89 protein-coding genes, 7 tRNA genes, 6 rRNA genes, 1 pseudogene and 2 riboswitches (2 of these 105 only partly in view) are annotated in these 115343 nt (G+C 53.1%); of the genes and pseudogenes, 69 read left to right on the top strand and 34 right to left on the bottom strand.

All coding sequences use genetic code 11. The annotated features are described in order from the left end of the window. Both HVZ39_RS23630 and HVZ39_RS23625 read left to right on the top strand, forming a co-directional pair. Positions 1–497, top strand: the 3' portion of a protein-coding gene (locus tag HVZ39_RS23630; RefSeq protein ID WP_181633030.1) for a [formate-C-acetyltransferase]-activating enzyme. 382 nt of this gene lie to the left of the window's left edge; the window shows 497 of its 879 coding nt (coding positions 383–879); the start codon falls outside the window, past its left edge; the stop codon is at positions 495–497. A gap of 1 nt (position 498) precedes the next feature. Then, positions 499–855, top strand: a complete 357-nt coding sequence (locus tag HVZ39_RS23625; protein WP_016155282.1) for a PTS fructose-like transporter subunit IIB — start codon at positions 499–501, stop codon at positions 853–855. Here HVZ39_RS23625 and HVZ39_RS23620 read toward each other — a convergent pair. From HVZ39_RS23620 to argE, 4 genes are all read right to left on the bottom strand, one after another. Continuing rightward, complete coding sequence (locus HVZ39_RS23620) at positions 842–1702, bottom strand: AraC family transcriptional regulator (protein WP_181633721.1); 861 nt, start codon at positions 1700–1702, stop codon at positions 842–844. The genes HVZ39_RS23625 and HVZ39_RS23620 overlap by 14 nt on opposite strands. Positions 1703–1788: 86 nt before the next feature. After that, on the bottom strand, positions 1789–3522 hold the full coding sequence (locus tag HVZ39_RS23615; RefSeq protein ID WP_181633029.1) for a phosphoethanolamine transferase CptA: 1734 nt from the start codon (positions 3520–3522) through the stop codon (positions 1789–1791). 209 nt (positions 3523–3731) lie between these two features. Beyond that, positions 3732–6383, bottom strand: coding sequence for a phosphoenolpyruvate carboxylase (ppc, locus tag HVZ39_RS23610; RefSeq protein WP_016157932.1), 2652 nt, complete (start codon positions 6381–6383; stop codon positions 3732–3734). Positions 6384–6725: 342 nt separating this feature from the next. Continuing rightward, a complete protein-coding gene (gene argE / locus HVZ39_RS23605; protein WP_151223053.1) occupies positions 6726–7877 on the bottom strand; it encodes an acetylornithine deacetylase in 1152 nt (383 codons plus the stop codon). Between the two features lie 155 nt (positions 7878–8032). Between argE and argC the strand changes: the two genes are divergently transcribed. The 3 genes from argC to argH all read left to right on the top strand — a co-directional run bounded on the left by argC (position 8033) and on the right by argH (position 11311). Then, the gene (gene argC / locus HVZ39_RS23600; RefSeq protein WP_016155287.1) at positions 8033–9037 is read left to right on the top strand and encodes an N-acetyl-gamma-glutamyl-phosphate reductase; all 1005 of its coding nucleotides are present in this window, start codon (positions 8033–8035) and stop codon (positions 9035–9037) included. Between the two features lie 10 nt (positions 9038–9047). Next, complete coding sequence (argB, locus tag HVZ39_RS23595; protein ID WP_016155288.1) at positions 9048–9821, top strand: acetylglutamate kinase; 774 nt, start codon at positions 9048–9050, stop codon at positions 9819–9821. Positions 9822–9937: 116 nt separating this feature from the next. Further along, complete coding sequence (gene argH, locus HVZ39_RS23590) at positions 9938–11311, top strand: argininosuccinate lyase (RefSeq protein ID WP_046276416.1); 1374 nt, start codon at positions 9938–9940, stop codon at positions 11309–11311. Between the two features lie 64 nt (positions 11312–11375). Here argH and HVZ39_RS23585 read toward each other — a convergent pair whose 3' ends face one another. Further along, on the bottom strand, positions 11376–13547 hold the full coding sequence (locus HVZ39_RS23585) for a ricin-type beta-trefoil lectin domain protein (RefSeq protein WP_181633028.1): 2172 nt from the start codon (positions 13545–13547) through the stop codon (positions 11376–11378). Between the two features lie 483 nt (positions 13548–14030). On the opposite strand from HVZ39_RS23585, the gene oxyR reads away from it, so the two are divergent. Next, positions 14031–14948, top strand: a complete 918-nt coding sequence (gene oxyR, locus HVZ39_RS23580) for a DNA-binding transcriptional regulator OxyR (RefSeq protein ID WP_003028858.1) — start codon at positions 14031–14033, stop codon at positions 14946–14948. On the opposite strand, the gene sthA is transcribed toward oxyR, so the two are convergent. Beyond that, a complete protein-coding gene (sthA, locus tag HVZ39_RS23575; RefSeq protein ID WP_016155291.1) occupies positions 14931–16331 on the bottom strand; it encodes a Si-specific NAD(P)(+) transhydrogenase in 1401 nt (466 codons plus the stop codon). The genes oxyR and sthA overlap by 18 nt on opposite strands. 191 nt (positions 16332–16522) lie before the next feature. On the opposite strand from sthA, the gene fabR reads away from it, so the two are divergent. After that, positions 16523–17158: an HTH-type transcriptional repressor FabR gene (fabR, locus tag HVZ39_RS23570; RefSeq protein WP_003028862.1), complete on the top strand. Its 636-nt coding sequence runs from the start codon at positions 16523–16525 to the stop codon at positions 17156–17158. A 15-nt stretch (positions 17159–17173) separates the two neighbouring features. Further along, positions 17174–17533 carry a YijD family membrane protein gene (locus HVZ39_RS23565; protein WP_016155292.1) on the top strand — a complete coding sequence of 120 codons (360 nt, stop codon included), beginning with the start codon at positions 17174–17176 and terminating at the stop codon, positions 17531–17533. Between the two features lie 45 nt (positions 17534–17578). Here HVZ39_RS23565 and trmA read toward each other — a convergent pair whose 3' ends face one another. Further along, positions 17579–18679, bottom strand: coding sequence for a tRNA (uridine(54)-C5)-methyltransferase TrmA (trmA, locus tag HVZ39_RS23560; RefSeq protein ID WP_181633027.1), 1101 nt, complete (start codon positions 18677–18679; stop codon positions 17579–17581). Positions 18680–18794: 115 nt separating this feature from the next. Next, positions 18795–18982: riboswitch (cobalamin riboswitch) on the top strand. Between the two features lie 64 nt (positions 18983–19046). Between trmA and btuB the strand changes: the two genes are divergently transcribed. From btuB to birA, 9 genes are all read left to right on the top strand, one after another. Beyond that, positions 19047–20885, top strand: coding sequence for a TonB-dependent vitamin B12 receptor BtuB (btuB, locus tag HVZ39_RS23555; protein WP_181633026.1), 1839 nt, complete (start codon positions 19047–19049; stop codon positions 20883–20885). Further along, positions 20830–21681 carry a glutamate racemase gene (gene murI, locus HVZ39_RS23550; protein WP_181633025.1) on the top strand — a complete coding sequence of 284 codons (852 nt, stop codon included), beginning with the start codon at positions 20830–20832 and terminating at the stop codon, positions 21679–21681. The genes btuB and murI overlap by 56 nt, the downstream gene beginning before the upstream one ends. Positions 21682–22056: 375 nt before the next feature. Continuing rightward, a 16S ribosomal RNA gene (locus tag HVZ39_RS23545) occupies positions 22057–23598 on the top strand. 71 nt (positions 23599–23669) lie between these two features. Continuing rightward, positions 23670–23746, top strand: a tRNA-Ile gene (locus HVZ39_RS23540). Between the two features lie 108 nt (positions 23747–23854). Continuing rightward, positions 23855–23930, top strand: a tRNA-Ala gene (locus HVZ39_RS23535). 208 nt (positions 23931–24138) lie between these two features. Beyond that, positions 24139–27045: ribosomal RNA gene (locus HVZ39_RS23530) — 23S ribosomal RNA — on the top strand. A 98-nt stretch (positions 27046–27143) separates the two neighbouring features. After that, positions 27144–27259: ribosomal RNA gene (rrf, locus tag HVZ39_RS23525) — 5S ribosomal RNA — on the top strand. The 16S, 23S and 5S rRNA genes sit together here with 2 tRNA genes alongside, the layout of an rRNA operon. A gap of 419 nt (positions 27260–27678) precedes the next feature. After that, entirely contained in the window at positions 27679–28707 is a 1029-nt protein-coding gene (gene murB / locus HVZ39_RS23520; RefSeq protein ID WP_049271936.1) for a UDP-N-acetylmuramate dehydrogenase, read from the top strand. After that, on the top strand, positions 28704–29666 hold the full coding sequence (gene birA / locus HVZ39_RS23515) for a bifunctional biotin--[acetyl-CoA-carboxylase] ligase/biotin operon repressor BirA (protein WP_181633024.1): 963 nt from the start codon (positions 28704–28706) through the stop codon (positions 29664–29666). The genes murB and birA overlap by 4 nt, the downstream gene beginning before the upstream one ends. A 33-nt stretch (positions 29667–29699) precedes the next feature. Here the strand turns inward: birA and coaA are convergent, their stop codons facing one another. Then, positions 29700–30650, bottom strand: coding sequence for a type I pantothenate kinase (gene coaA, locus HVZ39_RS23510; protein ID WP_003031107.1), 951 nt, complete (start codon positions 30648–30650; stop codon positions 29700–29702). A 301-nt stretch (positions 30651–30951) separates the two neighbouring features. Next, positions 30952–31020, bottom strand: a pseudogene (locus tag HVZ39_RS26730) (hypothetical protein); the annotation flags it as partial. A gap of 19 nt (positions 31021–31039) precedes the next feature. Between HVZ39_RS26730 and HVZ39_RS23505 the strand changes: the two are divergent. The 13 genes from HVZ39_RS23505 to rpoC all read left to right on the top strand — a co-directional run bounded on the left by HVZ39_RS23505 (position 31040) and on the right by rpoC (position 45174). Further along, positions 31040–31115 (top strand) — tRNA-Thr (locus HVZ39_RS23505). A gap of 8 nt (positions 31116–31123) precedes the next feature. Beyond that, positions 31124–31208, top strand: a tRNA-Tyr gene (locus HVZ39_RS23500). A 114-nt stretch (positions 31209–31322) separates the two neighbouring features. Further along, positions 31323–31397 (top strand) — tRNA-Gly (locus tag HVZ39_RS23495). Between the two features lie 5 nt (positions 31398–31402). Then, positions 31403–31478 (top strand) — tRNA-Thr (locus HVZ39_RS23490). Between the two features lie 118 nt (positions 31479–31596). Beyond that, entirely contained in the window at positions 31597–32781 is a 1185-nt protein-coding gene (gene tuf / locus HVZ39_RS23485) for an elongation factor Tu (protein ID WP_003031109.1), read from the top strand. Positions 32782–33011: 230 nt separating this feature from the next. Beyond that, positions 33012–33395 (top strand): preprotein translocase subunit SecE, encoded by a 384-nt coding sequence (gene secE / locus HVZ39_RS23480; RefSeq protein WP_003033128.1) that lies wholly within the window; start codon positions 33012–33014, stop codon positions 33393–33395. 1 nt (position 33396) lies between these two features. Further along, a complete protein-coding gene (nusG, locus tag HVZ39_RS23475) occupies positions 33397–33942 on the top strand; it encodes a transcription termination/antitermination protein NusG (protein WP_003033125.1) in 546 nt (181 codons plus the stop codon). A gap of 155 nt (positions 33943–34097) precedes the next feature. After that, positions 34098–34526: a 50S ribosomal protein L11 gene (gene rplK, locus HVZ39_RS23470; protein WP_003033122.1), complete on the top strand. Its 429-nt coding sequence runs from the start codon at positions 34098–34100 to the stop codon at positions 34524–34526. A gap of 3 nt (positions 34527–34529) precedes the next feature. After that, on the top strand, positions 34530–35237 hold the full coding sequence (gene rplA, locus HVZ39_RS23465) for a 50S ribosomal protein L1 (protein ID WP_016155300.1): 708 nt from the start codon (positions 34530–34532) through the stop codon (positions 35235–35237). Positions 35238–35595: 358 nt separating this feature from the next. Beyond that, entirely contained in the window at positions 35596–36093 is a 498-nt protein-coding gene (rplJ, locus tag HVZ39_RS23460) for a 50S ribosomal protein L10 (RefSeq protein ID WP_005132895.1), read from the top strand. Between the two features lie 66 nt (positions 36094–36159). Continuing rightward, positions 36160–36525: a 50S ribosomal protein L7/L12 gene (rplL, locus tag HVZ39_RS23455; protein ID WP_000028882.1), complete on the top strand. Its 366-nt coding sequence runs from the start codon at positions 36160–36162 to the stop codon at positions 36523–36525. 320 nt (positions 36526–36845) lie between these two features. Beyond that, a complete protein-coding gene (gene rpoB, locus HVZ39_RS23450) occupies positions 36846–40874 on the top strand; it encodes a DNA-directed RNA polymerase subunit beta (protein ID WP_003033111.1) in 4029 nt (1342 codons plus the stop codon). Positions 40875–40950: 76 nt separating this feature from the next. Beyond that, the gene (gene rpoC, locus HVZ39_RS23445; protein ID WP_016155301.1) at positions 40951–45174 is read left to right on the top strand and encodes a DNA-directed RNA polymerase subunit beta'; all 4224 of its coding nucleotides are present in this window, start codon (positions 40951–40953) and stop codon (positions 45172–45174) included. Positions 45175–45321: 147 nt separating this feature from the next. Here rpoC and HVZ39_RS23440 read toward each other — a convergent pair whose 3' ends face one another. Together HVZ39_RS23440 and HVZ39_RS23435 are read right to left on the bottom strand one after the other, a co-directional pair. Next, the gene (locus HVZ39_RS23440) at positions 45322–45639 is read right to left on the bottom strand and encodes a PTS lactose/cellobiose transporter subunit IIA (protein ID WP_016155302.1); all 318 of its coding nucleotides are present in this window, start codon (positions 45637–45639) and stop codon (positions 45322–45324) included. Positions 45640–45643: 4 nt separating this feature from the next. Next, a complete protein-coding gene (locus tag HVZ39_RS23435; RefSeq protein WP_181633023.1) occupies positions 45644–45949 on the bottom strand; it encodes a PTS sugar transporter subunit IIB in 306 nt (101 codons plus the stop codon). 1091 nt (positions 45950–47040) lie between these two features. On the opposite strand from HVZ39_RS23435, the gene HVZ39_RS23430 reads away from it, so the two are divergent. Continuing rightward, on the top strand, positions 47041–47253 hold the full coding sequence (locus HVZ39_RS23430; protein ID WP_016155304.1) for an RNA chaperone/antiterminator CspA: 213 nt from the start codon (positions 47041–47043) through the stop codon (positions 47251–47253). Between the two features lie 120 nt (positions 47254–47373). On the opposite strand, the gene thiH is transcribed toward HVZ39_RS23430, so the two are convergent. The 7 genes from thiH to HVZ39_RS23395 all read right to left on the bottom strand — a co-directional run bounded on the left by thiH (position 47374) and on the right by HVZ39_RS23395 (position 53485). Continuing rightward, positions 47374–48507 carry a 2-iminoacetate synthase ThiH gene (gene thiH / locus HVZ39_RS23425; protein WP_016157943.1) on the bottom strand — a complete coding sequence of 378 codons (1134 nt, stop codon included), beginning with the start codon at positions 48505–48507 and terminating at the stop codon, positions 47374–47376. Continuing rightward, a complete protein-coding gene (gene thiG / locus HVZ39_RS23420; RefSeq protein WP_047415991.1) occupies positions 48504–49274 on the bottom strand; it encodes a thiazole synthase in 771 nt (256 codons plus the stop codon). The genes thiH and thiG overlap by 4 nt, the downstream gene beginning before the upstream one ends. A 1-nt stretch (position 49275) precedes the next feature. Next, positions 49276–49476 carry a sulfur carrier protein ThiS gene (gene thiS / locus HVZ39_RS23415; RefSeq protein WP_016155307.1) on the bottom strand — a complete coding sequence of 67 codons (201 nt, stop codon included), beginning with the start codon at positions 49474–49476 and terminating at the stop codon, positions 49276–49278. Beyond that, positions 49457–50215 (bottom strand): HesA/MoeB/ThiF family protein, encoded by a 759-nt coding sequence (locus HVZ39_RS23410; protein WP_016155308.1) that lies wholly within the window; start codon positions 50213–50215, stop codon positions 49457–49459. The genes thiS and HVZ39_RS23410 overlap by 20 nt, the downstream gene beginning before the upstream one ends. Next, positions 50208–50843, bottom strand: coding sequence for a thiamine phosphate synthase (gene thiE, locus HVZ39_RS23405; protein ID WP_016157945.1), 636 nt, complete (start codon positions 50841–50843; stop codon positions 50208–50210). The genes HVZ39_RS23410 and thiE overlap by 8 nt, the downstream gene beginning before the upstream one ends. Next, positions 50843–52741, bottom strand: coding sequence for a phosphomethylpyrimidine synthase ThiC (gene thiC / locus HVZ39_RS23400; RefSeq protein WP_016155310.1), 1899 nt, complete (start codon positions 52739–52741; stop codon positions 50843–50845). The genes thiE and thiC overlap by 1 nt, the downstream gene beginning before the upstream one ends. An 83-nt stretch (positions 52742–52824) precedes the next feature. Next, positions 52825–52947: riboswitch (TPP riboswitch) on the bottom strand. 49 nt (positions 52948–52996) lie between these two features. After that, positions 52997–53485, bottom strand: a complete 489-nt coding sequence (locus HVZ39_RS23395; RefSeq protein WP_016155311.1) for an Rsd/AlgQ family anti-sigma factor — start codon at positions 53483–53485, stop codon at positions 52997–52999. Between the two features lie 96 nt (positions 53486–53581). On the opposite strand from HVZ39_RS23395, the gene nudC reads away from it, so the two are divergent. The 6 genes from nudC to HVZ39_RS23365 all read left to right on the top strand — a co-directional run bounded on the left by nudC (position 53582) and on the right by HVZ39_RS23365 (position 57940). Next, positions 53582–54355, top strand: coding sequence for an NAD(+) diphosphatase (gene nudC, locus HVZ39_RS23390; protein ID WP_181633022.1), 774 nt, complete (start codon positions 53582–53584; stop codon positions 54353–54355). A gap of 43 nt (positions 54356–54398) precedes the next feature. Then, positions 54399–55463, top strand: a complete 1065-nt coding sequence (hemE, locus tag HVZ39_RS23385; protein ID WP_181633021.1) for a uroporphyrinogen decarboxylase — start codon at positions 54399–54401, stop codon at positions 55461–55463. 9 nt (positions 55464–55472) lie between these two features. Beyond that, a complete protein-coding gene (gene nfi, locus HVZ39_RS23380) occupies positions 55473–56153 on the top strand; it encodes a deoxyribonuclease V (protein WP_103284365.1) in 681 nt (226 codons plus the stop codon). Between the two features lie 33 nt (positions 56154–56186). Next, the gene (locus tag HVZ39_RS23375) at positions 56187–56777 is read left to right on the top strand and encodes a YjaG family protein (protein ID WP_003842015.1); all 591 of its coding nucleotides are present in this window, start codon (positions 56187–56189) and stop codon (positions 56775–56777) included. Between the two features lie 186 nt (positions 56778–56963). After that, a complete protein-coding gene (gene hupA / locus HVZ39_RS23370; protein ID WP_001044509.1) occupies positions 56964–57236 on the top strand; it encodes a nucleoid-associated protein HU-alpha in 273 nt (90 codons plus the stop codon). A gap of 11 nt (positions 57237–57247) precedes the next feature. Beyond that, positions 57248–57940, top strand: a complete 693-nt coding sequence (locus tag HVZ39_RS23365; RefSeq protein ID WP_047359007.1) for a DUF1481 domain-containing protein — start codon at positions 57248–57250, stop codon at positions 57938–57940. 59 nt (positions 57941–57999) lie between these two features. Here HVZ39_RS23365 and zraP read toward each other — a convergent pair whose 3' ends face one another. Further along, the gene (zraP, locus tag HVZ39_RS23360; protein WP_016155316.1) at positions 58000–58440 is read right to left on the bottom strand and encodes a zinc resistance sensor/chaperone ZraP; all 441 of its coding nucleotides are present in this window, start codon (positions 58438–58440) and stop codon (positions 58000–58002) included. Between the two features lie 264 nt (positions 58441–58704). On the opposite strand from zraP, the gene zraS reads away from it, so the two are divergent. Further along, positions 58705–60090: a two-component system sensor histidine kinase ZraS gene (gene zraS / locus HVZ39_RS23355; RefSeq protein WP_047498846.1), complete on the top strand. Its 1386-nt coding sequence runs from the start codon at positions 58705–58707 to the stop codon at positions 60088–60090. A 5-nt stretch (positions 60091–60095) separates the two neighbouring features. Beyond that, entirely contained in the window at positions 60096–61421 is a 1326-nt protein-coding gene (gene zraR / locus HVZ39_RS23350; RefSeq protein ID WP_047498849.1) for a sigma-54-dependent response regulator transcription factor ZraR, read from the top strand. Here the strand turns inward: zraR and purD are convergent. Both purD and purH read right to left on the bottom strand, forming a co-directional pair. Continuing rightward, a complete protein-coding gene (gene purD / locus HVZ39_RS23345) occupies positions 61418–62707 on the bottom strand; it encodes a phosphoribosylamine--glycine ligase (protein WP_016157951.1) in 1290 nt (429 codons plus the stop codon). The genes zraR and purD overlap by 4 nt on opposite strands. 15 nt (positions 62708–62722) lie before the next feature. Next, complete coding sequence (gene purH, locus HVZ39_RS23340; RefSeq protein ID WP_016155320.1) at positions 62723–64312, bottom strand: bifunctional phosphoribosylaminoimidazolecarboxamide formyltransferase/IMP cyclohydrolase; 1590 nt, start codon at positions 64310–64312, stop codon at positions 62723–62725. 619 nt (positions 64313–64931) lie between these two features. Here purH and HVZ39_RS23335 point away from each other — a divergent pair. From HVZ39_RS23335 to aceK, 8 genes are all read left to right on the top strand, one after another. Continuing rightward, positions 64932–66473, top strand: a 16S ribosomal RNA gene (locus HVZ39_RS23335). 85 nt (positions 66474–66558) lie between these two features. Then, a tRNA-Glu gene (locus tag HVZ39_RS23330) sits at positions 66559–66634 on the top strand. A gap of 220 nt (positions 66635–66854) precedes the next feature. Next, positions 66855–69761, top strand: a 23S ribosomal RNA gene (locus HVZ39_RS23325). 98 nt (positions 69762–69859) lie between these two features. Next, positions 69860–69975 (top strand): 5S ribosomal RNA (gene rrf, locus HVZ39_RS23320). 340 nt (positions 69976–70315) lie between these two features. Continuing rightward, positions 70316–71245, top strand: coding sequence for a homoserine O-succinyltransferase (metA, locus tag HVZ39_RS23315; protein ID WP_016155321.1), 930 nt, complete (start codon positions 70316–70318; stop codon positions 71243–71245). Positions 71246–71513: 268 nt separating this feature from the next. Then, positions 71514–73115: a malate synthase A gene (gene aceB / locus HVZ39_RS23310; RefSeq protein ID WP_016155322.1), complete on the top strand. Its 1602-nt coding sequence runs from the start codon at positions 71514–71516 to the stop codon at positions 73113–73115. A gap of 35 nt (positions 73116–73150) precedes the next feature. After that, the gene (gene aceA / locus HVZ39_RS23305; RefSeq protein ID WP_016155323.1) at positions 73151–74455 is read left to right on the top strand and encodes an isocitrate lyase; all 1305 of its coding nucleotides are present in this window, start codon (positions 73151–73153) and stop codon (positions 74453–74455) included. A gap of 102 nt (positions 74456–74557) precedes the next feature. Continuing rightward, positions 74558–76285 carry a bifunctional isocitrate dehydrogenase kinase/phosphatase gene (aceK, locus tag HVZ39_RS23300; protein ID WP_016155427.1) on the top strand — a complete coding sequence of 576 codons (1728 nt, stop codon included), beginning with the start codon at positions 74558–74560 and terminating at the stop codon, positions 76283–76285. 17 nt (positions 76286–76302) lie between these two features. Here the strand turns inward: aceK and iclR are convergent, their stop codons facing one another. Then, positions 76303–77127, bottom strand: coding sequence for a glyoxylate bypass operon transcriptional repressor IclR (iclR, locus tag HVZ39_RS23295; RefSeq protein WP_047357748.1), 825 nt, complete (start codon positions 77125–77127; stop codon positions 76303–76305). 195 nt (positions 77128–77322) lie between these two features. On the opposite strand from iclR, the gene metH reads away from it, so the two are divergent. Next, a complete protein-coding gene (metH, locus tag HVZ39_RS23290) occupies positions 77323–81006 on the top strand; it encodes a methionine synthase (protein WP_181633020.1) in 3684 nt (1227 codons plus the stop codon). A 213-nt stretch (positions 81007–81219) separates the two neighbouring features. Next, a complete protein-coding gene (locus tag HVZ39_RS23285; protein WP_016155327.1) occupies positions 81220–82851 on the top strand; it encodes a Na/Pi cotransporter family protein in 1632 nt (543 codons plus the stop codon). Between the two features lie 56 nt (positions 82852–82907). Here HVZ39_RS23285 and pepE read toward each other — a convergent pair whose 3' ends face one another. Both pepE and HVZ39_RS23275 read right to left on the bottom strand, forming a co-directional pair. Then, entirely contained in the window at positions 82908–83597 is a 690-nt protein-coding gene (gene pepE / locus HVZ39_RS23280) for a dipeptidase PepE (protein WP_016155430.1), read from the bottom strand. Positions 83598–83753: 156 nt separating this feature from the next. Next, entirely contained in the window at positions 83754–84173 is a 420-nt protein-coding gene (locus HVZ39_RS23275) for a rhodanese-like domain-containing protein (RefSeq protein ID WP_181633019.1), read from the bottom strand. Between the two features lie 84 nt (positions 84174–84257). Between HVZ39_RS23275 and ftrA the strand changes: the two genes are divergently transcribed. Together ftrA and rluF are read left to right on the top strand one after the other, a co-directional pair. Beyond that, positions 84258–85238, top strand: coding sequence for a transcriptional regulator FtrA (gene ftrA / locus HVZ39_RS23270; protein WP_049282909.1), 981 nt, complete (start codon positions 84258–84260; stop codon positions 85236–85238). 68 nt (positions 85239–85306) lie between these two features. Further along, the gene (gene rluF / locus HVZ39_RS23265) at positions 85307–86182 is read left to right on the top strand and encodes a 23S rRNA pseudouridine(2604) synthase RluF (RefSeq protein ID WP_016155331.1); all 876 of its coding nucleotides are present in this window, start codon (positions 85307–85309) and stop codon (positions 86180–86182) included. Here the strand turns inward: rluF and HVZ39_RS23260 are convergent. From HVZ39_RS23260 to lysC, 3 genes are all read right to left on the bottom strand, one after another. Beyond that, positions 86179–86451: a DUF3811 domain-containing protein gene (locus HVZ39_RS23260; RefSeq protein ID WP_003826541.1), complete on the bottom strand. Its 273-nt coding sequence runs from the start codon at positions 86449–86451 to the stop codon at positions 86179–86181. The two genes, rluF and HVZ39_RS23260, sit on opposite strands and share 4 nt — an antisense overlap. Before the next feature lie 101 nt (positions 86452–86552). Further along, the gene (gene panS / locus HVZ39_RS23255; protein WP_047499534.1) at positions 86553–87479 is read right to left on the bottom strand and encodes a ketopantoate/pantoate/pantothenate transporter PanS; all 927 of its coding nucleotides are present in this window, start codon (positions 87477–87479) and stop codon (positions 86553–86555) included. A 92-nt stretch (positions 87480–87571) separates the two neighbouring features. Next, positions 87572–88921 carry a lysine-sensitive aspartokinase 3 gene (gene lysC / locus HVZ39_RS23250; protein WP_016155333.1) on the bottom strand — a complete coding sequence of 450 codons (1350 nt, stop codon included), beginning with the start codon at positions 88919–88921 and terminating at the stop codon, positions 87572–87574. Between the two features lie 302 nt (positions 88922–89223). Between lysC and pgi the strand changes: the two genes are divergently transcribed. The 5 genes from pgi (at position 89224) to HVZ39_RS23225 (ending at position 95115) form a co-directional block, all read left to right on the top strand. Continuing rightward, on the top strand, positions 89224–90870 hold the full coding sequence (gene pgi, locus HVZ39_RS23245; protein WP_016155434.1) for a glucose-6-phosphate isomerase: 1647 nt from the start codon (positions 89224–89226) through the stop codon (positions 90868–90870). Between the two features lie 470 nt (positions 90871–91340). Then, entirely contained in the window at positions 91341–91583 is a 243-nt protein-coding gene (gene yjbE / locus HVZ39_RS23240; protein ID WP_003826562.1) for an exopolysaccharide production protein YjbE, read from the top strand. 63 nt (positions 91584–91646) lie between these two features. Then, a complete protein-coding gene (locus tag HVZ39_RS23235) occupies positions 91647–92285 on the top strand; it encodes a YjbF family lipoprotein (RefSeq protein WP_016155335.1) in 639 nt (212 codons plus the stop codon). After that, positions 92282–93019: a capsule biosynthesis GfcC family protein gene (locus HVZ39_RS23230; RefSeq protein ID WP_181633018.1), complete on the top strand. Its 738-nt coding sequence runs from the start codon at positions 92282–92284 to the stop codon at positions 93017–93019. Before HVZ39_RS23235 ends, HVZ39_RS23230 begins: the two co-directional genes overlap by 4 nt. Then, positions 93019–95115, top strand: a complete 2097-nt coding sequence (locus HVZ39_RS23225; protein WP_046275308.1) for a YjbH domain-containing protein — start codon at positions 93019–93021, stop codon at positions 95113–95115. Before HVZ39_RS23230 ends, HVZ39_RS23225 begins: the two co-directional genes overlap by 1 nt. Positions 95116–95149: 34 nt before the next feature. Here the strand turns inward: HVZ39_RS23225 and HVZ39_RS23220 are convergent, their stop codons facing one another. Then, positions 95150–95605: an acyltransferase gene (locus HVZ39_RS23220; RefSeq protein ID WP_161784581.1), complete on the bottom strand. Its 456-nt coding sequence runs from the start codon at positions 95603–95605 to the stop codon at positions 95150–95152. A 135-nt stretch (positions 95606–95740) separates the two neighbouring features. Between HVZ39_RS23220 and psiE the strand changes: the two genes are divergently transcribed. After that, positions 95741–96151, top strand: coding sequence for a phosphate-starvation-inducible protein PsiE (psiE, locus tag HVZ39_RS23215; RefSeq protein WP_003031674.1), 411 nt, complete (start codon positions 95741–95743; stop codon positions 96149–96151). A gap of 382 nt (positions 96152–96533) precedes the next feature. Here psiE and malG read toward each other — a convergent pair whose 3' ends face one another. From malG to malE, 3 genes are all read right to left on the bottom strand, one after another. After that, a complete protein-coding gene (gene malG, locus HVZ39_RS23210) occupies positions 96534–97424 on the bottom strand; it encodes a maltose ABC transporter permease MalG (RefSeq protein WP_016155340.1) in 891 nt (296 codons plus the stop codon). Between the two features lie 14 nt (positions 97425–97438). Next, a complete protein-coding gene (gene malF, locus HVZ39_RS23205) occupies positions 97439–98983 on the bottom strand; it encodes a maltose ABC transporter permease MalF (protein ID WP_046275306.1) in 1545 nt (514 codons plus the stop codon). A gap of 187 nt (positions 98984–99170) precedes the next feature. After that, positions 99171–100361 carry a maltose/maltodextrin ABC transporter substrate-binding protein MalE gene (gene malE, locus HVZ39_RS23200; RefSeq protein ID WP_016155342.1) on the bottom strand — a complete coding sequence of 397 codons (1191 nt, stop codon included), beginning with the start codon at positions 100359–100361 and terminating at the stop codon, positions 99171–99173. A 359-nt stretch (positions 100362–100720) separates the two neighbouring features. On the opposite strand from malE, the gene malK reads away from it, so the two are divergent. The 5 genes from malK (at position 100721) to ubiA (ending at position 105990) form a co-directional block, all read left to right on the top strand. Further along, positions 100721–101830: a maltose/maltodextrin ABC transporter ATP-binding protein MalK gene (gene malK / locus HVZ39_RS23195; protein ID WP_016155343.1), complete on the top strand. Its 1110-nt coding sequence runs from the start codon at positions 100721–100723 to the stop codon at positions 101828–101830. 176 nt (positions 101831–102006) lie between these two features. After that, positions 102007–103365 (top strand): maltoporin, encoded by a 1359-nt coding sequence (locus HVZ39_RS23190; protein ID WP_047499541.1) that lies wholly within the window; start codon positions 102007–102009, stop codon positions 103363–103365. A gap of 113 nt (positions 103366–103478) precedes the next feature. Next, positions 103479–104426: a maltose operon protein MalM gene (gene malM / locus HVZ39_RS23185; RefSeq protein ID WP_016155345.1), complete on the top strand. Its 948-nt coding sequence runs from the start codon at positions 103479–103481 to the stop codon at positions 104424–104426. Positions 104427–104606: 180 nt separating this feature from the next. Further along, entirely contained in the window at positions 104607–105104 is a 498-nt protein-coding gene (ubiC, locus tag HVZ39_RS23180) for a chorismate lyase (RefSeq protein ID WP_016155346.1), read from the top strand. 13 nt (positions 105105–105117) lie between these two features. Next, positions 105118–105990: a 4-hydroxybenzoate octaprenyltransferase gene (ubiA, locus tag HVZ39_RS23175; RefSeq protein WP_003826589.1), complete on the top strand. Its 873-nt coding sequence runs from the start codon at positions 105118–105120 to the stop codon at positions 105988–105990. Between the two features lie 60 nt (positions 105991–106050). Here the strand turns inward: ubiA and plsB are convergent, their stop codons facing one another. Beyond that, on the bottom strand, positions 106051–108471 hold the full coding sequence (gene plsB / locus HVZ39_RS23170) for a glycerol-3-phosphate 1-O-acyltransferase PlsB (protein ID WP_181633017.1): 2421 nt from the start codon (positions 108469–108471) through the stop codon (positions 106051–106053). A 171-nt stretch (positions 108472–108642) separates the two neighbouring features. Between plsB and HVZ39_RS23165 the strand changes: the two genes are divergently transcribed. From HVZ39_RS23165 to HVZ39_RS23150, 4 genes are all read left to right on the top strand, one after another. Beyond that, a complete protein-coding gene (locus HVZ39_RS23165) occupies positions 108643–109011 on the top strand; it encodes a diacylglycerol kinase (protein ID WP_003826594.1) in 369 nt (122 codons plus the stop codon). A 109-nt stretch (positions 109012–109120) separates the two neighbouring features. Next, positions 109121–109729 carry a transcriptional repressor LexA gene (lexA, locus tag HVZ39_RS23160; RefSeq protein WP_003826596.1) on the top strand — a complete coding sequence of 203 codons (609 nt, stop codon included), beginning with the start codon at positions 109121–109123 and terminating at the stop codon, positions 109727–109729. A 134-nt stretch (positions 109730–109863) separates the two neighbouring features. Continuing rightward, on the top strand, positions 109864–111183 hold the full coding sequence (dinF, locus tag HVZ39_RS23155; protein ID WP_049041229.1) for an MATE family efflux transporter DinF: 1320 nt from the start codon (positions 109864–109866) through the stop codon (positions 111181–111183). Between the two features lie 135 nt (positions 111184–111318). After that, positions 111319–111528 (top strand): CsbD family protein, encoded by a 210-nt coding sequence (locus tag HVZ39_RS23150; RefSeq protein WP_019077869.1) that lies wholly within the window; start codon positions 111319–111321, stop codon positions 111526–111528. Between the two features lie 49 nt (positions 111529–111577). Here HVZ39_RS23150 and zur read toward each other — a convergent pair whose 3' ends face one another. Beyond that, a complete protein-coding gene (gene zur / locus HVZ39_RS23145) occupies positions 111578–112096 on the bottom strand; it encodes a zinc uptake transcriptional repressor Zur (protein ID WP_003031709.1) in 519 nt (172 codons plus the stop codon). 115 nt (positions 112097–112211) lie between these two features. Between zur and HVZ39_RS23140 the strand changes: the two genes are divergently transcribed. The 3 genes from HVZ39_RS23140 (at position 112212) to pspG (ending at position 114182) form a co-directional block, all read left to right on the top strand. Further along, entirely contained in the window at positions 112212–112700 is a 489-nt protein-coding gene (locus HVZ39_RS23140; RefSeq protein ID WP_016155350.1) for a cupin domain-containing protein, read from the top strand. 107 nt (positions 112701–112807) lie between these two features. Next, positions 112808–113806 (top strand): tRNA dihydrouridine(20/20a) synthase DusA, encoded by a 999-nt coding sequence (dusA, locus tag HVZ39_RS23135; protein WP_181633016.1) that lies wholly within the window; start codon positions 112808–112810, stop codon positions 113804–113806. 133 nt (positions 113807–113939) lie between these two features. After that, a complete protein-coding gene (pspG, locus tag HVZ39_RS23130; RefSeq protein ID WP_016155352.1) occupies positions 113940–114182 on the top strand; it encodes an envelope stress response protein PspG in 243 nt (80 codons plus the stop codon). A gap of 232 nt (positions 114183–114414) precedes the next feature. Here the strand turns inward: pspG and HVZ39_RS23125 are convergent, their stop codons facing one another. Next, positions 114415–115343, bottom strand: partial view of a quinone oxidoreductase gene (locus HVZ39_RS23125; protein ID WP_016155445.1) — the 3' portion only. 55 nt of this gene lie beyond the right edge of the window; the window shows 929 of its 984 coding nt (coding positions 56–984); the start codon falls outside the window, past its right edge — the gene reads right to left on this strand; its stop codon occupies positions 114415–114417.

Here is a 115343-nt window from a genome sequence, read left to right as displayed (position 1 = left end):
TGCTGATGCAAGCGCCCTTTGCCGTACGATTCCTGCAACGTCTGCGGCGCTGGGATGTTCGCTGCGCGATTGAAACGGCTGGCGATGCGCCAGCCAGTCGTTTGTTATCGCTGGCAAGAGAGTGCGATGAGGTGCTGTTTGACCTCAAAATTATGGATGTCCATTTGGCGCGTGAGACCATTAATATGAACCTGCCGCGCGTGCTGGCGAATTTACGACTAATGGTCGCTGAAGGGGTTAATGTCATTCCTCGCCTGCCGCTGATTCCGGGCTTTACGATGAATGTAGAGAACACGCAGCAGGCGTTGACGCTGTTGTCATCATTGGGCATAAAGCAGGTGCACCTGCTACCGTTTCATCAATATGGCGAACCGAAATACAACCTGCTCGGATTACCCTGGTCGATGAAAGAAGTGCCCGTCCCGTCGGCGCAAGAGATAGGTTTTATACGTAAGATGGCAGAATGCGCCGGATTTCAGGTAACAGTAGGAGGATAGTATGGCCATCGCACCTGTACGATATCTGGTTGCTGTCACCGCGTGCGTAAGCGGCGTGGCTCATACTTATATGGCCGCTGAACGGCTGGAGAAACTCTGCCAGCAGGAGAAATGGAGCATCAAGATTGAAACTCAGGGCGCGTTGGGTACCGAAAATCGCCTGACGGAAGAGGATATTAACCGTGCTGATGCGGTGTTGCTCATTACCGATATTGAACTGGCAGGAGCAGAGCGATTTACGCAGAGCCGATACGTCCAGTCGGGCATTAGCGCATTTCTGCGTGAGCCGCAGCGGGTGATGAGCGCCGTGCGAAAGCTGCTTTCTGCACCACAGCACACACATCTTACTTTGGATTAGCTTTTATCTCCGTCAGCTGGCTGTGGTATTGCCGACGATATTCTGACGGCGAACGTTCGGTATTTTTGCGAAACAGGCGGCAGAAATAGTTGCTGTCAACAAACCCACAGGTGTGCGCCACTTCTTTGATCTTCAGCTCATAACCCTTCAGCAGCGTTTTCGCGTGTTCCAGTCGCGTGTGATTCAGGTATTCGTTAAACCCGATAGCGCCCGTTTTTTGAAACAGGTGGGAGAGGTAATTGGGTGAGATGTAAAACGCCTGCGCGACGGATTCTCGGGTGAGCGGCGAAGCGTAGCGTTCATCAATATAGTCGCGAATGGCTTCGAAAAGCGCCTGACTGCGTGATGCGGTCTGGATCTGGCTGCCCAGCAGATCGCGGCAGTGGCTCAGTAAGCTCGCAACGATTAGCCTGGCGGTTTGTTGCTCCTGCGGTTGCATCTGCATTTCATTGAGCGTTTGCAGCAGGAAAGAGCCAATTCGTGGCCCACGCCGCGCGACGTGCTGGCGGGTAAGATTATGATATTGCTTGCCGTCCCACTGGACGATGCTGAAACCCAGTTGCTGTTTGCCGAACAGAATGCTGAGCGTGGTGACCGGTGTGAGCCACTGCGGAAAGTTCCAGCCGCCAGCCGGAACGAATAGCACATCGCAAGGCAGTAACGTCGCGGATGCGCCAGCAACTCCGTTATCGGTGAACTCACCTTCCAGCACAATTTCCAGCCGGGGAAAATCGACCTGATACGCCAGCTCCGGCGTTGAGCTACTGGTGCTGGCAAAATAAACCTGGCGCAGCGGCGTGGGGCCGTTAATCAGGCGGGAGAGAAGATGGCTGACGTCGTGATACATGTTAATCCCTTGCAGGCAGCAGACAGGGGAAACAGTAACCGCCATCATAAAAAAAGGCCACTCTTTAAGAGTGGCCGATACGAGTATTACTGATTACCGATTTGATCGCCGTACGGCAGGCTATCGTAATCAATCAGGGCATTCTTTTTGTACGGATTGCCAATCCAGCGGGTCGTCTCTTTGAACTGCGGGCTGGTAATGGATCGGGTCGGATCGAAACCGTCGTAGGTGAATCCCGCTAAATCAGACCAGGTGTGGATAAGCTCTGAGCTGCTGTATTTACGATTCACATCCTGTGAGAAGTCACGCGGGTGTGCAGCCTGCCATTTTTCAGAGGTCCACAGCAGGAACGGTACCGTATACATATGGCGCGTCGGGTTGTCTTCATTACGACCCTGCGTTTTATGCGGTGGCGTATCGTATACCTCCTCCCCGTGATCGGAGAAGTAGAGCAGGAAGCCGTTCGGATCGGTCGCTTTATAGTCTTTGATCAGACTGGCAATGATATGGTCATTGTAGACATTCGCGCTGTCGTAATCGTTGTATGCTTCCAGCTCATCATCATCCAGGCCGGGGGGAACATGGTCGACATTGTTATCGAATTTACCCTGACCATCCGGATAGCGGAATTTGTACTTAATATGCGTACCCAGCAGGTGCACGATGATGAACTTTTTTGGTGCCGGGTCGGCCAGTACTTCTTTAAATGGCGCCAGCACATTGCTGTCATATTCGCGCGCACTTTGCGTACGCTGCTGATTCATATAGAACTGCTTATCCGTCTGCTTAGAGAACACGGTCAGCATGGTGTTGCGAGCCGTCATCGTCTGCTGATTGGTGATCCAGAAGGTTTTATAACCTGCCTGTTTCATCATATTCATCAGAGACGGTTGAGTCAGGTACAGGTCCGGATTCTTCTCGTTGGCGAAGGTCAGCGCCTGCTGCAGGATTTCAATGGTGTACGGACGTGACGTCACGACATTATTGAATACGGTGAAGTTAGGATCGGATTTATGCAATGCATCCAGTTCTGGCGTCGTTTCGCGCGGGTAACCATACAGGCTCATGCGACCACGCTGCGTTGACTCGCCAATGACCAGCACCAGCGTACGTGGGGCATCGCCGGAGTTATCTTTGAAGTTAGCCAGCGGCGGCAGGGCATTGTTCTCATTCAGCAGGCTATTGAGTGAGGTCAACTGCTGACGGTACTGATAATACCCGGAGATGAATTGCCACGGTGCGGCGGGCTCCATACGTGAGGCGAGGCCATTCAACGTTTTTTCAAACGGCTTGTGTTTGATGAAAGTGTTAACGGCTATCGGATGCAGAATCAAACCGTATAACAACGCAAACGACACCAGATAGCGCCAGGGCGATGGAATATGAACAGGGCGCAGACGCGTCCACAGCAGAATAGCGATAGCCGTATAGGCCAGGGCGATAAGAACAATTTTTAGGCTGAAATACTGGCTGAGATATTCGCTGGCTTCGTTCGCATTGGTTTCAAACATCACATACAGAACGCTTTGCGAGAACTCTTGTCCGTAGATGACGTAATAGCTCAGAGCAGCCAGCGAGGCCGCCCATAGCACCATGCTAATGACGGCAGCAATAATACGGATACGGTTTGGAAATAAAAATACCGGGATCAACCACAGCGAACTGAATAGCAAGGAGTCGCGTAATCCATTAGTTCCGCTATATCCGGTTAAACAAATAACGACCTGGAGTAAAGTGGAAAAAAACCAAAAATAGAGGAGCGCCCAACCCAGGGCTTTCCAGCTAAATTTAGGTTTAGACTGGAGTTGTAAGGATTGCATAATGTGAGCCTGTCTTTAATCGTAGCGCCAAGAGTAGCGACTTAATATTAAGAGGAACTTAAGCATCACGATCTTAGGATCGTGTTTTGCTGTTGATATATTCACAATGTGAATATATTCAGGCGGGAATATATTGAAAAAGAAGCGGTTATGACAGCAGTTTTTGTTGTCGCCTTCGTACAATAGCACGAAGGCGACGAGGGGGGACGTTAGCCTGTATTACGCATGCCGGCTGCGACACCAGCGATTGTCACCATCAGCGCTTGTTCAACGCGCGGATCCGGTGCATTGCCTTGCTCTTCCGCCAGGCGTGAGCGGTGTAACAGCTCAGCCTGTAAGACATTCAGCGGGTCAGTATAAATATTTCTTAACTGAATGGACTCGGCAATCCACGGCAGGTCGGCCATCAAATGTGAGTCGTTGGCAATCGCCAGCACGACATCGATATCGGCTTCCAGGCGCTGACGCAGCTCTTCACCCAGCGGCCACAGCTCTTTTTTGACCAGGCGCTGATCGTAGTATTCTGCCAGCCACAGATCTGCTTTGGCGAAAACCATTTCCAGCATGCCAAGACGTGTGGAGAAGAATGGCCAGTCGCGGCACATTGCTTCGAGTTCGCTTTGCTTACCGTCTTCAACCACTTTTTGCAGTGCGGTGCCTGCACCCAGCCACGCCGGGAGCATCAGGCGGTTCTGCGTCCAGGCAAAAATCCACGGAATGGCGCGCAGAGACTCTACCCCGCCGGTTGGGCGGCGTTTTGCCGGACGTGAACCGAGCGGTAATTTACCCAGTTCCTGCTCTGGCGTTGCGGAGCGGAAGTAAGGGACGAAGTCTTTGTTTTCACGTACATATCCACGATATAGCTCACAAGAAATATCAGAAAGCTCATCCATGATATGACGCCAGTTATCTTTCGGCTCTGGCGGCGGTAACAGGTTGGCTTCCAGAATTGCTGCGGTATACAGCGACAGGCTGCTGATGGTCACTTCCGGCAGGCCGTACTTAAAGCGGATCATCTCCCCTTGTTCTGTCACGCGCAGACCGCCTTTCAGGCTGCCGGGTGGTTGAGAAAGCAGCGCCGCATGCGCAGGCGCGCCACCGCGACCAATGGAGCCACCGCGACCATGGAACAGCGTCAGTTCGATACCGGCTTTTTCGCAGGTTTTGATCAACGCGTCCTGCGCCTGATATTGCGCCCAGGAGGCCGCCATCACGCCCGCATCTTTTGCGGAGTCAGAGTAGCCAATCATGACCATCTGTTTGCCCTGAATAAAGCCACGGTACCAGTCAATGTTCAGGAGCTGAGACATGACGTCATCGGCGTTGTTGAGGTCGTCCAGCGTTTCAAACAGCGGGGCAACCGGCATAGCAAAACCGATACCGGCTTCTTTCAGTAGCAGATGTACGGCCAGTACATCCGATGGTGTTTTCGCCATTGAGATAACATAGGCGGCAATGGAGCCATACGGGGCTTCGGCAATGACCCGGCAGGTGTCGAGCACTTCGCGGGTGTCGTTGCTCGGCTCCCAGTTACGTGGGAGCAGCGGACGCTTGGAGTTCAGCTCGCGGATCAGGAAAGCCTGTTTATCCGCTTCCGACCAGTTTTCGTAGTCGCCAATGCCCAGATAACGGGTCAGTTCGCCAAGGGCTTCAGTGTGACGGGTGCTTTCCTGACGAATATCAATACGTACCAGCGGTACGCCGAAACATTTCACGCGGCGTAGGGTGTCGAGCAATTCGCCATTGGCGATAATGCCCATGCCACAGGCCTGCAGAGACTGATAGCACGCATATAGCGGGTCCCAGAGCTGTTCGTTTTGGGTGAGAAGTCCCGCAGGTTTCGGTAATTTCTCGCCTTTCAGACGGGCTTCCAGCCAGGCCTGGGTTGCCATCAGACGTGAACGCAGGGTTTTCATCAGATAACGGTAAGGTTCTGCTGCGCCTTCTTCGCCCACCAGCGCCAACAGTTCCGGTGTAGCATCCACCATCGACAGCTCAGAAATCAGAAACTGAATGTCTTTCAGGAACAGATCGGTCGCTTTCCAGCGGCTGAGTAGCAGCACGTGACGGGTGATATCCGCCGTTACGTTCGGGTTGCCATCGCGGTCGCCGCCCATCCAGGAGGTAAAGCGAACCGGGACAAAATCAACGGGCAGCTTATAGCCCAGATGCTCTTCCAGTTGTTCGTTCAGCTCGCGCAGATAATTCGGTACGCCTTCCCACAAGCTATTTTCAACCACCGCGAAGCCCCATTTGGCTTCATCAACCGGGCTTGGGCGCAGCTTGCGGATTTCATCCGTATGCCAGGACTGGGCAATCAACTGGCGCAGACGGCGCATCAGCTGATGGCGCTCGTAATCGACGAGGTCTTTGTTATCAAGTTGCTTGAGACAGGCGTTCACTTCACCCATTTTATGGATCAGAGTACGGCGGGTGATCTCGGTTGGGTGGGCGGTGAGAACCAGCTCCAGGGAGAGAGATTCGACGGCTTTTTTGATGGTGGCTTCATCGAGGTTGGGCTGCTCTTTCAGTTTACGCAGAGTGCGAGCAATCACTTCCGGGTTGCTGGCTGCTTCGCCTTTTGGCGAAATGCTGTGGTACTGCTCGGCGGTGTTGGCCAGGTTCAGAAACTGGCTAAACGCGCGGGCAACCGGCAGCAGCTCGTCGTTAGACAGGTTTTGCAGCGTAGTGAGCAGCTCCTGGCGATTGACTTCATTGCCGGCGCGGGATGATTTGGACAACTTACGGATTGTTTCTACGCGGTCAAGAATGTTCTCTCCCAGCGCATCCTTGATGGTCTCCCCCAGCACTTTGCCGAGCATACTGACATTACTACGCAACGCGGAATATTGTTCGTTCATATTAACCCAGACACCCCATCTTTAATTTATGCGTCCTGTATCTTTCGCGCGACATCGGCGTTGGCTGCGCTTGCCCATCTGGTCACTTACTTATGTAAGCTCCTTGTATGAGCTCGCTTGTCGCCTTGCTATGACACGAAATCTCTCGGACTTTGTATGTTAGCCGTCTTTTATAAAGCCACGTAAAAGTCGTGACGTCAATTGCTGCGAAATCGGTTCAGCAAACGAAAAAATGACGGGAATTTACGTTATTTAATTCACATCGAATCAAATAAGCTTTGCTTATGAAATGTTAATAAATTACCTCGCTTACCACTAAAGGGTTAGCGAGGCGATAAGCGGTTAATGCCAGCAGAAATGATGCACAACCTGGGTGATCAATTCGCGGGTTGGCTTAATAAAACGAGTTTCCAGATACTCATCCGGCTGATGCGCCTGATTGATGGAGCCAGGCCCTAACACCAGCGTCGGGCAAAGCGTCTGGATAAACGGCGCTTCGGTGCAGTAGTTCACCACCTCAGTCTGTGCGCCCAGCAGTTTCTCAACCACTTGTACCAGTTGGTGATCCGGTGGGCACTCATAGCCTGGAATTGGCGGGTGCAGCTCCGACACCGTCAGGCGACCCGGCCAGCGCTCGCTGACCGGGGCCAGCGCGTCGTTAAGTAAGCCATTGAGATCGTTAAGCGTCATGCCGGGCAGTGGGCGAATATCCATATGCAGCTCGCAGCAGGCGCAGATTCGGTTAGCGGCGTCGCCGCCGTGGATGTGACCCAAATTTAACGTCGGATACGGGACGGTAAAAGCATCATGGTGATAGCGCTCTTTCAGGTCATCGCGCAGATTCATGATATGGCCGATGGCATCATGCATCAGTTCAATGGCATTCACGCCGCGAGCCGGATCGCTCGAGTGACCCGATTGTCCCAAAATGCGAATCGCATTAGAGATATGACCTTTGTGCGCGCGGACCGGTTGTAGAGAAGTGGGTTCGCCAATGATCGCGCAGTCCGGGCGTAAAGCGGTGGTTTCAGAGAAATAACGCGCTCCCGCCATGCTGGTCTCTTCATCGGCAGTGGCCAGAATGTACAGGGGCTTTTTCAGTTGCGTGACGTCGACGTCACGCAGCGCGTCGAGGATAAAGGCGAAGAAGCCTTTCATATCCGCCGTACCCAGACCGTAGAGCTTATTGTCATGCTCGGTCAGGGTGAACGGATCGCGCGTCCAGCGTCCGTCGTCAAAGGGGACGGTATCGGTATGGCCCGCCAACAACAAACCACCGGCTCCCTGTCCAATGCTTGCCAGCATATTGAATTTATTGCGCGTGTCGGGAACCGGCTGGACCTCCACATTAAAGCCTAAATCTTTGAACCAGTCCGCCAGCAGAGTGATTAAACCTGCATTACTTTGGTCGAGCGCTTCTTCGGTGGCGCTAATCGACGGCATGGCAATCAGAGCGCGGTATATCTCGATAAATGGCGGTAAATTGTTTTTCATTGTTGACACACCTCGGGTCATGATAGTATCAATATTCATGCAGTATTTGTGAATAAAAATACATTAACGTTGAGCGTAATAAAACCCACCAAGTGTAAGGTGAGGTGATAAAGGCTTATATCTGGCAACAGAATCTAAGAAGGTGAGCAGCCCCGATGTTGAATACGCTGATTGTGGGCGCCAGTGGCTATGCCGGCGCAGAGCTTGTGACCTATGTAAATCGCCATCCTGATATGACCATAACCGCTTTGACCGTCTCAGCGCAAAGCAATGATGCAGGAAAATTAATCTCTGATTTGCATCCGCAGTTGAAAGGCATTGTCGATTTACCGTTACAGCCAATGTCAGATATCAGCGAGTTTAGCGCAGGGGTGGACGTTGTGTTCCTCGCAACGGCGCATGAGGTGAGCCATGACCTGGCCCCGCAGTTTTTGCAGGCAGGATGCGTGGTGTTTGACCTCTCGGGCGCGTTTCGCGTAAACGACGGCGCGTTCTATGAAAAATATTACGGCTTTACCCATCAGCATCCAGACCTGCTGGAGCAGGCGGTTTATGGACTGGCGGAGTGGAGCGCAGACCAACTGAAAGACGCGAATTTGATTGCCGTGCCGGGTTGCTACCCGACGGCGGCGCAGCTGTCGCTGAAACCACTGATTGATGCCGGGCTGCTGGATCTCAGCCAGTGGCCGGTAATTAACGCCACCAGCGGCGTGAGCGGCGCGGGACGTAAGGCGGCTATTTCCAACAGCTTTTGTGAGGTGAGCCTGCAGCCGTATGGCGTGTTTACCCATCGCCATCAGCCGGAAATCGCTACTCACCTCGGTGCGGAGGTGATCTTCACCCCGCATCTGGGCAACTTCCCGCGCGGAATTCTGGAAACCATCACCTGCCGTTTGCAAGCGGGCGTAACCCATGCGCAGGTGGCTCAAACGTTGCAACAGGCGTATGGCGATAAGCCACTGGTGCGTCTGTATGACAAAGGCGTTCCGGCGCTGAAGAACGTGGTTGGCTTACCGTTCTGTGATATCGGGTTTGCCGTACAGGGTGAGCACCTGATCGTGGTGGCAACTGAAGACAACTTATTGAAAGGCGCGGCGGCACAGGCGATGCAGTGCGCAAATATTCGTTTTGGCTTTGCTGAAACGCAGTCTCTTATTTAAGGGTGCAACGATGAATCCATTAATTATCAAGCTGGGCGGCGTTTTACTGGATAGCGAAGAGGCGCTGGAGCGTCTGTTTACCGCACTGGTGAATTATCGTGAGTCGCATCAGCGACCGCTGGTCATTGTGCACGGTGGCGGCTGCGTGGTTGACGATCTGATGAAGCAGCTGAACCTGCCGGTGAAAAAGAAAAATGGTCTGCGCGTCACGCCAGCCGATCAAATTGACATTATTACCGGCGCCCTGGCGGGAACAGCGAATAAAACCTTACTGGCCTGGGCGAAAAAGCACCACATCGCATCCGTGGGTCTGTATCTTGGTGATGGCGATAGCGTAAAAGTGACGCCGCTCGATAAAGCGCTGGGTCATGTTGGACTGGCGCAGCCGGGTTCGCCTAAGCTGATTAACACACTGCTGGAAGGCGGTTTTCTGCCGGTAGTTAGCTCTATTGGTGTTACTGAAGACGGACTGCTGATGAACGTTAATGCCGATCAGGCGGCAACGGCGCTGGCGGCAACGCTGGGTGCGGATCTGATCCTGCTCTCTGACGTAAGCGGTATTCTGGATGGAAAAGGCCAGCGTATTGCCGAAATGACCGCCGCGAAAGCGGAACAACTGATTGAACAAGGTATTATTACTGACGGCATGATCGTGAAGGTCAATGCGGCGCTGGATGCCGCGCGCACGCTGGGTCGCCCTGTGGATATTGCCTCCTGGCGTCATGCCGAGCAACTGCCGGCGCTGTTTAACGGCATGCCAATTGGCACGCGGATTTTAGCGTAAACTATTTTGTACCCGATGGCGGTTATGCCTTATCGGGCCTACGTGAACCGAACCTGTACGCCGGATAAGCTAAGCGCCATCCGGCGTTGAAATTCAAGATATTAAGGAAGCAAGTTATGGCACTTTGGGGTGGGCGTTTTACACAGGCAGCAGATCAGCGGTTCAAACAGTTCAACGACTCGTTGCGTTTTGACTACCGCCTGGCAGAACAGGATATTGTCGGCTCTGTGGCCTGGTCTAAAGCGCTGGTAACGGTCGGCGTACTGACTGCCGATGAACAACTGCAATTGGAAGAGGCGCTGAACACTCTGCTGGAAGAGGTTCGCGTTAATCCGCAGCAGATCCTGCAAAGCGATGCCGAAGATATTCATAGCTGGGTGGAAGGTAAGCTGATTGATAAAGTCGGCCAGCTTGGTAAAAAACTGCATACCGGACGTAGCCGTAATGACCAGGTCGCGACCGATCTTAAACTGTGGTGCAAAGACACGGTTATTGAATTACTGTCGGCCAACCGTCAACTGCAAAGTGCGCTGGTGGTGACGGCAGAGAATAACCAGGACGCCGTTATGCCGGGTTACACCCACCTGCAACGTGCGCAGCCGGTGACGTTTGCTCATTGGTGTCTGGCCTATGTCGAAATGTTGGCGCGTGACGAGAGCCGTCTGCAGGATTCGCTCAAGCGTCTGGACGTCAGTCCACTGGGCTGCGGCGCGCTGGCGGGTACGGCGTATGAAATCGATCGCGAGCAACTGGCCGGTTGGCTGGGCTTTGCCTCGGCGACGCGTAACAGTCTGGACAGTGTTTCTGACCGTGACCACGTGTTGGAGTTACTCTCCAACGCCTCTATCGGCATGGTGCACCTGTCGCGTTTTGCTGAAGACCTGATTTTCTTTAATACCGGCGAAGCGGGCTTTGTCGAGCTGTCCGATCGTGTAACTTCGGGTTCATCTCTGATGCCGCAGAAGAAAAACCCGGATGCGCTGGAGCTGATCCGTGGCAAATGCGGTCGCGTGCAGGGTGCGCTGACCGGCATGATGATGACCTTAAAAGGTCTCCCGTTGGCATACAATAAAGATATGCAGGAAGACAAAGAAGGGCTGTTCGATGCGCTCGACACCTGGCTGGACTGTCTGCATATGGCTGCGCTGGTGCTGGATGGCATTCAGGTGAAACGTCCGCGTTGTCAGGAAGCGGCGCAGCAGGGTTATGCTAACGCCACCGAGTTGGCGGATTATCTGGTAGCAAAAGGCGTCCCGTTCCGCGAAGCACACCATATTGTGGGTGAGACGGTGGTCGAGGCGATTCGTCAGGGCAAACCGCTGGAAGCGCTGTCGCTTGCTGACTTACAAAAGTTCAGTCAGGTGATTGGCGATGACGTTTATCCGATCCTCTCGTTGCAATCGTGCCTGGATAAACGTGCGGCGAAAGGCGGCGTGTCGCCACAGCAGGTGGCGCAGGCGATCGACTACGCGAAGGCGCGTCTGATTTAACGTCGGTAATAAAAGAGGCCATCCCGAAGGATGGCCTTGTTATGTTTCTATCCTGGATAGCAGTTTACGGACGATAAATCTCAAATTCCTGGGCGACGTTATTGTCGGTGCAGGTACTTAAGGTGACATAACCGTCGTTACCCACCGTCATACAACGTTGCGTGCCTTCCTTCTGTGAGACGAACTTGTTGTTTTGCCAGGTCCATGTCTGATTTTTGTTGGTATCAGTCGGGGTGTGGCAGGTGTAAGAAATAATATTTCTGCCTTCAACATTATAACCGTTTTGAATATCCAGGCAGCTCTGGCTATTGCCAATTACCAGACGTTCACGGACATCAAATTTAAAGGTCTGGTTGTTGGAGCCGGAGCAAGCATAGGTGAACAAACGATCGCCATTCCGGATTTGACCGTTTTTGACATCCAGGCAGAGGTTGTTTTTCCGTGATTTATAAACACCGGTGACGACCTCTTTTTCATCTGCGTGCGTAAACGGCGCAAATACCTGGCTGTATGCGTACATCGGTGCCTGCTGTGCGGTCATACCGCTGTGCTCCGGGCTGACCTGCTTCGCCACGCCCGGCTGATCGCGTGCCATTGACCACGCGCCAATCATGCCGAGGTTGCGTTTTTTCGCGTCGTCCATCACCAGTTTCGCATCGGACAGATAGAACACTTCGCCCTGTACATCGTTGTAACCGATCATCGGGGTGGTGCCCATCATGGCGTTGATCTCTTTGTCAGATTTCTCTGGCCAGATTTTCTTCAACTGGGTGAACATGTTGTCGATGGCGGATGTGGCGCATTTACCGTGGATATTCTGCCCTTCGGTACCGTCTGACTGGCAGACGGCGTTACCGTAGTCCATGGTCATTACGTTAATACCAGCCAGTTCAACGCCGACATGGCGCGCATTTTCCAGCACATACAGACCTTCAGCCGTCAGACCGGTCGGCAGAATCGGCAGGGTGTACCAGATACCGACTTTGCGACCTTCCTCTTTCCACTGAGCCTGAACCTCTTTTACTGCCTGGTTGCGGCGATCGATGGAATCCTGATCGGCCACCCATGTGCCTTCGATATCAAAATCCAGCACGTTCAGGTTCAGGTTATCAACAATGTCGTAGTAGAGTTTTTGCAGATCTTTCACATTCTTACAGGCAGCCGCCAGCGGGGAGTTATTCGCTCCGCCAATGGAAACCATCACATCGCCACCAGCTTCACGCAGCGCTTTTATTTTGCTGTACTGTGAGTAATCCTGCAGATTATAGGCCGTACCCCAGGTTGGGATGCACTGCTCGCCACTTTTCGCGACGACAAACGCCATGGTGAAGTGGGTAATGTTTTGCTCTTTCGCCAGTTTCGCCAGATCCGGAATGCTGTTCAGGCTAAAGTCGACGTATGGTGCATAAACGTGGGCAGGCCATGGATTCTTCGGCGTCCCTACGCGCTCTTTGGTGCCAGTCCAGTTGGTATAAATCGCCCATGGGTTTTTATCATACGGCATAACGCCTTTGACTTTCGTCTGAGCGACATAAGGTATCCCTTTGTACACCGCCAGTTTGCCAGCTTCGTAAAGCGCAATGGAGTTGATCTGTGGGGCATTATTAAATTGTTCCTGGGTGAATTCGACCGTTGGGCCTAACGGTTTCCACGGACGGCCATTGGTGCTGGTCGGGTTCTGGTTACCTGCAATAGAAGGGTTTTCACCAACGGTATAGTACAGTGCTTCATAAGACTGGCCGTCAACTTTGACCTCATCCCCTTTGTTGTAAACCTGGCTGGAACGCCAGTCGGGTACTGGTGTATAGAGTTTCCACGGATTGTCGGCACCTGGGGTGAAGGAATAAGCCGGAACGGGGATTGCCGCTTCATATGTTACATCCTGATAAGTGACAATATCATCTTCGGCATAATCTTTTTCGGCGCTGAAGGCGTCGTGGGCAACAGGCGTGGCGCTGCCTGCGTCACAGGTCGTTGGGTTGCCGTATTGGTCTATTTCTGCTTTTGTGGCATCGCGCACATAACCCCACGGATTATCCCAGTTTTCAGCGGACGCGCCCTGTGGGCAATTATCGGCATTTACATACCAGCGGTTACTATAAACTTTACTGTCAAAAATAACTTCAATGGTGTTTCCACCTGCCTGACCGCTCCAGGCTTCCAGGGCGAATGCGTTTGCGGCGCACGACATCAGGCCTGCCGCGAGAAAATATCGCGAAATAGTATTGAGTTTCATAAAAGATTCCATTCGATAAATATTAGAAAAATATGGGTGAATGTACTCTAAATAATTAGAGTGGCGAAGAAACGAGTGTTCTTGCGATTTGCCATATATTGAATATCGCGCGGTTATTATTTATGAACCTGACAGGGCGTCAAATATATAAATGATACAAAATGTTTTTGATTATTTTAATTTAATATGGTTTTAATTTAAATAATCGGATGGGAATATGTAATTTATATTTTGTATATATTTTTTTGAATGTATTCGCGCCGGGCGCAAAAAAAAATGCGGACTCAAGGTCCGCAAAAGTTCACGTTGGCTTTAGTTATTTCGAGTATGAGAGAAACTCTCAAAACGGACAGTAGCTTCAAGGGTTAAAGGGGTACCGTTCCGTTTCTGTGGTGCATTATTAAACAGAAAGCTTGATAGGGATAATCGTTCGTTGCTATTCTACCTATCGCTACGAACTATCGTGGCGATGGAGGATGAATAATGAATATTCGTGATCTTGAATACCTGGTGGCGCTAGCCGAACATCGTCACTTCCGACGAGCGGCAGACTCCTGTCACGTTAGTCAGCCAACGCTGAGCGGACAGATCCGCAAGCTGGAAGATGAGCTTGGCGTCATGCTGCTGGAGCGTACGAGTCGCAAAGTGCTGTTCACTCAGGCAGGTTTACTGCTGGTGGATCAGGCGCGCACCGTGCTGCGCGAGGTCAAAGTGCTCAAGGAGATGGCAAGCCAACAAGGCGAGACAATGTCTGGACCGCTGCATATTGGTTTGATCCCAACGGTAGGGCCATACCTGCTGCCGCATATTATTCCTATGTTGCACCAGACCTTCCCAAAACTGGAAATGTATCTCCATGAGGCGCAGACGCATCAGCTGTTGGCGCAACTGGATAGCGGTAAGCTCGACTGCGTCATTCTGGCGCTGGTGAAAGAGAGTGAGGCGTTCATCGAAGTACCGTTATTTGATGAGCCTATGCTGCTGGCGATCTATGAAGATCACCCATGGGCAAACCGCGACTGTGTGCCGATGTCCGATCTGGCGGGTGAGAAACTGCTGATGCTAGAGGATGGCCACTGCCTGCGCGATCAGGCGATGGGCTTCTGCTTTGAAGCGGGTGCTGATGAGGATACTCATTTCCGGGCGACCAGTCTGGAAACGCTGCGTAACATGGTGGCGGCAGGCAGCGGTATTACCTTACTGCCTGCGCTGGCCGTGCCGCCGGAGCGTAAGCGTGATGGCGTTGTCTATCTGCCCTGCATCAAGCCTGAACCGCGCCGTACGATTGGCCTGGTGTATCGTCCAGGTTCGCCGCTGCGCAGCCGTTATGAACAGCTGGCAGAGGCCATCCGTGGGTCAATGGATGGCCATTTCGACAGTGCGTTAAAACAGGCGGTTTAAGCCATTTAGCGCTGCTACCCTATAGGCTTCCGCCATGGTTGGGTAGTTAAAGGTGGTGTTAACGAAGTATTCGATGGTGTTACCACCACCTTTTTGCTCCATTATCGCCTGACCGATGTGAATAATTTCGGCCGCGCGTTCCCCAAAGCAGTGGATCCCCAGAATCTCTTTCGTTTCGCGATGGAACAGGATCTTCAGCGTTCCGACACTCATACCCACTATTTGCGCACGTGCCAGATGTTTAAACTGGGCGCGGCCAACCTCGTATGGAACTTTCATGGCCGTGAGCTGCTGCTCGGTTTTCCCGACGGAGCTGATTTCCGGAATGGTATAAATCCCGGTCGGGATATCTTCGATCAGATGCGCGGTAGCTTCGCCTTTTACCAATGCCTGGGCGGCAATGCGTCCCTGATCGTAGGCCGCCGATGCCAGACTCGGATAGCCGATCACATCTCCTACGGCATACACGTGCGGCAGCGCCGTCTGGTACATGCTGTTGACCTTCAACTGCCCGCGGCTGTCGGTTTTCAACCCAATATTTTCCAGCGCCAGCGAATCGGTATTCCCGGTACGGCCATTGGCGTACAACAGGCAGTCGGCTTTCAGTTTCTTACCGGATTTCAGATGCATGATGACGCCGTCATCGCAACCTTCAATCTTCTCGTACTCTTCGTTGTGGCGAATGACCACTCCGCTGTTCCAGAAGTGGTAAGAGAGCGAGTCGGACATCTCTTGATCGAGGAACGCAAGCAGACGATCGCGGGTGTTGATTAAATCGACTTTTACGTCCATTCCACGGAAGATCGACGCATATTCGCAGCCAATTACTCCCGCACCATAAATCAAAACATGGCGGGGTTCATGGTGCAGGCTCAGGATAGAGTCGCTGTCATAAACCCGGGGATGGGAAAAGTCGACATCCACCGGATGATAGGGGCGTGAACCACAGGCGATGATGAACTTATCCGCGGTCAGCGTTTCCACCGTGCCGTCGTGGCATTCAAGGGCGAGTGTGTGTTCATCAACAAAACGGGCATTTCCCTGCAAAATTTCACAGTGGTTGCGCTCGTAAAATCCTTGCCGCATACGCGTTTGCTGATTAATAACGTTATCAGCGTGGTTGAGAATATCGGCGAAAGAAGAACGAAGGAGTCGGGAGTGGTCGCTGTAAAGTGGGTTCTGATTGAATTCAATAATACGGCTGACGGCGTGGCGGAGGGCTTTCGACGGGATGGTCCCCCAGTGGGTACAGCCTCCGCCGACGTTATGATAGCGCTCAATCACCGCGACGCGCGCTCCTTGCTTAACCAGACCCATTGCAGCGCCTTCGCCGCCGGGACCGGAACCTATTACTATTGCATCGTAATCGTAGGAATGTGACATGGTCAGGCTTACCTGTTCTTATACATAAAAGCAACAGAATGGTAACATCTTTGTCGGGATAACCCAATTATCGTTGTGCTTTTTTGCGAACTCGAAGCACAAACTGCGCGTAAACAATCATTCACAAAGCCATGCCAACCGCCTAATCTCTGGTATAGTGCCAGCAAGGTATGTGGAAGGATTCAGACATCGTGATGGGCGTTAGAGCGCAACAAAAAGAAAAAACCCGGCGTTCGCTGGTAGAAGCCGCATTTAGTCAACTCAGCGCTGAGCGTAGTTTTGCCAGCCTCAGTTTACGCGAAGTCGCTCGTGAAGCGGGCATTGCGCCAACCTCGTTTTATCGCCATTTCCGCGATGTGGATGAACTCGGCCTGACGATGGTGGATGAGAGTGGTTTGATGCTGCGTCAGTTGATGCGTCAGGCGCGTCAGCGTATCGCGAAGGGCGGGAGTGTGATCCGCACCTCGGTCTCAACATTTATGGAGTTCATCGGCAACAATCCCAACGCCTTCCGTTTATTATTGCGCGAGCGTTCGGGAACCTCCGCGGCGTTTCGCGCAGCGGTCGCTCGTGAAATTCAGCACTTCATTGCGGAACTTGCGGACTATCTCGAACTCGAAAACCATATGCCTCGTGCGTTTACTGAAGCGCAGGCCGAAGCCATGGTCACCATTGTGTTCAGCGCCGGGGCAGAAGCACTGGATGTTGGCGCCGAGCAGCGTCGACAGCTGGAAGAACGGCTGGTATTGCAACTGCGCATGATCGCGAAGGGCGCATTTTATTGGTACCGCCGTGAACAAGAGAAGATGACGCATCACTCCGAGTAACGAGAAGGACGAGCAATGAAACAGTCAGGTCAAGATAAAGGTACGCTGCTGCTGGCGCTGGTTGCTGGCTTATCGATCAATGGCACATTTGCGGCGCTGTTTAGCTCCATTGTGCCATTCTCAGTATTCCCAATTATTTCGCTGGTGCTGACGGTTTATTGTCTGCATCAACGCTATCAAAACCGCACCATGCCTGTGGGGTTACCGGGCCTGGCCGCCGCCTGTTTTATTCTCGGCGTTCTGTTGTACAGCACTGTGGTACGCGCTGAATATCCGGATATTGGCTCAAACTTCTTCCCGGCGGTTCTGTCGGTGATTCTGGTGTTCTGGATCGGCTTTAAAGTGCGTAACCGTAGACAGGAAATCGTGGAGTAATATTTGTAGGCCGGGCAAGCGAAGCGCCCCCGGCCAGGACATCATTTACTTGGCGGTCAGTAATACTCCGCACTCCATATGGTGCGTATACGGGAACTGATCGAACAGAGCCAGGCGTGAAACATTGTGCGTCTGGCTTAACGTTTCCAGATTCTTACATAATGTCTCCGGGTTACAGGAGATGTACAGAATTCGCGGGTACGCCTGCACCATTTTCTCTGTTTCGCTGTCCAGACCGCTGCGCGGTGGGTCAACGAAAATGGTTTCACACTGGTAACTCTTCAGATCGATTCCCTGCAAACGGTTGAACTCACGAACCCCGTTCATCGCCTGAGTAAACTCTTCGGCCGCCATGCGGATAATTTGTACGTTATCAATATGGTTAGCCGCAATGTTGTATTGCGCAGCAGCCACGGACGGTTTAGCGATTTCAGTGGCCAGTACGCGGTTGAAGTTTTGTGCGAGTGCTAACGAGAAATTGCCATTGCCGCAGTACAGCTCAAGCAGGTCGCCTTTTGATCCCCTGGTGACATCAATCGCCCATTCCAGCATCTGAATATTCATGGCGGCATTCGGCTGGGTGAAGCTGTTCTCAACCTGGCGGTAGATGATCTCTTTACCCGCAACCGGCAAGCGTTCGTCAATGTAATCCTGGTCCAGCTCGATTTTGGTTTTGGTTGCCCGGCCAATCAGATGCACGTTCAGGTTTTGCGCCCGTAACGCATCCCGCAGCGCTTCAGCTTCCTGACGCCATTCATCATCCAGCTTTTTATGGTACAGCATCGATACCACTGCCTGATCGCTCAGGGTAGTGAGGTAATCAATCTGGAACAGTTTGTGGCGCAGGACGTGGTTGTTGCGAACGCCGTCGATCATTGCCGTCATCAGCGTGTTGATAAGCTCGCTGGCCGCCGGGAAACTGTCGACGCGGATACGGCTTTTGGTCTGGCTGTCGAACATGATGTGGTACAGATCATCCCCGTCATGCCACAGACGAAATTCCGCGCGCATACGGTAGTGGCTGACCGGCGAGCGAAACACTTCCGGAGCCTGTGCATAAAATGGCGTCATTAAGCTCTGCAGACGCACTACTTTTTCAGCTAACTGGGCGTCGTACTGTTCTGTCGGAAGGTGTTTGGGGGTCATGATGCGTCCTGAAAAATAAAAGTACGCGGGGATTGTAGGGATTGCTCAACAGATGTCCAGTCATTGATGATTTCCGATATTGTGATGCGCGGTCTGGACACCAGGTTGTAACAAACTGTAGCATCCGTTTTCCGGTCCTGTGAGTTAAAAGGGAATCCAGTGTGAATCTGGAGCTGACGCGCAGCGGTAAGGAAGGTAGGAGATGAGCGCACCTGGTGCAGACACTGCGGCATGCCGTGGGAAGTCATCATCTCTTTAAGTTGCCTCCAAGCCCGAAGACCTGCCGGCTAACGTCGCATCTGGTTTTCATCATCGCGTACTATCGGTGGGACCTGCGGCATCCTTCTTATATTGTGGATGCTTTACAATGATTAAAAAATCGTTGCTGTGCACGGCACTGTCCGTCACAGCATTTTCGGGTTGGGCGCAGGACACTAGCCCAGATACTCTCGTCGTCACTGCCAACCGTTTTCAGCAGCCTCGTAGCGCTGTACTTGCCCCTATCACCGTTGTTACGCGTCAGGATATCGATCGCTGGCAATCCACTTCCGTCAATGATGTGCTTCGTCGCCTGCCGGGTGTGGATATCGCCCAATACGGTGGTATGGGACAAAATTCGTCTATTTCTATTCGCGGCACCAACGCCAGCCATGTGCTGGTGTTGATTGACGGCGTGCGTCTGAACCTGGCAGGGGTTAGCGGCGCAGCCGATCTTAGCCAGTTCCCAGTCTCGTTAGTGCAACGTATCGAATACATTCGTGGGCCGCGTTCGGCGGTTTATGGTTCTGATGCGATTGGCGGTGTGGTGAATATCATTACCACGCGTGAAAAGTCGGGGACGGAACTCACTGCCGGTGTGGGGAGCAATGGGTATCAGAATTATGATGTCTCAACCCAACAACAGCTTGGTGAAAATACTCGCGTCACATTAATGGGCGATTATGCCTATACCAAAGGTTTTGATGTTGTCGCATACGGTAGCACTGGCTCTCAGGCTCAGCCTGACAAAGACGGTTTCTTAAGTAAGACGCTGTATGGCGCGCTGGAACATAACTTTTCCGATACATGGAGCGGGTTTGTTCGCGGCTACGGCTATGATAACCGAACAGATTATGACGCGTATTATTATCCGGGGACGCCGTTAGTGGATACCCGTCAGCTCTATAGCCAAAGCTGGGATGCCGGGCTGCGCTTTAATGGCGAGCTTATCCAGTCACAACTGGTTTCCAGCTATAGCCATAGTAAAGATTACAACTATGATCCGGATTATGGCCGCTATGACTCCTCGGCCACACTGGATGATATGAAGCAATATAATGTTCAGTGGTCCAACAGTATGGTGCTTGGTCACGGTAACGTAGGCGCAGGCGTTGACTGGCAAAAGCAAACCACGACGCCTGGCACCGGGTATGTCACGGACGGTTACGATCAGCGTAATACGGGTCTCTACCTGACCGGGTTGCAGCAACTGGGCGACTTTACCTTTGAAGGTGCGGCGCGCAGTGATGATAACTCCGAATTTGGCCGTCATGGCACATGGCAGACCAGCGCCGGATGGGAGTTTATTGAAGGCTATCGCTTTATTGCGTCCTACGGTACATCTTTCAAAGCGCCTAATCTCGGGCAGTTGCATGGTTATTACGGCAATTCGAACCTGGATCCTGAACAAAGTAAGCAATGGGAAGGGGCGTTTGAAGGCTTAACGGCGGGTGTGAACTGGCGTGTATCCGGATATCGTAATGATATCGACGACATGATCGATTACGACCCGCATACCGAGAAATACTTTAACGAAGGTAAAGTTCGTATTAAAGGTGTGGAAGCGACCGCAAACTTTGATACCGGGCCGTTGGCACATACGCTGAGCTACGATTATGTCGATTCGCGCAATGCGATTACGGACAAGCCGCTCGCACGCCGTTCTAAAAACCAGGTGAAGTACCAGCTCGACTGGCAGGTTTATGATTTTGACTGGGGCCTGACGTATCATTACCTGGGAACGCGTTATGACACTGACTACGTAACCTACCAGCCGGTAAAAATGGGTGGGGTTAGCCTGTGGGATCTTGGCGTGTCATATCCAATCACCTCACAGCTGACAGTTCGTGGTAAAATCGCCAACCTGTTCGATAAAGATTACGAGACAGTTTATGGCTACGCAACTGCAGGACGGGAATACACCTTGTCTGGCAGCTACACTTTCTGATCCGCGTCCCACCGTGCTGGTGTTTGATTCCGGCGTCGGTGGGTTGTCGGTCTATGACGAGATCCGGCGTCTTCTGCCGGATCTCCACTATATATACGCTTTCGACAACGTCGCCTTTCCTTATGGAGAGAAGAGCGAGGAGTTTATCGTCGAACGTGTTGTTGAGATTGTGACTGCGGTCCAGCAGCGCTATCCCCTCTCTCTTGCGGTCATCGCGTGTAATACAGCAAGCACGGTATCGCTCCCTGCATTACGTGAGAAATTTGCCTTTCCGGTTGTGGGCGTGGTGCCTGCTATTAAACCGGCGGCGCGACTCACGGCGAATGGTGTGGTGGGACTGCTGGCTACGCGTGCAACGGTGAAGCGTTCATATACCCATGAGTTGATTGCACGGTTTGCTAACGAATGTCAGATAGCGATGCTGGGTTCCGCTGAGCTGGTGGAACTGGCGGAAGCGAAGCTGCACGGTGAAACCATTTCTCTGGAAGAACTGCGTCGTGTCCTGCGCCCTTGGCTGCGGATGTCGGAACCACCTGACACGGTGGTGCTCGGATGCACCCATTTCCCTCTATTACGGGAAGAACTTTTACAGGTCCTGCCCGAGGGGACGCGGATGGTGGATTCTGGTGCCGCGATTGCGCGTCGTACGGCCTGGTTATTAGAACATGAAGCGCCAGACGCGAAATCAACTGATGAGAATGTCGCATTCTGCATGGCAATGACGGCAGAAGCCGAACAATTATTGCCCGTGCTGCAGCGTTATGGCTTTAAGACGCTCGAAAAACTGGCTGTTTAGACTGTTTTGGTGGAAAAATAAGCACTCGGAAGATTATTTTAAATTTCCCCTTGTCAGCCTGAAATAACTCCCTATAATGCGCCTCCACTGACACGGAACAACGGATTACAAACCGCCGGGTCAGCGGGATTCCACTGAGAATCTCGCGGAGAAAAGCAAAAATAAATGCTTGACTCTGAATGAGGAAAACGTAATATACGGGACCTCGCGACAGAGCGCTAAAGCGCGTCGCAACTGCTCTTTAACAATTTATCAGACAATCTGTGTGGGCACTCGAAGATACGGATTCTTAACGTCGCAAGACGAAAAATGAATACCAAGTCTCTGAGTGAACACGTAATTCATTACGAAGTTTAATTCACGAGCATCAAACTTAAATTGAAGAGTTTGATCATGGCTCAGATTGAACGCTGGCGGCAGGCCTAACACATGCAAGTCGAACGGTAGCACAGAGGAGCTTGCTCCTTGGGTGACGAGTGGCGGACGGGTGAGTAATGTCTGGGAAACTGCCCGATGGAGGGGGATAACTACTGGAAACGGTAGCTAATACCGCATAACGTCGCAAGACCAAAGAGGGGGACCTTCGGGCCTCTTGCCATCGGATGTGCCCAGATGGGATTAGCTAGTAGGTGGGGTAACGGCTCACCTAGGCGACGATCCCTAGCTGGTCTGAGAGGATGACCAGCCACACTGGAACTGAGACACGGTCCAGACTCCTACGGGAGGCAGCAGTGGGGAATATTGCACAATGGGCGCAAGCCTGATGCAGCCATGCCGCGTGTATGAAGAAGGCCTTCGGGTTGTAAAGTACTTTCAGCGAGGAGGAAGGTGTTGTGGTTAATAACCGCAGCAATTGACGTTACTCGCAGAAGAAGCACCGGCTAACTCCGTGCCAGCAGCCGCGGTAATACGGAGGGTGCAAGCGTTAATCGGAATTACTGGGCGTAAAGCGCACGCAGGCGGTCTGTCAAGTCGGATGTGAAATCCCCGGGCTCAACCTGGGAACTGCATCCGAAACTGGCAGGCTAGAGTCTTGTAGAGGGGGGTAGAATTCCAGGTGTAGCGGTGAAATGCGTAGAGATCTGGAGGAATACCGGTGGCGAAGGCGGCCCCCTGGACAAAGACTGACGCTCAGGTGCGAAAGCGTGGGGAGCAAACAGGATTAGATACCCTGGTAGTCCACGCCGTAAACGATGTCGACTTGGAGGTTGTGCCCTTGAGGCGTGGCTTCCGGAGCTAACGCGTTAAGTCGACCGCCTGGGGAGTACGGCCGCAAGGTTAAAACTCAAATGAATTGACGGGGGCCCGCACAAGCGGTGGAGCATGTGGTTTAATTCGATGCAACGCGAAGAACCTTACCTACTCTTGACATCCAGAGAACTTAGCAGAGATGCTTTGGTGCCTTCGGGAACTCTGAGACAGGTGCTGCATGGCTGTCGTCAGCTCGTGTTGTGAAATGTTGGGTTAAGTCCCGCAACGAGCGCAACCCTTATCCTTTGTTGCCAGCGATTCGGTCGGGAACTCAAAGGAGACTGCCAGTGATAAACTGGAGGAAGGTGGGGATGACGTCAAGTCATCATGGCCCTTACGAGTAGGGCTACACACGTGCTACAATGGCATATACAAAGAGAAGCGACCTCGCGAGAGCAAGCGGACCTCATAAAGTATGTCGTAGTCCGGATTGGAGTCTGCAACTCGACTCCATGAAGTCGGAATCGCTAGTAATCGTGGATCAGAATGCCACGGTGAATACGTTCCCGGGCCTTGTACACACCGCCCGTCACACCATGGGAGTGGGTTGCAAAAGAAGTAGGTAGCTTAACCTTCGGGAGGGCGCTTACCACTTTGTGATTCATGACTGGGGTGAAGTCGTAACAAGGTAACCGTAGGGGAACCTGCGGTTGGATCACCTCCTTACCTTAAAGAAACGTTCTTTGTAGTGCTCACACAGATTGTCTGATGAAAATTAGCAGTAAGAAAATCTCTGCAGGCTTGTAGCTCAGGTGGTTAGAGCGCACCCCTGATAAGGGTGAGGTCGGTGGTTCAAGTCCACTCAGGCCTACCAAATTCGCCTCCGTGCTGTGTTACGGCGATGCTCGCATACTTCAGTATGCTTCGCACCACCGCGCCTTGCCCGGAAACGAATTAGGGTACAGAGATTAGCATTTACGATGGGGTTATAGCTCAGCTGGGAGAGCGCCTGCCTTGCACGCAGGAGGTCTGCGGTTCGATCCCGCATAGCTCCACCATCCTTTACTGCAAAAACACAAGAAAACTTCAGAGTGTACCTGAAAAGGTTCACTGCGAAGTTTTGCTCTTTAAAAATCTGGATCAAGCTGAAAATTGAAACGACACACTGTTTCATTTCTCCGTAAACAAGAAATGAAAAGCGGTGTGTTCGAGTCTCTCAAATTTTCGCAACACTGAAGTGTTTTACGAAACATCTTCGGGTTGTGAGGTTAAGCGACTAAGCGTACACGGTGGATGCCCTGGCAGTCAGAGGCGATGAAGGACGTGCTAATCTGCGATAAGCGTCGGTAAGGTGATATGAACCGTTATAACCGGCGATTTCCGAATGGGGAAACCCAGTGTGATTCGTCACACTATCATTGCGTGAATACATAGCGTAATGAAGCGAACCGGGGGAACTGAAACATCTAAGTACCCCGAGGAAAAGAAATCAACCGAGATTCCCCCAGTAGCGGCGAGCGAACGGGGAGCAGCCCAGAGTCTGAATCAGCATGTGTGGTAGTGGAACGGTCTGGAAAGTCCGACGGTACAGGGTGATAGTCCCGTACACAAAAGTGCATGTGTTGTGAACTCGAAGAGTAGGGCGGGACACGTGGTATCCTGTCTGAATATGGGGGGACCATCCTCCAAGGCTAAATACTCCTGACTGACCGATAGTGAACCAGTACCGTGAGGGAAAGGCGAAAAGAACCCCGGCGAGGGGAGTGAAAAAGAACCTGAAACCGTGTACGTACAAGCAGTGGGAGCCTCTTTATGGGGTGACTGCGTACCTTTTGTATAATGGGTCAGCGACTTATATTCTGTAGCAAGGTTAACCGAATAGGGGAGCCGAAGGGAAACCGAGTCTTAACTGGGCGTTAAGTTGCAGGGTATAGACCCGAAACCCGGTGATCTAGCCATGGGCAGGTTGAAGGTTGGGTAACACTAACTGGAGGACCGAACCGACTAATGTTGAAAAATTAGCGGATGACTTGTGGCTGGGGGTGAAAGGCCAATCAAACCGGGAGATAGCTGGTTCTCCCCGAAAGCTATTTAGGTAGCGCCTCGTGAACTCATCTTCGGGGGTAGAGCACTGTTTCGGCTAGGGGGTCATCCCGACTTACCAACCCGATGCAAACTGCGAATACCGAAGAATGTTATCACGGGAGACACACGGCGGGTGCTAACGTCCGTCGTGAAGAGGGAAACAACCCAGACCGCCAGCTAAGGTCCCAAAGTCATGGTTAAGTGGGAAACGATGTGGGAAGGCACAGACAGCCAGGATGTTGGCTTAGAAGCAGCCATCATTTAAAGAAAGCGTAATAGCTCACTGGTCGAGTCGGCCTGCGCGGAAGATGTAACGGGGCTAAACCATGCACCGAAGCTGCGGCAGCGACACTATGTGTTGTTGGGTAGGGGAGCGTTCTGTAAGCCGTTGAAGGTGTGCTGTGAGGCATGCTGGAGGTATCAGAAGTGCGAATGCTGACATAAGTAACGATAATGCGGGTGAAAAACCCGCACGCCGGAAGACCAAGGGTTCCTGTCCAACGTTAATCGGGGCAGGGTGAGTCGACCCCTAAGGCGAGGCCGAAAGGCGTAGTCGATGGGAAACAGGTTAATATTCCTGTACTTGGTGTTACTGCGAAGGGGGGACGGAGAAGGCTATGTTAGCCGGGCGACGGTTGTCCCGGTTTAAGCATGTAGGCGGAGATTCCAGGTAAATCCGGAGTCTTGTTAACGCTGAGGTGTGATGACGAGGCACTACGGTGCTGAAGTAACAAATGCCCTGCTTCCAGGAAAAGCCTCTAAGCATCAGGTAACACAAAATCGTACCCCAAACCGACACAGGTGGTCAGGTAGAGAATACCAAGGCGCTTGAGAGAACTCGGGTGAAGGAACTAGGCAAAATGGTGCCGTAACTTCGGGAGAAGGCACGCTGATATGTAGGTGAAGTGATTTACTCATGGAGCTGAAATCAGTCGAAGATACCAGCTGGCTGCAACTGTTTATTAAAAACACAGCACTGTGCAAACACGAAAGTGGACGTATACGGTGTGACGCCTGCCCGGTGCCGGAAGGTTAATTGATGGGGTTATCCGTAAGGAGAAGCTCTTGATCGAAGCCCCGGTAAACGGCGGCCGTAACTATAACGGTCCTAAGGTAGCGAAATTCCTTGTCGGGTAAGTTCCGACCTGCACGAATGGCGTAATGATGGCCAGGCTGTCTCCACCCGAGACTCAGTGAAATTGAACTCGCTGTGAAGATGCAGTGTACCCGCGGCAAGACGGAAAGACCCCGTGAACCTTTACTATAGCTTGACACTGAACACTGGTCCTTGATGTGTAGGATAGGTGGGAGGCTTTGAAGTGTGGACGCCAGTCTGCATGGAGCCAACCTTGAAATACCACCCTTTAATGGCTGGTGTTCTAACGTAGACCCGTGATCCGGGTTGCGGACAGTGTCTGGTGGGTAGTTTGACTGGGGCGGTCTCCTCCTAAAGAGTAACGGAGGAGCACGAAGGTTAGCTAATCCTGGTCGGACATCAGGAGGTTAGTGCAAAGGCATAAGCTAGCTTGACTGCGAGAGTGACGGCTCGAGCAGGTGCGAAAGCAGGTCTTAGTGATCCGGTGGTTCTGAATGGAAGGGCCATCGCTCAACGGATAAAAGGTACTCCGGGGATAACAGGCTGATACCGCCCAAGAGTTCATATCGACGGCGGTGTTTGGCACCTCGATGTCGGCTCATCACATCCTGGGGCTGAAGTAGGTCCCAAGGGTATGGCTGTTCGCCATTTAAAGTGGTACGCGAGCTGGGTTTAGAACGTCGTGAGACAGTTCGGTCCCTATCTGCCGTGGGCGCTGGAGAATTGAGGGGGGCTGCTCCTAGTACGAGAGGACCGGAGTGGACGCATCACTGGTGTTCGGGTTGTCATGCCAATGGCATTGCCCGGTAGCTAAATGCGGAAGAGATAAGTGCTGAAAGCATCTAAGCACGAAACTTGCCCCGAGATGAGTTCTCCCTGACCCTTTAAGGGTCCTGAAGGAACGTTGAAGACGACGACGTTGATAGGTCGGGTGTGTAAGCGTAGCGATACGTTGAGCTAACCGATACTAATGAACCGTGAGGCTTAACCTTACAACGCCGAAGATGTTTTGGCGAAAGAGAAGACATCATTTTCAGTTTGATTACAGATTACATCGACATGCGAAAAGCGTGTTGATAGACAGAATTTGCCTGGCGGCTGTAGCGCGGTGGTCCCACCTGACCCCATGCCGAACTCAGAAGTGAAACGCCGTAGCGCCGATGGTAGTGTGGGGTCTCCCCATGCGAGAGTAGGGAACTGCCAGGCATCAAATAAAAGCGAAAGGCCCGGTCGAAAGACCGGGCCTTTTGTTTTATCTGTGGTCTGTCGGTGAGTGCTCTCCTGAGGAGGACAAATCCGCCGGGAGCGGATTTGAACGTTGCGCAGCAACGGCCCGGAGGGTGGCGGGCAGGACGCCCGCCATAAACTGCCAGGCATCAAACAAGTGAAGAAGCCCATCCTGCCGGATGGGCTTTTTTGCGTCTGCAGGGATGAAAATCGCCGGATGCGGCGTGCCGCCTTATCCGGCCAGCGTCTGTTATTACCGGATACAGCGCCTGTAAACCTTATTCTTACTGTGATTGCAGCCTCATCGGTTGCAAAGCAACATCCTAAGCTTCCATAACACAAGCCATCCCGCTGCATATACGGTAAACTAAGTGCGATTTTGCATCAGGAAAGCGTCTATGAATCACTCCCTTAAAGCCTGGAACACCTTCGGTATCGATCAACAAGCTAATGTGCTTGTCTGTGCCGAAAATGAGCAACAACTACTAAATGCCTGGCAATCAGCCAATGCATCACATCATCCAGTGCTAATCCTGGGCGAAGGGAGTAACGTCCTGTTTCTTGATGCCTTCCATGGAACGGTGATCGTCAACCGTATCAAGGGAATAGCGATTACAGAACAACCTGATGCGTGGCATTTGCACGTAGGCGCTGGTGAAAACTGGCATCATCTGGTAGAGCATACGCTGCAGCAAAGCATGCCCGGACTGGAAAATCTGGCGCTGATCCCCGGCTGCGTGGGTTCATCGCCGATCCAGAATATTGGTGCCTATGGCGTAGAACTGCGGCGCGTCTGTGAATATGTGGACTGCGTAGAGCTTTCGACCGGCAAACATCTGCGCGTCAGCGCCGCAGAATGTCGATTTGGTTACCGTGACAGTATCTTCAAACATGAGTACCAGGATCGTTTCGCGATTGTAGCGGTTGGTCTGCGCTTACCTAAACAGTGGCAACCCGTTCTCACTTATGGTGACCTGACGCGTCTTGATCCTGCCACGGTAACGCCTCGGCAGGTTTTTGATTCTGTTTGCCATATGCGCACCACAAAACTGCCCGATCCAAAAGTAAACGGTAATGCGGGGAGTTTCTTTAAAAACCCGGTTGTTACCGCGGACATTGCGCAGGAACTCCTGGCGAAATTTCCGACTGCACCTCATTACCCGCAGGCTGATGGCTCTGTGAAACTGGCTGCTGGCTGGCTTATCGATCAATGTCAGCTAAAAGGCATGCGCATTGGCGGCGCAGCGGTACATCAGCAGCAGGCACTCGTGCTGATCAATGCAGGCCATGCTACGAGTCAGGATGTGGTGCAACTGGCGCATCACGTACGCCAAAAAGTCGGTGAGAAATTCAATGTCTGGCTTGAGCCGGAAGTCCGGTTTATTGGCCCACTAGGTGAAGTGAATGCCGTGGAGATCGTTGCATGAAGGATAATACCGTCCCCCTGACGCTTATTTCATTATTATCCGATGGTGAATTTCACTCTGGTGAGCAACTCGGTGAAAAGCTGGGAATGAGCCGTGCGGCAATCAATAAACATGTCCAGACGCTACGTGACTGGGGTGTTGATGTATTTACTGTCCCTGGTAAAGGATACAGCTTACCTGAACCTATCCAGCTATTAGATTCATCACTTATTTATTCTCAGCTGGATGGCGGGAATATAACGGTCCTGCCGGTTATCGACTCAACCAATCAGTACCTGATGGATCGAATTGGTCAACTCGAGTCAGGGGATGCCTGCGTCGCTGAGTATCAGCAGGCCGGTCGTGGTCGTCGTGGACGTAAATGGTTCTCTCCCTTTGGCGCCAATCTGTACCTTTCAATGTTCTGGCGACTGGAACAAGGACCGGCAGCCGCGATTGGCCTGAGCCTGGTGATTGGTATTGTCATGGCTGAGGTTTTACGCGATCTGGGCGCGGATAAAGTGCGTGTTAAATGGCCGAACGATCTCTATTTACTCGACCGTAAACTGGCAGGGATCCTGGTTGAACTCACCGGAAAAACGGGCGATGCCGCACAGATTGTTATTGGGGCGGGTATAAACATGTCCATGCGTCGGGTTGAGGAGAATGTGGTTAATCAAGGCTGGATTAATCTGCAGGAAGCGGGTATTACCATTGACCGCAATACTCTGGCTGCCCGACTGATCCGCGAGCTGCGCGCTGCTTTGGTTCTGTTTGAGCATGAGGGCCTGGCGCCGTATTTGTCCCGCTGGAGGGCGCTGGATAACTTTATCGACCGCCCTGTTAAACTCATTATTGGTGATAAAGAAATATTTGGCGTATCTCGTGGAATAGATGCGCAAGGTGCATTACTACTCGAACAAAATGGCGTGATAAAACCCTGGGTGGGTGGGGAAATATCGCTTAGAAGCGCTGAATAATAAGAAGGGGAGCTATGGCTCCCCTTTATTTTTTTATTTCCGTAATCTGACTTGCTCAACAGCATGATTGGCGCTTTTCGTCATGATTAAGCTGGCTCGCTCACGCGTTGGTAAAATATTCTGTTTTAAATTCAACCAGTTGATTTCTTTCCACAGCGATGTGGCCGTGTTGATTGCCTCGTCTTCCGACAATTTCGCATAGTTATGGAAATAAGAGTCTGGGTTGGTAAATGCCCCTTCGCGGAATTTCAGGAAGCGGTTGATATACCACGTCTGGAGTAATTCTTCTGGCGCATCCACATAAATAGAAAAGTCGACAAAGTCAGAAACAAATACATGATGTGGATCGTGAGGATAGTCCATCCCGCTTTGTAATACATTGAGCCCTTCGAGGATTAATATGTCAGGCTGGGCAACGGTTTTGTCGCCATCAGGGATCACATCATAAATCAGATGAGAATAGACCGGTGCCGTAACGTTGGGGACGCCAGACTTTAGATCGGAAACGAATTTAACCAGACGGTGCATATCATAGGACTGAGGAAAGCCTTTCTTCTTCATGAGCCCACGATCTTTCAACACCTGGTTAGGATGAAGAAAACCGTCAGTAGTGATCAGCTCAACCTTACGATGCTCGGGCCAGCGACTCAGCAACGCTTGCAACACACGTGCAGTCGTACTTTTGCCGACGGCGACGCTGCCAGCAATGCTAATAATATAAGGAATACGCTCGCCGTTGGTGCCTAAAAATTGCTCCAGCACAGCCTGACGCCGCAGGTTCGAACTGATGTAAAAATTTAGCAAACGCGATAATGGCAAATAAATCTCAGCAACTTCTTCCAGCGATAAGTCTTCGTTAATGCCTTTCAGACGAGCAATCTCTTCCTCGGTCAGAGTCATCGGCACGGAATCACGAAGCGCAGCCCACTGGTTGCGATCAAACTGTAGGTAAGGCGACGTTAACGCTTGCTCTTTTATACTCATACGCATGGTCTGGCTGTCATTGCTATATCAGGTCTGCGGTAAAAAACGAAATCATCCCCGGTACGCAATGGCACGCACATTTCAGTTAATTTGGACAATGGGCAGGAGGGTAACACCAGATGGGAGGGAATAATAAGAAAAAATCGTCCCCTGAAACGCAATGTGACGGCTATTCCAGATGTATAAAGATGCACTTTCTCTCTATTGATAACGGCATGCCGGAGCAAAATGCCTTCAGGGAGCGCGGCTGACGTTGGAAATTTGTTCAATTCGAAGAAGAAATAGATTATTTATCGGTCGTATAGCGCAAAATGTGAGCGATAGAACATTTTATGCAATTTTTTAGTTGCATGAGTGCGCATGTCTCCATAAAATGCGCGCTACTTGATGCCGACTTAGCTCAGTAGGTAGAGCAACTGACTTGTAATCAGTAGGTCACCAGTTCGATTCCGGTAGTCGGCACCATCAAGTCCGGTGGGGTTCCCGAGCGGCCAAAGGGAGCAGACTGTAAATCTGCCGTCACAGACTTCGAAGGTTCGAATCCTTCCCCCACCACCACTTTCTGGCAGCGTTATCGCCGCCTGAGTTGGTTAAAAAATTAATCAGCTCGAATAAAAAAGAGAGAAATCTCTTTTTTATTACAGAAAGAACTGGGTAGCCGAGTTTCAGGATGCGGGCATCGTATAATGGCTATTACCTCAGCCTTCCAAGCTGATGATGCGGGTTCGATTCCCGCTGCCCGCTCCAGACGTGCTGATATGGCTCAGTTGGTAGAGCGCACCCTTGGTAAGGGTGAGGTCCCCAGTTCGACTCTGGGTATCAGCACCACTTCACTTCTCCTTCCCGTTTCTCTCTGTTTACTTTTAAAAGCATTCAACAGCTCAGGCATATGGCCTGGTTGATGTGGTGATATCACCGATTTATCCGTGTCTTAGAGGGACAATCGATGTCTAAAGAAAAATTTGAACGTACAAAACCGCACGTTAACGTCGGTACTATCGGCCACGTTGACCATGGTAAAACAACGCTGACCGCTGCAATCACTACCGTACTGGCTAAAACCTACGGCGGTGCTGCTCGTGCATTCGACCAGATCGATAACGCGCCGGAAGAAAAAGCTCGTGGTATCACCATCAACACTTCTCACGTTGAATATGACACCCCGACTCGCCACTACGCACACGTAGACTGCCCGGGCCACGCCGACTATGTTAAAAACATGATCACCGGTGCTGCGCAGATGGACGGCGCGATCCTGGTTGTTGCTGCGACTGACGGCCCGATGCCGCAGACTCGTGAGCACATCCTGCTGGGTCGTCAGGTAGGCGTTCCGTACATCATCGTGTTCCTGAACAAATGCGACATGGTTGATGACGAAGAGCTGCTGGAACTGGTAGAAATGGAAGTTCGTGAACTTCTGTCTCAGTACGATTTCCCGGGCGACGACACTCCGATCGTTCGTGGTTCTGCTCTGAAAGCGCTGGAAGGCGAAGCAGAGTGGGAAGCGAAAATCATCGAACTGGCTGGCTTCCTGGATTCTTACATCCCAGAACCAGAGCGTGCGATTGACAAGCCGTTCCTGCTGCCTATCGAAGACGTATTCTCCATCTCCGGTCGTGGTACCGTTGTTACCGGTCGTGTAGAGCGCGGTATCATCAAAGTTGGTGAAGAAGTTGAAATCGTTGGTATCAAAGAGACTGCTAAGTCTACCTGTACTGGCGTTGAAATGTTCCGCAAACTGCTGGACGAAGGCCGTGCTGGTGAGAACGTTGGTGTTCTGCTGCGTGGTATCAAACGTGAAGAAATCGAACGTGGTCAGGTACTGGCTAAGCCGGGCTCTATCAAACCGCACACCAAGTTCGAATCTGAAGTGTACATTCTGTCCAAAGACGAAGGCGGCCGTCATACTCCGTTCTTCAAAGGCTACCGTCCGCAGTTCTACTTCCGTACTACTGACGTGACTGGTACCATCGAACTGCCGGAAGGCGTTGAGATGGTAATGCCGGGCGACAACATCAAAATGGTTGTTACCCTGATCCACCCAATCGCGATGGACGACGGTCTGCGTTTCGCAATCCGTGAAGGCGGCCGTACTGTTGGTGCGGGCGTTGTTGCCAAAGTAATGAGCTAATTGCCGAATAACATTTGACGCAATGCGCAATAAAAGGGCATCATTTGATGCCCTTTTTGCACGCTTTCACACCAGAACCTGGCTCATCAGTGATTTTATTTGTCATAATCATTGCTGAGACAGGCTCTGAAGAGGGCGTTTAGTCCGAAACGCACCAGAGCATTTCGGTTTGGATCGCCTCGCTTACGCGGGGTGAAAATGTTTGTAGAATACTTCTGACAGGTTGGTTTATGAGTGCGAATACCGAAGCTCAAGGAAGCGGGCGCGGCCTGGAAGCGATGAAGTGGGTTGTTGTCGCTGTATTGCTGCTTGTAGCTATCGTTGGCAACTACCTCTATCGTGACATGATGCTGCCGCTGCGTGCGCTGGCCGTAGTGATTCTGATTGCCGCAGCGGGTGGTGTCGCGCTGTTGACAACAAAAGGTAAAGCGACCGTTGCTTTTGCCCGTGAAGCGAGAACCGAAGTCCGTAAGGTCATTTGGCCAACTCGCCAGGAAACATTGCACACCACATTAATTGTGGCTGCGGTTACCGCAGTAATGTCACTGATCCTGTGGGGACTGGATGGTATTCTGGTTCGCCTGGTATCCTTTATCACTGGCCTGAGGTTCTAAGATGTCTGAAGCCCCTAAAAAGCGCTGGTACGTCGTTCAGGCGTTTTCCGGTTTTGAAGGCCGCGTAGCTACATCGCTGCGCGAATATATCAAGTTACAAAATATGGAAGAGCTGTTTGGCGAAGTCATGGTGCCGACCGAAGAAGTGGTCGAAATCCGTGGCGGCCAGCGTCGCAAGAGCGAACGTAAATTCTTCCCGGGCTATGTATTGGTCCAGATGGTGATGAATGACGCAAGCTGGCACCTGGTGCGCAGCGTGCCGCGTGTGATGGGCTTTATCGGCGGTACATCTGACCGTCCGGCGCCGATCAGCGACAAAGAAGTTGATGCGATCATGAACCGTCTGCAGCAGGTTGGCGACAAGCCGCGTCCGAAAACGATGTTTGAGCCTGGTGAAATGGTTCGCGTTAGCGACGGTCCGTTCGCTGACTTTAACGGCGTGGTTGAAGAAGTGGACTACGAGAAGTCTCGTCTGAAAGTTTCCGTATCTATCTTCGGTCGTGCGACTCCGGTTGAACTGGACTTCGCTCAGGTTGAAAAAGCCTAACACCCCGATCAAAAAAGCGACGATTTAATCGTTGCACAAGGCGCGAGATTGGAATACAATTTCGCGCCTTTTGTTTTTATGGATCCTATCCGTAAAACGAATTTAATCACGGGGAGCCTCCTTGAGGCGTTATAACCCAACTAGAGGAATTTAGAATGGCTAAGAAAGTCCAAGCCTATGTCAAGCTGCAGGTTGCAGCTGGTATGGCTAACCCGAGTCCGCCGGTAGGTCCTGCACTGGGTCAACAAGGCGTGAACATCATGGAATTCTGCAAAGCGTTCAACGCTAAAACTGATTCCATGGAAAAAGGTCTGCCAATCCCGGTTGTTATCACCGTTTACGCTGACCGTTCTTTCACTTTCGTTACCAAAACGCCTCCGGCAGCAGTTCTGCTGAAGAAAGCGGCTGGTATCAAGTCTGGTTCCGGCAAGCCGAACAAAGACAAAGTGGGTAAAATTTCCCGCGCTCAGCTGCAGGAAATCGCGCAGACCAAAGCTGCCGACATGACTGGTTCCGACATTGAAGCGATGACTCGCTCCATTGAAGGTACTGCACGTTCCATGGGCCTGGTAGTGGAGGACTAAGAAATGGCTAAACTGACCAAGCGCATGTCCGTGATCCGTGACAAAGTTGATGCTACTAAGCAGTATGACATCAACGAAGCTATCGCTCTGCTGAAAGAGCTGGCCACTGCTAAATTCGTAGAAAGCGTGGACGTTGCTGTTAACCTCGGCATCGATGCTCGTAAATCTGACCAGAACGTACGTGGTGCAACTGTACTGCCGCACGGTACTGGCCGTTCCGTTCGCGTAGCCGTATTTACCCAGGGTGCAAACGCTGAAGCTGCTAAAGCTGCAGGCGCTGAGCTGGTAGGTATGGAAGATCTGGCTGAACAGATCAAGAAAGGCGAAATGAACTTTGACGTTGTTATTGCTTCCCCGGATGCAATGCGCGTTGTTGGCCAGCTGGGTCAGGTTCTGGGTCCGCGCGGCCTGATGCCAAACCCGAAAGTTGGTACTGTAACTCCTAACGTTGCTGAAGCTGTTAAGAATGCTAAAGCTGGTCAGGTTCGTTACCGTAACGACAAAAACGGCATCATTCACACCACCATCGGTAAAGTGGATTTTGACGCTGACAAACTGAAAGAAAACCTGGAAGCTCTGCTGGTTGCGCTGAAAAAAGCAAAACCGACTCAGGCAAAAGGCGTGTACATCAAGAAAGTTAGCATCTCCACCACCATGGGTGCTGGCGTTGCCGTTGATCAGTCCGGTCTGACTGCGACTGTGGCGAACTAATATTCGCCTTTACGTGGGCGGTGATTTTGTCTACAATCTTACCCCCACGTATTCTGCTAATTGCAGACGTATATCTGAGATATTCAGGCTGTGGCAAGGCAGTCAACGCCACTACAGATTGAATAGCGACAGATAGAAAAGATTTGTTCGTTGGAGCCTGGCCTAATCCAGGCCTCCGTCGAAGACCGCAGGTGTTTCGTAAGAAACTTAATGCCCTGCGTAGACGGTGACAGAACGCTAAGATTATTTCTGATACTCTGGCTTGTTTCTGCTCACCGTATTTAGACGCTCTCTCCGTTGGGGGGAGTGAAGTGAGTTCCGGAACATGAGTTCCGGCAAACATCCAGGAGCAAAGCTAATGGCTTTAAATCTTCAAGACAAACAAGCGATTGTTGCTGAAGTCAGCGAAGTAGCCAAAGGCGCGCTGTCTGCAGTAGTTGCGGATTCCCGTGGCGTAACTGTAGATAAAATGACTGAACTGCGTAAAGCAGGTCGTGAAGCTGGCGTATACATGCGTGTTGTTCGTAACACCCTGCTGCGCCGCGTCGTTGAAGGTACTCAGTTCGAGTGCCTGAAAGACACGTTTGTTGGTCCGACCCTGATTGCATACTCTATGGAACACCCGGGCGCTGCTGCTCGTCTGTTCAAAGAGTTCGCGAAAGCGAATGCAAAATTTGAGGTCAAAGCCGCAGCCTTTGAAGGTGAGTTGATTACGGCATCGAATATCGATCGCCTGGCAACTCTGCCGACCTACGAAGAAGCAATTGCACGCCTGATGGCAACCATGAAAGAAGCTTCGGCTGGCAAACTGGTTCGTACTCTGGCTGCTGTACGCGATGCGAAAGAAGCTGCTTAATCGCAGTTATCTTTGTAAAGCATCTGCTTACGTATAAACTTATTCTGATTTTCAGGAACAATTTAAATGTCTATCACTAAAGATCAAATCATTGAAGCAGTATCCGCTATGTCCGTAATGGACGTTGTAGAACTGATTTCTGCAATGGAAGAAAAATTCGGTGTTTCTGCTGCTGCTGCTGTAGCTGTAGCTGCTGGCCCGGCTGAAGCTGCTGAAGAAAAAACTGAATTCGACGTAATTCTGAAAGCTGCTGGCGCTAACAAAGTTGCTGTTATCAAAGCAGTACGTGGCGCAACTGGCCTGGGTCTGAAAGAAGCTAAAGACCTGGTAGAATCTGCACCGGCTGCGCTGAAAGAAGGCGTGAGCAAAGACGACGCAGAAGCACTGAAAAAATCTCTGGAAGAAGCTGGCGCTGAAGTTGAAGTTAAATAAGCCAACTTTTCTGGTTGCAGCCTAAGAAATTAGGCTGATGGCTGGTGACTTTTTAGTCACCAGCCTTTTTGCGCTGTAAGGCGCCAGTAGCATTTCACACTGTTTGACTACTGCTGTGCCTTTCAATGCTTGTTTCTATCGACGTCTTAATATACTGCGACAGAACGTCAGTTCTGTGTAAATCGCAATGAAATGGTTTAAGCGTGATAGCAACAGGCATTGCGGAAAGTATTCGATTTTCCGGTCAACAAAATAGTGTTGCACAAACTGTCCCTTCGTCGGACAGATGGGTCGACTTGTCAGCGAGCTGAGGAACCCTAATGGTTTACTCCTATACCGAGAAAAAACGTATTCGTAAGGATTTTGGTAAACGTCCGCAAGTGTTGGACATACCTTATCTCCTTTCTATCCAGCTTGACTCGTTTCAGAAGTTCATCGAGCAAGATCCTGAAGGGCAGTATGGTCTGGAAGCAGCTTTCCGTTCCGTTTTCCCGATTCAGAGCTACAGCGGTAATTCCGAGCTGCAATACGTCAGCTACCGCCTTGGCGAACCGGTGTTTGACGTTCAGGAATGTCAGATCCGTGGCGTGACCTATTCCGCACCGCTGCGCGTAAAACTGCGCCTGGTGATCTACGAGCGCGAAGCGCCGGAAGGCACCGTAAAAGACATTAAAGAACAAGAAGTCTACATGGGCGAAATTCCGCTCATGACAGACAACGGTACCTTTGTTATAAACGGTACTGAGCGTGTTATCGTTTCTCAGCTGCACCGTAGTCCTGGCGTCTTCTTTGACTCCGACAAAGGTAAAACCCACTCTTCGGGTAAAGTGCTGTATAACGCGCGAATCATCCCTTACCGTGGTTCCTGGCTGGACTTCGAATTCGATCCGAAGGACAACCTGTTCGTACGTATTGACCGTCGCCGTAAACTGCCTGCGACCATTATTCTGCGTGCACTGAACTACACCACTGAGCAGATCCTTGACCTGTTCTTTGAGAAAGTTGTTTTCGAAATTCGTGACAACAAGCTGCAGATGGAACTGGTGCCGGAACGCCTGCGTGGTGAAACCGCCTCCTTTGACATCGAAGCTAACGGCAAAGTCTACGTCGAAAAAGGCCGTCGCATCACTGCGCGCCACATTCGCCAGCTGGAAAAAGACGATATCAAACATATCGAAGTTCCGGTTGAATACATTGCTGGTAAAGTTGCGGCTAAAGACTACGTTGACGAATCTACTGGCGAGCTGATCTGCGCAGCTAACATGGAGCTGAGTCTGGATCTGCTGGCTAAGCTGAGCCAGTCTGGCCACAAGCGTATCGAAACGCTGTTCACCAACGATCTGGACCACGGTCCGTACATTTCTGAAACTGTACGCGTCGACCCAACCAACGATCGTCTGAGCGCGCTGGTAGAAATCTACCGCATGATGCGCCCTGGTGAGCCGCCGACGCGTGAAGCTGCTGAAAGTCTGTTCGAGAACCTGTTCTTCTCCGAAGACCGCTATGACCTGTCTGCGGTTGGTCGTATGAAGTTCAACCGTTCTCTGCTGCGCGACGAAATCGAAGGTTCCGGTATCCTGAGCAAAGATGACATCATCGAAGTGATGAAGAAGCTCATCGATATCCGTAACGGTAAAGGCGAAGTCGATGATATCGACCACCTCGGTAACCGTCGTATCCGTTCCGTAGGCGAAATGGCGGAAAACCAGTTCCGCGTTGGCCTGGTACGTGTTGAGCGTGCGGTGAAAGAGCGTCTGTCTCTGGGCGATCTGGATACCCTGATGCCTCAGGATATGATCAACGCTAAGCCGATTTCTGCAGCAGTGAAAGAGTTCTTTGGTTCCAGCCAGCTGTCTCAGTTTATGGACCAGAACAACCCGCTGTCTGAGATTACGCACAAACGTCGTATCTCTGCACTCGGCCCAGGCGGTTTGACCCGTGAACGCGCAGGCTTCGAAGTTCGAGACGTACACCCGACTCACTACGGTCGCGTATGTCCAATCGAAACGCCTGAAGGTCCGAACATCGGTCTGATCAACTCCTTGTCTGTGTACGCACAGACTAACGAATACGGCTTCCTCGAGACTCCGTACCGTAAAGTGACCGACGGTGTTGTAACTGACGAAATTCATTACCTGTCTGCTATCGAAGAAGGCAACTACGTTATCGCTCAGGCGAACTCCAACCTGGATGACGAAGGCCACTTTGTAGAAGATCTGGTTACCTGCCGTAGCAAAGGCGAATCCAGCTTGTTCAGCCGTGACCAGGTTGACTACATGGACGTATCCACTCAGCAGGTGGTATCCGTCGGTGCGTCCCTGATCCCGTTCCTGGAACACGATGACGCCAACCGTGCATTGATGGGTGCGAACATGCAACGTCAGGCGGTTCCGACTCTGCGTGCTGATAAGCCGCTGGTTGGTACCGGTATGGAACGTGCTGTTGCCGTCGACTCCGGTGTTACCGCAGTTGCTAAACGTGGCGGTACCGTCCAGTACGTGGATGCTTCCCGTATCGTTATCAAAGTTAACGAAGACGAGATGTACCCGGGCGAAGCAGGTATCGACATTTATAACCTGACCAAATACACCCGTTCTAACCAGAACACCTGTATCAACCAGATGCCTTGCGTATCTCTGGGCGAGCCGGTTGAACGTGGTGATGTGCTGGCAGACGGTCCGTCCACCGACCTCGGTGAACTGGCTCTCGGTCAGAACATGCGCGTGGCATTCATGCCATGGAATGGTTACAACTTCGAAGACTCCATCCTCGTATCTGAGCGTGTTGTCCAGGAAGACCGTTTCACCACCATCCACATTCAGGAACTGGCATGTGTGTCCCGTGACACCAAGCTGGGGCCGGAAGAGATCACCGCTGACATCCCGAACGTGGGTGAAGCTGCGCTCTCCAAACTGGATGAATCCGGTATCGTTTATATCGGCGCGGAAGTAACCGGTGGCGATATTCTGGTTGGTAAGGTAACGCCGAAAGGTGAAACCCAGCTGACGCCAGAAGAGAAGCTGCTGCGTGCGATCTTCGGTGAGAAAGCGTCTGACGTTAAAGACTCTTCTCTGCGCGTGCCAAACGGTGTTTCCGGTACGATTATCGACGTTCAGGTCTTTACTCGCGATGGCGTAGAAAAAGACAAACGTGCGCTGGAAATCGAAGAGATGCAGCTGAAGCAGGCGAAAAAAGACCTGTCTGAAGAACTGCAAATCCTCGAAGCTGGCCTGTTCAGCCGTATCTACGCTGTGCTGGTTTCCGGTGGTGTTGAAGCTGAGAAGCTCGACAAACTGCCGCGCGATCGCTGGTTAGAACTCGGCCTGACCGACGAAGAGAAACAAAATCAGCTGGAACAACTGGCTGAGCAGTACGACGAACTGAAACACGAGTTCGAGAAAAAACTCGAAGCGAAACGCCGTAAAATCACTCAGGGCGACGATCTGGCACCGGGCGTGCTGAAGATTGTTAAGGTTTATCTGGCGGTTAAACGTCGGATCCAGCCTGGTGATAAGATGGCAGGTCGTCACGGTAACAAGGGTGTAATCTCTAAGATCAACCCGATCGAAGATATGCCACACGATGCTAACGGTACGCCGGTAGATATCGTGCTGAACCCGCTGGGCGTACCATCGCGTATGAACATCGGTCAGATCCTTGAAACCCACCTGGGTATGGCTGCGAAAGGTATCGGCGATAAGATCAACGCCATGCTGAAACAGCAGCAGGAAGTCGCGAAACTGCGCGAATTCATCCAGCGTGCTTACGATCTGGGTTCAGATGTTCGTCAGAAAGTTGACCTGAATACCTTCAGCGATGAAGAAGTTCTGCGTCTGGCTGAAAACCTGAAAAAAGGTATGCCGATCGCAACGCCGGTGTTCGACGGTGCGAAAGAGTCTGAAATCAAGGAACTGTTACAGCTGGGTGGCCTGCCGACTTCCGGTCAGATCACACTGTTCGACGGTCGTACCGGTGAGCAGTTCGAGCGCCAGGTTACCGTTGGCTACATGTACATGCTGAAACTGAACCACCTGGTTGATGACAAGATGCATGCGCGTTCTACCGGTTCTTACAGCCTGGTTACTCAGCAGCCGCTGGGTGGTAAGGCTCAGTTCGGTGGTCAGCGCTTCGGGGAGATGGAAGTGTGGGCGCTTGAAGCATACGGCGCGGCATACACCCTGCAGGAAATGCTCACCGTTAAGTCTGATGACGTGAACGGTCGTACTAAGATGTATAAAAACATCGTGGACGGCAACCATCAGATGGAACCAGGCATGCCGGAATCCTTCAACGTACTGTTGAAAGAGATTCGTTCGCTGGGTATCAACATCGAGCTGGAAGACGAGTAACTCTCGATCAAACAGGTCACTGGTGCTGGCGTAACAGCCAGCGCCAGATTGTGCTAACTCCGACGGGAGCAAATCCGTGAAAGATTTATTAAAGTTTCTGAAAGCGCAGACTAAAACCGAAGAGTTTGATGCGATCAAAATTGCTCTGGCCTCGCCAGACATGATCCGTTCATGGTCTTTCGGTGAAGTTAAGAAGCCGGAAACCATCAACTACCGTACGTTCAAACCTGAACGTGACGGCCTTTTCTGCGCCCGTATCTTTGGGCCGGTAAAAGACTATGAGTGCCTGTGCGGTAAGTACAAGCGCCTGAAACACCGTGGTGTGATCTGTGAGAAGTGCGGCGTTGAAGTGACCCAGACTAAAGTACGCCGTGAGCGTATGGGCCACATCGAGCTGGCGTCTCCGACCGCTCACATCTGGTTCCTGAAATCTCTGCCGTCCCGTATCGGTCTGCTGCTCGATATGCCGCTGCGCGATATCGAACGCGTACTGTACTTCGAATCTTATGTGGTTATCGAAGGCGGTATGACTAACCTGGAACGTCAACAGATCCTGACTGAAGAGCAGTATCTGGACGCGCTGGAAGAGTTCGGTGACGAATTCGACGCGAAGATGGGTGCGGAAGCAATCCAGGCCTTGCTGAAGAGCATGGATCTGGAGCAAGAGTGCGAAACTCTGCGCGAAGAGCTGAACGAAACCAACTCCGAAACCAAGCGTAAGAAGCTGACCAAACGTATCAAACTGCTGGAAGCATTCGTACAGTCTGGCAACAAGCCAGAGTGGATGATCCTGACCGTTCTGCCGGTTCTGCCGCCAGATCTGCGTCCGCTGGTTCCGCTGGATGGTGGTCGTTTCGCAACATCAGATCTGAACGATCTGTACCGTCGCGTGATCAACCGTAACAACCGTCTGAAACGTTTGCTGGATCTGGCTGCGCCGGACATCATCGTACGTAACGAAAAACGTATGCTGCAGGAAGCGGTTGACGCCCTGCTGGATAACGGTCGTCGTGGTCGTGCGATCACCGGTTCTAACAAACGTCCTCTGAAATCTTTGGCCGATATGATCAAAGGTAAACAGGGGCGTTTCCGTCAGAACCTGCTCGGTAAGCGTGTTGACTACTCCGGTCGTTCTGTAATCACCGTAGGTCCATACCTGCGTCTGCATCAGTGCGGTCTGCCGAAGAAAATGGCACTGGAACTGTTCAAACCGTTCATTTACGGCAAGCTGGAACTGCGTGGCCTGGCCACCACCATCAAAGCCGCTAAGAAAATGGTTGAGCGTGAAGAAGCTGTCGTTTGGGATATCCTGGACGAAGTTATCCGCGAACACCCGGTACTGCTGAACCGTGCACCAACCCTGCACCGTCTGGGTATCCAGGCATTTGAACCGGTACTGATCGAAGGTAAAGCTATCCAGCTGCACCCGCTGGTTTGTGCGGCATATAACGCCGACTTCGATGGTGACCAGATGGCTGTTCACGTACCGCTGACGCTGGAAGCCCAGCTCGAAGCGCGTGCGCTGATGATGTCTACCAACAACATCCTGTCTCCGGCGAACGGCGAACCTATCATCGTTCCGTCTCAGGACGTTGTATTGGGTCTGTACTACATGACCCGTGACTGTGTTAACGCCAAAGGCGAAGGCATGGTGCTGACTGGCCCGAAAGAAGCTGAGCGTATCTATCGCGCAGGTCTGGCCTCTCTGCATGCGCGCGTTAAAGTGCGTATCACTGAATACGAAAAAGATGAAAACGGCGAATTCGTTGCGCACACCAGCCTGAAAGACACGACCGTTGGTCGCGCCATTCTGTGGATGATCGTACCGAAAGGTCTGCCTTTCTCCATCGTCAACCAGGCGCTGGGCAAGAAAGCAATCTCCAAAATGCTGAACACCTGTTACCGCATTCTGGGCCTGAAGCCGACCGTTATCTTCGCTGACCAGACAATGTACACCGGCTTTGCTTACGCAGCGCGTTCAGGTGCATCTGTTGGTATTGATGACATGGTCATCCCAGAGAAGAAACACGAGATCATCTCTGAAGCGGAAGCTGAAGTTGCTGAGATCCAGGAGCAGTTCCAGTCTGGTCTGGTAACCGCGGGCGAACGCTATAACAAAGTTATCGATATCTGGGCTGCGGCGAACGATCGTGTATCCAAAGCGATGATGGATAACCTGCAAACCGAAACCGTGATTAACCGTGACGGCGTAGAAGAGCAGCAGGTTTCCTTCAACAGCATCTACATGATGGCCGACTCCGGTGCGCGTGGTTCTGCAGCACAGATTCGTCAGCTGGCTGGTATGCGTGGTCTGATGGCTAAGCCAGATGGCTCCATCATCGAAACGCCAATCACCGCGAACTTCCGTGAAGGTCTGAACGTACTCCAGTACTTCATCTCTACTCACGGTGCTCGTAAAGGTCTGGCGGATACCGCACTGAAAACAGCGAACTCCGGTTATCTGACTCGTCGTCTGGTTGACGTTGCGCAGGACTTGGTTGTTACTGAAGACGATTGCGGCACGCTGGAAGGCATCACCATGACCCCGGTTATCGAGGGTGGTGACGTTAAAGAACCGCTGCGCGATCGCGTTCTGGGTCGTGTGACTGCTGAAGACGTTCTGAAGCCGGGTACGGCGGATATTCTGGTTCCACGCAACACGCTGCTGCACGAACAGTGGTGTGACCTGCTGGAAGAGAACTCTGTTGACTCCGTCAAGGTCCGTTCCGTTGTATCCTGTGACACCGACTTTGGTGTATGTGCGCACTGCTACGGTCGTGACCTGGCGCGTGGCCACATCATCAATAAAGGTGAAGCAATCGGCGTTATCGCGGCACAGTCCATCGGTGAACCGGGTACACAGCTGACGATGCGTACGTTCCACATCGGTGGTGCGGCATCTCGTGCGGCTGCTGAATCCAGCATCCAGGTGAAAAACAAAGGTAGCATCCGTCTGAGCAATGCGAAGTCGGTTGTTAACTCCAGCGGTAAACTGGTTATCACCTCACGTAACACCGAACTGAAACTGATCGACGAATTCGGCCGTACCAAAGAAAGCTATAAAGTGCCTTACGGCTCCGTTATGGCGAAAGGTGATGGCGAACAGGTTGCTGGCGGCGAAACCGTAGCGAACTGGGATCCGCACACCATGCCGGTTATCACCGAAGTGAGTGGTTTCGTCCGCTTCACTGACATGATCGACGGCCAGACCATTACTCGTCAGACCGACGAGCTGACCGGTCTGTCTTCTCTGGTGGTTCTGGATTCTGCAGAACGTACTGCGGGTGGTAAAGACCTGCGTCCGGCACTGAAAATTGTTGATGCTCAGGGCAACGACGTTCTGATCCCAGGCACCGATATGCCTGCTCAGTACTTCCTGCCGGGTAAAGCGATTGTTCAGCTGGAAGATGGCGTACAGATCAGTTCTGGTGACACCCTGGCGCGTGTTCCGCAGGAATCCGGCGGTACCAAGGATATTACTGGTGGTCTGCCGCGCGTTGCGGACCTGTTCGAAGCACGTCGTCCGAAAGAGCCGGCAATCCTGGCTGAAATCAGCGGCATCATTTCCTTCGGTAAAGAAACCAAAGGTAAACGTCGTCTGGTTATCACCCCGGTAGACGGTAGCGAGCCGTACGAAGAGATGATTCCGAAATGGCGTCAGCTCAACGTGTTCGAAGGTGAACGTGTAGAACGTGGTGACGTTGTTTCCGACGGTCCGGAAGCGCCGCACGACATCCTGCGTCTGCGTGGTGTGCATGCTGTAACTCGTTATATCGTTAACGAAGTTCAGGACGTATACCGTCTGCAGGGCGTTAAGATTAACGATAAGCACATCGAAGTTATCGTTCGTCAGATGCTGCGTAAAGCCACCATCGAAAGCGCAGGTAGCTCCGACTTCCTGGAAGGCGAGCAGGTTGAATACTCCCGCGTCAAGATTGCTAACCGCGATCTGGAAGCGAACGGCAAAGTGGGTGCAACATTCTCCCGCGATCTGCTGGGTATCACCAAAGCGTCTCTGGCAACCGAGTCCTTCATCTCTGCAGCATCGTTCCAGGAAACCACGCGTGTCCTGACCGAAGCCGCTGTTGCAGGTAAACGTGATGAACTGCGCGGTCTGAAAGAGAACGTTATCGTGGGTCGTCTGATCCCGGCGGGTACCGGTTATGCGTACCACCAGGATCGTATGCGCCGCCGCGCAGCGGGCGAACTGCCAGCTGCTCCGCAGGTGACTGCTGAAGATGCGTCTGCCAGCCTGGCAGAACTGCTGAACGCAGGCCTGGGCGGTTCTGACAACGATTAATCGTTGCTGACGCTAATAAAAAACCCGCTTCGGCGGGTTTTTTTATGTCGATGGATTTAAGATGTATTATGTTGGCCGGATAAGGCATCAGCTGCCATCCGGCATGATGACGCCAGGCTTATGAGGCCTACGGCTTACGCCATCCGATCAGTTTACTGGCGGTAAGCGTCGATACAGTTCAATCATATCGCCTGCCAGATCCTGAATCACCATGGCATTCATCAGGTGGTCCTGCGAATGGACGGTGATGAGATTAACCGGTAGTTTGCCAGTGCCTTCGTCAATTCCGATCAGTTGGGTCTGGATTTTATGCGCTTGTTTAACATACTCGCGTGATTCCATCATCGCGTGTTCTGCCCCGGCGAAATCACCTTTACGCGCCAGTTGCAACGCCGTCAGGGCTTGACTGCGCGCAGCTCCGGCGTTTACCAATAATTCCATGATGATCGTTTCTAACTCTTCCATGCCATCACTCCAGTAGTTTCAGCGCTTTGTCCAGTACCGCATCGCCTTTCATCATGCCGTAATCCATCATATCGATAACGGCGACTTTTTTTCCTAGCGGGTCGGCGAGCGCCTGCAGCTTGGCCTGTTCATACTTAACCTGTGGGCCGAGCAATACGATATCCGCAGTGGCGATATTCTCTACAAACTCAGCCACCGGGACCGCTTTGATAGTGACGTCGACTCCTTTTTTCTGGGCGGCATCTTTCATCTTTTGCACCAGCATGCTGGTGGACATTCCGGCGGCACAGCATAAAACGATGTTTTTCATAAGCAGTCTCGATCAACATGTGTGGGTTGATAATTATCGCGAGCCAGCCGCAGCAACAACTGCTTTGCAACGATTGTGTGCAAAGCATCACAAAGAAAGTCACTTTTTCTGAAACCGGTTACAAAAAGAGGCTCAACCCTACGATCTGGCCCTGAGTTGGCGATTGTTGACCCTTTTATCATATGCAGGAATATATAATCACTGTTAATAAAGACATGTTATAAAAAACAGTATTGACAGCGTTTTTTAAACCCGTATGTTAATACTTAACAGCGGAGAAATTGTAGTTTGCTGTTAACGTAGTAAGTGTTAGTAGAGCTTGATTGGGGGTTGCGATAAAGGCCACGAAATATTTTTGTATGGGATAGTCGATGCTGAAAACGCTATTTATTCACCTCGACAATGCTTTCAGGCCACGTAGTTGATATATCTAATCGCAAATAGTTAGTAAAGCGCGACGATGTAACGCCATGATTTAATAGTAAATGTTTGCGGTTTCTGTTTTCTGGTTATCGCAAGGGAAATAAGGCAACGCATCAAAGAGTATATGTCGCGAGGGGAAGTGTACTTGTTTAGGTCACCAGCCTTGAGTTCTATTATCAAGCGGGTGGAATGTGTTTAACGGTAAATAGAGGACGGTTTTTAGTTAGTATCAATATCCAATATTATCTGTAGTAAACGTGTACATTTTAAAGTAGTACCATCAGCAGTATTAAATCGTTAAGTTTATTAATGTTAAATTTGAAGTGTGTAGTAACTTAAAGCCCTGACTGCAATGGTCAGGGCTTTTGTTCATTTTAGATCAAGTTGTTACCTGAAATGCTCAACCGCGATGGTGTAACATTTCGGCGCTAATCGATTATTAAATAAATTAATGCTTGCTTATTGATTAGAAGTAAGTCTACTATAGCGACATCGGTTTGATACACAGACCTTATGAAAGCAGTTTTAGTAAAGCAGTTCTCAGTTCAAGCGTTATCCTAAGATACTCTTCTTCATGAGCCTCCTCCCTAAGTGCCCCATAAGTTAATTTCTGCAAAACAGGCCATCTTCGCTGCTTAAGCGGCTCAAAAATATGAAAGGAAGTATCTATGTCTAACAAAATGACTGGTTTAGTAAAATGGTTTAACTCTGAGAAAGGCTTCGGCTTTATCACTCCTCAGGACGGTAGCAAGGACGTGTTTGTGCATTTCTCTGCTATCCAGAGTAACGATTTTAAAACATTAGACGAAGGTCAAAAAGTGGAGTTCTCTGTGGAGAATGGCGCTAAAGGCCCGTCTGCTGTTAACGTTGTCGCGCTGTAATCGCCGATAATTTCACTAATGCTTACGATAGCGATGAAGGCCAGAGCCTGAGCAGTTAAGTGACAGTGAAGAAAAAACCCGCGAAAGCGGGTTTTTTCGTTTTATGCGATTGCTCCGGACTTACGGCATCTGCGAAGCGCGTCCCAGATAGCTGTCCCAGTCCTTCCACACGGGCTGTAACCCCTGCGCCATTAGTGCTTCAGCAACGGCTTCTGGGCGACGGGCGTCGTGTGGGGAGAACTGTTCCAGTTCAGGATGGTTATCGGCATAACCGCCGGGCTGTGTTTTTGAGAAGGCGCTGACGTTGTTGATCGCCAGCGGGATCACATGATCACGGAACCATGGCGATTCGCGGGTGGAGAGCGACAGCTCAATTTCTGGCGCCAGTAAACGAAACGCGCAAATGGTTTGGACCAACTGTCGCTCGTCCATGATCGATGCGGGTTCAACGCCACCGGTGCATGGGCGCAGGCGAGGGAAGGAGATGGAGTAGCGGCTCTGCCAGTAATGCTGCTGCATCCACAGCAGATGTTCAGCCACCATATAGCAATCGACCCGCCAGCTGTCGGACAAACCAATCAACGCGCCAAGACCGATTTTGTCGATCCCTGCGCGGCCCAGCCTGTCCGGCGTTTCCAGTCGCCAGAAGAAATCCTGCTTTTTCCCCTTCAGATGGTGGCGAGCGTAAATCGCCTCATGATAGCTCTCCTGATACACCATCACGCCATCCAGTCCCAGCGTCTTCAGCTCCGCATATTCAGCTTCTGACAGCGGCTGAACTTCCATCTGTAACGATGCAAACTGGCGGCGAATGGTGGGTAAATGGCGACGAAAGTAATCCATTCCGACTTTTGCCTGATGTTCACCGGTGACCAACAACAGATGCTCAAAACCCAGCTCACGGATAGCGGTACACTCTCGTTTTATCTCATCTTCGTCCAGCGTTTTGCGTTTGATACGGTTGCTCATGGAAAAGCCGCAGTAGGTGCAGTCGTTGGCGCAAAGATTCGAGAGATACAGCGGAACATAAAAGCTGACCGTGTTGCCGAAGCGCTGCCGGGTCAGGCGCTGCGCTCGCTGTGCCAACGGCTCCAGAAAGTCGGCTGCGGCAGGGGAGAGCAACGCCATCAGATCGTCGCGACTAAGCTGTGAAGCGTTGAGGGCGTGCTCCACGTCAGCGGCGGTTTTACCGTTGATACGCAGGCGGATGTCATCCCAGTCAAGCTGGCGCCAGCGGTCGCTGAACGTTTTCATACGAAGGCCTCCAGGAATCCGGTTAACGGGCTGGTGGCGCTTGCCTGCGAACTTTTGCTTCCTGGTACCGCCTGGCGCGCCAGAAGGCCCGCTTCAACCGCCAGACGGAAGGCGGTAGCCATCGTGACCGGGCAGTCGGCCACGGCGATTGCCGTGTTGACCAGCACTGCGTCGGCACCCATTTCCAGCGCCTGTGTGGCGTGGCTGGGGACACCGATACCCGCATCAACCACCACCGGTACGGTTGCCTGTTGGATAATAATCTCCAGCATCGCTTTCGTTTCCAGTCCCTGATTAGAACCGATGGGCGCGCCGAGCGGCATTACCGCCGCGCAGCCGACCTCTTCCAGCCGCTTACACAGCACCGGATCCGCGCCGCAGTAGGGCAGCACCACAAAGCCCAGTTTCACCAATGCTTCCGCGGCTTTTAACGTTTCAATCGGATCCGGCAATAGCCAGCGGGCGTCCGGGTGGATTTCTAATTTTAGCCAGTTTGTGCCCAGCGCTTCACGCGCCAGCTGGGCGGCGAAAATAGCCTCTTCCGCGGTTTTCGCCCCAGAGGTGTTAGGCAGTAGCGTCACCCCCGCGTCGATAAGTGGGGCTAGAATGGCATCGTTGTGCTGGCGCAAATCCACGCGCTTCATTGCCAGCGTCACCAGTTGGCTGCCGGAGGCGCGAATCGCCTCGACCATCAGCTGCGACGAAGCAAATTTTCCGGTGCCGGTGAACAGATGTGAATCAAACGTTTTGTCGGCAATACGTAACATATCAACCCCCTGCAATAACCTGAAAAAGCAGGATCTGGTCGCCTTCCTGCACGATTTGCTGCTCCCACTGCTCGCGCGGCAGGATCTGCTGATTGAGCGCCAGCGCCGCTCCCGGTTTAAGTTGATTTAGCGCAGTGAGCAGCCCGCTGACGGTTTGTCCCTCGGCGCACTGCATCGGCTCATCATTGAACTGAATCTGCATGTTGTCCTCCGCAGACCGGGCAGCCGCTGGCACGACGCAGCGCGAGGCTGCGCCACTGGCTGGTTTTACCGTCGAACAGGCGTAGCTCTCCATTGGGAGTTTCAATGCCGCTGAGTAATTTAATCGCCTCCAGCGCCTGCAAGGTGCCCATCACGCCCACAACCGGGCCGACGATGCCGGCGGTGCGGCAGTTGCGTTCCGGCTCTACATCATCCGGCCACAGGCAACGGTAACAGCCTTGTTCCCACGGTGGCGTCAGTACCATTAGCTGGCCGCCAAAGCCCACAGCGCTGGCGGTGATGAGCGGAGTGTTGAGCATCACGCAGGCGGCGTTAATTTCCTGGCGCGTCGCCATGTTGTCGGTACAGTCGAGCACCACGTCGGCACGCGCTACCGCATGCCGGAGCGCCTCACCGGTCAGCCGCTGCTCAAGGACGACCAGCTCGCTGTCCGGATTAAGGCGTGCCAGATGTCGCTTTGCCGCCTGTGCTTTCGGGCGGGCGATATCATCGGTGGTGAACAATATTTGCCGCTGCAGGTTGCTCAGATGAACGTCATCATCGTCCGCCAACGTCAGCGTGCCGACGCCCGCTCCCGCCAGATACAGTGCCGCAGGCGAGCCGAGCCCACCTAAACCGACGATCAGCACATGGCTATCGAGCAGCTTTTGTTGGCCCTCAATGGCAATGTCGCCGAGCAGGATCTGGCGGCTGTAGCGCATAAAATCGCGGTCATTCATCGCCGGCTCCCGCAATGTCCAGTAGCTGCGCCGTGGCTGCCTGCCAGTCTGCGGCGTGGGTTATGGCGCTGACCACGGCAATGCTGCCAACGCCGGTCGCCAGCACCGCCGGGGCGCGCTCAAGGCTGATGCCGCCGATAGCGACAGTGGGGTAATCCGCCAGTCGTTTACTATGGCTTGCCAGCTGCGTGAGACCCTGCGGGGCCGACGGCATCTGCTTGGTTTGCGTCGGGAAGACATGACCCAGCGCGATATAAGAAGGCTTAGCAGCCAGCGCTACGTCTATCTCCATATCATCGTGAGTGGAAACACCCAGGCGTAGCCCCGCCGCCTGAATCGCCTTCAGGTCGGTGGTTTCGAGGTCTTCCTGGCCCAGATGCACGCCGTACGCGTTGTGCTTAATTGCCAGGCTCCAGTAGTCGTTGATAAACAGGCGAGCATCATAGCGACGCCCCAGCTCAATGGCGGCAATGACGTCGGCTTCGACCTCTTCATCACGTTTATCTTTAATGCGCAGTTGGATCGTGCGCACACCTGCCTGCAGCAAGCGTTCAATCCATTCAACGCTGTCTACCACCGGGTACAGCCCGAGGCGGAACGGCACGGTCGGGAAATCAGGCTGGTACATCACGCCTCCTCTTTTTTGAGGTAGATTTCGCCGCCTTTGGCGCGGAAGTTCTCCGACATATCCGCCATTCCGATTTCAATGGTTTGGGCGGCGGCGTAGTCGCGGACCTCCTGGCTGATTTTCATCGAGCAGAACTTCGGCCCGCACATGGAGCAGAAGTGGGCAACCTTGCCGGACTCCTGTGGCAGGGTTTCATCGTGATAGGCGCGGGCGGTGAATGGGTCGAGTGCGAGGTTAAACTGGTCTTCCCAGCGGAATTCGAAGCGCGCTTTCGACATGGCGTTATCGCGGATCTGCGCTCCCGGATGGCCTTTGGCTAAATCAGCGGCATGGGCGGCAATCTTGTAGGTAATCAGCCCTTGCTTCACGTCTTCTTTGTTCGGCAGGCCAAGGTGCTCTTTTGGCGTGACGTAGCACAGCATTGCACAGCCAAACCAGCCGATCATCGCCGCACCAATGCCGGAGGTGAAGTGGTCATAGCCCGGCGCGATATCTGTCGTCAACGGCCCTAAGGTGTAGAACGGCGCTTCATGGCAGTGCTCCAGCTCTTCGGTCATGTTGCGCTGGATCATATGCATCGGCACATGACCCGGGCCTTCAATCATCACCTGCACGTCGTATTCCCAGGCGATTTTGGTCAGTTCGCCCAGCGTATGCAGCTCGGAGAACTGCGCCTCGTCGTTGGCATCCTGAATCGAGCCTGGACGCAGGCCGTCGCCGAGAGAGAGCGAAACGTCATAGGCGGCACAGATTTCGCAAATCTCGCGGAAATGTTCAAACAGGAAGTTCTCTTTGTGATGAGAGAGACACCATTTCGCCATGATCGAACCGCCGCGCGAGACAATTCCTGTCAGGCGTTTGGCGGTCATCGGCACGTAGCGTAGCAGTACGCCCGCGTGAATGGTGAAGTAGTCGACGCCCTGTTCGGCTTGTTCGAGCAGCGTGTCGCGGAAGGCTTCCCAGGTGAGATCTTCGGCGATCCCGTTAACCTTCTCCAGCGCCTGGTAGATCGGTACGGTACCGATCGGCACCGGGCTGTTACGCAGGATCCACTCGCGGGTTTCGTGAATATAGCGGCCGGTAGAGAGGTCCATCACCGTATCTGCGCCCCAGCGGGTCGACCACACCAGCTTCTCCACCTCTTCTTCAATGGAGGAGGTCACCGCCGAGTTACCGATGTTGGCGTTCACCTTCACCAGGAAGTTGCGACCGATGATCATCGGCTCGGATTCCGGGTGGTTGATGTTGGCAGGAATAATCGCGCGGCCCGCAGCGACTTCATCACGGACGAATTCCGGGGTGATGTTTTCCGGCAGGCGAGCGCCAAAGTTCATCCCTGGATGCTGATGGCGCAGCACTTCACTACGAATGCGCTCGCGGCCCATGTTTTCACGGATGGCGATAAATTCCATCTCCGGGGTAACCATCCCCTGACGGGCATAGTGCAACTGGGTAACGCGCTTGCCGGCTTTGGCGCGTTTTGGCGTCAGCAGGCCGCTGAAACGCAGCTCGTCCAGGCCATCGTCGGCCAGACGTTCTTTGGTATAAGCGGAGCTACGGTCGTCTAATTCTTCGCTATCATTACGCGCCGCAATCCACGGCTGGCGCAGTTTCGCCAGACCCTGCTGAACGTTAATCGCCACATCAGGATCGCCGTACGGCCCGGAGGTGTCGTACACCGGCACGGCTTCGTTCTCTTCAAACTGCGGGTTGTCTTTCGTACCACCAATCAGCGTAGGACTTAGCTGGATTTCGCGCATCGGGATGCGAATATCCGCCTGCGAACCGGTGATGTAGATACGTTTTGAGTTAGGAAAGGCGGTACCTTCCAGCGTGTCGATAAAGTGTTGGGCTTGGGCGCGCTGTTCGCGGCGTGATGGTTTAGTAGTGGCAGACATAGCTCATTCCAAATAAAAGTAAGGATATGGCTTGTCAGACGACGGATGAAGCAAGAGAGACGAACGCCAAAGGGCGATACGGTTGTAGATTGACTCTTGTTCCCTTCGCAGGTTTTAACCTGATCAGGTTCCGCGGATCCCGAATTAACGGTCTCAGCCTTTTCCACTCATGCTGCTGTGGAAAATAAGCACTCCGACAAGAAGTAACCTCAAAAAGAGGTAATGAATGTAAATTACGCGTTAATGTCGCAAATCTCAAGCAGGACGTTTGATCATGCCACTCTCGTGCATCGCATCAAAAACCAGCATGATCAGCTTATCTTCCAGCACGAACCGGGCTTCCAGCGCCTCGCCGATATCCGATAAGGCCTGTTGAAATTCAAGGAAGTTATCGTGATCAATGGCGGTCTCCAGACTGGAATCATAGTAGTCCATGATCAGTTGCGTATTGGCTTCCAGGAGCGGCCAAATTTTTGTGGCTTTTAAAAGCTGCCCGTTCCCTTCCAATTTATGGAGAATACGTTCATAAATACTGAAGTGTCCGGTGGAAAGGTAATCGACCAGGCTCTGGCAAAAATCATCCAGCGCCTTTTCATTGAGCCGCATGTACGATTCTTTGCCTGGCTTAATGCCAACCAGATTGTAGTAAGCCACGAGCAGGTGCTTACGTACATGTAGCCAGCGATCAACCAGTTTGTTACTTCCTCCGACGTGCTCCGTCAGGCTTTCCAGCTGGTTTAGCATGATTGACTCCGCAAGATGGTGTTTAGGAACGGCTCACCCGTAAATGTAAAAATAATGTAAACAACATGCCTGTGAAGCAAAGGTTGCGCAAGAGATATGGATCGTATAATTGAAAAATTAGATAGCGGCTGGTGGATTGTCAGTCATGAGCAAAAGTTATGGTTGCCTCATGGCGAACTGCCTTACGGCGACGCAGCAAGTTTTGATCTGACCGGGCAGCGTGCACTTCCTATAGGCGAATGGGAAGGGGAGACGGTCTGGCTGGTGCAGCAGCAGCGTCGGCACGATATGGGGTCTGTGCGCCAGGTCATTGACCAGGATGTTGGCCTGTTTCAACTGGCCGGACGCGGCGTACAACTGGCCGAGTTCTACCGCTCACATAAATTCTGCGGTTACTGCGGTCATCCCATGCACCCGAGTAATACGGAATGGGCGATGCTGTGTAGCCACTGTCGAGAACGCTACTACCCGCAAATTGCCCCCTGCATTATCGTCGCTATTCGTCGTGACGACGCTATCCTGCTTGCCCAACATGTTCGCCATCGTAACGGCGTGCATACCGTGCTGGCGGGTTTTGTCGAAGTGGGCGAGACCCTCGAGCAGGCGGTGGCACGCGAAGTCATGGAAGAGAGCGGCATTAAGGTGAAAAACCTGCGCTACGTCACTTCTCAGCCGTGGCCGTTCCCACAGTCTTTGATGACCGCATTTATGGCGGAGTATGATAGCGGCGAAATTGTTATTGACCCGAAAGAACTGCTGGAAGCGAACTGGTATCGCTACGACGATTTACCGCTCCTGCCCCCGCCGGGCACCGTCGCGCGTCGATTGATTGAAGATACCGTCGCCCTCTGTCGGGCAGAGTATGAGTGACACACATGTTACACTGGCGTGAAATAGCTCAAGGAATGGAAAAATGACCGAACTGAAGAACGATCGTTATCTGCGTGCGCTGCTGCGCCAGCCCGTTGATGTCACTCCGGTATGGATGATGCGCCAGGCGGGCCGCTATCTACCGGAATATAAAGCCAAGCGCGCCGAAGCGGGCGATTTTATGGCGCTGTGCAAAAATGCCGAGCTGGCCTGCGAAGTCACGCTGCAGCCGCTGCGTCGCTATAAGCTTGATGCGGCGATCCTCTTTTCGGATATCTTGACGATTCCCGATGCGATGGGACTTGGGCTGTATTTTGAAGCCGGAGAGGGCCCACGCTTTACCTCGCCGATCGCCAGCAAGGCTGACGTCGACAAACTGCCGATCCCGGACCCGGAAGATGGACTGGGTTATGTGATGAATGCGGTGCGCACTATCCGCCGTGAACTGAAAGGCGAAGTGCCGCTGATCGGCTTCTCTGGTAGCCCGTGGACACTGGCTACCTATATGGTCGAAGGCGGCAGTAGTAAGGCCTTCACCGTGATTAAAAAGATGATGTACGCCGATCCAAAGGCGCTGCATCTGCTGCTTGATAAGCTGGCGAAGAGCGTCACTCTGTACCTGAACGCGCAGATCAAAGCGGGCGCGCAGTCGGTAATGATTTTCGACACCTGGGGCGGTGTGCTGACCGGTCGCGACTATCAGCAGTTCTCCCTGTATTACATGCACAAAATCGTCGACGGCCTGATGCGCGAGAACGAAGATCGTCGCGTACCGGTGACGCTGTTCACTAAAGGCGGTGGTCAGTGGCTGGAAGCGATGGCGGAAACCGGCTGTGATGCGTTAGGTCTGGACTGGACCACTGACATTGCCGATGCGCGTCGTCGTGTAGGTCATAAAGTGGCACTGCAGGGCAATATGGATCCGTCCATGCTGTATGCGCCGCCAGCCCGCATCGAAGAAGAGGTGGCGACGATTCTGGCCGGTTTTGGTCAGGGTGAAGGCCATGTCTTTAACCTGGGCCACGGCATTCATCAGGATGTCCCGCCAGAGCATGCGGGTGTCTTTGTGGAGGCGGTACATCGGTTGTCTGAACAGTACCACCGCTAAGGAGTCATTATGGATCTTGCGTCATTACGCGCACAGCAGCTTGAACTGGCCTCTTCAGTGATCCGCGAGGATCGCCTGAGGAGCGATCCGCCGGATCTGATCGGCGGGGCGGACGTTGGGTTCGAGCAGGGGGGCGAAGTGACGCGAGCCGCGATGGTCTTACTGAAGTACCCCTCGCTGGAACTGGTTGAATACACGGTGGCGCGAATCGCCACCACCATGCCCTACATTCCTGGCTTTCTCTCCTTTCGCGAAACACCCGCGCTGATGGCCGCCTGGCAGCAGCTTTCGCACAAGCCTGATCTGCTGTTCGTTGACGGTCATGGGATTTCTCATCCTCGCCGTCTGGGCGTGGCCAGCCATTTTGGCCTGCTGGTGGATGTCCCGACGATTGGCGTGGCGAAAAAACGGTTGTGCGGCAAGTTTGAGCCGCTCGCCGCCGAACCCGGAGCGTTAGCGCCGTTGTTGGATAAAGGCGAACAGCTGGCATGGGTTTGGCGCAGCAAAGCACGCTGTAACCCGCTGTTTATCTCTACGGGTCATCGCGTGAGCCAGGACAGCGCGTTAGCGTGGGTACAACGCTGTATGAACGGCTATCGTCTGCCGGAACCAACACGCTGGGCAGATGCGGTGGCATCCGAACGCCCTGCTTTTACGCGGCTTGCAGCAAAAACGCCCCATATCGGGTAAACTGCCGCTAATTTCCGTATTTGAGAACTCATCATGTTACAAAATCCGATTCACCTGCGTCTGGAGAAGCTGGAAAGCTGGCAGCACGTCACGTTTATGGCCTGTCTGTGCGAACGCATGTACCCCAACTACGCCATGTTCTGTAAGCAAACCGAATTTGGCGATGGACAAATTTACCGCCGGATTCTGGATTTGATTTGGGAAGCGCTGACGGTTAAAGACGCGAAAATCAATTTCGATAGCCAGTTGGAAAAATTTGAAGAGGCTATTCCTTCAGCAGACGATTACGATTTGTACGGCGTTTATCCGGCGATTGATGCCTGTGTGGCATTAAGCGAACTGATGCATTCGCGTCTTAGCGGTGAAACGCTGGAACATGCAATTGAGGTTAGTAAGGCTTCGATTACGACGGTGGCGATGCTGGAAATGACCCAGGCTGGTCGCGAAATGACCGATGAAGAGCTCAAAGAGAACCCGGCCGTTGAGCAAGAATGGGATATTCAGTGGGAAATTTTCCGACTTTTAGCCGACTGTGAAGAACGCGATATTGAGCTGATAAAAGGGCTTCGTGCAGACCTGCGCGAGGCTGGCGAGAGCAATATTGGTATAAATTTTCAGCAATGACACCATAAAACGTGATTTAACGCCTGATTTGTCGTGCCTGAAGGCTTCCCATCCGCCCCCGGTCTGGTCTACATTTGGGGGGCGAAAAAAAGTGGCTATCGGTGCGTGTATGCAGGAGAGTGCTTTTCTGGCATTTCCGTCGCACTCGATGCTTAGCAAGCGATAAACACATTGTAAGGATAACTTATGAACAAGACTCAACTGATTGATGTAATTGCAGACAAAGCAGAACTGTCTAAAACACAGGCTAAAGCTGCTCTGGAATCCACTCTGGCTGCTATTACTGAGTCTCTGAAAGAAGGCGATGCTGTACAACTGGTTGGTTTCGGTACCTTCAAAGTGAACCACCGTGCTGAGCGCACTGGCCGCAACCCGCAGACCGGTAAAGAAATCAAAATTGCCGCAGCTAACGTACCGGCATTTGTTTCTGGTAAAGCACTGAAAGACGCGGTTAAGTAATTCGCGTGGCAGTGAACAGTTTTATCGAAGGGGCGGTTTCGCCCCTTTTGTCCATCTGGCGTCATTCGCTTTGGCTTTCAGGTGTGCTGTTACTGTCTGCCTGTAGTCGCCACTCTGAGCTTCCTCCGTTCACGGCCAGCGGCTATGTTGGCGATCAGGGGGCGGTACGCATTTGGCGTAAAGATTCCAGCGACGATGTTCACTTGCTCTCGGTATTTAGTCCGTGGCGTAAAGGCGATACCACCACCAGTGAATACCGCTGGCAGGGTGATTCGCTCTCATTGATAGAACTCAACACTTACAGTAAACCACCGGAACATGTCCGTATACGCTTCGATGACCGGGGCGAACTGAGTTTCATGCAGCGTGAAGTCGATGGGCAAAAGCAGCAGCTTTCCAGCGATCAAATTGCGCTTTACCGCTATCGTGCCGATCAAATCCGCCAGACCAGCGATGCGTTGCGTCAGGGACGGGTGATATTGCGTCAGGGACGCTGGCATGCGAATAACACAGTCACGACCTGTGAAGGTGAAACACTGAAGCCCGATCTGGAATCGTGGGCGATAAACCACATTGAGCGCCGCCAGAGCCATTCATCTGTAGAAGTGAGTGTGGCATGGCTGGAAGCGCCCGAAGGGTCGCAGCTACTGCTGGTCGCTAATGAAGATTTTTGTCACTGGCAGCCTACTGCCAAAACCTTCTGAAAACCTGATGCCAGGACATCGGGCCAGATAAGGTGAGGCCGCCATCCGGCAAAAACCGTTTACCAGTGGCCCATTCCCATATGGCCGCCGCGATGGTTACCGCCACCGCCGCACCCGCCGTAGCCCATTCCCGCTCCGCGAGGTACGCCTGCCTGGGCCATTGCGACATCGCGTTTAACGCGCTGCTCATCCAGTGACTGATTCAACGCCTCCATCTCTTTTGCCACGGCATTAATTTTTGCAGTGTCCGGCGAGCTGGCTGTTAGCAACGCGTTGTACTCATAACGTTTAGAGGTCAGCTGTTGGCGCAAGGCGTTGGTCTGCGAGTAGTAATCATCATATATTTTCTGCGCGGTAGCCTGCTGCTCAGTGGTCATTGGCGTACCGCCTCGTTGCTGCATTCCATCACCATACCCCCAGTGATTCTGCGCCAGCGCCGGGGTAGAGCCCAACGCGATAAGAGAGAGTGCAATCAGCGCCAGTTTGTTGTTCCGTTTCATGGGTCGTTCTCCTGTTGGTTAGATTACATTTCCTATTGCATCTTCCGTGCCAAAGCGGCAATCCCGCTCCCGCGGGCGTTGTAGTCGTGGCCTTCACAGGGCGACGAGTAAAAATGACTCGCCAGAACGCGCCGGCGGGTCATTTTTACCCGCTACTTTCAGCGGTTTGTGTCTGAGGGCAGGGTTATCACGGAGAAAAAATGGCATGATTTCTGCTGTATATCTGCAACGATGAAAGGAACAGGTGGGATAAAGGGAGAGCGTATGCGTCTTTATAAGGACACGGCGGCCAAGTGGTTGAGCCGACTCTTGCTGGCGGCAATCCTGATTTTGGTCGGTTGGTTTTCGATTATGACCATTCGGGACTATGGGCGGGAAAGCGGCGCCGCGCGGCAAACGCTACTGGAAAAAGGCAGCGTGCTCATCCGCGCTCTGGAGTCTGGTACGCGCGTAGGTATGGGGATGCGCATGCATCATGCTCAACAGCAGACGCTGCTGGAGGAAATGGCCGTACAACCAGGCGTGCTATGGTTTGCCGTCGTTGACGATCATGGCGTCATTATTACTCACAGCAATTCCGCGATGGTCGGTAAAACGCTCTATTCACCGGATGTCCTGCGACAACTAAGCCCCGGGGAACAGGAAAGCTGGCGGAATATTGACATGCCTACGGGGGACGGTGAAAAAACACCTGTCCTGGAAATTTATCGTCAGTTTCAGCCGATGTATGGTCCAGGACGTCATGGCATGGCGCGCTGTGCCAGCAATGACGGACAGCTTATCACCCCCGCACAAACCATATTTATCGCTTTTGATGCCAGCGATCTGGCTGCGACTCAGGCAAGAGAGTGGCGTAACACCCTGATCGTCCTGTCTGCGCTGGCGGCCGTGCTGCTGGCCACTGTGCTGACGTTCTTCTGGTATCAGCGCTATCAGCGCTCGTACAAAGAACTGCAGGATGCGATGAAGCGTAAAGAAAAACTGATGGCGCTCGGACATCTGGCGGCCGGGGTCGCGCATGAGATTCGAAACCCGCTTTCATCGATCAAGGGTTTAGCGAAGTATTTTGCTGAACGAACTCCGGCTGGTGGCGAGTCGCATGAGCTGGCGCAGGTGATGGCGAAAGAGGCGGACCGTTTAAATCGGGTGGTGAGCGAGTTGCTGGAGCTGGTGAAACCTGCGCATCTGACGCTGCAACAGGTGGATCTCAATGAGGTCATCACCCACTCATTAAACCTGGTGAGTCAGGATGCGGCAAGTCGGGAAATCCAGCTACGCTTTTCGGCCAGTTCCACGCTGCCCGCTATTCAGGCCGATCCCGACCGACTGACTCAGGTTCTGTTGAATCTGTATCTGAACGCCATTCATGCGATTGGTCGTCAGGGCACGATTACGGTTGAAGCGAGTGAAAGCAGCGGCGATCGCGTTAAAATCGTGGTTATTGATAGCGGGAAAGGGATTGCAGCGGAACAGCTGGAGGCTATTTTTACGCCTTACTTCACGACTAAAGCGGATGGAACCGGCCTTGGGCTGGCGGTAGTGCAGAACATAATTGAACAGCACGGTGGTACCATTCATGTGGCAAGCGTTGAGGGCAAAGGCGCAACCTTTACCCTCTGGCTGCCGACCAACGCGAAACAACAGGATTAACAAGGATGACGCGCGGAAAAATCAATATTCTGGTGGTAGATGACGATATCAGCCACTGCACCATTTTACAGGCGCTGCTGCGCGGCTGGGGTTATGAGGTCGCGCTGGCCTATAGCGGGCAAGCGGCACTGGAACAGGTGCGTGAACGCGTATTTGATTTAGTGCTGTGCGATGTGCGTATGGCGGAGATGGACGGCATCGCAACGCTGAAAGAGATTAAAGCGCTGAATTCGGCGATTCCGGTATTGATCATGACGGCGTTCTCCAGCGTGGAGACCGCCGTTGAGGCGCTGAAAACCGGGGCGCTGGACTACTTAATCAAGCCGCTGGATTTTGATCGCCTGCAGGAGACGCTGGAAAAGGCGCTGGCGCATACGCGGGAAACGGGCGCTGAACTGCCGTCAGGGTCGGCTGCGCAGTTTGGCATGATTGGCAGCAGTCCGGCGATGCGGCAGTTGATCAATGAAATCGCGATGGTTGCGCCCTCGGATGCAACGGTGCTCATTCACGGAGACTCCGGTACGGGGAAAGAGCTGGTGGCCCGGGCGCTGCATGCCAGCAGTGCCCGCTGTGATAAACCGCTGGTGACGCTGAACTGTGCGTCGCTTAATGAGTCGCTGCTGGAGTCCGAACTTTTTGGTCATGAGAAAGGCGCGTTTACCGGCGCGGATAAGCGGCGGGAAGGGCGCTTTGTGGAAGCCGAAGGTGGCACGTTATTTCTTGATGAAATTGGCGATATCTCACCGCTAATGCAGGTGCGTCTGCTGCGGGCAATCCAGGAGCGAGAAGTGCAACGGGTTGGCAGCAACCAGACTATTGCGGTTGATGTCCGGCTGATCGCTGCCACACATCGCGATCTGGCGGAGGAAGTTAACGCCGGGCACTTTCGTCAGGATCTCTACTATCGCCTGAACGTCATCACTATTGAAATGCCAGCGCTGTGCCAGCGTCGGGAAGATATTCCGCTGCTGGCCGAACATTTTCTCCAGCGTTTTGCCACACGTAATCGAAAAGCGGTGAAAGGCTTTACTCCGCAGGCGATGGATCTGCTGATCCACTATGACTGGCCGGGCAATATCCGTGAGCTGGAAAATGCGATTGAGCGTTCGGTGGTGCTGCTAACGGGGGAATATATTTCCGAACGCGAGCTACCGATGGCGATTGCCGCGACACCGATAAAAACGGAATACAGTGGCGAGATTCAACCGCTGGTGGATGTCGAAAAAGAAGTGATTCTGGCGGCGCTGGAAAAAACGGGCGGCAATAAAACCGAAGCCGCCCGTCAGTTAGGTATTACGCGCAAAACGCTGCTGGCTAAGCTCAGCCGTTAGTTTTGCTCACGTTCGATGGCGCGCCAGCCGATGTCGTTACGGCTGAAGCTGCCGTCCCAACGGATGTCGGTCATCAGGGCGTAGGCACGCTGCTGCGCCTCGGCAACGGTGTTGCCCAGCGCGGTGGCGCACAGGACGCGACCACCGTTGGTCAGCACGCGATCGTCAGCAGACAGTTTGGTGCCCGCGTGGAACACTTTACCGTCAGCGACTTCTTCCAGCGGCAGGCCGTGGATCTCATCGCCAGTATTGTAGTTGCCCGGATAACCGCCCGCGGCAATCACTACGCCCAAAGAGGCGCGTTCGTCCCACTCAGAGGTTTTCTCATCCAGCTTGCCGTCACAGGCGGCAAGGCACAGCTCCACCAGATCCGATTTCATACGCAGCATAATCGGCTGGGTTTCCGGATCGCCGAAGCGGCAGTTGAACTCGATAACCTTCGGGTTGCCCTGTTTGTCGATCATCAGACCTGCGTACAGGAAACCGGTGTAAGTGTTCCCTTCCGCTGCCATGCCTTTTACGGTTGGCCAGATGATGCGTTCCATGGTGCGCTGATGAACGTCATCAGTCACCACCGGTGCCGGTGAGTAAGCGCCCATACCGCCGGTATTCGGACCGGTATCGCCGTTGCCCACGCGTTTGTGGTCCTGGCTGGTGGCCATTGGCAGCACGTGCTCGCCGTCAACCATCACGATAAAGCTCGCTTCTTCACCGTCGAGGAACTCTTCGATAACGATACGGTGGCCCGCATCGCCAAAAGCGTTACCTGCCAGCATGTCATGAACAGCGGCTTCGGCTTCCTCCAGCGTCATCGCGACGATAACGCCTTTACCGGCGGCCAGGCCGTCGGCCTTGATAACGATCGGCGCGCCTTTCTCACGCAGATAGGCCAGCGCAGGCTCAATCTCGGTGAAGTTCTGATACTCCGCCGTCGGAATGTTATGACGGGCAAGGAAATCTTTGGTGAAGGCTTTGGAGCCTTCCAACTGCGCTGCACCTTCGGTTGGGCCGAAGATTTTCAGACCGGCGGCGCGAAACGCATCGACCACGCCAATTACCAGAGGCGCTTCTGGGCCAACGATGGTCAGATCGATCTTCTCATTCTGGGCAAAGCTCAGCAGCGCCGGAATATCGGTCACGCCGATTGCCACGTTTTGCAGCGCAGGTTCCAGCGCGGTGCCCGCGTTGCCTGGTGCGACAAATACCGTTTCGACTTTTGGCGACTGCGCCGCTTTCCAGGCCAGCGCGTGTTCGCGCCCGCCGTTGCCAATCACTAATACTTTCATCGTCTGCTCCGTGGATTAATGGCGGAAGTGGCGCATGTCGGTGAACACCATCGCTATGCCGTGCTCGTCGGCGGCAGCAATGACTTCATCATCACGGATAGAACCGCCCGGCTGGATCACGCAGGTCACACCGGCGGCGGCGGCGGCATCAATCCCATCGCGGAACGGGAAGAAGGCGTCGGATGCCATAGAGGAACCTTGAACTTCCAGACCTTCGTCGGCGGCTTTAATCCCGGCGATTTTTGCGGAATATACGCGGCTCATCTGGCCTGCGCCTATACCGATAGTCATGTTCTCTTTGGCGTAAACAATGGCGTTGGATTTTACAAACTTAGCTACTTTCCAGCAGAACAGCGCATCGCGCAGTTCCTGTTCGGTCGGCTGACGTTTGGAAACTACGCGCAGTTCACCTTCGCTCACCATACCCAGGTCACGATCCTGAACCAGCAGACCGCCGTTAACGCGTTTGAAGTCCAGGCCCGGCACACGTTGTGCCCACTGACCGCAGGTCAGCACGCGGACGTTCTGTTTGGCGGCGGTGATTTTCAGTGCGTCTTCGGTTGCGGATGGCGCGATGATCACTTCCACGAACTGACGGGAAATGATGGCTTGAGCAGTTTCGGCATCCAGTTCGCGGTTGAAGGCGATGATGCCGCCGAACGCGGAGGTCGGGTCGGTTTTATAGGCGCGGTCGTAAGCATCGAGAATAGAGGTACTGACTGCCACGCCGCACGGGTTAGCGTGTTTGACGATCACACAGGCTGGCTCGTTGAATTCTTTTACGCACTCCAGCGCCGCATCGGTATCGGCGATGTTGTTGTAGGAAAGTGCTTTGCCCTGTACCTGCTGCGCGGTGGCAACGGACGCTTCTTTAACATTCTCTTCTATATAGAAGGCAGCCTGTTGGTGGCTGTTCTCGCCGTAGCGCATATCCTGCTTCTTAATGAAGTTCAGGTTCAGTGTACGTGGAAAGCGACCGGCGGCTTCTTTGCTTTCGCCGTGGTAGGCCGGAACCATGCTACCGAAGTAGTTGGCAATCATGCTGTCGTAAGCGGCGGTGTGTTCAAAGGCTTTAATCGCGAGATCGAAACGCGTGTCGAGGGTCAGAGAACCGTCGTTGGCATCCATCTCTTTAATAATGGCGGCGTAGTCGCTGCTCTTCACAACGATAGCCACATCTTTATGGTTCTTGGCAGCGGAACGCACCATCGTCGGGCCGCCGATATCAATGTTTTCTACCGCATCTTCCAGCGAGCAGCCTTCACGGGCAACGGTCTCGGCGAACGGGTACAGGTTAACAACCACCATGTCGATAGGTGCGATGCCGTGCTGTTCCATAATCCCGTCGTCCTGACCGCGACGACCAAGAATGCCGCCATGGACTTTCGGATGCAGGGTCTTTACGCGTCCATCCATCATTTCCGGGAAGCCGGTGTAATCGGAAACTTCGGTCACTGGCAGACCTTTCTCAGCTAACAGGCGCGCAGTGCCACCTGTAGACAGCAGCTCCACACCGCGTGCGGAAAGTGCCTGAGCGAATTCGATGATACCGGCCTTGTCAGAAACACTGAGCAGAGCGCGGCGGACTGGACGACGTTGTTGCATGGTAAATCCCCTGGATTTGACTATTACAGAGAGCGTTAGGTGAATTCTTGGCTAAAAACTCAGCTAACGCCCCTTACGGGGCATCCTTATTGTGCGGGGGCATTGTAACGAAAACGTTTGCGCAACGCTCGCGAATTTTTAATTTTCGATTTTGACCTCTTCTTTTTCCGTTGAAGGATGCTTATATAAACAGAGACGTGCACAAACGATCGCGTGGTTTGTGGATAACTCTGTGTGTAAATGGGTATAAGGCGGGGTTTTGCTGTGGAATGCAGCGGTCAGTCATTTTTCTGCAATTTAAGGGTTGCGGGCCGCGGGAAACTCCCTATAATGCGCCTCCATCGACACGGCGGATGTGAATCACTTCACACAAACAGCCGGTTCGGTTGAAGAGAAAAACCTGAAAATGAGGGTTGACTCTGAAAGAGGAAAGCGTAATATACGCCACCTCGCGACAGAGCGCTAAAGCGTGTCGCAACTGCTCTTTAACAATTTATCAGACAATCTGTGTGGGCACTCGAAGATACGGATTCTTAACGTCGCAAGACGAAAAATGAATACCAAGTCTCTGAGTGAACACGTAATTCATTACGAAGTTTAATTCACGAGCATCAAACTTAAATTGAAGAGTTTGATCATGGCTCAGATTGAACGCTGGCGGCAGGCCTAACACATGCAAGTCGAACGGTAGCACAGAGGAGCTTGCTCCTTGGGTGACGAGTGGCGGACGGGTGAGTAATGTCTGGGAAACTGCCCGATGGAGGGGGATAACTACTGGAAACGGTAGCTAATACCGCATAACGTCGCAAGACCAAAGAGGGGGACCTTCGGGCCTCTTGCCATCGGATGTGCCCAGATGGGATTAGCTAGTAGGTGGGGTAACGGCTCACCTAGGCGACGATCCCTAGCTGGTCTGAGAGGATGACCAGCCACACTGGAACTGAGACACGGTCCAGACTCCTACGGGAGGCAGCAGTGGGGAATATTGCACAATGGGCGCAAGCCTGATGCAGCCATGCCGCGTGTATGAAGAAGGCCTTCGGGTTGTAAAGTACTTTCAGCGAGGAGGAAGGTGTTGTGGTTAATAACCGCAGCAATTGACGTTACTCGCAGAAGAAGCACCGGCTAACTCCGTGCCAGCAGCCGCGGTAATACGGAGGGTGCAAGCGTTAATCGGAATTACTGGGCGTAAAGCGCACGCAGGCGGTCTGTCAAGTCGGATGTGAAATCCCCGGGCTCAACCTGGGAACTGCATCCGAAACTGGCAGGCTAGAGTCTTGTAGAGGGGGGTAGAATTCCAGGTGTAGCGGTGAAATGCGTAGAGATCTGGAGGAATACCGGTGGCGAAGGCGGCCCCCTGGACAAAGACTGACGCTCAGGTGCGAAAGCGTGGGGAGCAAACAGGATTAGATACCCTGGTAGTCCACGCCGTAAACGATGTCGACTTGGAGGTTGTGCCCTTGAGGCGTGGCTTCCGGAGCTAACGCGTTAAGTCGACCGCCTGGGGAGTACGGCCGCAAGGTTAAAACTCAAATGAATTGACGGGGGCCCGCACAAGCGGTGGAGCATGTGGTTTAATTCGATGCAACGCGAAGAACCTTACCTACTCTTGACATCCAGAGAAGTTTGCAGAGATGCGAACGTGCCTTCGGGAACTCTGAGACAGGTGCTGCATGGCTGTCGTCAGCTCGTGTTGTGAAATGTTGGGTTAAGTCCCGCAACGAGCGCAACCCTTATCCTTTGTTGCCAGCGGTTCGGCCGGGAACTCAAAGGAGACTGCCAGTGATAAACTGGAGGAAGGTGGGGATGACGTCAAGTCATCATGGCCCTTACGAGTAGGGCTACACACGTGCTACAATGGCATATACAAAGAGAAGCGACCTCGCGAGAGCAAGCGGACCTCATAAAGTATGTCGTAGTCCGGATTGGAGTCTGCAACTCGACTCCATGAAGTCGGAATCGCTAGTAATCGTGGATCAGAATGCCACGGTGAATACGTTCCCGGGCCTTGTACACACCGCCCGTCACACCATGGGAGTGGGTTGCAAAAGAAGTAGGTAGCTTAACCTTCGGGAGGGCGCTTACCACTTTGTGATTCATGACTGGGGTGAAGTCGTAACAAGGTAACCGTAGGGGAACCTGCGGTTGGATCACCTCCTTACCTTAAAGAAACGTTCTTTGTAGTGCTCACACAGATTGTCTGATGAAAAGTAAATAGCAAGGCGTCTTGCGATTGAGACTTCAGTGTCCCCTTCGTCTAGAGGCCCAGGACACCGCCCTTTCACGGCGGTAACAGGGGTTCGAATCCCCTAGGGGACGCCACTTGCTGGTATGTGTGAGTGAAAGTCGCCGACCGAAGTATCTCAAAACAGACTTTCGAGTCTCGTTTGAGATATTTGCTCTTTAAAAATCTGGATCAAGCTGAAAATTGAAACGACACACTGTTTCATTTCTCCGTAAACAAGAAATGAAAAGCGGTGTGTTCGAGTCTCTCAAATTTTCGCAACACTGAAGTGTTTTACGAAACATCTTCGGGTTGTGAGGTTAAGCGACTAAGCGTACACGGTGGATGCCCTGGCAGTCAGAGGCGATGAAGGACGTGCTAATCTGCGATAAGCGTCGGTAAGGTGATATGAACCGTTATAACCGGCGATTTCCGAATGGGGAAACCCAGTGTGATTCGTCACACTATCATTGCGTGAATACATAGCGTAATGAAGCGAACCGGGGGAACTGAAACATCTAAGTACCCCGAGGAAAAGAAATCAACCGAGATTCCCCCAGTAGCGGCGAGCGAACGGGGAGCAGCCCAGAGTCTGAATCAGCATGTGTGGTAGTGGAACGGTCTGGAAAGTCCGACGGTACAGGGTGATAGTCCCGTACACAAAAGTGCATGTGTTGTGAACTCGAAGAGTAGGGCGGGACACGTGGTATCCTGTCTGAATATGGGGGGACCATCCTCCAAGGCTAAATACTCCTGACTGACCGATAGTGAACCAGTACCGTGAGGGAAAGGCGAAAAGAACCCCGGCGAGGGGAGTGAAAAAGAACCTGAAACCGTGTACGTACAAGCAGTGGGAGCCTCTTTATGGGGTGACTGCGTACCTTTTGTATAATGGGTCAGCGACTTATATTCTGTAGCAAGGTTAACCGAATAGGGGAGCCGAAGGGAAACCGAGTCTTAACTGGGCGTTAAGTTGCAGGGTATAGACCCGAAACCCGGTGATCTAGCCATGGGCAGGTTGAAGGTTGGGTAACACTAACTGGAGGACCGAACCGACTAATGTTGAAAAATTAGCGGATGACTTGTGGCTGGGGGTGAAAGGCCAATCAAACCGGGAGATAGCTGGTTCTCCCCGAAAGCTATTTAGGTAGCGCCTCGTGAACTCATCTTCGGGGGTAGAGCACTGTTTCGGCTAGGGGGTCATCCCGACTTACCAACCCGATGCAAACTGCGAATACCGAAGAATGTTATCACGGGAGACACACGGCGGGTGCTAACGTCCGTCGTGAAGAGGGAAACAACCCAGACCGCCAGCTAAGGTCCCAAAGTCATGGTTAAGTGGGAAACGATGTGGGAAGGCACAGACAGCCAGGATGTTGGCTTAGAAGCAGCCATCATTTAAAGAAAGCGTAATAGCTCACTGGTCGAGTCGGCCTGCGCGGAAGATGTAACGGGGCTAAACCATGCACCGAAGCTGCGGCAGCGACACTATGTGTTGTTGGGTAGGGGAGCGTTCTGTAAGCCGTTGAAGGTGTGCTGTGAGGCATGCTGGAGGTATCAGAAGTGCGAATGCTGACATAAGTAACGATAATGCGGGTGAAAAACCCGCACGCCGGAAGACCAAGGGTTCCTGTCCAACGTTAATCGGGGCAGGGTGAGTCGACCCCTAAGGCGAGGCCGAAAGGCGTAGTCGATGGGAAACAGGTTAATATTCCTGTACTTGGTGTTACTGCGAAGGGGGGACGGAGAAGGCTATGTTAGCCGGGCGACGGTTGTCCCGGTTTAAGCATGTAGGCGGAGATTCCAGGTAAATCCGGAGTCTTGTTAACGCTGAGGTGTGATGACGAGGCACTACGGTGCTGAAGTAACAAATGCCCTGCTTCCAGGAAAAGCCTCTAAGCATCAGGTAACACAAAATCGTACCCCAAACCGACACAGGTGGTCAGGTAGAGAATACCAAGGCGCTTGAGAGAACTCGGGTGAAGGAACTAGGCAAAATGGTGCCGTAACTTCGGGAGAAGGCACGCTGATATGTAGGTGAAGTGATTTACTCATGGAGCTGAAATCAGTCGAAGATACCAGCTGGCTGCAACTGTTTATTAAAAACACAGCACTGTGCAAACACGAAAGTGGACGTATACGGTGTGACGCCTGCCCGGTGCCGGAAGGTTAATTGATGGGGTTATCCGTAAGGAGAAGCTCTTGATCGAAGCCCCGGTAAACGGCGGCCGTAACTATAACGGTCCTAAGGTAGCGAAATTCCTTGTCGGGTAAGTTCCGACCTGCACGAATGGCGTAATGATGGCCAGGCTGTCTCCACCCGAGACTCAGTGAAATTGAACTCGCTGTGAAGATGCAGTGTACCCGCGGCAAGACGGAAAGACCCCGTGAACCTTTACTATAGCTTGACACTGAACACTGGTCCTTGATGTGTAGGATAGGTGGGAGGCTTTGAAGTGTGGACGCCAGTCTGCATGGAGCCAACCTTGAAATACCACCCTTTAATGGCTGGTGTTCTAACGTAGACCCGTGATCCGGGTTGCGGACAGTGTCTGGTGGGTAGTTTGACTGGGGCGGTCTCCTCCTAAAGAGTAACGGAGGAGCACGAAGGTTAGCTAATCCTGGTCGGACATCAGGAGGTTAGTGCAAAGGCATAAGCTAGCTTGACTGCGAGAGTGACGGCTCGAGCAGGTGCGAAAGCAGGTCTTAGTGATCCGGTGGTTCTGAATGGAAGGGCCATCGCTCAACGGATAAAAGGTACTCCGGGGATAACAGGCTGATACCGCCCAAGAGTTCATATCGACGGCGGTGTTTGGCACCTCGATGTCGGCTCATCACATCCTGGGGCTGAAGTAGGTCCCAAGGGTATGGCTGTTCGCCATTTAAAGTGGTACGCGAGCTGGGTTTAGAACGTCGTGAGACAGTTCGGTCCCTATCTGCCGTGGGCGCTGGAGAATTGAGGGGGGCTGCTCCTAGTACGAGAGGACCGGAGTGGACGCATCACTGGTGTTCGGGTTGTCATGCCAATGGCATTGCCCGGTAGCTAAATGCGGAAGAGATAAGTGCTGAAAGCATCTAAGCACGAAACTTGCCCCGAGATGAGTTCTCCCTGACCCTTTAAGGGTCCTGAAGGAACGTTGAAGACGACGACGTTGATAGGTCGGGTGTGTAAGCGTAGCGATACGTTGAGCTAACCGATACTAATGAACCGTGAGGCTTAACCTTACAACGCCGAAGATGTTTTGGCGAAAGAGAAGACATCATTTTCAGTTTGATTACAGATTACATCGACATGCGAAAAGCGTGTTGATAGACAGAATTTGCCTGGCGGCTGTAGCGCGGTGGTCCCACCTGACCCCATGCCGAACTCAGAAGTGAAACGCCGTAGCGCCGATGGTAGTGTGGGGTCTCCCCATGCGAGAGTAGGGAACTGCCAGGCATCAAACAAGTGAAGAAGCCCATCCTGCCGGATGGGCTTTTTTGCGTCTGCAGGGAGTGAGAACTGCCGGATGCAGCGTACCATTTTATCCAGCCCATCATGTTGTAACCGGTGTTCAGGCCTGAGAAGCGCAGCACACCAGGCTCTCCCGGCAGCACATTGCCTGTTACGCGAATGACGAATAGCATTCTCCTTTTTTCTTTACTGCACTAATCTACAGCAAGGAGCCGTGAAACTTTCTCAACTTGAGGATGCAGGCTCGACATTCGCATGATTCTTGGGTATCTTCAGCTATCTGGATGTCTAAACGTTTAAACGTATGTAGTGAGGTTATCAGGTTATGCCAATTCGCGTGCAGGACGAGCTACCCGCCGTCAATTTCTTGCGTGAGGAAAACGTCTTTGTGATGACGTCATCTCGCGCTTCCGGTCAGGAAATTCGTCCACTGAAGGTGCTCATCCTCAACCTGATGCCCAAGAAGATTGAAACGGAAAACCAGTTCCTGCGTTTACTCTCTAACTCACCGCTGCAGGTAGATGTTCAGCTATTGCGCATTGATGCCCGCGAGTCACGCAACACTCCTACGGAGCATCTGAATAACTTTTACTGTAATTTCGAGGATATCTGCGATCAGAACTTTGACGGACTGATCGTGACCGGCGCGCCGTTGGGTCTGGTTGAATTTAATGACGTGGCTTACTGGCCGCAGATTAAACAAGTGCTTGAATGGGCGAAAGATCATGTTACATCGACGCTCTTTGTCTGTTGGGCGGTGCAAGCCGCATTGAATATCCTGTACGGAATTCCCAAGCAAACCCGTACGGATAAACTCTCAGGCGTCTATGAGCACCATATTCTTCATCCTCATGCGCTGCTGACGCGTGGATTTGATGATGCGTTCCTGGCCCCGCATTCGCGCTATGCCGATTTTCCTGCTGCCCTTATCAGGGACTACACCGATCTCGAGATTTTTGCCGAAACAGAAGAGGGAGATGCCTACCTGTTTGCCAGCAAAGATAAACGTATCGCCTTCGTAACGGGCCATCCTGAATATGACGCCCATACACTCGGCAGTGAATATTTTCGTGACGTCGAAGCGGGCTTAACGCCGGAAGTGCCCTATAACTACTTCCCAAAAGATGACCCGCAAAATAAACCGCGGGCAACCTGGCGTAGCCACGGCAATCTGTTGTTTACCAACTGGCTCAACTATTACGTTTACCAGATCACGCCATATGATCTGCGTCACATGAATCCAACGCTGGATTAATCTTCTGTAACAGACGATCCTTAAGCGTTTCAGCATGTTGAATCAGGCACCTTCGGGTGCCTTTTTTATTTTCGAAATGCACCTCACTGTGTAATTAAATTTTATTTATATTGTTATCAATAGGTTAATTGATAATTAAATTAAAAATGGAAATTGTTTTTGATTTTGAAATTTAAATGAGTAGTCTTAGTTGTGCTGAACGAAAACCGCACAACGATCCTTCGTTCGCATTGGGGATGTGTTTGGATCAATGACGAGGAACTACGCAATGAATCAACAGGCAACGACAACCGATGAACTGATCTTCACCAGGCCGCGTGGCGAACAGGAACAGCAGATTCTGACCGCTGAAGCGGTGGAGTTTCTGACCGAGCTGGTGACAAGATTTACGCCAAAGCGGAATAAACTTCTGGCTGCACGTATCCAGCAGCAGCAGGATATTGATGACGGTAAGTTGCCTGACTTTATTTCGGAAACAGCTTCCATTCGCGAAGGTAACTGGAAAATTCGCGGTATTCCTGATGATTTACTGGATCGCCGTGTAGAGATTACCGGACCGGTTGAGCGCAAGATGGTTATCAACGCGCTGAACGCGAACGTCAAAGTCTTTATGGCTGATTTTGAAGATTCGCTGGCTCCTGAGTGGAGCAAAGTTATCGACGGGCAGATCAACTTGCGCGATGCAGTCAATGGCACCATTAGCTACACCAACGAAGCCGGTAAAATTTATCAACTCAAACCCAATCCGGCCCTGTTAGTGTGCCGCGTTCGCGGTCTGCATCTGCCGGAAAAACACGTCACCTGGCGTGGCGAATCGATCCCGGGCAGCCTGTTCGACTTTGCCCTCTATTTCTTCCACAACTACAAAACGTTGCTGGCAAAAGGCAGTGGCCCTTATTTCTATCTACCCAAAACGCAGGCCTGGCAAGAAGCGGCATGGTGGAGTGAAGTGTTCAGCTATGCAGAGGATCGCTTTAATCTGCCGCGTGGCACAATTAAAGCGACCCTGCTGATTGAAACGCTGCCAGCCGTTTTCCAGATGGACGAAATTCTGCACGCGCTGCGTGACCACATTGTGGGCCTGAACTGCGGTCGCTGGGACTACATTTTCAGCTATATCAAAACCCTAAAGAACCACCCGGATCGCGTGTTGCCGGACCGTCAGGTGGTGACGATGGATAAGCCATTCCTCAGTGCGTATTCGCGTCTGCTGATTAAAACCTGTCATAAACGCGGCGCGTTCGCGATGGGCGGCATGGCCGCGTTCATTCCCAGCAAAGATGCGGAACGTAACAACCAGGTTCTGACCAAGGTAAAAGCGGACAAAGCGCTGGAAGCCAATAACGGTCATGACGGCACATGGATTGCCCATCCAGGACTGGCAGATACCGCAATGGCGGTGTTCAACGACGTACTCGGTGAAAACAAAAATCAGCTGTTCGTGACCCGTGAAGAAGATGCGCCGATTACCGCAGAACAATTGCTGGCACCCTGTGAAGGTGAGCGTACTGAAGAAGGCATGCGTGCCAACATTCGTGTCGCGGTGCAGTACATCGAAGCGTGGATCTCCGGTAATGGCTGCGTACCGATTTATGGTCTGATGGAAGATGCGGCCACCGCCGAAATATCTCGTACTTCCATCTGGCAGTGGATCCACCACCAGAAAACGCTCAGCAACGGCAAACCGGTTACCAAACCGTTGTTCCGCCAGATGCTGGCCGAAGAGATGTTGGTGATTCAGGACGAACTGGGGGAACACCGCTACAGCAGCGGGCGTTTTGACGATGCCGCGCGCCTGATGGAGCAAATCACCACTTCCGACGAGTTAATTGACTTCCTGACGTTACCGGGCTATCGCCTGTTGGCCTAATTTACCCACAATTTATCCTAATGGAGAATCTGCACATGAAAACCCGTACTCAACAAATCGAAGAATTACAGAAAGAATGGACTCAACCGCGCTGGGAAGGCATCACCCGCCCCTATAGCGCGGAGGAAGTGGTGAAATTACGTGGCTCGGTCAACCCGGAATGCACGCTGGCGCAGCTTGGCGCGGCGAAAATGTGGCGTCTGCTACACGGCGAATCGAAGAAAGGTTATATCAACAGCCTCGGCGCGCTGACTGGTGGTCAGGCGCTGCAGCAAGCGAAAGCTGGTATTGAAGCGGTCTACCTTTCAGGCTGGCAGGTGGCGGCAGATGCCAACCTGGCGTCCAGCATGTATCCGGATCAATCGTTGTATCCAGCGAACTCCGTTCCGGCGGTGGTGGACAGGATCAACAACACATTCCGTCGTGCCGATCAGATCCAATGGTCAACTGGTATTGAGCCGAACGATCCGCGCTATGTGGATTACTTCCTGCCGATCGTTGCCGATGCGGAAGCGGGTTTTGGCGGGGTACTGAACGCGTTTGAACTGATGAAATCGATGATTGAGGCTGGTGCAGCGGCCGTTCACTTCGAAGATCAGCTCGCATCGGTAAAAAAATGTGGTCACATGGGCGGCAAAGTCCTGGTGCCGACTCAGGAAGCTATCCAGAAACTGGTGGCAGCCCGTCTGGCTGCAGACGTTATGGGCGTTCCGACGCTGGTGATTGCGCGTACCGATGCTGACGCAGCCGATCTGATTACGTCTGATTGCGACCCATACGATAGCGAGTTCATCACTGGCGAGCGTACCAGCGAAGGGTTCTACCGTACGCATGCGGGCATTGAGCAGGCGATCAGCCGTGGTCTGGCTTACGCACCGTATGCGGATCTGGTGTGGTGTGAAACCTCCACGCCGGACCTCGAACTGGCGAAGCGCTTTGCCGATGCTATTCATGCGAAATTCCCAGGCAAACTGCTGGCCTACAACTGTTCGCCATCGTTTAACTGGCAGAAAAACCTGGATGACAAAACCATTGCCAGCTTCCAGCAACAGCTGTCCGATATGGGTTACAAATACCAGTTCATTACGCTGGCGGGTATTCACAGCATGTGGTTCAACATGTTCGACCTCGCGCATTCCTATGCGCAGGGTGAGGGCATGCGCCACTACGTTGAGAAGGTTCAGCAGCCGGAATTTGCGGCGGCTAAAGATGGTTACACCTTCGTGTCCCATCAGCAGGAAGTAGGGACAGGCTACTTCGACAAAGTAACCACCATCATTCAGGGCGGCACTTCTTCAGTGACCGCGCTGACCGGCTCGACTGAAGAATCGCAGTTTTGATCAATGCCCGGTGGCGCTGCGCTTACCGGGCCTACGAAGGGATGTAGGCCGGATAAGCGAATGCGCCATCCGGCATGACATTGTGCCGGATGGGAGAAATTGATGACGCGTGGCCTGGAATTACTGATTGCTCAGACGATTTTGCAAGGTTTCGACGCCCAGTACGGGCGTTTTCTGGAAGTGACCTCCGGCGCGCAGCAGCGTTTTGAACATGCCGACTGGCACGCGGTTCAGCAGGCGATGAAAAGCCGTATCCACCTTTACGATCATCATGTGGGTCTGGTGGTGGAGCAACTGCGCTGCATTACTGATGGCAAAAGTACCGACGCGGATTTTTTACTTCGCGTGAAAGAGCATTACACCCGGCTATTGCCAGATTACCCACGCTTCGAGATTGCGGAGAGTTTCTTTAACTCCGTCTATTGCCGGTTATTTGACCACCGCTCGCTGACTCCCGAGCGACTGTTTATTTTCAGCTCTCAGCCAGAGCGCCGTTTTCGCACGATCCCACGCCCGTTGGCGAAAGACTTTTTTCCCGATACCGGCTGGGAGTGGCTGCTTACGCGCGTCCTCAGCGATCTGCCCTTGCGTCTGCCGTGGCAGAACAGACATCGGGATATCCACTACATCATCGAACACCTGACCGAAACGCTGGGGGCGGATGTGTTGCAGCGCAGTCATTTGCAGGTGGCGAACGAACTGTTTTATCGCAACAAGGCCGCCTGGCTGGTCGGGAAGTTGATTACCCCTTCCGGGACGCTGCCGTTTTTACTGCCAATTCACCGTACTGACGAGGGTGAACTGTTTGTCGATACCTGCCTGACCACGACGGCGGAAGCCAGTATCGTGTTTGGCTTCGCCCGCTCGTATTTTATGGTTTACGCCCCGCTGCCCGCCGCGTTAGTGGAGTGGCTGCGCGAGATCCTGCCCGGTAAAACCACCGCTGAATTGTATATGGCGATCGGCTGTCAGAAACACGCGAAGACCGAAAGTTACCGCGAATATCTGCTCTATCTTGCCCATTGCGATGAGCAATTTATCGAAGCGCCGGGGATCCGCGGCATGGTGATGCTGGTGTTTACCCTGCCGGGCTTCGACCGCGTCTTTAAAGTCATCAAAGACAAATTTGCTCCGCAAAAAGAGATGTCGGCTGCCCACGTCCGCGCCTGTTATCAACTGGTCAAGGAGCACGATCGTGTCGGGCGGATGGCTGATACTCAGGAGTTCGAGAACTTTGTGCTGGATAAACGGCAAATCGATCCGTCGCTGATGGCGCTGTTGCTACAGGAAGCCCCGGAAAAAATTACCGATCTCGGCGAGCAGATTGTCATTCGCCATTTGTATATCGAACGACGGATGGTGCCGCTGAATATCTGGCTGGAGCAGGTCGAAGGCCAGCAACTGCGCGATGCAATTGAAGAGTACGGCAATGCCATTCGTCAGCTGGCCGCCGCCAATATTTTCCCCGGCGATATGCTGTTTAAGAACTTCGGCGTGACTCGCCACGGGCGCGTGGTGTTCTACGACTACGATGAAATTTGCTACATGACGGAGGTGAATTTCCGTCATATCCCGCCGCCGCGCTACCCAGAAGATGAGATGAGCGCTGAACCGTGGTATAGCGTATCGCCGGGGGATGTCTTCCCGGAAGAGTTTCGTCACTGGCTATGCGCTGACCCGCGTATCGGGCCGCTATTTGAAGAGATGCATGCTGACCTGTTCAGCGCCGACTACTGGCGAGGTCTGCAAACGCGGATCCGTGAAGGACACGTGGAAGATGTTTACGCCTACCGGCGCAAACAGCGGTTTTGCATCAGATTTGCGGCTTGATGCCCGGCAACCCTTTCTTAACGAAATCCGCCGTATGCCAGCGTGACTTCTTTCGCCGCTTTGATCGCCATGGCACCAAACTCGGTCACTCGATCGTCGGTAATGCGCGAAATGGGTCCGGAGATGGAAATAGCGGCAAACGGCTCGCGGTGCTCATCATAAATGCACGACGCCACGCAGCGCAGACCCAGCGCATGCTCCTCATCATCAAAGGAGTAGCCGCGCTTGCGCGTCTGGGCTAAATCCTCTTTCAAATGCACCGGCGACACCAGCGTGGCGTGGGTGTATGCGTGCAGCCCTTTACGGTGCAGCAGGCCAGTCACCTGTTCTTCACTCAGTTGGGATAAAAACGCCTTACCCGCACCGGAGGCGTGCATCGGCAGTTTGCCGCCGATAGGCGCGGACATGCGCATCAGCTGGGTACACTGCACCTGGTCGATAATAATGGCCTGATGGTCGCTTTGATCTAACACGGCAAGGTTTACCGTCTCGCCGGAGTCTTCCATCAGCTTGCGCAGGATCGGGTGGACAATCGCCAGCAAATTACGGCTTTGCAAAAAGCTGCTGCCGACGATAAACGCATGCGCACCCACGGCCCAGTGGCCTAATTCACCCACCTGACGGACAAATCCTTGCTGCTGCATGGTGGTCAACAAACGGTGAGTCGTGGAGTTTGGCAAACCGGCCTGCTGTGCCAGCTCGGTTAGCGCCACGCTGCCGTTGGATTCTGCAATCCACTCCAGTAACTTCAGGCCGCGGGTCAGAGACTGAACCTGCCCGGTTGCAGGCGTAGTAGCAGCGGCGGGTTTTCTACCGCGTTTCGCGGGGATTGTGGCAACCATGGCGGACTCCTTTTCTGTATCGTGGAAATCATTTTCGTTTTATTCAATTATAATGCAAGAATTCCTGTACTGATCGGATGAGTGAAGCTGAACATGTCTCATGTTGGCCGTTGTTCTCTTTTCCACCTCTCAGGTTTGTGCCAGTATGGTCTGTTGAGTTTTTTTCGGTCTGGTTGAGCGTTGTCGGGAGCGAGTGTGAGCAGCAAAGTTGAACAATTACGTCAGCAGTTAAATGAACGTATTCTGGTGCTGGACGGCGGTATGGGCACCATGATCCAGGGATATCGTCTGAGCGAAGAGGATTTCCGCGGCGAACGCTTTGCCGACTGGCCGTGCGATCTGAAAGGCAACAACGACCTGTTGGTGCTCAGCAAACCTGAGGTGATCGCCGCCATCCATAACGCCTATTTTGAGGCGGGCGCGGATATCATCGAAACCAACACCTTTAACTCCACGACGATCGCCATGGCGGATTACCAGATGGAATCCCTGTCGGCGGAAATCAACTTTGCGGCAGCTAAACTGGCGCGCGCGGCGGCAGACGAATGGACGGCACGCACACCGGAAAAACCGCGCTATGTCGCGGGCGTGCTTGGCCCAACCAACCGTACGGCGTCTATCTCGCCTGACGTCAACGACCCGGCTTACCGCAATATTACCTTTGATCAGCTGGTGGCCGCCTACCGTGAATCCACCAAAGCGCTGGTGGAAGGTGGCAGCGACCTGATCCTGATTGAAACCGTCTTCGATACCCTGAACGCCAAAGCCGCTATTTTCGCGGTTAAAACCGAGTTCGAAGCGCTGGGCGTTGAGTTGCCGATTATGCTCTCCGGCACCATCACCGATGCTTCCGGGCGTACGCTCTCCGGTCAGACAACCGAAGCGTTCTATAACTCACTGCGCCACGCCGATGCGCTGACCTTCGGTCTGAACTGCGCCTTAGGCCCGGACGAGTTGCGCCAGTACGTGCAGGAGCTGTCGCGCATTGCCGAATGCTACGTTACCGCGCACCCGAACGCCGGGTTGCCGAACGCCTTTGGCGAATACGATCTCGATGCCGACACCATGGCGGCGCAAATACGCGAGTGGGCGCAAGCGGGCTTCCTCAACGTGGTCGGCGGCTGCTGCGGCACCACGCCGGAACACATCGCCGCGATGAGCCGCGCAGTGGAAGGCTTGCCGCCGCGCCGCTTGCCGGAAATCCCGGTAGCCTGCCGTCTGTCTGGCCTTGAACCGTTGAATATTGGCGACGATAGCCTGTTTGTGAACGTCGGCGAGCGTACCAACGTCACCGGTTCGGCGAAATTTAAGCGACTGATCAAAGAAGAGAAATACAACGAAGCGCTGGATGTCGCCCGTCAGCAGGTGGAAAGCGGCGCACAGATTATCGATATCAACATGGATGAGGGGATGCTCGACGCCGAAGCGGCGATGGTGCGTTTTCTCAACCTTATCGCCGGTGAGCCGGATATCGCCCGCGTGCCGATTATGATCGACTCCTCGAAATGGGACGTCATCGAAAAAGGGCTGAAGTGCATTCAGGGTAAAGGCATCGTTAACTCCATCTCGATGAAAGAGGGGATTGAGACCTTTATCCACCACGCGAAGTTGCTGCGACGCTACGGTGCCGCAGTGGTGGTGATGGCCTTTGACGAGCAGGGGCAGGCCGACACCCGTGCGCGTAAAATTGAGATTTGCCGACGGGCGTACAACATTCTTACCGAAGAGGTAGGCTTCCCGCCGGAAGACATTATCTTCGACCCGAACATCTTTGCGGTCGCGACCGGGATTGATGAGCACAACAACTACGCCCAGGACTTTATCGGCGCCTGTGAGGACATCAAACGCGAACTACCGCACGCGCTGATCTCCGGCGGCGTCTCCAACGTGTCGTTCTCCTTCCGTGGTAACGACCCGGTTCGTGAAGCCATTCACGCGGTATTCCTTTACTACGCCATTCGCAACGGCATGGACATGGGGATCGTCAACGCCGGACAACTGGCGATCTACGACGACCTGCCCGCCGAGCTGCGCGATGCGGTTGAAGATGTGATCCTCAACCGTCGTGACGATGGCACCGAGCGTCTGCTGGAGCTGGCTGAGAAATATCGCGGTAGCAAAACTGATGACACTGCCAATGCCCAGATGGCGGAATGGCGCAGTTGGGACGTGAAAAAGCGCCTCGAATATTCGCTGGTGAAAGGCATTACCGAATTTATTGAGCAGGATACCGAAGAAGCTCGCCAGCAGGCCGCGCGTCCGATCGAGGTGATTGAAGGGCCGCTGATGGACGGGATGAACGTGGTTGGCGATCTGTTTGGCGAGGGCAAAATGTTCCTGCCGCAGGTGGTGAAATCCGCCCGCGTGATGAAGCAGGCGGTGGCCTACCTCGAACCGTACATTGAGGCCAGCAAAGAGAAAGGCTCCAGCAACGGCAAGATGGTCATTGCTACTGTGAAAGGCGATGTGCACGATATCGGCAAAAACATCGTTGGTGTGGTGCTGCAATGTAACAACTACGAAATCGTCGATCTTGGCGTGATGGTGCCAGCGGAGAAAATCCTCAGAACGGCACGTGAAGTGAATGCCGATCTGATTGGTCTTTCCGGGCTGATTACCCCGTCGCTGGACGAAATGGTCAACGTGGCGAAAGAGATGGAGCGTCAGGGGTTCACTATTCCGTTGCTGATTGGCGGCGCGACCACCTCAAAAGCGCACACGGCGGTGAAAATCGAGCAGAACTACAGTGGTCCAACGGTTTATGTGCAGAACGCCTCGCGTACCGTTGGCGTAGTCGCCGCACTCCTCTCTGACACTCAGCGCGATGACTTTGTCGCCCGTACGCGTAAAGAGTACGAAACCGTGCGTATCCAGCATGCGCGTAAGAAACCGCGGACCCCACCAGTAACGTTACAGGCTGCCCGCGACAACGATCTGGCCTTCGACTGGGAAAACTACACGCCGCCGGTGGCGCACCGCCTCGGCGTACAGAGCGTTGAAGCCAGCATCGAAACGCTGCGCAACTACATCGACTGGACGCCGTTCTTTATGACCTGGTCGCTGGCCGGGAAATACCCGCGCATCCTCGAAGATGAGGTGGTGGGAGAAGAGGCGAAACGTCTGTTCAAAGACGCCAATGACATGCTGGATAAACTCAGCGCTGAGAAGACACTGAATCCGCGCGGCGTGGTGGGCTTGTTCCCGGCTAACCGCGTGGGGGACGACATCGAGATTTACCGTGACGAGACGCGTACGCACGTCATCAACGTCAGTCATCACCTGCGCCAGCAGACGGAAAAAGTCGGTTTCGCCAACTACTGCCTGTCTGACTTTGTTGCGCCGAAACTGAGTGGCAAAGCGGATTACATCGGTGCTTTCGCAGTTACCGGCGGTCTGGAGGAAGATGCACTGGCGGACGCCTTCGAAGCCCAGCATGACGACTACAACAAGATCATGGTGAAAGTGATCGCCGACCGCCTGGCGGAAGCGTTCGCGGAATATCTGCACGAGCGCGTGCGTAAAGTCTACTGGGGCTATGCGGCGAATGAGAACCTCAGTAACGAGGAACTGATCCGCGAAAACTACCAGGGAATTCGCCCGGCACCGGGCTATCCGGCTTGCCCGGAACACACCGAAAAGGCCACCATCTGGGAACTGCTGGATGTAGAAGCGCACACCGGGATGAAGCTCACCGAATCCTTCGCGATGTGGCCAGGTGCGTCGGTTTCCGGCTGGTATTTCAGTCATCCAGACAGCAAGTACTACGCCGTGGCGCAAATCCAGCGCGATCAGGTTGAAGATTACGCCTTCCGTAAAGGCATGAGCGTGGCGGAAGTCGAACGTTGGTTAGCGCCTAATCTGGGCTATGACGCTGACTGATTCACAAAACTGTCATCTTTATTTACAACAAACAGGGCACTCAATGAGTGCCTTGTCTCTTTATTACGTTTAAACCCTTATACTGAAAGAACGTTCATCGGTACTGCTTGCCGGATGGCACATTTTTGTCGGCCTGATAAGCGTGGCGTCATCAGGTGTTATGTCATCGCTATGAGCCTCAGGAACATATAACGATAAGGAGAACCTGATTCCGTGCTAACTCTGTTACACCTGCTTTCTGCTGTCTCTATGCTGGTTTGGGGTACTCATATTGTGCGCACCGGCGTGATGCGCGTCTTCGGCGCCCGTTTGCGTACCGTACTCAGCCGTAGTGTTGAAAAGAAGCCGCTCGCCTTTTGTGCGGGTATCGGCGTGACGGCGCTGGTGCAAAGCAGCAACGCCACCACCATGCTGGTGACCTCGTTTGTCGCGCAGGACCTCGTCGCGCTCACCCCTGCGCTGGTGATTGTACTCGGCGCCGACGTCGGGACCGCGCTGATGGCGCGTATCCTGACCTTCGATCTCTCCTGGCTGTCGCCACTGCTGATTTTTATCGGCGTGATCTTCTTTCTCGGACGTAAACAGTCCCGTGTGGGGCAACTGGGGCGGGTTGGTATTGGACTGGGGTTGATTTTACTGGCGCTGGAACTGATTGTGCAGGCGGTAACACCGATCACCCAGGCTAACGGCGTACAGGTTATTTTCGCCTCGCTCACCGGCGATATCATGCTGGATGCGCTGATTGGCGCTATGTTCGCGATTATCAGTTACTCCAGCCTTGCGGCGGTGCTGCTGACGGCAACGCTGACCGCGGCAGGCATTATCTCGTTCCCGGTGGCGTTGTGTCTGGTGATTGGCGCCAACCTCGGCTCTGGCCTGCTGGCGATGCTTAATAACAGCGCCGCTAACGCCGCCGCCCGCCGTGTGGCGCTCGGTAGCCTGCTGTTTAAGCTGGTGGGTAGCCTGATTATCCTGCCGTTTGTTCATCCGTTGGCAAATCTGATGGATGAACTGCCGCTACCAAAATCTGAACTGGTTATTTACTTCCATGTCTTCTACAACCTGGTGCGCTGCGTGGCGATGGTGCCGTTTGCAGAACCGATGGCGCGTTTTTGTAAGCGCATCATCCGCGATGAGCCGGAGCTGGATGCGCATTTGAAGCCCAAGCATCTGGACGTCAGTGCGCTGGATACGCCGACGCTGGCCCTGGCCAATGCCGCTCGTGAAGCTCTGCGCATCGGCGACGCGATGGAGCAGATGATGGACGGGCTGAAGAAGGTGATGCACGGCGAGCCGCGTGAAGAGAAAGAGCTGCGCAGGATGGCGGACGACATTAACGTGCTATACACGGCAATCAAGCTCTATCTGGCGCGGATGCCAAAGGATGAACTGGCGGAAGAGGAATCACGCCGTTGGGCGGAGATTATCGAAATGTCGCTTAACCTCGAGCAGGCTTCCGATATTGTCGAACGTATGGGCAGTGAGATAGCGGATAAGTCGCTGGCTGCCCGTCGCGCATTCTCCGTGGAAGGATTGAAAGAGCTGGATGCGCTCTTCGATCAGCTGCTCAGCAATCTGCAGCTGGCGATGTCGGTGTTCTTCTCTGGTGACGTGACCAGCGCCCGACGTCTGCGCCGTAGCAAGCACCGTTTCCGTATTCTCAACCGTCGGTATTCGCATGCGCACGTTGACCGTCTGCATCAGCAGAACGTGCAGAGCATCGAGACCAGCTCCTTGCACCTGGCGCTGCTGGGCGATATGCAGCGTCTGAACTCGCTGTTTTGTTCCGTGGCCTATAGCGTGCTGGAACAGCCGGATGAGGACGATGAGCGCGACGATTATTGAGTGAGGTGGACCGGTTGGCCGGATAAGGCATTTATGCCGTTATCCGGCAACGTCGGTTAGAAGCAGTGACCTGCTTCGAGGGCAACCGCGTCTTCACCCGCTTTAAAGACGTAAGTGGTGTTCGGACCGCCAAGAACCGCCTGGCCGTTACTCACCTTAATCCAGTTTCCTTCCGGCAAACCAATCACCGTCAGCTCTGGTGCCACAACCAGCAGCTCGCGAATACGCTGTTCACGCGTTTCGCCTTTGTGGCCTTCCGGAAGCGCATTGGTGAAATGTGGGTTAATCTGCAGCGGGAACAGACCCAGGGCATCAAAACCTTTTGGATCGACAATCGGCATGTCGTTGGTGGTGCGGATGGTCTGGCAGGCGAGGTTAGAACCTGCGCTCCAGCCGATGTACAGCGCACCGCGTTTGACGACATCCACAATCGGCGCCAGCAGTCCGCGCTCGCGGCTCTCTTTCAGTAGCTGGAAGGTGTTACCCCCGCCGACAATCACCAGCTCTGCGTTTTCAATGGCAGCGATCGGATCGGCAACGGTATGAATGCCAGTAACGTTGACGCCCATTGGCGCAAAGATGGCTGCCGTTTTCGCCGTGTATTCATCCCAGGTTTGAGTCACGCCAGCGAACGGAATAAACACCGCCGTACGGCGACCATTCAGCTGCTCAGCAATCAGTGGTAGCGCATGTTCCATCCAGCCTTTGCCCGGCAGCGTCGAGTTACTCAATAAAAGCAGTTCCATCATTTCTCCATGTAATCAGAAAATTACAAACCGCGCTAATGCTACCACTATCAGCGTAACGCCTTACTGATATGGCTCACGATGTTGGAAGGGGGGAAAGCCGAACGGGTTAACCACAACCTCCTGTTGGAAAAGCCCGTTCAGACTTAACAACGATCAATCTATTGAAACAGCGTCCTTTTGCGTAGTGGCAAACGCCAGGCCTTCGTCCTCCCAGCCCTTAATACCACCAATCATTATTTTCACCGGTCGACCTAGCTGCGCAAACTTCAGCGCCGCGCGATCGGCCCCGTTACAGTGTGGGCCAGCGCAATAGACGACAAACAGTGTGTCCTGTGGCCATTTTTTCAAGGATTCCGTATTTATCTGTCGATGGGGAAGATGAATCGCGCCAGGGATATGACAACGGGAAAAACTCTCTGCACTCCCCACCACATGTAAAAGCACAAAATCTTTGTTGTCAGCAGCCATCGCGGAATGAACGTCAGAACAATCCGTCTCCATATTCAGACGTTGCTGGAAATGGGCGATAGCTTGTGCAGATGAAGCGGCTGGAATATCAGTTACGGTACTCATATTGTTGTTTTCTCTTGTGGTGAAATCAGCTGTTGTGTTACCTCTTATCTCATCAAAAAATTAACCTCGAAACACCCTCTGACCATGACAGATTCCGCCAGGATCATGACAACATCTTCTCGCCCGTTGGTCGTTGCACTCGCTTATGACGGGCTATGTACTTTCGAGTTTGGCGTCGCAGTGGAAGTTTTTGGGCTTCCGCGACCTGAACTGGGAGAGAGCTGGTATCGTTTTGCCGTGGCTTCGGTTGATCAAGGTGAATTAAGGGCAACTGGCGGGGTTCGTATCGTGGTGGACGGTGGATATGAATTGCTGCAGGAAGCAGACACTATTGTCATTCCTGGCTGGCGTGACGTGAGCTCACCGGTCCCGGAAGCATTATGCGATGCGCTTCGTGAAGCACATCAACGCGGTTGTCGAATCATCTCTATCTGTTCTGGTGTATTTGTTCTGGCTGCGGCAGGTTTGCTGGATGACCGTAAGGCGACGACGCACTGGCGTTACGTCAGTGAACTCCAGCGACGCTTTCCCGCCATCAACGTCGTGGAAGATGTCCTGTATGTCGGTGACCACGACGTGCTCACTTCGGCAGGTAGTGCGGCAGGGATTGATTTATGTTTGCATGTGGTGCGCACTGATTTTGGACTTGAGGTTGCCAATAACGTGGCCCGTCGCCTGGTGCTGCAGCCCCACAGGGATGGCAGCCAGACTCAGCAGCAACTGCGTCCTGTTGCCCGCAGTCGGGAAAGCCAGCGTTTTGGTCTTTTGCTTGACTGGTTACATAACAATATCGCGCAGAAGCATACCCTTGACGCTCTGGCCAGCCAGGTCGGTATGAGTCCCCGAACGTTGATGCGGCGATTTCAGGAGTCAACGGGGCTTACTCCCGCACGTTGGCTGATGAATGAACGGCTAAACCGTGCGCAGCAGGCGCTCAATACATCCCATATCAGTATTGAGCAGATCGCGCAGCAAACCGGGTTCGGCAGCGCAAACTCTTTGCGTTACCACTTTCAAAAACGATTTGGTATCAGCCCGCAGGCATTACGTAATCAGATGCGATAGCACATTTTCACGCTCTGCTTTTTTATCCCCCGCAAGGTAGGGTATATTTCGCTGTCAAAGGAGAAATTATGCTGCCCGACTCATCCATCCGATTAAATAAATACATCAGTGAAAGCGGAATCTGCTCGCGCCGCGAGGCGGATCGCTTTATCGAACAAGGGAATGTCTTCCTGAATGGTAAACGCGCCACCATTGGCGATCAGGTGATGCCTGGCGACGTCGTAAAAGTGAATGGTCGGTTGATTGAGCCGCGTGAAGCGGAAGATCTGGTTTTTATCGCGCTGAACAAGCCGGTAGGGATTGTCAGCACCACTGAAGACAGCGAACGCGACAACATTGTTGATTTTGTTAACCACAGCAAGCGCGTGTTCCCAATCGGTCGTCTGGACAAAGATTCCCAGGGACTTATCTTTCTGACCAACCACGGCGACCTGGTGAATAAAATCCTGCGTGCCGGTAACGATCACGAAAAAGAGTATCTGGTGACGGTAGATAAGCCGGTCACTGATGACTTTATCCGTGGGATGAGTGCCGGTGTGCCAATCCTTGGCACCGTTACCAAGAAATGTAAGGTCAAGAAAGAAGCGCCGTTTGTGTTTCGCATCACGCTGATTCAGGGGCTGAACCGCCAGATCCGTCGTATGTGCGAGCACTTTGGCTATGAAGTTACTAAGCTTGAGCGTACACGTATCATGAACGTTGGTCTGTCCGGCCTGCCGCTGGGTGAATGGCGCGACCTGACGGATGACGAACTGATCGACCTGTTCAAGCTGATTGAGAACTCGTCCTCAGAAGCCAAACCGAAGGCGAAAGCGAAGCCAAAAACCGCAGGCATTAAGCGCCCGGTGGTGAAAATCGAAAAATCGGCAGAGAAAGAGAAATCGCGCCCGGCGGCAAACGGGAAGCGTTTTACCTCGCCGGGGCGTAAGAAGAAAGGGCGTTAACGTCTGCCGCGCGTTGGCGTATTCGCTGACCAGGAAAATGATGCTTCCGCATCCGGTTTATAAGCCTGCTTTTTCTTCAACTGGCGGGCTTTTTTAGCTTCTGCTTCACGCAAGGCCATCAGTTTATCGATGTACTCTTTCTTGATGCTGTTGGTCTCAGCGTTGGTCAGCAGCCGACCATGCGCAATGCGCGCGCGGTCGAGCAGCGTTTTCAGTTCACGCTGTTCGCGCTCGGTCATCTCTTTTTGGGTAATGCGGGGGAGTGCCATAAGGGTGCCCTCTGTTAGCCGATATCCGCAGTGTACGGCAAAGTGCAGAGGCTGGGTAGGCCGGATAAGGTGTTAGCCGCTATCCGGCCTGCCGCAGCCAATTAGCGGCGTTCTTTTTCTTTAATCGGTTTACCGGACCAGTAACCTGCCAGCAGCGAACCGGAAAGGTTATGCCAGACCGAGAACAACGCGCCGGGCAGCGCCGCAAGCGGGCCAAAGTAGATTTTGCCCAGCGCAGCGGCAAGCCCTGAATTCTGCATGCCCACTTCAATAGCCAACGTACGACAGGTTGACTCGTCGAAACCAAACAGTTTTCCGCCCCAGTAGCCGCCGAGCAAGCCAATGGTGTTATGCAGGATCACGGCGATAATCACCACAAAGCCGACAGACGCAATGTGCGAGGCGGAACCCGCCACAACGGCGCTGATGATCGCCAGGATGCACACCATAGAAAACGCCGGTAGATACGGTTCCACGGCTTTTACGACGCGTGGGAACAGATGGTGAATGACCAGTCCCAAAGCAATCGGAATGACCACGATCTGCAGAATACTCAGCAGCATACCCATCACATCCACCTGGATATGCGCGTCGACATACAGCCGTGTCAGCAGCGGCGTGGCGACAACGCCGACCAGCGTTGAAACCGATGAAATAGTCACGGAGAGCGCCACATCACCTTTTGCCAGATAGATCATGACGTTCGATGCCGTTCCGCTGGCGACGCTACCGACCAGCACCATCCCTGCCGACAGTTCCGGCGGCATATTAAATGCCAGCGCCAAAATCCATGCGGCGAGCGGCATCACCAGATAGTGCAGGAAAATACCCGCCGCGACCGGTGCGGGGCGTGAAAGTACGCGTTTAAAGTCGTCCACCTTCAGGTGAACGCCCATGCCGAACATGATCAGCATCAGCAACGACGGCACGAATGGCCCGACAGGCGTAAAGGTGGAGGGGGTGTAATACGCAATAACAGAGAGCAGCAGCGCCCATAACGGGAACAGCCGCGTGAGAGTAGCGAGCATGTTATCTTCCTTGCGATTGAAATGTGTTGTGTTGTTATAAAAAAGCCGGGTTCGAGCCCGGCTATAGTTATTGTTTATCGCGTGATGAAATATTATTCAAACAAATTATGATGTAGCTTCTGTACCACCTGTTCGGCTTCGCTACCGGGCACCAGGAAGCACAGGTTATGGCTGGACGCGCCGTAGCAAATCATGCGGATGTTGAACGGCTCCAGTACACCAAATACCTCTTTACCCACGCCGCAGGCTTTGGACAGGTCGTTGCCAATCAACGCCACCAGCGCCAGGCCTTCTTCGACTTCAACCCGGCACAGGGCAGACAGTTCCATCAGCAGAGACTGCGTTAACAGCGTATCGCCGGTGGAGGTTGAACCGGTGGTATCCAGCGTCAGCGCTACGCTGACTTCTGATGTGGTAATTAAATCTACCGATATATTGTGGCGTGCAAGGATGCCGAACACTTCTGCTAAAAAGCCGCGGGAGTGCAGCATATTCAGGCTATGCAGCGTCAGCAGCGTCTGCTTACGGCGTAGCGCCAGCGCACGGAACAGCGGTGGATTCGCGGTTTTATTGCAGACCAGCGTACCACCTGCTTTTGGATCTTTGCTGGAGCCAACAAATACCGGGATATCGCTACGTACGGCCGGCAACAGGGTTGCCGGGTGCAGCACTTTCGCGCCAAAGGTCGCCATTTCCGCGGCCTCTTCAAAGGCGATTTCATCAATACGCTGCGCTGCAGGAACAACGCGCGGATCGGTAGTGTAAATGCCTGGAACATCGGTCCAGATATCGACGCGCGTTGCGTGCAGCGCTTCGGCCAGCAGGGCGGCTGTATAATCGCTACCGCCGCGCCCCAACGTGGTGGTGCGGCCTTTGCCTTCGCTGCCGATAAAACCCTGAGTGATTACCAGACCTTCGCTCAGACGCGGGGCCAACTGAAGCGTTGCCAGTTCAGCCAGCGCCGCGACGTCGGGTTCTGCGCGACCAAAACGATCGTTGGTGCGCATCACTTTACGCACGTCAAACCACTGCGCTTGTACGTTGCGTTCACGCAGGATTTCGACGAACAACAGGGTGGACATCAGTTCACCGTGGCTGACCAGTTCGTCGGTCAGGGCGGTTGAGGTCGCCAGTGACGCCGCTTCTGCCAGCGTGGTGATATTTTCCAGCAGACGTTCAATCTCTTCACGAATTACGTTTGGATAACGCAGGCGTTCCAGAATATTGAACTGAATTTGACGAATGGCGTCGAGTTTTTCGAAGCGCTCGGTTGGCTCCAGCCCTTCAGCCAGTGCGACCAGCAGGTTGGTAATTCCAGCGGAAGCGGAAAGTACCACTACACGGACGTTAGCATCAGAAAGCACCACATCAGCGCTGCGATTCATGGCATCAAAATCCGCCACGCTGGTACCGCCAAACTTGGAGACAACTACATCAGTCATAACTACCTCGTGTCAGGGAATGAATAGAGCGACCATGGCACATAAGGCAGAACGAAAACCGGTGCAGGCGCAAATGCAAATACCGTATTTATAAATAAAATGTGTAGCTTGCACTGTCAACGCTGGGATTATGCGGATTTTTCATGCTGCGTTTCCGTTCAGTAACAGCGCTTATAACATCTATACTTTTTACCCTGGTTCGATGGATACAAGGGCGATGGCATTAAAACAATCACACTTTTCTGTGACTGGCGTTACAATCGATCTCAGTCACAATTCTCAAAATCAGAAGAGTATTGCTAATGAAAAACATCAATCCAACGCAGACCTCAGCCTGGCAGGCACTACAAAAACACTTTGAAGAGATGAAAGACGTTACTATCGCGGATCTGTTCGCGAAAGATAGCGATCGTTTCGCTAAATTTTCCGCGACGTTTGACGATCTGATGCTGGTGGATTTCTCCAAAAACCGCATCACTGAAGAGACGCTGGCTAAACTGCAGGATCTGGCGAAAGAGACCGATTTGGCAGGCGCCATCAAGTCCATGTTCTCCGGTGAGAAAATTAACCGCACTGAAGATCGTGCCGTGCTGCACGTGGCGCTGCGTAATCGTAGCAACACTCCAATCATCGTTGACGGCAAAGATGTGATGCCGGAAGTGAATGCGGTGCTGGAGAAGATGAAATCCTTCTCTGAAGCGATTATCTCCGGAAGCTGGAAAGGCTATACCGGTAAAGCCATTACTGATGTCGTGAACATCGGTATCGGCGGTTCAGACCTCGGCCCGTTCATGGTGACCGAAGCGCTGCGCCCGTACAAAAATCACCTGAACATGCATTTTGTGTCTAACGTCGATGGTACGCACATTGCCGAAGTGCTGAAGAAAGTGAATCCGGAGACTACGCTGTTCCTGGTCGCTTCCAAAACCTTCACCACTCAGGAAACCATGACTAACGCCCACAGCGCGCGCGACTGGTTCCTGGCGACCGCTGGCGACAACAAGCACGTTGCCAAACACTTCGCAGCGCTCTCCACTAACGGTAAAGCGGTTGGCGAGTTCGGTATTGATACCGCCAATATGTTCGAGTTCTGGGACTGGGTTGGCGGTCGTTACTCCCTGTGGTCTGCAATCGGTCTGTCCATCATCCTTTCTGTGGGCTTCGACAACTTTGTTGAGCTGCTTTCTGGCGCGCACGCCATGGACAAACACTTCTCCACCACTCCGGCGGAGAAAAACCTGCCGGTGCTGCTGGCGCTGATCGGTATCTGGTACAACAATTTCTTCGGTGCTGAAACCGAAGCGATTCTGCCGTACGACCAGTATATGCACCGTTTCGCGGCCTACTTCCAGCAGGGCAATATGGAATCCAACGGTAAATACGTTGACCGTAACGGCAATGCGGTGGATTACCAGACAGGCCCAATCATCTGGGGTGAGCCGGGTACTAACGGTCAGCATGCGTTCTACCAGCTGATTCATCAGGGTACCAAAATGGTTCCGTGCGATTTCATCGCTCCGGCAATCACCCACAACCCGCTGTCGGATCACCATCCGAAACTGCTGTCTAACTTCTTCGCTCAGACCGAAGCGCTGGCTTTTGGTAAATCTCGTGAAGTGGTTGAGCAGGAATACCGCGACCAGGGTAAAGATCCGGCAACGCTTGACCACGTTGTGCCGTTCAAAGTGTTCGAAGGTAACCGTCCAACTAACTCCATCCTGCTGCGCGAAATCACACCGTTCAGCCTGGGTGCGCTGATTGCGCTGTACGAGCACAAAATCTTCACTCAGGGCGCGATCCTGAATATCTTCACCTTTGACCAGTGGGGCGTTGAGCTGGGCAAACAGCTGGCGAATCGCATTCTGCCAGAGCTGAATGATGATAAAGAAATCACCAGCCATGATTGCTCAACTAACGGTTTGATTAACCGTTATAAGTCCTGGCGTTAATCTGCTTCTTCCTTCGAGCCGCAGCGCTGTTGGCTGCGTTCGTTAACCCCGGTCACATAGCTATCTATGCTCCCGGGGATTAACGATCTTGCCGCCTTGTTGCAATTCGAATGAATTTGCAGATTACTTATAAAAAAAGCCGATATTAATATCGGCTTTTTTTATAATCTGGCGCCAGAATATCTACGTTTTTGCTTTACACCTTTATTGAGCTTAATCCTAAAATAATTCATTCAACGTTATCGTGTTTCTGGTTTTTTCAGAATTACCGGATGTTGTGTTTTTGTTTTTATATTTTAACTTTATGATTGTATTGATTTAATTATCTGCCGTTAATCATTTTATTTCTTGCTATCTAATTATCCTAAATTCCCCCCTGGCGTAATTTGCACACTTTGGCTTGTGTATAATCGATCTCGCCCGAAATTCTTTTGGGTAAATCTCCATTCATACAATGAAGGGAATTTGTGATGAAAAAAGTTCTGTATGGCCTTTGGGCTATATCTGCGCTTGCGGCGACTTCTGTCTATGCTGCCCCCGTTCAGGTGGGTGAGGCTGCAGGGTCGGCTGCCGCGTCGGTTTCGGCAGGAAGTTCCTCCGCAACCAGCGTGAGCACCGTAAGTTCTGCGGTGGGGGTTGCCCTTGCGGCAACCGGTGGCGGCGATGGTTCTAACACCGGAACCACAACCACCACAACTACCAGTACCCAGTAATACCGGTACGTTTAATTCTAACCACACTTCGGTGTGGTTATTTTGCCGCTGCGGAGAAATGTCGTGAAGCGACCAGTGCTGATAATGGTTTGCCTGTTATTACAGGCGTGCTCAGCCACCACCGAAGGGCTGGGCCATTCGCTATGGGATAGCGTGTTTGGTACTCCCGGCGTACAGATGACGGACGATGAAATCAAAAACATGCCCTACGCCAGCCAGTACATGCAGCTCAACGGCGGCCCACAACTGTTTGTGGTACTCGCGTTCGCGGAAAACGGACAGCAGAAATGGGTGACTCAGGATCGGGCCATTCTCGTCACGCAGTCTGGGCGCATGGTGAAAACGCATCTCGGCGGGGATAACCTGATCGAGGTGAATAATCTCGCGGCAGATCCGCTCATCAAACCAAACCAGATAGTCGATGGGGCAACGTGGACCCGCACGATGGGCTGGACCGAACATCAGCAGGTGCGCTATGCCACCGCCCGCTCGGTTTTCGAATGGGATGGCACTGACACCATTAAGGTGGGCAGCGAAGATACGCCAGTACGAATCCTTGACGAAGAAGTCACCACCGATCAAACGCGCTGGCATAACCGCTACTGGATCGACAGTGAAGGGCAGATTCGCCAATCGGAACAGTATCTTGGCGCACGTTACTTCCCGGTGAAAACCACGCTGATTAAGGCGGCAAAATCATGATGAAACGAGCCGTTGTGGCGCTGCTATTGAGCCTGAGCGCAGCGTCTGTTTTTGCTGCGGGTAGCATTAAGGTCTTTACCTCCGCCAGCGAAGAGCCAAAAACGTTGACCGGGGCCGAACATCTGCTCGACCTGGTTGGGCAGCCGCGATTGAGTAATAGCTGGTGGCCAGGAGCGGTTATCAGCGAAGAGCGGGCAACGACGGAAGCAGAGCGTCAGCAGCAGGCATTACTGGCTCGTCTGGCGATGCTCAGCGCTGAAGAAAGCGGTGACGATGCCGCGGCTATCAACGCATTGCGCCAGCAAATTCAGGCGCTGAAGGTGACCGGCAGACAGAAGATTAATCTCGACCCGGATGTTGTGCGCGTCAGTGAGCGAGGCAACCCGCCGTTGCAGGGCAATTACACGCTGTGGGTCGGACCGCAGCCAACGGATATAACGCTGTTTGGCCTGCTAAGTCATCCGGGTAAACAACCGTTTATGCCCGGGCGCGATATCGCCAGCTATCTCGATGGGCAACGTCGGCTCAGCGGCGCAGATCGTAGCTATGCCTGGGTCATCTATCCCGACGGACGCACGCAAAAAGTCCCGGTCGCCTACTGGAACGAACGTCACGTTGAGCCGATGCCCGGCAGCATCATTTTTGTCGGACTCTCTGATGCTGTCTGGTGCAGCACCCCGGATGAAATCAATGCCGACATTCTTCGCACCCTGACCCAGCGGATACCCGAATAATGAGAAAAACTTATCTGCTCAGCTTACTGGCGCTGGGCGTAAGCGTTGCCTGCCATGGTGAAACCTGGCCCGCGCCCATTGGACCTTCCCAGTCCGACTTTGGCGGCGTGGGACTGCTGCAAACCCCAACCGCACGCATGGCGCGTGAAGGCGAAATGAGCCTTAACTACCGCGATAACGATCAATACCGTTACTACTCTGCGTCGGTACAACTCTTCCCCTGGCTGGAAACCACCCTGCGCTATACCGATGTGCGTACCAAAAAATACAGCGGCGTGGAGTCGTTTTCTGGCGATCAGACTTATAAAGATAAGGCTTTTGATCTCAAACTTCGCCTGTGGGAAGAGAGCTACTGGATGCCGCAGGTGGCGGTTGGCGCGCGGGATATCGGCGGAACCGGCCTGTTTGATGCGGAGTATGTGGTGGCGAACAAAGCCTGGGGCCCGTTTGATTTCTCTCTCGGCCTTGGCTGGGGATATCTCGGGACCAGCGGCAACGTTAGCAATCCGTTTTGCTCATACAGTGATAAATTCTGCCATCGCGATAACAGCTACAAGCAGGCCGGTTCTATTGACGGTAGCCAGATGTTCCACGGCCCGGCGTCGCTGTTTGGCGGCGTAGAGTATCAGACTCCCTGGCAGCCGCTGCGCCTGAAACTGGAGTATGAGGGTAATAATTACCAGCAGGATTTTGCCGGCAAGTTGGATCAGAAGAGCAAGTTTAACGTCGGCGCTATTTATCGCGTCACCGATTGGGCCGACGTTAACCTCAGCTATGAGCGCGGGAATACCTTGATGTTTGGGGTCACGCTGCGGACTAACTTTAACGATCTGCGACCAAACTATAACGACAATACCCGCCCGAAATATCAACCACAGCCGCAGGATGCCATTCTGCAACATTCGGTGGTGGCGAATCAGTTAACGCTGCTGAAATATAACGCCGGGCTGGCGGATCCTAAAATTCAGGTGCAGGGCGATACGCTGTATGTAACGGGTGAACAGGTGAAATACCGTGATTCGCGCGAAGGGATCGAGCGTGCTAACCGGATCGTGATGAACGATCTTCCCGATGGGATCCGCACGATCCGCATTACGGAAAACCGCCTTAACTTGCCGCAGGTGACGACCGAAACGGAGGTTTCCAGCCTCAAGCGCCATCTGGAAGGCGAGCCGTTGGGCCATGAAACTCAACTGACACAAAAACGCGTCGAGCCCGTGGTACCGAAAACGACCGAGCAGGGCTGGTATATTGATAAGTCGCGCTTCAATTTCCACATCGATCCGGTGCTAAATCAGTCGGTGGGCGGCCCGGAAAACTTCTATATGTATCAGTTGGGCGTGATGGGAACGGCGGATTTGTGGGTTACCGATCATCTGCTGACCACCGGGAGTTTGTTCGCCAACCTCGCCAATAACTATGACAAGTTTAACTACACCAACCCGCCGCAGGATTCGCATTTACCACGCGTGCGTACCCATGTGCGTGAGTATGTGCAAAACGATGTCTACGTGAATAACCTGCAGGCCAACTACTTCCAGTCACTCGGAAATGGGTTCTACGGACAGGTTTACGGGGGCTATCTGGAAACTATGTACGGCGGAGCGGGGGCAGAAGTGCTGTATCGCCCGCTGGACAGCAACTGGGCGTTTGGTGTTGACGCCAACTACGTGAAACAGCGTGACTGGCGTAGCGCGCAGGACATGATGAAGTTTACCGACTACAGCGTGAAGACCGGGCATTTGACGGCTTACTGGAATCCTTCGTTCGCCCAGGATGTACTGGTGAAAGCCAGCGTGGGGCAGTATCTGGCGGGGGATAAGGGCGGAACGCTGGAAGTGGCGAAACGCTTTGACAGCGGCGTAGTGGTGGGCGGCTATGCGACCATCACCGACGCCTCGCCGGATGAGTACGGAGAGGGTGATTTTACCAAAGGGGTGTACGTTTCTGTGCCGCTGGATCTGTTCTCGTCAGGCCCAACCCGCAGCCGTGCGGCGATTGGCTGGACGCCGTTAACACGCGATGGCGGCCAGCAGCTTGGACGTAAGTTTGGTCTGTACGACATGACCAGCGACAGGAGTGAAAACTTCCGCTGATAGATGGCCGGATGGGACCTGCGCTTATCCGGCTCTATAAACGACGTAATAATTTTGCCGGATTTCCCGCATACACGCCTTTCTCGGTGATCGATTTGGTCACCACGCTCCCCGCGCCGACGACCACGCCATCACAGATAGTGACCGCCAGAATGGTCGCTCCGCTGCCGATCGAGACATCGTCGCCAATCGTAATACGTCCCCAACTGTTGCGGTCGGCATTGGGTTTTCCTTCGCGAAACATATCGTTGGCGAACATCACGCCGTGACCGATAAAACAGCGAGCGCCGAGGGTGACATATTCGCAGATGAAGGTGTGCGACTGAATTTTGCTGTCTGCGCCAATCTGCGTATTACCCTGGATTTCAACAAATGGTCCGACAAAAACGTTGTCCCCTAATGTGCAGTCGTAGAGATTTGCGGGTTCATAGATCACCACGTTCTCACCGCAGGTAACGTTGCGAACAGCGGATTGTCTTAGCTGCATAATTCATCCTGTGAAATGTGTCGTGACATACATCATTCCCTGCTGACCTTTCTTGCACAAAATATAAACAAAAAATGTAGATCTCTGTCACATTTTTGCGTTATACAGGAACCTTGCCACTGAGTAAGAGGTGCTGTTATGACGTCGCTATCTCGTCCGCGCGTGGAGTTTATCTCCACTATTTTACAGACCGTGTTGAATCTGGGGTTGCTGAGTCTGGGCCTGATCCTGGTCGTATTCCTCGGGAAAGAAACGTTGCATCTGGCGGATGTGCTGTTCGCGCCGGAACAAACCAGCAAGTATGAACTGGTGGAAGGGCTGGTGGTTTACTTTCTCTACTTTGAATTTATCGCGCTGATTGTGAAGTACTTTCAGTCCGGTTTTCACTTTCCGCTGCGCTACTTTGTCTATATCGGGATCACTGCGATTGTGCGGCTGATCATTGTCGATCATAAAGCGCCGATGGATGTGCTGATCTATTCTGCGGCGATCCTGCTGCTGGTGATCACCCTGTGGCTGTGTAATTCCAAACGGCTGAAGCGAGAGTAAAAGACAACACGCCGCAATTGGGCTGCGGCGTGTTGCATGTCAGGGTTACTGCGCAGAGGCTGGCTGGGTTTTCTCCGCCGCGGGTTCCCACAGTTCTTCAAATTTATCCACCGTCATGATCGCCAATATGGTAAAGCTTAGGTTGATCACGCCGATGGCGATAATGCCTGCGCCAAACTAATTCTGTTTAATTTGTCGAGTTTCAGGCGAAAAATTGATTTGCAGTGATGGGGAGCACGAAAGGAAATAATCGTAAGCGTAATGCAAAATAACATAAAAAAGGGCGCTCCGTAGAGCGCCGAATAACAGTCACAGGTTGGGATAACATAAGTTGAGGGTTGCAGTGGCATTGCCCGTTGCCGGGCAGTTACTTCGGTAAAACTTAACCTTTCACACCACCCGCCGTCAGTCCGTTGACCAGCCAGCGCTGTGCCAGCAGGAACACCAGAGTGATCGGAATGGCTGAAAGTACAGCTGCGGCGGCAAAGTCGCCCCACAAATAGTTCTGTGGATTGAGGTACTGCTGCATACCTACCGCAAGGGTATAGCTGTTCACATCACGCAGCAGCAGTGATGCGACCGGTACTTCGGTAATCGCGGCAATGAAAGACAGAATAAACACGACCGCCAGAATCGGAACAGAAAGCGGTAGCAACACCAGGCGGAATGCCTGCCATGGCGTTGCGCCATCCAGCGCGGCCGCCTCTTCCAGCGAACCGTCGATGGTCTCGAAATAGCCCTTAATCGTCCACACATGCAGCGCAATACCGCCGAGATAGGCGAAGATCACGCCGCCGTGAGTGTTCAGACCAATAAACGGAATGTACTGGCCCAGGCGGTCAAACAAAGCATACAACGCGACCAGAGACAGCACCGCCGGGAACATCTGGAATATCAGCATCCCTTTCAGTAGGGTTGCTTTGCCCGGGAAACGCATACGGGCAAAGGCGTAAGCGCAGGTGGTGGAAAGCGTCACGATACCGATCGCGGTAATGGTGGCTACTTTTACCGAGTTCCACAGCCATAACAGCACCGGGAACGGCGGCGGCGTCACGCGGCCATCCGCGTGTTCAACGCTAAAGCCCAGCGCCAGTTTCCAGTGTTCCCAGGAGATGTTTTCCGGGATCAGGCTGCCGGTGGCAAAGTTACCTTCACGCAACGAGATAGCGATAACCATCAGCAGCGGGAACATGATCGCTGCAATGAAAATCAGCAGCAGCAAGTGCGTTGTTAAGAGACGCAGTTTCTGAGATTTGGGTTGTACCATAGCCATATTCGTTGTCTCCCTTAATCAAACTTCATACGCGTGGCTTTCAGGTTCACGATGGCCAGCGCACCGACCAGCAGGAAGATCAGCGTGGCAATCGCCGCCGCCAGACCGAAGTCCTGACCACCGCCGCCTTCGAAGGCGATACGGTAGGTGTAGCTCACGAGCAGGTCGGTATAGCCTGCTGGCGTGGTGGTACCAAGACGGTCTGGACCACCGTTGGTCAACAGTTGAATCAGCACGAAGTTGTTAAAGTTAAAGGCGAAGCTGGCGATCATCAGCGGCGTCAGCGGCTTAATCAGCAGCGGCAACGTAATCTTAAAGAAGTTCTGGAACGGACCTGCACCATCCATCGCCGACGCTTCATACAGGTCGTCAGGGATCGCTTTAAGCAGACCCATGCACAGGATCATCATGTACGGGTAACCAAGCCAGGTGTTGACGATAATAATCATCGAACGCGCGGTGGTTGGGTCGCTGAACCAGGCCGGTTTGATGCCAAACAGTGCGCTCAGCATCATGTTGATTTCACCGAAGCTCTGGTTGAACAGTCCTTTGAAAATCAGAATCGAAATAAACGACGGTACGGCATACGGCAGAATCAGCAGGACACGGTAAATCGCTTTGCCTTTGAGAGACTCCCACTGTACGAGACAGGCCAGTACCATCCCCACGGCCACGGTGAGGATCACGGTCAGAACGGAGAAGACCACCGTCCAGACAAAGATGGCGAAGAACGGTTTCTGAATGCCTTCGTCGGTAAATACGCGGGCGAAGTTGTCCCAACCGATGGCAACGGTATAGCCTGGGCTGAGTTTTTCGTTACCCCAGCTACCGTCAGCGTTAATTGCCTGATAATAACCAATATCGTTGTTGGCGCGGTATTTTACGCCGCTTTGGCTGTTGGTAAGCGTGCCGTCATCAGCGAGCGTATAGAGTGGCTGCGTGCCGGAAAACTGGCGCAGTGAACTCATAATCACTTTGCTTTCATCCGGCAGGATGGCGGTGAGTTGGGTTAACGCCTGGCGATTTTGCGTGATGATACGCAGCGTCGCACGTTCGCCCGTTGGCAGCGCTTCGGCTTCTTTCAACTGCAGTTTCTGTTCGCCGCCAAATTTAAAGGCGTCGGAGAGATAATTCTTGCCGGTTTCACCGTCGGTGAGGGCCAGTTGCCACTCCGTACCCGCCGGATACAGGCCGAAGTTGTAGGTTTTCCCCGCCTGATAAGAACGGTCCATCAGGACTTCCTGAGCACGTTCAAAGGTCAGTTGGTTGGTGCTGCTGTAGTTGGTAAAGGCAATTGCGATAGTACAAATTAGCGGAAACAGGACAAACAGCCCCATCCCTGCAACGCCTGGGTAAACATAGCGCCAGGCGTAGGCTTTACGGTTAGCAAAAATATACAGGCCAGCAGAGCTTAAAATCAGCGTCATGATGGCAAACAGGTACTCCCCCTGAGCATACATCAAAACAACAAGGTAACCGACCAGCAGCCCAAGCAGACCCATCACTGACCATTTCAGCCGGTCGCTTTGCCACCAGTGTTTCTTTTTAATGACATCCATGGGGATCAATCCTCTTTACGCTTTATCCTTCGCACTACCTCTTTGTTGGCTGCGGAAGCTCACCCCAGTCACTTACTTATGTAAGCTCCTGGGGATTTGCCTCCTTGCCGCCTCGATGTAGCGCGAATGATTTCGCGTAACAACGTATTCAATAAACCTGATTCCCTAAGAAATAAGGGAAACCGTATTACTTGGTGATACGACCTTGTGCATCTTTCAGCGCGGCATCGACGGTCTGACGGCCGCTGGCAGCGTTGATCACTGCGGTACGAACGGCATACCAGAATGCGGACATCTGCGGGATGTTCGGCATGATCTCGCCTTTCTGGGCGTTATCCATGGTGGCCGCGATACGCGGGTCTTTCGCTAACTGATCCTGGAAGGATTTCAGCGCAACCGCGCCCAGCGGTTTGTCCTTATTCACTTCATCCAGACCCTGATCGGTCAGCAGGTAGTTTTCGAGGAACTCTTTTGCCAGTTCTTTGTTCGGGCTGGCAGCGTTGATACCTGCGCTCAGAACGCCCACGAACGGTTTGGACGGTTTACCCTTGAAGGTTGGCAGCAGGGCAACGCCGTAATTCACCTTGCTCTTATCGATGTTGGACCACGCCCACGGACCGTTGATGGTCATCGCGGTGTCACCTTTGTTAAAGGCCGCTTCGGCGATGGAGTAATCGGTATCCGCGTTCATGTGTTTGTTCTTGATCAGATCAACCAGGAAGGTCAGACCCGCTTTTGCGCCCGCGTTGTCCACGCCCACGTCTTTCACGTCGTACTTGCCGTTTTCAAACTTGAACGCGTAACCGCCGTCGGCGGCAATCAGCGGCCAGGTGAAGTACGGTTCTTGCAGGTTGAACATCAGCGCGGATTTTCCTTTCGCCTTCAGCTCTTTATCCAGCGCAGGAATTTCTTCCCAGGTTTTTGGCGGGTTTGGAACGAGGTCTTTGTTATAAATCAACGACAGCGCTTCAACCGCAATCGGGTAGGCAATCAGTTTGCCGTTATAGCGTACGGCATCCCAAGTGAACGGATAGAGTTTGTCCTGGAACGCTTTATCTGGGGTGATTTCAGCCAGCAGGCCAGACTGAGCGTAGCCGCCAAAACGGTCATGTGCCCAGAAGATGATGTCCGGGCCGTCGCCAGTCGCGGCAACCTGTGGGAACTTCTCTTCCAGTTTGTCCGGGTGCTCAATGGTGACTTTGATACCGGTGTCTTTCTCGAATTTTTTGCCCACTTCAGCGAGGCCGTTATAGCCTTTGTCGCCGTTAATCCAGATAACCAGCTTACCTTCTTCAATCTTGGCGAGAGCCGAGGCGGAAAACATCATCGTCGTTAATGCAGACAATGCGAGGATGCGTGCGCCAGTTTTGATTTTCATAGTTCCCATCCTGTTTGGTGATTTTGCAGAGGTGGCTTAACGGTTACTAGTTTCTTTATACGACAACCTCTTTCCATCCTCCTTACCCCTACGCCCCACCCGCTCTTTATGTGACCTGTGTTACATAAATGTGATTATTGCGTACTGGCGCACATAAAAACCCACTGATTTTTGCAGGCTGCATCACGAAATTCCTCCGCGGCGTACGGCCCGGGTCTCAGACGCTGTTCTCTCATCCTCCCGCCTCCTCCCCCATAAAAAAGCCGGGGGTGGAGGATTCACGCAGTCAAGGGATCACGCATAGTCAGCCCATCATGAATGTTGCTGTCGATGACAGGTTGTAACGAAGGGAGAAGGGCATGGCGAGCGTACAGCTGCGAAATGTAACGAAAGCCTGGGGTGACGTGGTGGTATCGAAAGATATCAATCTCGACATTCACGAAGGGGAATTCGTGGTGTTTGTCGGACCGTCAGGCTGCGGTAAGTCGACCTTGCTGCGTATGATCGCCGGACTTGAAACCATCACCAGTGGCGACCTGTTTATCGGGGAGACCCGGATGAACGACATTCCCCCCGCCGAACGCGGCGTGGGCATGGTCTTTCAGTCCTACGCGTTGTATCCCCATTTATCCGTCGCAGAAAACATGTCGTTTGGTCTCAAACTGGCTGGCGCAAAAAAAGAGGTGATGAATCAGCGCGTGAATCAGGTCGCGGAAGTTCTGCAACTGGCGCACTTGCTGGAGCGTAAACCGAAAGCGCTTTCCGGCGGACAACGTCAGCGTGTGGCGATTGGCCGAACGCTGGTCGCCGAGCCGCGCGTATTCCTGCTGGATGAACCGCTGTCGAACCTCGACGCCGCTCTGCGTGTGCAAATGCGTATTGAAATCTCCCGCCTGCATAAACGTCTGGGCCGCACGATGATTTACGTCACCCACGATCAGGTCGAAGCGATGACGCTGGCCGACAAAATAGTGGTGCTGGATGCTGGTCGCGTGGCGCAGGTCGGCAAACCGCTGGAGCTATACCACTATCCGGCTGACCGCTTTGTGGCGGGCTTTATTGGTTCGCCGAAGATGAACTTCCTGCCGGTGAAAGTCACCGGGACGGCCATCGATCAGGTGCAGGTTGAACTGCCCAACCGCCAGCAAATATGGCTACCAGTGGACAGCCATGCGGTACAGGTTGGTGCCAACATGTCTTTAGGTATCCGCCCGGAACATCTGCTGCCCAGCGATATCGCCGATGTCACCCTCGAAGGTGAAGTGCAGGTGGTCGAGCAGCTTGGTCACGAAACTCAAATTCATATCCAGATCCCCGCCATCCGTCAAAACCTGGTTTACCGCCAGAACGACGTGGTGTTGGTAGAAGAGGGTGCCACATTCGCTATCGGCCTGCCGCCAGAGCGTTGCCATCTGTTCCGTGAGGATGGCACTGCATGTCGTCGGTTGCATCAAGAGCCGGGCGTTTAAGGTCCCCATAAAAAACGAAACGCAAAGCCATTCGAAGCTACATCGAGGCGGCAAGTAAATGAATCCCCGGGAGTGTACAAAGAGTACGCGACTGGGGTGAAAGAACGCAGCCAACAAAGAGGCAGCCCGAAGGGGGACGCGTTTAAAGAAAAGCAATGATCTCAGGAGATAGAACGATGATTACTCTGCGCAAACTCCCTCTGGCGGTTGCTGTAGCAGCAGGCATTATGTCTGTTCAGGCAATGGCTGTAGATTTCCACGGTTACGCTCGTTCCGGTATTGGCTGGACAGGGAGTGGCGGTGAACAACAGTGTTTCCAGGCAACCGGTGCACAAAGTAAATACCGTCTCGGTAACGAATGTGAAACCTATGCGGAAATCAAATTAGGTCAGGAAGTGTGGAAAGAAGGCGATAAGAGCTTCTACTTCGACACCAACGTTGCTTACTCCGTCGCACAGCAGAATGACTGGGAAGGCACAGACCCGGCATTCCGTGAAGCAAACGTGCAGGGTAAAAACCTGATCGAATGGCTGCCAGGCTCCACTATCTGGGCCGGTAAGCGCTTCTACCAGCGTCATGACGTACACATGATCGACTTCTACTACTGGGATATTTCAGGTCCTGGCGCCGGTATTGAAAACATCGATCTGGGCTTCGGTAAACTGTCTTTGGCGGCGAGCCGTTCACAGGAAGCGGGTGGTTCATACGCTTTCAGCAGCCAGAATATCTATGATCGTACCAAAGACACCGCGAACGATGTATTTGACGTTCGTTTAGCGCAGTTGGCAACTAACCCGGATGGGATGTTGGAACTGGGCGTTGACTATGGTCGCGCGAATACCACCGATGATTACAGGCTGGCGGACGGCGCATCTAAAGATGGTTGGATGTTCACCGCTGAACATACCCAGAGCATGCTGAAGGGCTACAACAAGTTTGTCGTTCAGTACGCCACAGATTCCATGACCACCCAGGGCAAAGGCCTGAACCAGGGTTCTTATGGTTCTTCCACTACGACCATTGAAGATCCCGTTACTGGCGTTAAAACCAACTATGCCAACAATGTTGTGAATAACAACGGTAGCCTGTTCCGCGTGCTGGACCACGGTGCAATCTCCCTGGGCGACAAGTGGGACCTGATGTACGTCGGTATGTACCAGAACCTCGACATGGATAACGACCTGGGGACCGAATGGTACACCGTCGGTATTCGCCCGATGTATAAATGGACGCCAATCATGAGCACCCTGCTGGAAGTCGGTTACGACAACGTCAAATCTCAGCAGACCAGCGATCGCAACAGCCAGTACAAAATCACCCTGGCCCAACAATGGCAGGCGGGTGACAGCATCTGGTCTCGTCCGGCAATCCGCGTCTTCGCAACCTATGCAAAATGGGATGAAGAGTGGGGTTACATCAAAAATGGTAACGACGTAACCAAATTCGCAGCGGCAACGAACTCTGGCCTCAGCACAACCAGCCGTGGCGACAGCGATGAGTGGTCCTTCGGTGCCCAGATGGAAATCTGGTGGTAATTCAGCACTAACCTGACGTAAAGACCGAAAGAGGGGCGCAAGCCCCTCTTGATTACGGTTTAGCGCGCTATTGCCTGGCCACCGCTGAACCCATGCTATCTGAGGTGATAACAATGAAAATGAAGAAAAGTCTCGTTGCCCTTTGTTTATCTGCAGGGTTATTTGCCAGCGCACCTGGCATCAGCCTGGCCGATGTGAATATTGTTCCGCAGAACACCACCGCGGCCCCATCTATTCCCACTGCTGCGCTGCAGCAGTTAACCTGGACGCCTGTTGATCAATCCAAAACCCAGTCTTCGCCGCTTGCGACAGCGGGTCAGCGTCTGGATGTCGCCGGTATTACCGGCCCGGTCGCTGCGTATAGCGTCCCGGCGAATATTGGCGAGCTCACTCTGACGCTGTCCAGTGAAGTGAATAAACAAACCAGCGTATTTGCGCCAAACGTATTAATTCTTGACCAAAACATGACGCCATCTGCGTTCTTCCCCAGCAGCTATTTTACCTACCAGGAGCCCGGCGTGATGAGTGCCGATCGTCTGGAAGGAGTAATGCGTCTGACGCCAGCGCTGGGTCAGCAAAAACTCTATGTTTTGGTCTTTACCACTGATAAAGATCTCCAGCAGACCACAACCCTGCTTGACCCGGCAAAAGCCTATGCCAAGGGCGTAGGTAACGCTATTCCGGATATTCCAGACCCGATCGCCCGTCATACCACCGACGGTTTACTGAAACTGAAAGTCAAAACCAGCTCCTCCTCCAGTGTTCTGGTCGGGCCGCTGTTTGGCTCATCCGGCCCTGGTCCTGTCACGGTGGGCAATACCGCCGCGCCTGCGGTGACCTATGCGGCACCGGCAGCAGCCGTTGCTGCTCCAGCGCCACAACCGGTGAAGAAAAGTGAGCCGATGCTGAACGACACGGAAAGTTATTTTAACCAGGGCATTAAGGATGCTGTTGCGAAAGGCGATGTCGATAAAGCGTTGAAGCTGCTTGATGAAGCTGAGCGTCTGGGATCCAAATCTGCCCGATCCACCTTTATCAGCAGTGTAAAAGGCAAGGGGTAAACATCGCCCCGCATTGTTGATTTTGCAACAACTGGTGCGTCTCCTGGCGCACCTTTTTTTATCCTTCGGTGCTAATTGTTACACTTATGTTGCTCTGGCGATCACTTAATTGTGTTTGCTCACCCCGTAATGCATTTTCTGCGATACAATGCCTTCAAGTTATAAATCGGAGAGTAAGGCATGCCACACCCTGCGTTAACGCAACTGCGTGCGCTGCGTTATTTTGATGCGATCCCGGCGCTGGACGCCCAACTGCTCGACTGGTTGTTACTGGAAGATTCCATGACTAAACGTTTTGAGCAGCAGGGAAAACAGGTCACCGTAACGTTGATTCGCGAAGCATTCGTTGGGCAAAATGAGGTGCCTGAAGAGCTGCCGCTGCTGCCTAAAGAGTCCCGTTATTGGTTACGTGAGATCCTGTTATGCGCGGATGGTGAACCCTGGCTTGCCGGGCGGACCGTGGTGCCTGAATCAACCTTGTGCGGCCCTGAGCTGGCCTTACAAAATCTGGGAAAAACCCCGCTCGGACGTTACCTGTTTACATCATCGACATTGACCCGAGATTTTATTGAGATTGGCCGCGATGCAGCGCTGTGGGGGCGCCGTTCCCGCCTGCGGCTGAGCGGTAAGCCGCTGATGCTTACCGAGCTTTTTCTACCTGCATCGCCGTTGTACTGAGAGGAAGATAAAGATGGAGTGGAGTCTGACGCAGAATAAGCTGCTGGCATTTCACCGCTTGATGCGTACGGATAAGCCAATCGGTGCCTTACTGCTGCTCTGGCCTACGCTGTGGGCATTGTGGGTGGCAACCCCAGGCATGCCACAATTGTGGATCCTGGCGGTTTTTGTCGCTGGCGTTTGGTTAATGCGCGCTGCTGGCTGCGTGGTGAATGATTATGCCGACAGGAAATTTGACGGACACGTTAAACGCACCGCAAATCGACCGCTGCCAAGCGGGGCCGTCACTGAAAAAGAGGCCCGAACGCTGTTCGTCGTATTGGTACTGCTGGCCTTCCTGCTGGTTTTGACGCTCAACACGATGACCATTTTGTTGTCCGTTGCGGCGTTAGCGCTGGCGTGGGTTTACCCGTTCATGAAACGCTATACGCACCTGCCGCAGGTGGTGCTGGGGGCGGCGTTTGGCTGGTCGATCCCGATGGCGTTCGCCGCCGTAAGCGAGTCCGTACCGCTGAGCTGCTGGCTGATGTTCCTCGCCAATATTCTCTGGGCGGTGGCCTACGACACGCAGTATGCGATGGTTGACCGCGATGATGACCTGAAGATCGGCATTAAATCGACCGCGATTCTGTTCGGTCAAAACGACAAGCTGATCATTGGTATCCTGCAGGTGGGCGTACTGGTGCTGATGGCGCTGGTGGGTTGGCTAAACGGGCTGGGACTGGGTTATTACTGGTCTCTGCTGGTGGCCGGCGCGCTGTTTGTATATCAGCAGAAACTGATCGTCAATCGCGAGCGTGATGCCTGTTTTAAAGCGTTTATGAACAATAACTACGTCGGTCTGGTGCTGTTCTTAGGGCTGGCGATGAGCTACTGGCATTTTTGAGTTTGGCTTAGCCTGCAAAATAAAAAACCGGTCATTTCATTTCGACCGGTTTTTTTATGCTTACTCGCCTTGTGTGGCGCTCTCGATGGTCAGACGCACATCTGACGTGACCAGTTCGGCCAACATCTGATAGATCTTCATCGTCTCTTCCGGTTCGGCATCTCCGGTATCGCTGATGAATCCCTCGTCACGCAGCGTCAGCACCAGAGAGCTGAACACGGCTTTATCGAAGAATTCCGGCGCGTTAATGCCGTGCAGTACGGATAGGCGTTGCGCCACGGTGCGGCTCTCTTTCTCCAGCGTGCCACGGTTGATAGACGGGTTCGCGCTCAGCAGCCAGAAGGTAATGGCGTAGCGTTGCAACGTCTCGCGAGCACCCGCCGCCAATAGCTGTAGCGTACGGGAGCGGGCCGGATTGATATGCAGTTCGTCATCGTTCAGGGTGATCAGTCCCTGGCGCTGCATTTCGCTGGCCAGTTCGTCAATCACTCCGGCGAGTTCATCACGCTCCCAACGTAAGAACAGCTCTGCTTTCAGCATCGGGTACAGCGCATCAATATGCTGCTGTAGCGCGGCGCGTGAAATACGACGATGCTGAGTCACAATGGCTGCCATTAACGAAGGCAGAACCAGCATATGCGCAATGTTGTTGCGGTAATACGTCATCAATACCGCCTGCTCGCGCGGCAGAATGATGATGTCACCGATGGTGTCTTTCTCGACCTCAAACTTATTCATCTGTAAGGCGTGGTCGATCAATTCACTGGCGCTCTGCGCAGGAACCGTACAATCTGCCGCATACGGCACGTTGCGCAGCAGACTCAGATAGCAGTCGAGCTGTTCAGTCAGTTGCTCACGGGTCAGAGAGCGCTGGCGGGAGGCCAACAGCGCGGTACAGCACAGGTTCATGGCATTGGCCGCGCCTGCATTGTTAATGCGTACCATCAGATCGGCGGCAATGCTATTCACCGTCGGCGTCAGCCAGGCCGGGCGGATGGACTCGATAGGATCGATCGATTCACGCCACTCCGGTACATGCTGGTTGAGGTAAGTCATCAATGGCAGCGGTTCGCCAAAGTTGACATAACCCTGACCCAGATTACGCAGCTTGCTCAAGCCACGCAGCATTTGCGGCAAACTCTCTTTCTCTTTCGTCGCGCCACGCAGCTCTTTCGCGTACGTGCCTACTTCCATTACGTGCTCGTAGCCGATGTAGATGGGGACGAGGGTAATCGGACGCGTACCGCCGCGCAGCATCGCCTGAATGGTCATCGATAGCGTGCCGGTTTTCGGGTCGAGCAGACGCCCGGTACGTGAACGGCCTCCTTCGACAAAGTATTCAACCGAGTAGCCGCGGCTGAACAACTCGCCCAGGTATTCGCGGAAAACGGTGGAATAGAGCTTGTTGCCCTTGAAGGTACGACGAATAAAGAACGCGCCCAGACGGCGGAAAATCGGACCTGCTGGCCAGAAGTTCAGGTTGATACCGGCAGCGATGTGCGGTGGAACCAGCCCCTGGTGGTACAGAACGTACGACAGCAGCATATAGTCCATATGGCTGCGGTGGCACGGAACATAGACGATTTCGTGCCCATCGTGCGCCAACTGACGTACACGCTCCGCATTGTGAACGTTAATCCCCTGATACAGACGGTTCCAGGTAAAGCCCAGAATACGGTCTGTCAGACGAATCATCTCGTAGGAGAAGTTGGCGGCAATCTCTTCCATCAGCGCAATGGCATTTTGCTGCGCTTTTTCGTGGGAGATTTTTTTACTGCGCGCTTCATCTTCTACCGCGCGAGCGATAGCTTTTGAGGCCAGCAGTTTATTGAACAGGTCCTGGCGGGCAGGGAGGCGCGGGCCGACTGCGGCCAGACGCTGACGAGCAAAGTGCATGCGCGCCACGCGAGCCAGCTTCTGAGCGATGATTTTATCCGTACCGTGTTCGTCCGCCATGCGACGCAGGGAGACCGACGGGGAGAAGCGGACAAAACTGTCGCGACCCAGCCAGGACACAGCAAAGAATTTCTGTACGCCGTTCAGCATGCGCAGCGGCGGATTGACCTCGCCTTTTTCACGCCCAGGCGCGCGGCCAAACATCACCGAAACCGGCACCATTTGCACATCCAGGTCTGGATTGCTGCGATGCAAGTCGAGATAGTTATGGAACAGCTTAATGGACTCTTCTTTCGGCGTGTAATAGGTGAACACGCGCGGGCCGCCGTGAATAAACACGTAGCGCGGCAGCAGAGTTCCGTCTATCTCCAGCGGTTCCAGGGGATCCGGGAGATCGTGCACCAGACATTGGGCACGCAGCGTCAGCAAGTCTGCTTTTGAATTGTACGGTAGGACGTACATAATGGGACGCGAAGTATCGAGCCCCAATTCCGGGGCAGGTTCTGCCGGAATAGACTTGCTTTTTACCAGGACGCTTAATGGTAAATTCAGTAATTTGTAGTAAATTCGTGGCCAGCCGGACATAAACGATGTAAAGCCTCTGGTTAATAATGCAAATGCGCTGCAAGGATATCAGAAAGTTTAGTGAATTTCTGGTGTATCCGGTCATACTTCGCGCTGCTTTGCCACACCCTGAAACAAACGGGGTAACGTTACAATGACATTGACGCTAATAATGTAAAAAGGTTCTTTTTGATGGCCAATAATACCACTGGATTCACCCGAATTATCAAAGCTGCAGGCTATTCCTGGAAAGGTTTTCGCGCCGCATGGATCAATGAGGCGGCATTCCGCCAGGAAAGCGTTGCCGTACTGTTGGGCGTAGCCATCGCCTGCTGGCTGGACGTTGACGCCATTACCCGCGTGCTGTTGATTGGTTCCGTGATGCTGGTGATGATCGTTGAAATCCTCAACAGTGCGATTGAGGCGGTGGTTGACCGTATTGGCTCTGAGTACCACGAACTTTCCGGTCGGGCGAAAGATATGGGCTCGGCAGCGGTATTGCTGTCTATTTTTGTCGCTCTGATCACCTGGGGCATCCTGTTGTGGTCGCATTTGCGATAAAGATTCCACAACTGCATAAATCTCCTGTTTTTTGTGCAGTTTGCGGTTCCAAAATCACCTTTAGCTGTATATACTCACAGCATAACTGTATATACACCCAGGGGGCGGAATGAAAGCGTTAACGGCCAGGCAGCAAGAGGTGTTTGATCTCATTAGGGATCACATCAGCCAGACAGGTATGCCACCGACGCGTGCGGAGATCGCGCAGCGTTTGGGGTTCCGTTCCCCAAACGCCGCTGAAGAACACCTGAAAGCGCTTGCGCGTAAAGGCGTCCTTGAAATTGTATCCGGCGCATCGCGCGGTATTCGACTGCTGCAGGAAGAAGAAGAAGGGTTACCGCTTGTCGGACGCGTAGCGGCAGGCGAGCCACTGCTGGCGCAGCAGCACATCGAAGGCCATTATCAGGTCGATCCTTCACTGTTCAAACCGAACGCCGATTTTCTGCTGCGCGTTAGCGGTATGTCGATGAAAGACATCGGTATTATGGACGGTGATTTACTGGCTGTGCATAAAACTCAGGATGTGCGTAACGGTCAGGTCGTTGTTGCCCGTATCGACGACGAAGTCACCGTCAAGCGCCTGAAAAAGCAGGGCAACAAGGTTGAACTCCTGCCAGAAAACAGCGAATTTAAACCTATTGTTGTCGACCTGCGCGAGCAAAACTTCACTATTGAAGGGTTGGCGGTAGGCGTCATTCGTAACGGTGAATGGCTGTAATTTTCTGTTGATTCCCTGTAGCCCGGGTAAGACGTTTACGTCGCTATCCGGCAACTTGCCCGGTGGCGCTATGCTTACCGGGCCTACACAGCATCTTTTTTCAGTACATCTAACTTCTTCTCAGGCTCTCCTGTATGCCTTTCTTTACCTCTTCTGATAAAGCACTCTGGCACCTCGCCTTACCGATGATCTTCTCCAATATCACCGTTCCCCTGTTGGGACTGGTGGACACCGCGGTGATTGGTCATCTGGACAGTCCGGTCTATCTTGGCGGCGTTGCTGTTGGCGCCACGGCGACCAGCTTTCTCTTTATGCTGCTGCTTTTTTTGCGCATGAGTACCACCGGCCTTACCGCACAGGCATTTGGCGCGAAAAATCCGCAGGCGCTGGCGCGCGCGTTGGTGCAGCCGCTATTGCTGGCGCTGGGGGCTGGGCTGCTTATCGCACTGTTTCGTACGCCGATTATCGATCTGGCTCTGCATATTGTCGGCGGAAGTGAGGCGGTACTGGAGCAGGCCCGACGTTTCCTGGAAATCCGCTGGTTAAGCGCACCCGCGTCGCTGGCGAATCTGGTGCTGCTCGGCTGGTTGCTTGGCGTTCAGTATGCGCGCGCGCCAGTTATCCTGTTGATTGTCGGAAATATTCTCAACATTGTGCTCGATTTATGGCTGGTAATGGGCCTGCATATGAACGTGCAGGGGGCGGCGTTAGCGACGGTGATTGCCGAATATGCCACGCTGCTGATTGGCCTGATGATGGTACGCAAAGTCCTGCATATGCGTGGAATTTCGCTGGCAATGTTGAAGCTGGCGTGGCGTGGCAACTTCCGTCGTTTGCTGGCGCTCAACCGCGACATCATGCTGCGTTCGCTGCTGTTACAGCTCTGCTTTGGGGCCATTACGGTTCTGGGCGCGCGTTTGGGAGGCGACATCATCGCGGTTAACGCCGTTCTGATGACTCTGCTGACGTTTACCGCCTACGCGCTGGATGGATTTGCCTATGCCGTGGAAGCGCATTCGGGTCAGGCCTATGGGGCGAGGGATGGCAGCCAGTTGCTTGATGTCTGGCGGGCGGCCTGTCGACAGTCCGGTATTGTGGCTATTCTGTTTTCGCTGGTTTATGCCCTGTTTGGCGAGCAGATTGTTGCGCTGCTGACCTCGCTGCCGCAAATCCAACTTTTGGCCGATCGCTATCTTTTCTGGCAGGTGGTTTTGCCGCTAGTGGGAGTGTGGTGTTATCTGCTCGACGGTATGTTTATTGGAGCGACACGGGCTGCAGAAATGCGCAACAGTATGGCCGTTGCCGCAGCAGGGTTCGCATTAACGCTACTGGCTTTACCGTTGCTGGGAAATCATGGTTTGTGGCTGGCGTTAACCGTTTTTCTCGCGCTGCGTGGGCTTTCCCTGGCCTTTATCTGGCGGCGTCACTGGCGTAATGGAACCTGGTTTGCCTGAGCGGATGGTTAAAAATTCCGAATAGTAAATAAAACCCAGAATCCCTGACTACACTTATTCTCACGTCCAGCAAAAACAGCATGTGTCTGGACATGGCACTCTCGCTATTCACAACCTAACGATGAGGACTTGATGATGAATAAAGACGAAGTCGGCGGTAACTGGAAGCAGTTTAAAGGTAAAGTGAAAGAGCAATGGGGCAAACTGACCGATGATGATATGACGGTCATTGAAGGTAAACGTGACCAACTGGTCGGTAAAGTCCAGGAGCGTTACGGTTACGCGAAAGATCAGGCGGAGAAAGAAGTGACCGATTGGGAAAAACGTAATGATTACCGCTGGTAATTAACCCTTCCCTCCTGAGAGTACAAGGATGTACGCTCTCCCACCCCCCTTAACGCCCAACTTTCTTCTTCACCTGAATCGTATGGTCATGCTGGCATTCGCCAGGGTGACGACATGACTCAACCTCCACACAGGCCGGGCATAGTCCGTGGGCTTCAATAACGTTATGTCGCAGGGCAAAGCCCATTTTTGCTGCCAGCGTATGCATGATGTCTTCCACGCCTTCCGCGCACTCTTCTTTTACCACACCACAGCGATCGCAAATGAACATTGCGGAACTGTGAGTTGGCTGATCGAACAGATGGCAAAGCACATAGCTGTTGGTGGATTCCACCTTGTGCACAAACCCTTGTTCCAGCAGAAAATCGAGCGCACGATACACGGTCGGCGGCTTGGCCTGCGGCTCGGTTTCCCGCAACAGATCAAGTAGGTCGTAAGCGCTGATTGCGCCTTCCTGCAGGCTCATCAGGCGCAGCACTTCGAGGCGTTGTGGCGTAAGCCGTACGTTGCGTTGCGCACAGAGTTTTTCAGCTTGAGCCAATAACTCCTGCGTGGTGGTTTTGTCCATTTGGCGCCTCGATTTGCGTGCAAGGTTAATCCCTTACTTTAACATGTTCTGTTTAAAACACCGAGATCCACCACGGTGTGCTATACCTGACCCATCGCAATACTGGAAAATAATCATGAAAAGACCCGATTGTATTCGTCACTGGCGTGAAGTTGAGGGGGCTGATGACTCCACCTATCCCGACAGCGATGAGCTGTTTTCCATAGGTGCGCCGCTTGCCCGCAAGCTGGGGTTAGGGCGACTCGGCATTCATCATGAGCGCCTGCCGCCGGGCCGACGCACCTCGTATCCGCACGCTGAAAGCGATGAGGAAGAGTTTATCTATGTGCTGGAAGGATATCCTGAGGCCTGGATTAACGGTTATTTATGGAAGCTGGAACCGGGCGACAGCGTCGGTTTCCCGGCGGGCACCGGCGTGTGTCACACCTTTATCAATAACACCAGTGAAGAGGTACGTCTGCTGGTCGTGGGTGAGGCGAACAAAAAATACAATCGTATTTATTATCCGCTTAATCCGGTTTATGCCGCCACGCGTGAGGATCGTTGGGTCGACCATCCGCCGCAGTTTTTTGGATCTCACGACGGAAAACCGGGGCGTAAATAGCGCTTGTCGGGGAGCAGGGAGGGGGAACCGCGAGGATGTGGCTCACTATCGTAACGGTCTATGCTATAGTAGCGCCCCTTTTTTAACCGGATGCTTGAATATTCGCCATGCTGCCTGAATCTCAGTCTACCGCTTTTCCCGCTCATCGTTTTTCTATCGCGCCGATGCTCGACTGGACGGACAGACATTGCCGCTACTTTTTGCGCTTACTGTCCAGCCAGACGCTGCTCTACACGGAGATGGTAACCACCGGCGCGATCATTCATGGTAAAGGCGATTATCTGGCGTATAGCGAAGAAGAACATCCGGTCGCTTTGCAACTGGGCGGGAGCGATGCGGCTGCGCTGGCGCAGTGCGCAAAGCTTGCTGAACAACGGGGCTATGACGAAATTAACCTCAACGTGGGTTGCCCTTCCGACCGTGTACAGAATGGAATGTTTGGTGCCTGTCTGATGGGGAATGCGCAACTGGTCGCTGATTGCGTCAAAGCGATGCGCGATGTGGTATCGATTCCGGTAACGGTGAAAACCCGTATCGGTATTGATGACCAGGACAGCTACGAATTCCTGTGCGATTTCATCAACACGGTCTCCGGTAACGGTGAATGTGAGATGTTTATCATCCACGCCCGCAAGGCCTGGTTGTCCGGGCTAAGCCCGAAAGAAAACCGCGAAATCCCACCGCTGGATTATGACCGTGTTTATCAGCTAAAGCGCGATTTTCCGCATCTGACGATGTCGATCAACGGTGGCATAAAATCGCTGGAAGAAGCGAAAATCCATCTGCAACATATGGATGGCGTGATGGTGGGGCGCGAAGCTTATCAAAACCCAGGCATTCTGGCGTCCGTTGACCGCGAGATTTTTGCTGTCACCAGCGAAGATGCCGATCCGGTCGCCGTAGTGCGTGCGATGTATCCGTATATTGAGCGTGAACTGAGTAAAGGAACCTATTTGGGGCATGTCACGCGCCATATGCTGGGACTGTTTCAGGGGATTCCAGGGGCACGGCAGTGGCGTCGCTATCTGAGCGAAAATGCGCATAAAGCCGGGGCAGATATTGAGGTTCTGGAACATGCGCTGAAGCTGGTGGCAGACAAACGTTAAGTTTTCGCCAAAAGTTAGTGAATTTCACCACGCCCTGCGCTTCGTCGCGGGGCGTTTGCTTTATAAATCAATATATTAATTTTGGCATGTTTCTTGTAAAGCTGTGGAGAGTATTTCATTTCGGGAGAGAGCCATGCTGGAACTACTTTTTGTGATTGGATTTTTTATCATGCTGATGGTCACCGGCGTATCTTTGCTGGGAGTGCTGGCCGCATTGGTGGTAGCCACTGTGGTGATGTTTTTGGGCGGACTATTTGCGTTGATGATTAAACTGTTGCCCTGGCTGTTATTGGCCGTTGCCGTGGTGTGGGTTATCAAGGCGATAAAAGCGCCAAAAGTCCCACAGTATCAGCGCAATAACCGCCGATTTTACTAAGGTAGTGAGCGGTGTGTCACAACCTGCAACATTGCCTTTAGAAGCAAATAGGAATTGATTATCAAATCTGTCACTATTGCCAGGTTAACGAATTCATCGAGCTGTACCCTACATACAGCCGAACTAAAAAAAGAAAGGGCTTCCTACGGGAAGCCCTAATTCTTTCTTCCCCCTTCATAATTCAAACCGCAGGTTTGTTGGCGGCTTGAATTATTTAGCGGAAATGAGGGCGTTACGGGATCAGCAAACTCGACCCCTGTGTGGCCCGGCTTTCCAGCACTTCATGAGCACGCTGCGCGTCGTGCAGTGCGAACGTCTGGCCCGGTGCGACATCCACTTTGATCACTCCGCTGGCAATCAGCGAGAAAAGCTCATTGCTGGCTTCGGTTAATTCATGGTGGTTGGTGATGTAACCCTGGAGTGAAGGGCGAGTCACGTACAGCGAACCTTTCTGATTCAGAATGCCTAAGTTAACGCCAGTCACCGGTCCGGAAGCATTACCAAAGCTGACCATGAGCCCCCGGCGCTGCAGGCAATCCAGTGAGGCTTCCCAGGTATCTTTCCCCACCGAGTCATACACCACCCGCACTTTTTTACCGCCAGTGATCTCTTTTACACGTTCTACAATGCTCTCTTCACGATAGTTAATGACCTGCCATGCGCCGGCCTGCAGCGCAATTTGCGCTTTTTGCGCATTACCGACGGTGCCAATCAGCTTCGCACCCAATGCTTTTGCCCACTGGCAGGCAATCATACCGACGCCGCCTGCAGCCGCATGAAACAAAAACGGTTCATCGGGCTGAATTTCATAGGTCTTACGCAACAGATAAAAAACGGTGAGTCCTTTAAGAAATGAGGCGGCAGCTTGTTCAAACGAGATAGCGTTGGGCAAAATAGCGGTTTTATCAGCCGGGACGTTATGCACTGAGCTATAGGCGCCCAGGGGAGACTGAGCGTAAACCACGCGATCGCCGGCTTTAATGTGCGTCACTTTGCTACCGACTTTACTGACCACGCCTGCGGCTTCGGTACCCAGACCGCTGGGCAGAGAAGGCGGCGGATAAAGACCACTGCGGATATAGGTGTCGATATAGTTGATCCCAATCGCTTTGTTCTCGACCTGGATTTCATTTTCCGCCGGGTCTACGGGCGTAAACTCCA

Origin of the sequence: Citrobacter sp. RHB35-C21, from assembly GCF_013816515.1 — a bacterium.
GTDB classification, from domain to species: domain Bacteria; phylum Pseudomonadota; class Gammaproteobacteria; order Enterobacterales; family Enterobacteriaceae; genus Citrobacter; species Citrobacter braakii.
This window is presented reverse-complemented; position numbering and strand designations above follow the sequence as displayed.

Excerpts from the sequence above, each read along its gene's own strand:
- HVZ39_RS23625 (WP_016155282.1), top strand. The coding sequence starts at position 499 with ATGGCCATCGCACCTGTACGATATCTGGTTGCTGTCACCGCGTGCGTA.
- HVZ39_RS23620 (WP_181633721.1), bottom strand. The coding sequence starts at position 1,702 with ATGTATCACGACGTCAGCCATCTTCTCTCCCGCCTGATTAACGGCCCC.
- HVZ39_RS23615 (WP_181633029.1), bottom strand. The coding sequence starts at position 3,522 with ATGCAATCCTTACAACTCCAGTCTAAACCTAAATTTAGCTGGAAAGCC.
- ppc (WP_016157932.1), bottom strand. The coding sequence starts at position 6,383 with ATGAACGAACAATATTCCGCGTTGCGTAGTAATGTCAGTATGCTCGGC.
- argE (WP_151223053.1), bottom strand. The coding sequence starts at position 7,877 with ATGAAAAACAATTTACCGCCATTTATCGAGATATACCGCGCTCTGATT.
- argC (WP_016155287.1), top strand. The coding sequence starts at position 8,033 with ATGTTGAATACGCTGATTGTGGGCGCCAGTGGCTATGCCGGCGCAGAG.
- argB (WP_016155288.1), top strand. The coding sequence starts at position 9,048 with ATGAATCCATTAATTATCAAGCTGGGCGGCGTTTTACTGGATAGCGAA.
- argH (WP_046276416.1), top strand. The coding sequence starts at position 9,938 with ATGGCACTTTGGGGTGGGCGTTTTACACAGGCAGCAGATCAGCGGTTC.
- HVZ39_RS23585 (WP_181633028.1), bottom strand. The coding sequence starts at position 13,547 with ATGAAACTCAATACTATTTCGCGATATTTTCTCGCGGCAGGCCTGATG.
- oxyR (WP_003028858.1), top strand. The coding sequence starts at position 14,031 with ATGAATATTCGTGATCTTGAATACCTGGTGGCGCTAGCCGAACATCGT.
- sthA (WP_016155291.1), bottom strand. The coding sequence starts at position 16,331 with ATGTCACATTCCTACGATTACGATGCAATAGTAATAGGTTCCGGTCCC.
- HVZ39_RS23565 (WP_016155292.1), top strand. The coding sequence starts at position 17,174 with ATGAAACAGTCAGGTCAAGATAAAGGTACGCTGCTGCTGGCGCTGGTT.
- trmA (WP_181633027.1), bottom strand. The coding sequence starts at position 18,679 with ATGACCCCCAAACACCTTCCGACAGAACAGTACGACGCCCAGTTAGCT.
- btuB (WP_181633026.1), top strand. The coding sequence starts at position 19,047 with ATGATTAAAAAATCGTTGCTGTGCACGGCACTGTCCGTCACAGCATTT.
- murI (WP_181633025.1), top strand. The coding sequence starts at position 20,830 with ATGGCTACGCAACTGCAGGACGGGAATACACCTTGTCTGGCAGCTACA.
- murB (WP_049271936.1), top strand. The coding sequence starts at position 27,679 with ATGAATCACTCCCTTAAAGCCTGGAACACCTTCGGTATCGATCAACAA.
- birA (WP_181633024.1), top strand. The coding sequence starts at position 28,704 with ATGAAGGATAATACCGTCCCCCTGACGCTTATTTCATTATTATCCGAT.
- coaA (WP_003031107.1), bottom strand. The coding sequence starts at position 30,650 with ATGAGTATAAAAGAGCAAGCGTTAACGTCGCCTTACCTACAGTTTGAT.
- tuf (WP_003031109.1), top strand. The coding sequence starts at position 31,597 with ATGTCTAAAGAAAAATTTGAACGTACAAAACCGCACGTTAACGTCGGT.
- secE (WP_003033128.1), top strand. The coding sequence starts at position 33,012 with ATGAGTGCGAATACCGAAGCTCAAGGAAGCGGGCGCGGCCTGGAAGCG.
- nusG (WP_003033125.1), top strand. The coding sequence starts at position 33,397 with ATGTCTGAAGCCCCTAAAAAGCGCTGGTACGTCGTTCAGGCGTTTTCC.
- rplK (WP_003033122.1), top strand. The coding sequence starts at position 34,098 with ATGGCTAAGAAAGTCCAAGCCTATGTCAAGCTGCAGGTTGCAGCTGGT.
- rplA (WP_016155300.1), top strand. The coding sequence starts at position 34,530 with ATGGCTAAACTGACCAAGCGCATGTCCGTGATCCGTGACAAAGTTGAT.
- rplJ (WP_005132895.1), top strand. The coding sequence starts at position 35,596 with ATGGCTTTAAATCTTCAAGACAAACAAGCGATTGTTGCTGAAGTCAGC.
- rplL (WP_000028882.1), top strand. The coding sequence starts at position 36,160 with ATGTCTATCACTAAAGATCAAATCATTGAAGCAGTATCCGCTATGTCC.
- rpoB (WP_003033111.1), top strand. The coding sequence starts at position 36,846 with ATGGTTTACTCCTATACCGAGAAAAAACGTATTCGTAAGGATTTTGGT.
- HVZ39_RS23440 (WP_016155302.1), bottom strand. The coding sequence starts at position 45,639 with ATGGAAGAGTTAGAAACGATCATCATGGAATTATTGGTAAACGCCGGA.
- HVZ39_RS23435 (WP_181633023.1), bottom strand. The coding sequence starts at position 45,949 with ATGAAAAACATCGTTTTATGCTGTGCCGCCGGAATGTCCACCAGCATG.
- HVZ39_RS23430 (WP_016155304.1), top strand. The coding sequence starts at position 47,041 with ATGTCTAACAAAATGACTGGTTTAGTAAAATGGTTTAACTCTGAGAAA.
- thiH (WP_016157943.1), bottom strand. The coding sequence starts at position 48,507 with ATGAAAACGTTCAGCGACCGCTGGCGCCAGCTTGACTGGGATGACATC.
- thiG (WP_047415991.1), bottom strand. The coding sequence starts at position 49,274 with ATGTTACGTATTGCCGACAAAACGTTTGATTCACATCTGTTCACCGGC.
- thiS (WP_016155307.1), bottom strand. The coding sequence starts at position 49,476 with ATGCAGATTCAGTTCAATGATGAGCCGATGCAGTGCGCCGAGGGACAA.
- HVZ39_RS23410 (WP_016155308.1), bottom strand. The coding sequence starts at position 50,215 with ATGAATGACCGCGATTTTATGCGCTACAGCCGCCAGATCCTGCTCGGC.
- thiE (WP_016157945.1), bottom strand. The coding sequence starts at position 50,843 with ATGTACCAGCCTGATTTCCCGACCGTGCCGTTCCGCCTCGGGCTGTAC.
- thiC (WP_016155310.1), bottom strand. The coding sequence starts at position 52,741 with ATGTCTGCCACTACTAAACCATCACGCCGCGAACAGCGCGCCCAAGCC.
- HVZ39_RS23395 (WP_016155311.1), bottom strand. The coding sequence starts at position 53,485 with ATGCTAAACCAGCTGGAAAGCCTGACGGAGCACGTCGGAGGAAGTAAC.
- nudC (WP_181633022.1), top strand. The coding sequence starts at position 53,582 with ATGGATCGTATAATTGAAAAATTAGATAGCGGCTGGTGGATTGTCAGT.
- hemE (WP_181633021.1), top strand. The coding sequence starts at position 54,399 with ATGACCGAACTGAAGAACGATCGTTATCTGCGTGCGCTGCTGCGCCAG.
- nfi (WP_103284365.1), top strand. The coding sequence starts at position 55,473 with ATGGATCTTGCGTCATTACGCGCACAGCAGCTTGAACTGGCCTCTTCA.
- HVZ39_RS23375 (WP_003842015.1), top strand. The coding sequence starts at position 56,187 with ATGTTACAAAATCCGATTCACCTGCGTCTGGAGAAGCTGGAAAGCTGG.
- hupA (WP_001044509.1), top strand. The coding sequence starts at position 56,964 with ATGAACAAGACTCAACTGATTGATGTAATTGCAGACAAAGCAGAACTG.
- zraP (WP_016155316.1), bottom strand. The coding sequence starts at position 58,440 with ATGAAACGGAACAACAAACTGGCGCTGATTGCACTCTCTCTTATCGCG.
- zraS (WP_047498846.1), top strand. The coding sequence starts at position 58,705 with ATGCGTCTTTATAAGGACACGGCGGCCAAGTGGTTGAGCCGACTCTTG.
- zraR (WP_047498849.1), top strand. The coding sequence starts at position 60,096 with ATGACGCGCGGAAAAATCAATATTCTGGTGGTAGATGACGATATCAGC.
- purD (WP_016157951.1), bottom strand. The coding sequence starts at position 62,707 with ATGAAAGTATTAGTGATTGGCAACGGCGGGCGCGAACACGCGCTGGCC.
- purH (WP_016155320.1), bottom strand. The coding sequence starts at position 64,312 with ATGCAACAACGTCGTCCAGTCCGCCGCGCTCTGCTCAGTGTTTCTGAC.
- metA (WP_016155321.1), top strand. The coding sequence starts at position 70,316 with ATGCCAATTCGCGTGCAGGACGAGCTACCCGCCGTCAATTTCTTGCGT.
- aceB (WP_016155322.1), top strand. The coding sequence starts at position 71,514 with ATGAATCAACAGGCAACGACAACCGATGAACTGATCTTCACCAGGCCG.
- aceA (WP_016155323.1), top strand. The coding sequence starts at position 73,151 with ATGAAAACCCGTACTCAACAAATCGAAGAATTACAGAAAGAATGGACT.
- aceK (WP_016155427.1), top strand. The coding sequence starts at position 74,558 with ATGACGCGTGGCCTGGAATTACTGATTGCTCAGACGATTTTGCAAGGT.
- iclR (WP_047357748.1), bottom strand. The coding sequence starts at position 77,127 with ATGGTTGCCACAATCCCCGCGAAACGCGGTAGAAAACCCGCCGCTGCT.
- pepE (WP_016155430.1), bottom strand. The coding sequence starts at position 83,597 with ATGGAACTGCTTTTATTGAGTAACTCGACGCTGCCGGGCAAAGGCTGG.
- HVZ39_RS23275 (WP_181633019.1), bottom strand. The coding sequence starts at position 84,173 with ATGAGTACCGTAACTGATATTCCAGCCGCTTCATCTGCACAAGCTATC.
- ftrA (WP_049282909.1), top strand. The coding sequence starts at position 84,258 with ATGACAGATTCCGCCAGGATCATGACAACATCTTCTCGCCCGTTGGTC.
- rluF (WP_016155331.1), top strand. The coding sequence starts at position 85,307 with ATGCTGCCCGACTCATCCATCCGATTAAATAAATACATCAGTGAAAGC.
- HVZ39_RS23260 (WP_003826541.1), bottom strand. The coding sequence starts at position 86,451 with ATGGCACTCCCCCGCATTACCCAAAAAGAGATGACCGAGCGCGAACAG.
- panS (WP_047499534.1), bottom strand. The coding sequence starts at position 87,479 with ATGCTCGCTACTCTCACGCGGCTGTTCCCGTTATGGGCGCTGCTGCTC.
- lysC (WP_016155333.1), bottom strand. The coding sequence starts at position 88,921 with ATGACTGATGTAGTTGTCTCCAAGTTTGGCGGTACCAGCGTGGCGGAT.
- pgi (WP_016155434.1), top strand. The coding sequence starts at position 89,224 with ATGAAAAACATCAATCCAACGCAGACCTCAGCCTGGCAGGCACTACAA.
- yjbE (WP_003826562.1), top strand. The coding sequence starts at position 91,341 with ATGAAAAAAGTTCTGTATGGCCTTTGGGCTATATCTGCGCTTGCGGCG.
- HVZ39_RS23230 (WP_181633018.1), top strand. The coding sequence starts at position 92,282 with ATGATGAAACGAGCCGTTGTGGCGCTGCTATTGAGCCTGAGCGCAGCG.
- HVZ39_RS23225 (WP_046275308.1), top strand. The coding sequence starts at position 93,019 with ATGAGAAAAACTTATCTGCTCAGCTTACTGGCGCTGGGCGTAAGCGTT.
- psiE (WP_003031674.1), top strand. The coding sequence starts at position 95,741 with ATGACGTCGCTATCTCGTCCGCGCGTGGAGTTTATCTCCACTATTTTA.
- malG (WP_016155340.1), bottom strand. The coding sequence starts at position 97,424 with ATGGCTATGGTACAACCCAAATCTCAGAAACTGCGTCTCTTAACAACG.
- malF (WP_046275306.1), bottom strand. The coding sequence starts at position 98,983 with ATGGATGTCATTAAAAAGAAACACTGGTGGCAAAGCGACCGGCTGAAA.
- malE (WP_016155342.1), bottom strand. The coding sequence starts at position 100,361 with ATGAAAATCAAAACTGGCGCACGCATCCTCGCATTGTCTGCATTAACG.
- malK (WP_016155343.1), top strand. The coding sequence starts at position 100,721 with ATGGCGAGCGTACAGCTGCGAAATGTAACGAAAGCCTGGGGTGACGTG.
- HVZ39_RS23190 (WP_047499541.1), top strand. The coding sequence starts at position 102,007 with ATGATTACTCTGCGCAAACTCCCTCTGGCGGTTGCTGTAGCAGCAGGC.
- malM (WP_016155345.1), top strand. The coding sequence starts at position 103,479 with ATGAAAATGAAGAAAAGTCTCGTTGCCCTTTGTTTATCTGCAGGGTTA.
- ubiC (WP_016155346.1), top strand. The coding sequence starts at position 104,607 with ATGCCACACCCTGCGTTAACGCAACTGCGTGCGCTGCGTTATTTTGAT.
- ubiA (WP_003826589.1), top strand. The coding sequence starts at position 105,118 with ATGGAGTGGAGTCTGACGCAGAATAAGCTGCTGGCATTTCACCGCTTG.
- plsB (WP_181633017.1), bottom strand. The coding sequence starts at position 108,471 with ATGTCCGGCTGGCCACGAATTTACTACAAATTACTGAATTTACCATTA.
- HVZ39_RS23165 (WP_003826594.1), top strand. The coding sequence starts at position 108,643 with ATGGCCAATAATACCACTGGATTCACCCGAATTATCAAAGCTGCAGGC.
- lexA (WP_003826596.1), top strand. The coding sequence starts at position 109,121 with ATGAAAGCGTTAACGGCCAGGCAGCAAGAGGTGTTTGATCTCATTAGG.
- dinF (WP_049041229.1), top strand. The coding sequence starts at position 109,864 with ATGCCTTTCTTTACCTCTTCTGATAAAGCACTCTGGCACCTCGCCTTA.
- HVZ39_RS23150 (WP_019077869.1), top strand. The coding sequence starts at position 111,319 with ATGAATAAAGACGAAGTCGGCGGTAACTGGAAGCAGTTTAAAGGTAAA.
- zur (WP_003031709.1), bottom strand. The coding sequence starts at position 112,096 with ATGGACAAAACCACCACGCAGGAGTTATTGGCTCAAGCTGAAAAACTC.
- HVZ39_RS23140 (WP_016155350.1), top strand. The coding sequence starts at position 112,212 with ATGAAAAGACCCGATTGTATTCGTCACTGGCGTGAAGTTGAGGGGGCT.
- dusA (WP_181633016.1), top strand. The coding sequence starts at position 112,808 with ATGCTGCCTGAATCTCAGTCTACCGCTTTTCCCGCTCATCGTTTTTCT.
- pspG (WP_016155352.1), top strand. The coding sequence starts at position 113,940 with ATGCTGGAACTACTTTTTGTGATTGGATTTTTTATCATGCTGATGGTC.